This window comes from Pseudomonas mercuritolerans (genome assembly GCF_025706525.1).
Taxonomy (GTDB): Bacteria; Pseudomonadota; Gammaproteobacteria; order Pseudomonadales; family Pseudomonadaceae; genus Aquipseudomonas; species Aquipseudomonas mercuritolerans.
In genome coordinates, this window is record NZ_JAMSHA010000004.1 from 342,740 (window position 1) to 458,082 (window position 115,343).

103 protein-coding genes and 1 pseudogene (2 of these 104 running past the window's edge) are annotated in these 115,343 nt (G+C 58.5%); 79 read left to right on the forward strand and 25 right to left on the reverse strand.

The genetic code is table 11. The annotated features are described in order from the left end of the window. From ND528_RS13685 to ND528_RS13725, 9 genes are all read left to right on the forward strand, one after another. Positions 1-527, forward strand: the 3' portion of a protein-coding gene (locus ND528_RS13685) for an SMP-30/gluconolactonase/LRE family protein (RefSeq protein ID WP_024013913.1). It extends 349 nt beyond the left edge of the window; 527 of the gene's 876 nt are visible here — the last part of the coding sequence; its start codon lies beyond the left edge, outside the window; it ends in the stop codon at positions 525-527. Positions 528-797: 270 nt separating this feature from the next. Next, a complete protein-coding gene (locus ND528_RS13690; RefSeq protein WP_263470518.1) occupies positions 798-1,616 on the forward strand; it encodes an SDR family oxidoreductase in 819 nt (272 codons plus the stop codon). A gap of 137 nt (positions 1,617-1,753) precedes the next feature. Then, entirely contained in the window at positions 1,754-2,758 is a 1,005-nt protein-coding gene (locus tag ND528_RS13695) for a substrate-binding domain-containing protein (protein ID WP_016770973.1), read from the forward strand. Positions 2,759-2,811: 53 nt separating this feature from the next. Beyond that, positions 2,812-4,359: an L-arabinose ABC transporter ATP-binding protein AraG gene (gene araG, locus ND528_RS13700; protein WP_041479431.1), complete on the forward strand. Its 1,548-nt coding sequence runs from the start codon at positions 2,812-2,814 to the stop codon at positions 4,357-4,359. Positions 4,360-4,371: 12 nt separating this feature from the next. Further along, complete coding sequence (araH, locus tag ND528_RS13705; protein WP_038861078.1) at positions 4,372-5,340, forward strand: L-arabinose ABC transporter permease AraH; 969 nt, start codon at positions 4,372-4,374, stop codon at positions 5,338-5,340. A 272-nt stretch (positions 5,341-5,612) separates the two neighbouring features. Next, positions 5,613-6,326: a GntR family transcriptional regulator gene (locus ND528_RS13710; RefSeq protein ID WP_095182261.1), complete on the forward strand. Its 714-nt coding sequence runs from the start codon at positions 5,613-5,615 to the stop codon at positions 6,324-6,326. Further along, the gene (locus tag ND528_RS13715; RefSeq protein WP_263470519.1) at positions 6,323-7,321 is read left to right on the forward strand and encodes an ADP-ribosylglycohydrolase family protein; all 999 of its coding nucleotides are present in this window, start codon (positions 6,323-6,325) and stop codon (positions 7,319-7,321) included. Before ND528_RS13710 ends, ND528_RS13715 begins: the two co-directional genes overlap by 4 nt. Before the next feature lie 169 nt (positions 7,322-7,490). Further along, complete coding sequence (locus tag ND528_RS13720; RefSeq protein ID WP_263470520.1) at positions 7,491-8,957, forward strand: purine-cytosine permease family protein; 1,467 nt, start codon at positions 7,491-7,493, stop codon at positions 8,955-8,957. Beyond that, positions 8,950-9,879, forward strand: a complete 930-nt coding sequence (locus ND528_RS13725; protein ID WP_263470521.1) for a PfkB family carbohydrate kinase — start codon at positions 8,950-8,952, stop codon at positions 9,877-9,879. The genes ND528_RS13720 and ND528_RS13725 overlap by 8 nt, the downstream gene beginning before the upstream one ends. A 144-nt stretch (positions 9,880-10,023) precedes the next feature. Here ND528_RS13725 and ND528_RS13730 read toward each other — a convergent pair whose 3' ends face one another. The 4 genes from ND528_RS13730 to ND528_RS13745 form a co-directional block, all read right to left on the reverse strand. Further along, complete coding sequence (locus ND528_RS13730) at positions 10,024-10,404, reverse strand: Rho termination factor N-terminal domain-containing protein (protein ID WP_071173202.1); 381 nt, start codon at positions 10,402-10,404, stop codon at positions 10,024-10,026. A 63-nt stretch (positions 10,405-10,467) separates the two neighbouring features. After that, positions 10,468-10,725 (reverse strand): hypothetical protein, encoded by a 258-nt coding sequence (locus ND528_RS13735; RefSeq protein ID WP_130911805.1) that lies wholly within the window; start codon positions 10,723-10,725, stop codon positions 10,468-10,470. Between the two features lie 44 nt (positions 10,726-10,769). Continuing rightward, the gene (locus ND528_RS13740; protein ID WP_130911804.1) at positions 10,770-11,114 is read right to left on the reverse strand and encodes a hypothetical protein; all 345 of its coding nucleotides are present in this window, start codon (positions 11,112-11,114) and stop codon (positions 10,770-10,772) included. Positions 11,115-11,198: 84 nt separating this feature from the next. Beyond that, positions 11,199-11,876: an HD domain-containing protein gene (locus ND528_RS13745; protein WP_263470522.1), complete on the reverse strand. Its 678-nt coding sequence runs from the start codon at positions 11,874-11,876 to the stop codon at positions 11,199-11,201. Between the two features lie 225 nt (positions 11,877-12,101). Here ND528_RS13745 and ND528_RS13750 point away from each other — a divergent pair, with 225 nt between their 5' ends. The 10 genes from ND528_RS13750 to ND528_RS13795 all read left to right on the forward strand — a co-directional run bounded on the left by ND528_RS13750 (position 12,102) and on the right by ND528_RS13795 (position 20,621). Next, positions 12,102-12,581: a GNAT family N-acetyltransferase gene (locus tag ND528_RS13750; protein ID WP_212616880.1), complete on the forward strand. Its 480-nt coding sequence runs from the start codon at positions 12,102-12,104 to the stop codon at positions 12,579-12,581. A gap of 159 nt (positions 12,582-12,740) precedes the next feature. Continuing rightward, positions 12,741-13,403 carry a hypothetical protein gene (locus ND528_RS13755; protein WP_330221314.1) on the forward strand — a complete coding sequence of 221 codons (663 nt, stop codon included), beginning with the start codon at positions 12,741-12,743 and terminating at the stop codon, positions 13,401-13,403. Continuing rightward, positions 13,400-13,894, forward strand: a complete 495-nt coding sequence (locus tag ND528_RS13760) for a PAAR domain-containing protein (protein ID WP_039760120.1) — start codon at positions 13,400-13,402, stop codon at positions 13,892-13,894. Before ND528_RS13755 ends, ND528_RS13760 begins: the two co-directional genes overlap by 4 nt. A gap of 6 nt (positions 13,895-13,900) precedes the next feature. Next, positions 13,901-14,641 carry an alpha/beta hydrolase gene (locus tag ND528_RS13765; protein ID WP_263470524.1) on the forward strand — a complete coding sequence of 247 codons (741 nt, stop codon included), beginning with the start codon at positions 13,901-13,903 and terminating at the stop codon, positions 14,639-14,641. Positions 14,642-14,647: 6 nt separating this feature from the next. Continuing rightward, on the forward strand, positions 14,648-15,142 hold the full coding sequence (locus tag ND528_RS13770; protein WP_016770963.1) for a hypothetical protein: 495 nt from the start codon (positions 14,648-14,650) through the stop codon (positions 15,140-15,142). Positions 15,143-15,433: 291 nt separating this feature from the next. Then, the gene (locus ND528_RS13775; RefSeq protein WP_263470525.1) at positions 15,434-16,423 is read left to right on the forward strand and encodes a 2-dehydro-3-deoxygalactonokinase; all 990 of its coding nucleotides are present in this window, start codon (positions 15,434-15,436) and stop codon (positions 16,421-16,423) included. An 18-nt stretch (positions 16,424-16,441) separates the two neighbouring features. Continuing rightward, the gene (locus tag ND528_RS13780) at positions 16,442-17,062 is read left to right on the forward strand and encodes a 2-dehydro-3-deoxy-6-phosphogalactonate aldolase (protein ID WP_212616876.1); all 621 of its coding nucleotides are present in this window, start codon (positions 16,442-16,444) and stop codon (positions 17,060-17,062) included. A gap of 61 nt (positions 17,063-17,123) precedes the next feature. Next, the gene (gene dgoD, locus ND528_RS13785) at positions 17,124-18,272 is read left to right on the forward strand and encodes a galactonate dehydratase (RefSeq protein WP_016770960.1); all 1,149 of its coding nucleotides are present in this window, start codon (positions 17,124-17,126) and stop codon (positions 18,270-18,272) included. A 173-nt stretch (positions 18,273-18,445) separates the two neighbouring features. Next, positions 18,446-19,756: an MFS transporter gene (locus ND528_RS13790; RefSeq protein WP_263470526.1), complete on the forward strand. Its 1,311-nt coding sequence runs from the start codon at positions 18,446-18,448 to the stop codon at positions 19,754-19,756. A gap of 61 nt (positions 19,757-19,817) precedes the next feature. After that, the gene (locus ND528_RS13795; protein WP_016770958.1) at positions 19,818-20,621 is read left to right on the forward strand and encodes an IclR family transcriptional regulator; all 804 of its coding nucleotides are present in this window, start codon (positions 19,818-19,820) and stop codon (positions 20,619-20,621) included. An 11-nt stretch (positions 20,622-20,632) separates the two neighbouring features. On the opposite strand, the gene ND528_RS13800 is transcribed toward ND528_RS13795, so the two are convergent. After that, entirely contained in the window at positions 20,633-21,685 is a 1,053-nt protein-coding gene (locus ND528_RS13800) for an NAD(P)-dependent alcohol dehydrogenase (protein ID WP_263470527.1), read from the reverse strand. A gap of 190 nt (positions 21,686-21,875) precedes the next feature. Between ND528_RS13800 and ND528_RS13805 the strand changes: the two genes are divergently transcribed. Continuing rightward, positions 21,876-22,766 (forward strand): AraC family transcriptional regulator, encoded by an 891-nt coding sequence (locus ND528_RS13805; RefSeq protein ID WP_064361232.1) that lies wholly within the window; start codon positions 21,876-21,878, stop codon positions 22,764-22,766. Positions 22,767-22,950: 184 nt separating this feature from the next. Here ND528_RS13805 and ND528_RS13815 read toward each other — a convergent pair whose 3' ends face one another. After that, positions 22,951-24,615, reverse strand: coding sequence for an electron transfer flavoprotein-ubiquinone oxidoreductase (locus ND528_RS13815; protein ID WP_263470528.1), 1,665 nt, complete (start codon positions 24,613-24,615; stop codon positions 22,951-22,953). 550 nt (positions 24,616-25,165) lie between these two features. Between ND528_RS13815 and ND528_RS13820 the strand changes: the two genes are divergently transcribed. From ND528_RS13820 to ND528_RS13865, 10 genes are all read left to right on the forward strand, one after another. Next, positions 25,166-25,915: an electron transfer flavoprotein subunit beta/FixA family protein gene (locus tag ND528_RS13820; protein ID WP_007908338.1), complete on the forward strand. Its 750-nt coding sequence runs from the start codon at positions 25,166-25,168 to the stop codon at positions 25,913-25,915. Continuing rightward, a complete protein-coding gene (locus tag ND528_RS13825; protein WP_130911905.1) occupies positions 25,916-26,845 on the forward strand; it encodes an electron transfer flavoprotein subunit alpha/FixB family protein in 930 nt (309 codons plus the stop codon). Between the two features lie 81 nt (positions 26,846-26,926). Beyond that, a complete protein-coding gene (locus tag ND528_RS13830; RefSeq protein WP_263470529.1) occupies positions 26,927-27,748 on the forward strand; it encodes a substrate-binding periplasmic protein in 822 nt (273 codons plus the stop codon). Between the two features lie 9 nt (positions 27,749-27,757). Next, positions 27,758-28,120, forward strand: a complete 363-nt coding sequence (locus tag ND528_RS13835) for a DUF4398 domain-containing protein (protein WP_178084471.1) — start codon at positions 27,758-27,760, stop codon at positions 28,118-28,120. Next, complete coding sequence (locus ND528_RS13840; RefSeq protein ID WP_101156315.1) at positions 28,117-28,929, forward strand: OmpA family protein; 813 nt, start codon at positions 28,117-28,119, stop codon at positions 28,927-28,929. Before ND528_RS13835 ends, ND528_RS13840 begins: the two co-directional genes overlap by 4 nt. Before the next feature lie 351 nt (positions 28,930-29,280). Then, positions 29,281-30,720, forward strand: coding sequence for an aminotransferase-like domain-containing protein (locus tag ND528_RS13845; RefSeq protein WP_024013893.1), 1,440 nt, complete (start codon positions 29,281-29,283; stop codon positions 30,718-30,720). Positions 30,721-30,798: 78 nt separating this feature from the next. After that, complete coding sequence (locus ND528_RS13850; protein ID WP_263470530.1) at positions 30,799-31,272, forward strand: translation initiation factor 2; 474 nt, start codon at positions 30,799-30,801, stop codon at positions 31,270-31,272. Positions 31,273-31,434: 162 nt separating this feature from the next. Beyond that, on the forward strand, positions 31,435-31,689 hold the full coding sequence (locus ND528_RS13855; protein WP_263470531.1) for a YkgJ family cysteine cluster protein: 255 nt from the start codon (positions 31,435-31,437) through the stop codon (positions 31,687-31,689). Between the two features lie 40 nt (positions 31,690-31,729). After that, a complete protein-coding gene (locus tag ND528_RS13860; RefSeq protein ID WP_130911908.1) occupies positions 31,730-32,335 on the forward strand; it encodes an START domain-containing protein in 606 nt (201 codons plus the stop codon). Positions 32,336-32,649: 314 nt separating this feature from the next. Then, complete coding sequence (locus tag ND528_RS13865; protein ID WP_137213868.1) at positions 32,650-34,743, forward strand: LTA synthase family protein; 2,094 nt, start codon at positions 32,650-32,652, stop codon at positions 34,741-34,743. Between the two features lie 77 nt (positions 34,744-34,820). Here ND528_RS13865 and ND528_RS13870 read toward each other — a convergent pair whose 3' ends face one another. After that, the gene (locus ND528_RS13870; protein ID WP_003183939.1) at positions 34,821-34,973 is read right to left on the reverse strand and encodes a DUF3309 family protein; all 153 of its coding nucleotides are present in this window, start codon (positions 34,971-34,973) and stop codon (positions 34,821-34,823) included. 331 nt (positions 34,974-35,304) lie between these two features. Here ND528_RS13870 and ND528_RS13875 point away from each other — a divergent pair, with 331 nt between their 5' ends. The 3 genes and pseudogenes from ND528_RS13875 to csrA all read left to right on the forward strand — a co-directional run bounded on the left by ND528_RS13875 (position 35,305) and on the right by csrA (position 36,834). Beyond that, positions 35,305-36,120 (forward strand): SDR family oxidoreductase, encoded by an 816-nt coding sequence (locus ND528_RS13875; RefSeq protein ID WP_263470532.1) that lies wholly within the window; start codon positions 35,305-35,307, stop codon positions 36,118-36,120. A 64-nt stretch (positions 36,121-36,184) separates the two neighbouring features. After that, a complete protein-coding gene (locus tag ND528_RS13880) occupies positions 36,185-36,517 on the forward strand; it encodes a YnfA family protein (RefSeq protein ID WP_137213867.1) in 333 nt (110 codons plus the stop codon). Positions 36,518-36,649: 132 nt separating this feature from the next. Continuing rightward, positions 36,650-36,834: pseudogene (gene csrA / locus ND528_RS13885) on the forward strand (carbon storage regulator CsrA). Between the two features lie 4 nt (positions 36,835-36,838). On the opposite strand, the gene ND528_RS13890 reads toward csrA, so the two are convergent. The 4 genes from ND528_RS13890 to ND528_RS13905 all read right to left on the reverse strand — a co-directional run bounded on the left by ND528_RS13890 (position 36,839) and on the right by ND528_RS13905 (position 42,112). Continuing rightward, a complete protein-coding gene (locus tag ND528_RS13890) occupies positions 36,839-37,066 on the reverse strand; it encodes a YheU family protein (protein WP_003172962.1) in 228 nt (75 codons plus the stop codon). 170 nt (positions 37,067-37,236) lie between these two features. Next, a complete protein-coding gene (locus ND528_RS13895; RefSeq protein ID WP_130911912.1) occupies positions 37,237-38,427 on the reverse strand; it encodes an osmoprotectant NAGGN system M42 family peptidase in 1,191 nt (396 codons plus the stop codon). 160 nt (positions 38,428-38,587) lie between these two features. Then, complete coding sequence (ngg, locus tag ND528_RS13900) at positions 38,588-40,336, reverse strand: N-acetylglutaminylglutamine synthetase (protein ID WP_263470533.1); 1,749 nt, start codon at positions 40,334-40,336, stop codon at positions 38,588-38,590. A 3-nt stretch (positions 40,337-40,339) separates the two neighbouring features. Continuing rightward, complete coding sequence (locus tag ND528_RS13905) at positions 40,340-42,112, reverse strand: N-acetylglutaminylglutamine amidotransferase (RefSeq protein WP_263470534.1); 1,773 nt, start codon at positions 42,110-42,112, stop codon at positions 40,340-40,342. A gap of 363 nt (positions 42,113-42,475) precedes the next feature. Here ND528_RS13905 and ND528_RS13910 point away from each other — a divergent pair, with 363 nt between their 5' ends. Beyond that, on the forward strand, positions 42,476-47,308 hold the full coding sequence (locus ND528_RS13910) for an NEL-type E3 ubiquitin ligase domain-containing protein (RefSeq protein WP_263470535.1): 4,833 nt from the start codon (positions 42,476-42,478) through the stop codon (positions 47,306-47,308). Between the two features lie 3 nt (positions 47,309-47,311). Here the strand turns inward: ND528_RS13910 and mnmC are convergent, their stop codons facing one another. Further along, entirely contained in the window at positions 47,312-49,291 is a 1,980-nt protein-coding gene (gene mnmC / locus ND528_RS13915) for a bifunctional tRNA (5-methylaminomethyl-2-thiouridine)(34)-methyltransferase MnmD/FAD-dependent 5-carboxymethylaminomethyl-2-thiouridine(34) oxidoreductase MnmC (protein ID WP_263470536.1), read from the reverse strand. A gap of 227 nt (positions 49,292-49,518) precedes the next feature. Between mnmC and pap the strand changes: the two genes are divergently transcribed. Together pap and ND528_RS13925 are read left to right on the forward strand one after the other, a co-directional pair. Beyond that, positions 49,519-51,033 (forward strand): polyphosphate:AMP phosphotransferase, encoded by a 1,515-nt coding sequence (gene pap, locus ND528_RS13920; RefSeq protein ID WP_016770941.1) that lies wholly within the window; start codon positions 49,519-49,521, stop codon positions 51,031-51,033. A 103-nt stretch (positions 51,034-51,136) separates the two neighbouring features. Next, positions 51,137-52,321, forward strand: a complete 1,185-nt coding sequence (locus ND528_RS13925) for a thiolase family protein (RefSeq protein WP_130911917.1) — start codon at positions 51,137-51,139, stop codon at positions 52,319-52,321. Between the two features lie 103 nt (positions 52,322-52,424). On the opposite strand, the gene ND528_RS13930 is transcribed toward ND528_RS13925, so the two are convergent. After that, positions 52,425-52,616 carry a DUF6316 family protein gene (locus ND528_RS13930; RefSeq protein WP_133339493.1) on the reverse strand — a complete coding sequence of 64 codons (192 nt, stop codon included), beginning with the start codon at positions 52,614-52,616 and terminating at the stop codon, positions 52,425-52,427. 208 nt (positions 52,617-52,824) lie between these two features. On the opposite strand from ND528_RS13930, the gene ND528_RS13935 reads away from it, so the two are divergent. Next, positions 52,825-53,784 carry a DMT family transporter gene (locus tag ND528_RS13935; RefSeq protein ID WP_212616867.1) on the forward strand — a complete coding sequence of 320 codons (960 nt, stop codon included), beginning with the start codon at positions 52,825-52,827 and terminating at the stop codon, positions 53,782-53,784. Positions 53,785-53,910: 126 nt separating this feature from the next. Here the strand turns inward: ND528_RS13935 and ND528_RS13940 are convergent, their stop codons facing one another. After that, the gene (locus tag ND528_RS13940) at positions 53,911-55,305 is read right to left on the reverse strand and encodes a class II fumarate hydratase (protein WP_130910330.1); all 1,395 of its coding nucleotides are present in this window, start codon (positions 55,303-55,305) and stop codon (positions 53,911-53,913) included. Positions 55,306-55,496: 191 nt separating this feature from the next. Between ND528_RS13940 and ND528_RS13945 the strand changes: the two genes are divergently transcribed. The 7 genes from ND528_RS13945 to ND528_RS13975 all read left to right on the forward strand — a co-directional run bounded on the left by ND528_RS13945 (position 55,497) and on the right by ND528_RS13975 (position 63,320). Further along, positions 55,497-56,012, forward strand: a complete 516-nt coding sequence (locus ND528_RS13945) for a DUF2059 domain-containing protein (RefSeq protein WP_016770936.1) — start codon at positions 55,497-55,499, stop codon at positions 56,010-56,012. Between the two features lie 12 nt (positions 56,013-56,024). Beyond that, a complete protein-coding gene (locus ND528_RS13950; RefSeq protein WP_041478259.1) occupies positions 56,025-56,324 on the forward strand; it encodes a BolA family protein in 300 nt (99 codons plus the stop codon). A 168-nt stretch (positions 56,325-56,492) separates the two neighbouring features. Next, on the forward strand, positions 56,493-57,434 hold the full coding sequence (gene trhO / locus ND528_RS13955) for an oxygen-dependent tRNA uridine(34) hydroxylase TrhO (protein ID WP_016770934.1): 942 nt from the start codon (positions 56,493-56,495) through the stop codon (positions 57,432-57,434). A gap of 35 nt (positions 57,435-57,469) precedes the next feature. Next, positions 57,470-58,072 carry a DsbA family protein gene (locus ND528_RS13960; RefSeq protein ID WP_263470605.1) on the forward strand — a complete coding sequence of 201 codons (603 nt, stop codon included), beginning with the start codon at positions 57,470-57,472 and terminating at the stop codon, positions 58,070-58,072. Continuing rightward, positions 58,065-59,882: an ABC transporter ATP-binding protein gene (locus ND528_RS13965; protein WP_076563770.1), complete on the forward strand. Its 1,818-nt coding sequence runs from the start codon at positions 58,065-58,067 to the stop codon at positions 59,880-59,882. The genes ND528_RS13960 and ND528_RS13965 overlap by 8 nt, the downstream gene beginning before the upstream one ends. Before the next feature lie 137 nt (positions 59,883-60,019). Then, positions 60,020-62,479 carry an EAL domain-containing protein gene (locus ND528_RS13970; protein ID WP_263470537.1) on the forward strand — a complete coding sequence of 820 codons (2,460 nt, stop codon included), beginning with the start codon at positions 60,020-60,022 and terminating at the stop codon, positions 62,477-62,479. Between the two features lie 79 nt (positions 62,480-62,558). Beyond that, positions 62,559-63,320, forward strand: coding sequence for a TenA family transcriptional regulator (locus ND528_RS13975; protein WP_269076978.1), 762 nt, complete (start codon positions 62,559-62,561; stop codon positions 63,318-63,320). A gap of 102 nt (positions 63,321-63,422) precedes the next feature. Here ND528_RS13975 and ND528_RS13980 read toward each other — a convergent pair whose 3' ends face one another. Beyond that, a complete protein-coding gene (locus ND528_RS13980) occupies positions 63,423-64,349 on the reverse strand; it encodes a GGDEF domain-containing protein (protein ID WP_137213855.1) in 927 nt (308 codons plus the stop codon). A 156-nt stretch (positions 64,350-64,505) separates the two neighbouring features. Here ND528_RS13980 and ND528_RS13985 point away from each other — a divergent pair, with 156 nt between their 5' ends. Continuing rightward, positions 64,506-64,724, forward strand: a complete 219-nt coding sequence (locus ND528_RS13985) for a hypothetical protein (protein ID WP_263470539.1) — start codon at positions 64,506-64,508, stop codon at positions 64,722-64,724. Here the strand turns inward: ND528_RS13985 and ND528_RS13990 are convergent. The 4 genes from ND528_RS13990 to ND528_RS14005 form a co-directional block, all read right to left on the reverse strand. Then, on the reverse strand, positions 64,711-65,451 hold the full coding sequence (locus ND528_RS13990; RefSeq protein WP_263470540.1) for a YciK family oxidoreductase: 741 nt from the start codon (positions 65,449-65,451) through the stop codon (positions 64,711-64,713). The two genes, ND528_RS13985 and ND528_RS13990, sit on opposite strands and share 14 nt — an antisense overlap. A gap of 183 nt (positions 65,452-65,634) precedes the next feature. Next, entirely contained in the window at positions 65,635-66,306 is a 672-nt protein-coding gene (gene mupP, locus ND528_RS13995; RefSeq protein ID WP_263470541.1) for an N-acetylmuramic acid 6-phosphate phosphatase MupP, read from the reverse strand. A gap of 4 nt (positions 66,307-66,310) precedes the next feature. Continuing rightward, on the reverse strand, positions 66,311-67,009 hold the full coding sequence (gene ubiG / locus ND528_RS14000; protein ID WP_024013875.1) for a bifunctional 2-polyprenyl-6-hydroxyphenol methylase/3-demethylubiquinol 3-O-methyltransferase UbiG: 699 nt from the start codon (positions 67,007-67,009) through the stop codon (positions 66,311-66,313). A gap of 58 nt (positions 67,010-67,067) precedes the next feature. Then, on the reverse strand, positions 67,068-68,402 hold the full coding sequence (locus tag ND528_RS14005; RefSeq protein ID WP_263470542.1) for a TRZ/ATZ family hydrolase: 1,335 nt from the start codon (positions 68,400-68,402) through the stop codon (positions 67,068-67,070). A 108-nt stretch (positions 68,403-68,510) separates the two neighbouring features. Here ND528_RS14005 and mtnA point away from each other — a divergent pair, with 108 nt between their 5' ends. The 27 genes from mtnA to ND528_RS14145 all read left to right on the forward strand — a co-directional run bounded on the left by mtnA (position 68,511) and on the right by ND528_RS14145 (position 99,992). After that, complete coding sequence (gene mtnA / locus ND528_RS14010) at positions 68,511-69,587, forward strand: S-methyl-5-thioribose-1-phosphate isomerase (RefSeq protein WP_110646027.1); 1,077 nt, start codon at positions 68,511-68,513, stop codon at positions 69,585-69,587. Between the two features lie 434 nt (positions 69,588-70,021). Beyond that, entirely contained in the window at positions 70,022-72,676 is a 2,655-nt protein-coding gene (gyrA, locus tag ND528_RS14015; RefSeq protein ID WP_263470543.1) for a DNA gyrase subunit A, read from the forward strand. A 231-nt stretch (positions 72,677-72,907) separates the two neighbouring features. Beyond that, positions 72,908-73,993, forward strand: coding sequence for a 3-phosphoserine/phosphohydroxythreonine transaminase (gene serC, locus ND528_RS14020; protein ID WP_038860448.1), 1,086 nt, complete (start codon positions 72,908-72,910; stop codon positions 73,991-73,993). Continuing rightward, a complete protein-coding gene (pheA, locus tag ND528_RS14025) occupies positions 73,993-75,087 on the forward strand; it encodes a prephenate dehydratase (protein ID WP_016770924.1) in 1,095 nt (364 codons plus the stop codon). The genes serC and pheA overlap by 1 nt, the downstream gene beginning before the upstream one ends. A gap of 13 nt (positions 75,088-75,100) precedes the next feature. Beyond that, positions 75,101-76,213 carry a histidinol-phosphate transaminase gene (gene hisC, locus ND528_RS14030; protein WP_137213849.1) on the forward strand — a complete coding sequence of 371 codons (1,113 nt, stop codon included), beginning with the start codon at positions 75,101-75,103 and terminating at the stop codon, positions 76,211-76,213. Positions 76,214-76,241: 28 nt separating this feature from the next. Beyond that, positions 76,242-78,449: a bifunctional prephenate dehydrogenase/3-phosphoshikimate 1-carboxyvinyltransferase gene (locus ND528_RS14035; protein WP_241669502.1), complete on the forward strand. Its 2,208-nt coding sequence runs from the start codon at positions 76,242-76,244 to the stop codon at positions 78,447-78,449. After that, positions 78,446-79,135, forward strand: a complete 690-nt coding sequence (cmk, locus tag ND528_RS14040) for a (d)CMP kinase (RefSeq protein ID WP_024013869.1) — start codon at positions 78,446-78,448, stop codon at positions 79,133-79,135. Before ND528_RS14035 ends, cmk begins: the two co-directional genes overlap by 4 nt. Positions 79,136-79,254: 119 nt before the next feature. Further along, the gene (gene rpsA / locus ND528_RS14045) at positions 79,255-80,940 is read left to right on the forward strand and encodes a 30S ribosomal protein S1 (protein WP_016770920.1); all 1,686 of its coding nucleotides are present in this window, start codon (positions 79,255-79,257) and stop codon (positions 80,938-80,940) included. A 192-nt stretch (positions 80,941-81,132) separates the two neighbouring features. After that, positions 81,133-81,411 carry a hypothetical protein gene (locus tag ND528_RS14050; protein WP_110646032.1) on the forward strand — a complete coding sequence of 93 codons (279 nt, stop codon included), beginning with the start codon at positions 81,133-81,135 and terminating at the stop codon, positions 81,409-81,411. A gap of 153 nt (positions 81,412-81,564) precedes the next feature. Then, positions 81,565-81,861: an integration host factor subunit beta gene (gene ihfB / locus ND528_RS14055; RefSeq protein WP_007950920.1), complete on the forward strand. Its 297-nt coding sequence runs from the start codon at positions 81,565-81,567 to the stop codon at positions 81,859-81,861. A 30-nt stretch (positions 81,862-81,891) separates the two neighbouring features. Then, positions 81,892-82,131: a lipopolysaccharide assembly protein LapA domain-containing protein gene (locus ND528_RS14060; RefSeq protein WP_212616858.1), complete on the forward strand. Its 240-nt coding sequence runs from the start codon at positions 81,892-81,894 to the stop codon at positions 82,129-82,131. 223 nt (positions 82,132-82,354) lie between these two features. Then, entirely contained in the window at positions 82,355-83,431 is a 1,077-nt protein-coding gene (gene rfbB / locus ND528_RS14065) for a dTDP-glucose 4,6-dehydratase (RefSeq protein ID WP_263470544.1), read from the forward strand. Further along, entirely contained in the window at positions 83,428-84,321 is an 894-nt protein-coding gene (gene rfbD, locus ND528_RS14070) for a dTDP-4-dehydrorhamnose reductase (RefSeq protein WP_137213845.1), read from the forward strand. The genes rfbB and rfbD overlap by 4 nt, the downstream gene beginning before the upstream one ends. Continuing rightward, a complete protein-coding gene (gene rfbA, locus ND528_RS14075; RefSeq protein WP_137213844.1) occupies positions 84,318-85,211 on the forward strand; it encodes a glucose-1-phosphate thymidylyltransferase RfbA in 894 nt (297 codons plus the stop codon). The genes rfbD and rfbA overlap by 4 nt, the downstream gene beginning before the upstream one ends. Further along, entirely contained in the window at positions 85,208-86,188 is a 981-nt protein-coding gene (locus ND528_RS28255) for a WxcM-like domain-containing protein (protein WP_137213843.1), read from the forward strand. Before rfbA ends, ND528_RS28255 begins: the two co-directional genes overlap by 4 nt. After that, entirely contained in the window at positions 86,175-86,849 is a 675-nt protein-coding gene (locus ND528_RS14090; protein ID WP_137213842.1) for an acetyltransferase, read from the forward strand. The genes ND528_RS28255 and ND528_RS14090 overlap by 14 nt, the downstream gene beginning before the upstream one ends. Before the next feature lie 11 nt (positions 86,850-86,860). Then, entirely contained in the window at positions 86,861-87,778 is a 918-nt protein-coding gene (locus tag ND528_RS14095) for a glycoside hydrolase family protein (RefSeq protein WP_137213841.1), read from the forward strand. Beyond that, the gene (locus tag ND528_RS14100) at positions 87,772-88,713 is read left to right on the forward strand and encodes a GNAT family N-acetyltransferase (protein WP_137213840.1); all 942 of its coding nucleotides are present in this window, start codon (positions 87,772-87,774) and stop codon (positions 88,711-88,713) included. The genes ND528_RS14095 and ND528_RS14100 overlap by 7 nt, the downstream gene beginning before the upstream one ends. Further along, positions 88,706-89,806, forward strand: a complete 1,101-nt coding sequence (locus tag ND528_RS14105; protein WP_137213839.1) for a DegT/DnrJ/EryC1/StrS family aminotransferase — start codon at positions 88,706-88,708, stop codon at positions 89,804-89,806. Before ND528_RS14100 ends, ND528_RS14105 begins: the two co-directional genes overlap by 8 nt. Positions 89,807-89,888: 82 nt before the next feature. Then, positions 89,889-91,148, forward strand: a complete 1,260-nt coding sequence (locus ND528_RS14110; RefSeq protein ID WP_263470545.1) for an O-antigen translocase — start codon at positions 89,889-89,891, stop codon at positions 91,146-91,148. 194 nt (positions 91,149-91,342) lie between these two features. Next, a complete protein-coding gene (locus ND528_RS14115; RefSeq protein WP_137213838.1) occupies positions 91,343-92,236 on the forward strand; it encodes a glycosyltransferase in 894 nt (297 codons plus the stop codon). A gap of 208 nt (positions 92,237-92,444) precedes the next feature. Next, positions 92,445-93,485 (forward strand): MraY family glycosyltransferase, encoded by a 1,041-nt coding sequence (locus tag ND528_RS14120; protein WP_137213837.1) that lies wholly within the window; start codon positions 92,445-92,447, stop codon positions 93,483-93,485. A gap of 208 nt (positions 93,486-93,693) precedes the next feature. Continuing rightward, on the forward strand, positions 93,694-94,581 hold the full coding sequence (locus ND528_RS14125; protein WP_137213836.1) for a glycosyltransferase: 888 nt from the start codon (positions 93,694-93,696) through the stop codon (positions 94,579-94,581). Between the two features lie 22 nt (positions 94,582-94,603). Further along, the gene (locus ND528_RS14130) at positions 94,604-95,725 is read left to right on the forward strand and encodes a hypothetical protein (protein ID WP_137213835.1); all 1,122 of its coding nucleotides are present in this window, start codon (positions 94,604-94,606) and stop codon (positions 95,723-95,725) included. A gap of 98 nt (positions 95,726-95,823) precedes the next feature. Further along, positions 95,824-96,621 carry a hypothetical protein gene (locus ND528_RS14135; RefSeq protein WP_137213834.1) on the forward strand — a complete coding sequence of 266 codons (798 nt, stop codon included), beginning with the start codon at positions 95,824-95,826 and terminating at the stop codon, positions 96,619-96,621. A 50-nt stretch (positions 96,622-96,671) separates the two neighbouring features. Continuing rightward, positions 96,672-97,610 carry an NAD-dependent epimerase/dehydratase family protein gene (locus ND528_RS14140; RefSeq protein WP_137213833.1) on the forward strand — a complete coding sequence of 313 codons (939 nt, stop codon included), beginning with the start codon at positions 96,672-96,674 and terminating at the stop codon, positions 97,608-97,610. A 387-nt stretch (positions 97,611-97,997) separates the two neighbouring features. Further along, complete coding sequence (locus ND528_RS14145) at positions 97,998-99,992, forward strand: polysaccharide biosynthesis protein (protein ID WP_137214177.1); 1,995 nt, start codon at positions 97,998-98,000, stop codon at positions 99,990-99,992. 136 nt (positions 99,993-100,128) lie between these two features. Here the strand turns inward: ND528_RS14145 and ND528_RS14150 are convergent, their stop codons facing one another. From ND528_RS14150 to ND528_RS14160, 3 genes are read right to left on the reverse strand one after another with little or no spacing between them, the layout of a single operon-like run. Then, positions 100,129-100,509 (reverse strand): GtrA family protein, encoded by a 381-nt coding sequence (locus tag ND528_RS14150; RefSeq protein ID WP_241669498.1) that lies wholly within the window; start codon positions 100,507-100,509, stop codon positions 100,129-100,131. Beyond that, a complete protein-coding gene (locus tag ND528_RS14155) occupies positions 100,481-101,407 on the reverse strand; it encodes a glycosyltransferase family 2 protein (RefSeq protein WP_263470546.1) in 927 nt (308 codons plus the stop codon). Before ND528_RS14155 ends, ND528_RS14150 begins: the two co-directional genes overlap by 29 nt. Before the next feature lie 4 nt (positions 101,408-101,411). Continuing rightward, on the reverse strand, positions 101,412-102,893 hold the full coding sequence (locus tag ND528_RS14160) for a hypothetical protein (protein ID WP_137213830.1): 1,482 nt from the start codon (positions 102,891-102,893) through the stop codon (positions 101,412-101,414). A 574-nt stretch (positions 102,894-103,467) separates the two neighbouring features. On the opposite strand from ND528_RS14160, the gene ND528_RS14165 reads away from it, so the two are divergent. Further along, complete coding sequence (locus ND528_RS14165; protein ID WP_137213829.1) at positions 103,468-103,803, forward strand: ComEA family DNA-binding protein; 336 nt, start codon at positions 103,468-103,470, stop codon at positions 103,801-103,803. A gap of 205 nt (positions 103,804-104,008) precedes the next feature. Beyond that, on the forward strand, positions 104,009-105,283 hold the full coding sequence (fabF, locus tag ND528_RS14170) for a beta-ketoacyl-ACP synthase II (protein WP_263470547.1): 1,275 nt from the start codon (positions 104,009-104,011) through the stop codon (positions 105,281-105,283). Here the strand turns inward: fabF and ND528_RS14175 are convergent. From ND528_RS14175 to eat, 3 genes are all read right to left on the reverse strand, one after another. Beyond that, on the reverse strand, positions 105,280-105,837 hold the full coding sequence (locus tag ND528_RS14175; protein ID WP_122603621.1) for a TetR/AcrR family transcriptional regulator: 558 nt from the start codon (positions 105,835-105,837) through the stop codon (positions 105,280-105,282). The genes fabF and ND528_RS14175 overlap by 4 nt on opposite strands. A 137-nt stretch (positions 105,838-105,974) precedes the next feature. Continuing rightward, positions 105,975-106,142: a DUF2897 family protein gene (locus ND528_RS14180; protein WP_016770901.1), complete on the reverse strand. Its 168-nt coding sequence runs from the start codon at positions 106,140-106,142 to the stop codon at positions 105,975-105,977. Between the two features lie 129 nt (positions 106,143-106,271). Next, complete coding sequence (gene eat / locus ND528_RS14185) at positions 106,272-107,636, reverse strand: ethanolamine permease (protein ID WP_016770900.1); 1,365 nt, start codon at positions 107,634-107,636, stop codon at positions 106,272-106,274. A gap of 400 nt (positions 107,637-108,036) precedes the next feature. Between eat and kdpF the strand changes: the two genes are divergently transcribed. The 5 genes from kdpF to ND528_RS14210 all read left to right on the forward strand — a co-directional run. Then, positions 108,037-108,126: a K(+)-transporting ATPase subunit F gene (gene kdpF, locus ND528_RS14190; RefSeq protein WP_007899818.1), complete on the forward strand. Its 90-nt coding sequence runs from the start codon at positions 108,037-108,039 to the stop codon at positions 108,124-108,126. 8 nt (positions 108,127-108,134) lie between these two features. After that, positions 108,135-109,829, forward strand: coding sequence for a potassium-transporting ATPase subunit KdpA (kdpA, locus tag ND528_RS14195; protein WP_263470548.1), 1,695 nt, complete (start codon positions 108,135-108,137; stop codon positions 109,827-109,829). Positions 109,830-109,839: 10 nt separating this feature from the next. Next, on the forward strand, positions 109,840-111,897 hold the full coding sequence (kdpB, locus tag ND528_RS14200; protein ID WP_263470549.1) for a potassium-transporting ATPase subunit KdpB: 2,058 nt from the start codon (positions 109,840-109,842) through the stop codon (positions 111,895-111,897). A gap of 312 nt (positions 111,898-112,209) precedes the next feature. Continuing rightward, on the forward strand, positions 112,210-112,755 hold the full coding sequence (kdpC, locus tag ND528_RS14205; protein WP_263470550.1) for a potassium-transporting ATPase subunit KdpC: 546 nt from the start codon (positions 112,210-112,212) through the stop codon (positions 112,753-112,755). A gap of 132 nt (positions 112,756-112,887) precedes the next feature. Further along, on the forward strand, positions 112,888-115,343 hold the 5' portion of the coding sequence (locus ND528_RS14210; RefSeq protein WP_263470551.1) for a sensor histidine kinase KdpD. 196 nt of this gene lie beyond the right edge of the window; 2,456 of the gene's 2,652 nt are visible here — the first part of the coding sequence; it begins with the start codon at positions 112,888-112,890; its stop codon lies beyond the right edge, outside the window.

A 115,343-nucleotide genomic window follows, 5' to 3' on the forward strand; every position in this document is an offset into this window, starting at 1 on the left:
AGAACAACATCGGCGAGCACGGCGAGGATCTGCCGCTGGTGCGCCGTTCCGGTGGCCTGTTCCGCATTGACCCCGATCAGCGCGTCACACCGCTGCTACTCGGTCTGGGCATCCCCAACACCCTGCTCTGGAGTGACGACGGCACCACGCTGCTGTTTGGTGAAAGCCTCGACAGCACGCTCAATCGATATTTCATCCGCACCGACGGCAGTCTAGATGCGCCGCAGGTGTTTTACTCGTCCGATCAACACGGTGGTCCCGATGGCTCGGCGATGGACGCCGAAGGCTACGTGTGGAATGCACGCTGGGACGGCAGTTGCCTGCTGCGCCTGACGCCGGACGGGCAGGTGGACCGCAAGATCGATCTGCCGGTCAGTCGCCCGACCAGTTGCGTTTTCGGTGGCGAAGACCTGAAAACCCTGTTCATCACCAGCGCGAAGAGTCCACTGAATCATCCATTGGATGGCGCGGTGCTGAGCATGCGCGTCGACGTTGCAGGAAAACTCTGTACGCGTTTTGCTGGCTAGATCCCAAAATATGGGATGCAAAATTATATATTGAGATTATTTGGCGGTCGGGTTTATAGTCGGCTCCAGCAGTAACACGCACTCACACTTAAAAAGAACAAAACAGGTGAAGTGATGCAGCGAATTCTTGTCGCCCGCGCAAGCGGGATCCGCCTTTCGTCACGGCTTGATGCCGTCGGCGACGCTTGCCTGTTTGTTTTCCCCAGCCGTCAGAACCGGACATCGACCGATGCCCGGTTTTTTTGCGCCTGCGTGCAGGAGGCCTGAGCCATGGCTGAAGCGCTGACATTGCCACCAGTGCCGGCGCCGCCGAAAGGCGAGCGCCTGAAAAACAAGGTCGTGCTGCTGACCGGGGCCGCTCAGGGCATCGGCGAAGCGATTGTCGCCGCCTTCGCCGCGCAGCAAGCCAGATTACTCATCAGCGACATCCAGGCCGACAAGGTCGAGCAGGTCGCCGCTCACTGGCGCGATCAGGGCCATGACGTGCAGGCGCTCAAGGTCGACGTATCGAATCAGCAGGATCTGCATGCCCTGGCCCGACGCGCCGTGGAACTGCATGGCCGCATCGATGTGCTGGTCAACTGCGCCGGGGTCAATGTGTTCCGCGATCCTTTGCAGATGACCGAAGAAGACTGGCGCCGCTGCTTCGCCATCGATCTGGACGGCGCCTGGTATGGCTGCAAAGCCGTGCTGCCGCAGATGCTCGAGCAGGGCGTGGGCAGCATTATCAACATCGCCTCGACCCATTCCAGCCACATCATTCCCGGTTGCTTCCCGTACCCGGTGGCCAAGCACGGCTTGCTCGGCCTGACCCGTGCACTCGGCATCGAATACGCGGCCAAGGGCATTCGCGTCAACGCCATCGCGCCGGGCTACATCGAAACGCAGCTGAACGTCGATTACTGGAATGGCTTTGCCGATCCGCATGCCGAGCGTCAACGCGCCTTTGACCTGCACCCGCCCAAGCGCATCGGCCAGCCGATCGAAGTGGCAATGACGGCGGTATTTCTGGCCAGCGATGAGGCACCGTTTATCAACGCTTCGTGCATCACCATCGATGGTGGCCGCTCGGTGATGTACCACGACTGAATAAAACGGATTTCCAGCGCTGAACTACGCTTGAAATCCAATCATCATACGATATGACTATTTTCAAACAGCTTCACTGAGAACACGCTTCAACGCTTTTCAAACCTTGCTCAAAAAAAATAACAAGGAGTCATCTGATGAAACGTCGTTTCGGGATTCGTACCCTGTGCAGCACTGCCCTGGCGGTCACTGCGTTCAGCCTGAGCAGTGCGCTGCTCGCCGCCGACGCGGTGAAGATCGGTTTTCTGGTCAAGCAGGCCGAAGAACCGTGGTTCCAGACCGAATGGGCTTTTGCCGAAAAAGCCGCCAAGGACAAAGGCTTTGAACTGATCAAGATTGCCGTACCGGATGGCGAGAAGACCCTCTCGGCCATCGACAGCCTGGCCGCCAACGGCGCCAAGGGCTTCGTGATCTGCCCGCCGGACGTGTCCCTCGGCCCGGCCATCATGGCCAAAGCCAAGATCAACGACCTGAAAGTAATTGCCGTCGACGACCGTTTTGTCGATGCCAACGGCAAGTTCATGGAAGACGTGCCGTACCTGGGCATGGCCGCGTTTGAAGTCGGCCAGAAGCAGGGCGCCGCCATGGCCGCCGAAGCGAAGAAGCGCAACTGGGACTGGAAAGACACCTACGCGGTGGTCAACACCTACAACGAACTCGACACCGGCAAGAAGCGCACCGACGGTTCGGTCGATGCCCTGAAGAAGGCCGGCATGCCCGAGGACCACATCCTCTTCGCCGCGCTGAAAACCCTCGACGTACCGGGCAGCATGGACGCCACCAACTCGGCGCTGGTGAAACTGCCGAGCGCGGCGAAAAACCTGATCATCGGCGGCATGAACGACAACACCGTGCTTGGCGGCGTGCGCGCCACCGAAGCGGCCGGTTTTGCCGCGAGCAACGTGATCGGCATCGGCATCAACGGCACCGACGCCATCGGCGAATTGAAAAAGCCTAACAGCGGCTTCTTCGGTTCGATGCTGCCAAGCCCGCACATCGAAGGCTACAAGACCGCCGAGATGATGTACGAGTGGATCACCGCCGGCAAAGAGCCGCCGAAGTACACCGCCATGGATGACGTCACCCTGATCACCCGCGAAAACTTCAAGCAAGAGCTGGAAAAAATCGGCTTGTGGAACTGAGGCAGCGACGGCCCGGGCAGCCGGGCCGTTTTTCGGTGTGAAGAGGTGGCTTTATGCACGCGCAAGTACAGACACAAGAACAACACGGCGCCAGCGGCAGCCTGCGCTTCAACGGGATCGGCAAGACCTTTCCCGGCGTGAAAGCGCTCGACGGCATCAGCTTCGTCGCCCACCCCGGCCAGGTTCATGCCTTGATGGGCGAGAACGGCGCGGGCAAATCGACCCTGCTGAAAATCCTCGGTGGCGCTTACATCCCAAGCAGCGGCGAGCTGCAGATCGGCGAGCAGGCGATGGCGTTCAAGTCCACCGCTGACAGCATCGGCAGCGGCGTCGCGGTGATTCACCAGGAACTGCATCTGGTCCCGGAAATGACCGTGGCCGAAAACCTGTTTCTTGGCCATCTGCCGGCCAGTTTCGGCCTGATCAATCGCAGTGAGCTGCGGCAGAAAGCCCTGAATTGCCTGAAAGGCCTGGCCGACGAAATCGATCCGCAAACCAAGGTCGGACGCTTGTCCCTCGGCCAGCGGCAATTGGTGGAAATCGCCAAGGCGCTGTCGCGCGGCGCACACGTTATCGCTTTCGACGAACCGACCAGCAGCCTATCGGCACGCGAGATCGATCGCTTGATGGCGATCATCGGACGTCTGCGCGACGAAGGCAAAGTGGTGCTCTACGTTTCCCATCGCATGGAAGAAGTCTTCCGCATTTGCGACGCCGTCACCGTGTTCAAGGACGGCCGCTACGTGCGTACCTTCGACGACATGAGCCAGTTGACTCACGATCAACTGGTGACCTGCATGGTCGGCCGCGATATTCAGGACATCTACGATTACCGCCATCGCCCGCGTGGCGCCGTGGCGTTGAAGGTCGATGGTTTGCTCGGCCCGGGCCTGCGCGAGCCGATCAGTTTCGAAGCGCACAAGGGCGAAATCCTTGGCCTGTTCGGCCTGGTCGGAGCAGGGCGCACCGAGCTGTTTCGCCTGCTCAGCGGCCTGGAACGCAACACCGCCGGCCGTCTCGAATTGCGCGGCCATGAGCTGAAACTGCGCTCGCCCCGTGACGCGATTGCCGCCGGCATTCTGCTGTGCCCGGAAGACCGCAAGAAGGAAGGCATCATCCCGCTGGCCAGTGTCGCCGAGAACATCAACATCAGTGCCCGTGGTGCGCATTCCGGGCTCGGCTGCCTGATCCGCGGTCTGTGGGAAAAGGGCAACGCCGACAAGCAGATCAAGGCCCTGAAAGTAAAAACCCCGCACGCCGGCCAGCAGATCAAGTTCCTTTCCGGCGGCAATCAGCAAAAGGCCATTCTCGGTCGCTGGCTGTCGATGCCGATGAAAGTCCTGCTGCTCGACGAACCGACCCGTGGCATCGATATCGGCGCCAAGGCCGAGATCTACCAGATCATTCATAACCTCGCCGCCGACGGTATTTCGGTGATCGTGGTGTCCAGCGATCTGATGGAAGTGATGGGCATTTCCGACCGCATCCTGGTGCTGTGCGAAGGCGCCCTGCGCGGCGAAGTCAGCCGCGACCAGGCCAATGAATCCAACCTGCTGCAACTGGCTTTGCCACGCCACCGCGCTGACGGCGTGGCGAACTGAGAGGTGACTATGATGACTACGCAAAACGAAACCCTGCCGACCGAGCGCAAACCGCTGGACCTGCGGCGCTTCCTCGATGACTGGGTCATGCTGCTGGCGGCGATCGGCATCTTTGTCGCCTGCACCTTGCTGATCGACAACTTCCTCTCGCCGCTGAACATGCGCGGTCTGGGTCTGGCGATTTCCACCACCGGCATCGCTGCGTGCACCATGCTTTATTGCCTGGCGTCCGGGCACTTCGACCTCTCGGTCGGCTCAGTGATCGCCTGTGCCGGCGTGGTCGCGGCGGTGGTGATGCGTGACACCAACAGCGTGTTTCTCGGGGTCAGCGCAGCACTGGTGATGGGCCTGATCGTTGGTCTGATCAACGGCATCGTGATTGCCAAGTTGCGCGTCAATGCCTTGATCACGACGCTGGCGACCATGCAGATCGTGCGCGGTCTGGCCTATATCTTTGCCAACGGCAAAGCGGTCGGTGTTTCGCAGGAATCGTTCTTCGTCTTCGGTAACGGCCAGCTGTTCGGTGTGCCGGTGCCGATCCTGATCACCATTGTCTGCTTCCTGTTCTTCGGCTGGCTGCTGAACTACACCACCTACGGGCGCAACACCATGGCCATCGGTGGCAATCAGGAAGCGGCGTTGCTGGCGGGTGTCAACGTTGACCGGACCAAGATCATCATCTTCGCCGTGCATGGTTTGATCGGTGCGCTGGCGGGTGTGATTCTGGCCTCGCGGATGACTTCCGGGCAGCCGATGATTGGTCAGGGTTTTGAACTGACGGTGATCTCGGCTTGCGTGCTGGGCGGGGTTTCGTTGAGTGGCGGCATCGGTATGATTCGTCATGTGATTGCCGGGGTGTTGATTCTGGCGATCATCGAGAATGCGATGAACCTGAAGAACATCGATACGTTTTATCAGTATGTGATTCGGGGTTCGATTCTGCTGTTGGCTGTGGTGATTGACCGCTTGAAACAGCGCTAACGTCAAAAGCTACCCCTCACCCCAGCCCTCTCCCGGAGGGAGAGGGGGCCGACCGGGGTGTCTTGCGTTCTACATCGACCTGAAAGATCGGGTCGATTGTGGATTCTCTAAAGCAACATCAGTTCGGCGCATTTCCTGAGCACTCCCCAATCAGTTCCCTCTCCCTCCGGGAGAGGGCTAGGGTGAGGGGCTTTTGATTTTGCTCTTCCCATCGGTCACCTCCCTCAAATTTTTGTTGCCCGCCACGCACCGTTTCGGTTATCAATTTGTACATGATTAGACAGGTACGATTCGACAAGAAACAAAGGGTGGTCGACGAGCTCGTCCGACGCATCGAAAGCGGCCTCATGGAGGACGGCTTTCTGTTGCCCGGCGAACATCAGTTGGCTCAGGAATTCCAGGTCAGCCGTGGCACCTTGCGTGAGGCGCTGGCCGAACTGAAGCGGCGTAATTACATCGCCACGCAGAGCGGTGTCGGTTCCATCGTCACTTTCGACGGCGTCGCGCTGGATCAGCGCAGCGGCTGGGCGCAGGCGCTGGCCGACAGCGGGGCGCTGATCAATACCGAAGTATTGCGTCTCGAAGCGGTGACGCGGGCAGATCTGCTGGTGCGTTTCGGCACCGACCAATTCATCACTCTCGACCGTCGCCGCCGCGCCACCGACGGTACGCTGGTGTCTCTCGAACGATCCTTGATGCCGGCCAACGGCGGCCTGGAAAGCCTGCCGCGCGTCGGTCTGATCGACAATTCCCTGACCATCACCTTGGCCGCCTACGGCTACATCGGCGAGCGCGGCGATCAGTGGATCGGCGCCGAGCCGCTGAATGCCGAAGACGCCGAGCTGCTCGGTCGCCCGGTCGGCACGGTGTTTCTCAAAGCCCTGCGCACCACCTACGACCGGCAGAACCGTTTCATGGAGCAGGTCGAAAGCCTGCTCGACCCCGTGCACTTTCGTCTGCACCTGCAATTCGGAGAATCGAAATGACCGCGCTCAACCGTGCGCTTGGCGCTTTCTATGGTCTGGCCCTGGGTGACGCGCTGGGCATGCCGACGCAATCGCTCGATCGTGAAACGATCAAGGCGCGCTTCGGCCAGATCACTGATCTGCAAGACGCAGGTCCCTTGCAACCGATCGCCGCGAACATGCCCAAAGGCTCGATCACCGATGACACCGAACAGGCGATTCTGGTCGGCGAGTTGTTGGTCGAAGGCCACGGCCGCATCGAGCCGGCGGTCCTCGCCCAGCGCTTGATCGAATGGGAAGCCGAGATGCAGGCCAAGGGCTCGCAGGACTTGCTCGGCCCCTCGACCAAACGCGCCATTGAAATGATCCTCGCCGGGCATTCGCCGGAAGAAGCCGGGCGCTACGGCACCACCAATGGCGCGGCGATGCGCATCACCCCGGTGGGCATTGCCGCGAACGTGGCCGATCCGCAGCGCTTCATCGCGGCGGTCGTGCAGGCTTGCCAAGTGACGCATAACACCACGCTGGGGATTTCCAGTGCGGCGGCGGTGGCGGCGGTGGTCTCCGCTGGCATCAATGACGTCGATCTCGGCGAGGCGCTGAACCTTGGCCAGCAGATCGCTCAGCAAGCCGAAGCGCACGGGCATTGGGTGGCCGGCGGGCGCATCGCCTCGCGCATCAGCTGGGCGCGCAGCATCAGTGTCGACAGCGACAAGGCGCTGCTGGCGGATCTGCTCTACGACGTAATCGGCACATCGGTGGCTTCGCAGGAGTCGGTGGTGGTTTCATTCGCCCTGGCCCAGCAAGTGGCCATCGGTGAAATGACGGCATTCGAAGCGTTATGCATGGCTGCCAGCCTGGGCGGCGACACGGATACCATCGCGGCGATTCTCGGCGCCATGCTCGGGGCTTGCCTGGGCCTTGAGTGCTGGCCGGAGCCGATGATCGAGACGGTGAAAACTGTTAATCAGCTGGAGCTGGAACCCCTTGTAAAAGGACTCCTCACCCTACGCTGAGGAACCCAGTGTAGGAGCTGCCGAAGGCTGCGATCTTTTGATCTTCAGCAGTCTTCAGGTCGGTGGAAAATCAAGATCAAAAGATCGCAGCCTGCGGCAGCTCCTACAGGGGAGAGGTGCAGGTATTCAATTGCCCATAAACACAAGAATGGCAACAGGAGCATTTTTCATGAGTTCATCAACCGCCGGGCAAAGCGTCGGGCAATTGGAAACCCGGGGCATCGAGCCGGTGCCGGAAGCCGAGTGCAACGGCCATCCGCTGCAACTGTTCTGGGTCTGGTTCGCGGCGAATATTTCCATCCTCGGCCTGCCGCTGGGCGCGACACTGGTGGCGTTTCGCGGATTGGCGATCTGGCAGGCGATCATCGTCGCGATTCTTGGTGCCGCCGGTTCGTTTGCCGTGGTCGGGATCATTTCGATTGCCGGGCGTCGTGGCCGCGCGCCGAGCCTGACGCTCTCCCGGGCAATTTTCGGCGTGCGCGGCAACATCGGCCCGACGCTGGTCTCGCTGATGTCGCGTCTGGGTTGGGAAACCGTCAACACCACCACCGCGGCGTTCGTGCTGCTGTCGCTGTGTTCGATCCTGTTCGGCTCGCCGGTCGAGGCGAAAAGTGCGCCGGTACTGACGCTGATCTTTATCGCCATCTTCGTCCTGCTGACCTTGTCAGTGTCCGGCCTCGGCCACGCGACTTTGCTGGTGATCCAGAAGTGGGCGACGTACGTCTTCGGCGCGCTGAACATCCTCGTCGGTGGCTTCCTCTGCGCGACCATCGACTGGAGCGCGGTGTTCAACGCCGCGCCAGCACCGCTGAGCGCAATGATCATCGGCATCGGCACCATGGCCGCCGGCACCGGCATCGGTTGGGCCAACGCTGGCGCTGACATGTCGCGCTATCAGCATCGCAGCGTCAAGGCTGTACGCCTGGTGGCGTCGGCGGCGTTCGGCGCGGGCATTCCGCTGGTGCTGCTGATCACTCTCGGCGGCTTGTTGTCGGTGGGCAACAATGATCTGGCGTCGGCGACTGATCCGATCGTGGCGATCCGCGACATGCTGCCGACGTGGATGGCCGTGCCGTACCTGATCACCGCGTTCGGCGGTCTGCTGCTGTCGAACAACCTGTCGGTGTACTCCGCCGGCCTGACCACGCTGACCCTGGGCCTGAAGGTCAAACGGGTCTACGCAGTGGTGGTCGACATCGTCGCGATCTTTGCGGGCTCGATCTACTTCATGCTGATCGCCGACAGTTTCTACGGCCCGTTTATCACCTTCATTTCCCTGCTGGCAGTGCCGATCACCGCATGGGTGGGGATTTTTGTCGTCGATCTGATTCACCGTCACTACTACAGCCCCAAGGACCTGCTCGACGTCAGCCCGAGCAGCGCCTATTGGTATCGCGGCGGCATCGAGTGGCGCGCGTTTGGCGCCTGGGCGATCGCCATCGTCCTCGGTTTCAGCTTTACCACCATCGGCACCACGGCGGAAAACGTTTGGTTCAAGGGCTTTTTGTCCGACTCCTGGCTGGGCCACAACGGCCTCGGCTGGATCGTGACCTTCGTCGTCGCCGGTGGCATTTACCTGGTCCTTGGCGGCGCGAAAGATCGCCGCGCCGCGCAACCCGAGAATGCTCATGCCTAAGATGTTGCACACCGGCCAGGTCATCATCGACCTGGTCATGGCCGTGGATAAACTGCCGCAGATTGGCGGCGACGTGCTGGCGCAGTCGGCGGGGTTCGAAGCCGGTGGCGGCTTCAACGTGATGGCCGCTGCGGTGCGCAACGGTCTGCCGGTGGTTTACCTCGGTCGCCATGGCACAGGACGTTTCGGTGACCTGGCGCGCCAAGCGATGCAGGCGGAAGGTATCGGCATCGGCATCCGCGAACCGGCCGAGCGCGATACCGGTCTGTGCGTGGCGCTGACCGATGCCTCGGCTGAGCGCAGTTTCATTTCCTATATCGGCGCTGAAGGTGAGGTGACCGAGGACGATTTGAACAGCGTGGCTGTCGAGCCCGGCGATTACGTTTATCTCAGCGGTTACAGTCTGCTGCATGAGGGCAAGGCGCAGGCTTTGCTCGACTGGACGCTGGCGCTGCCGGCGGCGGTCAATGTGGTGTTCGACCCGGGGCCGTTGGTGGAGTCACCTGACGCGCCGATGATGCAGACGTTGTTGCCACGCATTGATGTGTGGACCAGCAATAGCGTCGAAGCGCTGCGGTTTACCGGGGCTGATGAGATTGGCGCGGCGATGGATCGTCTTGCGAAATTGCTGCCGGAAAACGTGCTGATGGTGGTGCGCGACGGGCCGCAGGGTTGCTGGATTCAACAGCGTGGCGAGCGCCGACAAGTGCCGGGGTTTGCTGTGAAAGCAGTGGACAGCAATGGCGCCGGCGATGCGCATGCCGGGGTGTTTGTGGCTGGATTGGCGCAGGGGCTGGAGGCGCCGGAAGCGGCGCGGCGGGCCAATGCGGCGGCGGCGCTGGCGGTGACTCGCTGGGGACCGGCGACATCTCCGGGTACGGCGGAAGTGGATGCGTTTATCCGCGAGTCCTGCGGTGACTGACCCCAAACCTTCGCGAGCAAGCTCGCTCCCACATTGGATCTACGTCGTACACAAATCTTCTGTAGGAGCTGCCGAAGGCTGCGATCTTTTGATCTTGAAAAGCAAAAGATCGCAGCCTTCGGCAGCTCCTACAGGGGGTGTCGTCTAACTCGCCTTGCGCAACGCCTCAATCAACTCCTGCTTGCGCATCGACGAGCGCCCCGGAATATTCTTCGCTCGGGCTTCCTTCATCAGGCTATCGACAGTCTGCGTATCCTTCGAAGTCTCGCTGTTGCGTGAATGGCCCTTGCGGCTGGCCACCGCGCGGCGCGATGACTCTTTGCGATCTTCCGACTTGGCACTGGCGGGCTTCTTGCGCCCCGAGCCACCGGACTTCTCGCCGCCGCCGGATTGTTTGTTGACCGTCGCCCAGGCGCGAGCCTCAGCCTCATCTTTCGACACGCCCTTTTTCTCGTAGCTGTCTTCGATGTGCTCGGCTTTGCGCTTCTGTTCGCTGGTGTATTTGTCTTTGCTTCCACGAGGCATGGGATTTCTCCTCCTGTGTGCAGATTCAACCGCTCGCCACGCCTGCAGCGAGCGGCTTCGGAACTATTGCTGATCGAGTTTCTGTGCGGCTTCTACGCCAGCCGCGCTGAGCTTGATCGGCAGGTTCAGCGAGTGTTCGCCCGCTTCGCTCAAGGTCACATGACCATGGTGAATCAGCCCGCGATCCTGCAGCGAGGCGAGGGCGCTGGCCACGACTTTCTCGCCCCGGTAATTGTCCAGCACCTCCTTGCCCAGGCCGTTGGGATGGGCGTGCAGCAGGCGGGTGAGAACTTCTTTTTCCAGGTCTTTGTCGACGTTCATGGTTACCTCTTCATGGGAGTGAATAGGGCGCTCGCGTCGGCGAACTACTGACCGGCACCTTCGGAACCGGAGCCACCGGTGGTGGTTTTCGAGCCGACACCGGGGCCGGCATTGTCAGGCGCAGTGGCAGGAGAGTCAGGCGTGTTCATGCCGCCCTGACGCCCCGGATCGCTGCCCTGGGTGCGCGGGTCGGTCCCGGTGGCGGGTGGCTGATTGATCAGCGGCACACCGGAGCCATCGGTATTCATTCCGGGGGCACTGTTGATAGCAGGCGCGCGTGGCGGGGTCGGATCGGTAGGGCCAGTGCCCGCTGCCGTGGTCGAGGCGGCGAACACCGCAGGGCAGAGCAGGGCGCTGAAGACGAAAGCGGTCAACCTTGACGGGATCATAGGGCTTCTCCAGTGATTGGAATCCTTACACTGGGTTGGTCAGCCCTGGTGACGGATTGGTGCCTGATGATCGACGAACGGTCTTCATTGATGTGGCGTGTTTGCTGTTTGGACGATGCCAATTTCCTCCTTGAACTGCTCCATGAAACCCTTCAGTCGTTGATGACGAATGTGCGCCAAGCGCTGACCGGTCACCGTTTGAAAACCGTCGGCCAGATGTAGCAGTTTGGTCTGGAAATGATCGAGGCAAAAACGCGTGTCGTCGTACTCGCGCTCAAGCGCTTCGGGATCCTCTGGGTCGTACAGCGCCGAGCCCATGCGCCCGGCCACATAGAAGGTTCGGGCAACACCGAGCATGCCCAGCGAGTCGAGGCGATCGGCGTCCTGGACGATTTTTGCTTCGAGCGTGATTGGGGTGATGTTGGCAGAGAAACTGTGGGCTTCGATGGCGTGGGCGACGTTGCTGATTTTCTCGTTGGGCCAGTCCAATTCCTTCAGCACGGATGAGGCTTTGTCCGCTGCCAGACGCGAAGCCTGCGCGCGCAATGGTGAGTTTTTTTCGACCGCTACGCAGTCGTGCAGCATCACGGCTGCCAGCAAGACTTCGAGATCGCCGCCTTCGGTTGCATGCAGGGTGCGGGCGTTATGCCAGACCCGTTGCAGGTGGGCGAGGTCGTGGGCGCCGTCATCCGAGGGTTCCAGTGCATGTGAGAGTAGCGCTGACGCCAGTGCTTCCATCGGCGCAAAACAGTTAACGGTCATAAGCATCCTTTCAGAATGTGCGGTATCAACTGTGGGAGCGAGCCTGCTCGCGAAAGCGTCATTTCAGTCAGACGTTGATTCAACTGACAGAATGCTTCCGCGAGCAGGCTCGCTCCCACAAGGGCAACAGTGTTCAGCAAATTGGGCAGGTCAGTATGTTTGCCATGTGACGAGCGCCGCTGCGCGCCTTAGTATGGCGCTTTAATTTGCACACAAGGCCCGTCCATGACGATCGAAATCCGCCCGGCGACCCCCAGCGATGCGCCGCAAATCCTCACCTTCATCACCGAACTGGCAGATTTCGAGAAGGCCCGTCACGAAGTCATCGCCAGCGTCGCTGACATCGAACGCAGCCTGTTCGGCGACGGCGCCACCGCCCACGGCCTGATCTGCCTGCGCGACGGCTTGCCGATCGGCTTCGCGGTGTTCTTCTTCAGTTACTCGACCTGGCTGGGCAGCAATTGCCTGTACCTCGAAGACCTCTACATCACCCCCGAACAACGTGGCGGCGGCGCCGGCAAAACCCTGCTGCGCCACCTGGCAAAAATCGCCTGCGCCAACGACTGCGGCCGCTTCGAATGGAGCGTGCTGGAATGGAACACCCCGGCCATCGAATTCTACAAGTCGCTCGGTGCGCAACCGCAGGAGGAATGGGTGCGGTATCGCATGGATGGCAAGGTGTTGCGCGAATTTGCCGAGGGCTGAGCACAATGATGGCAATCTACTGCTGATTCGGTTGTCGCCACTGCTCTAGTCCGGCATTCTGTGCGCCATTTTTGCGCGCTCACGGACGACACCTGCAATGTATCTGGCAAAATTTCTCCGCGCCTGTGGAGCCCTCGCTGCGTCAATGAGTGACCAGCTATGAGCGGACTGCAGGCGTCCATGCGTCTGTATGGTCTGGTGAAAACTACCGGCTCTTCTGACGACCCGAATCGACAGGCTGTCGAAATTCTCTGCATGGCCCAGCGCACCGGCGGCCTGGCTATTCGGGCTTTCGTGTCGCGGCTCGACGCCGAGTTGATGTCGCGCAGCGCCGGCCTCGGCGAATACCGTGTGGAAGCGCTGAGAACCTTTGATCCCACAGCGATTATCGACGCTCATCAAGGCTGGCTGATGCTGCACATCTGTTGCGGCTTCGTCGCTCTCGCCGGCCATTCTCTGTTGAAAAACGGTGCGTTGATCCCGATGGGCTGGCACGTCTACTCCGAAGTGGGGCGCTGGACCTCCAGGCATCATCTGGACCTTGGCGTGGAAATGGGCGACTTGCTGCAATCGACTTTCGAGCGCAATCACCTGCGCAACTACAACGCCTGGCTCAACGAACTTGATGAGGCAACGCCTGCCGAGTTGAGGTGGCAAGCCAACGAAGCCTGGCGTGCCATACAAACCGCGACATCACCTGAAAGCCGGGAGCATTGTCATGCTCTGTTCGACCCGGTCGACAATCGCTGGCGCTTTGCCGCGACCGACATCGACATCTGTCAGCCATCCCCGGCACCCCTTAAGCAAGGAGCTTTGAATTGAGTGGTAAACCCGCAGCGCGCGTCACCGACCCGACTGCTTGCCCATTGCCAGGTCACGGCACCAACCCGATTGTCTCCGGCTCGCCGGACGTATTCTTCGACGGCCTCGCTGCTGCACGCATGACCGATAAATCAGCGTGTGGCAGCCCTATCACCGGAGCGGTCTCCGGCACTGTTTTCATTAACGGCCTGAATGCCGCGATGCTCGATAGCACTGGTGGGCATGGCAATGTCGTGATCGGTGGCTCGGGCACGGTGATTATCGGCCAGAGCGGGGGAGGGGCCGCGTTTAGCGGGTTGCTGCCGATGCCGGTGCATTTCACTGACAGGTTGCAAGTAGTCAATCAGGACACCGGAGAGCCGGTCTCTTATCACCCTTACATCATTCAGCGGGGTGACGGCAGTGAAGAGTCTGGCGTGACGGATGCGGCGGGATTTACCCATACCGTCAGTTCGCACCTGGCTGAGACGATTAAATTATTTGTGGAGTAATTAGAGATGGCAAATGGAAGTGCAACAGCGGAGGCTCCACCACCGGCAATGGCGAAAAGGGATCCCGTGAGTCATACACTTACTTGCAAGACAGATCAATCGGTCAAGCAAGTAACAGTAAGCATCCGCAATGCAATGGTTTTTCTTGTTGGTGGAGCTGGCGATCAGGAACGGTATTACGTTGATGGTCCCAATCACAATGTCGACTATGTGCGAGACATGGTCGACGCGGACATCGAAGCGCTGGAGATACAGAAATCTTGTACGACGTTGCCCCTTGGTTATAACTCATTTATGAGTGAGGAGGATCTGGAGCGTAACGTTATTCGAAAAATTCCAAGTTGCAATACTGCGATTTATATCATCGGCCACAGTTTGGGTGGCTGGAACGGTGCTCATTTGTCTGCGGTTTTAACCGAGCGCGGTTTCAAAATAAAAATTTTGGTGACCCTGGATCCCGTAGGACACGGCAAAATCGTATATGGTATTTCGAAAATATATCGTCAGGTTCCCAAGCCTAAAGCGCAGTATTGGGTAAATATCAGGGCCGCTGCGGTCGATTGGAACCTGTCAGATCTGGTTGCAGACTTCGGTGAGCAATGGGAGATCTCCGAAGGGCCGAATGTCATGGGGCGGCTCGATATCAATCACGCAGATGCCAACTTTATGTATGCTCATGCCTTGCCCGGTGGAAAGTCAGCGCGACAGATTGTAGCGGAGTCAATATTCAAATGGATCAAGGGGTAACAGCCTATGAAGGTTTTGATCTTGGCAATATGTATATCGGTGCTCTCGGCTTGTTCTTTGAATCATGGCCGGCCCATTGCTAACCTTAAATACGAAAAGACAGAGCGGCTTCGTACTACCGGAATTTATCAAGTTTATTTCAAGTCCGACGTGGAACTTCTCGGCCTGTTCAAGTCGTCTATAGGGCGTGGACTGGTCTGCTCGTTGACAAGTGATCTTGATTTTTCTCAGGCACACCGAATTAAACAGTCCGGCTTCGGGTTTATCGAGAGGGTTTCCCCTGACTCGTTAATTTATAGGGCAGATGTCATTTTTGACGAGTCGGTAGACGATGAGGGGGGAGAAAGGCGCCTGAAAGGGGAAACACTGGATCCCTTTTTAAAAGCCAGAGATTCCTTTTCCTGTGTGTATAGAGTCCATTCCACTACATACAAGACGTATTTTTCCAAGATTATGCAGATACCTAGCGCGGATTTGCTGACAACTGGCCATGCAAAATGAAAGATATCCCGTCCGGCCTTGCCTCTTTCGAGGGCCGCTCTCCCTGAATTTCCCGACCGCAGCGGCATGGCGAACCTTGCATTTTTGTCCGTGCAAGCCTGACTCGGCCTTTCGCGGCATTCGATCGCCATTCGATGGCCATTCTTGCAGCCGGGGGGCGTTTTGAGCGAGGTGATACCGTTACTGTCGACGCGTCCCATAATATGGGATTGATATTTATATATTGAGATTTCGCATCCCTCGGGTTTATAGTCCATCGCACTCACTGCCAAAAACAAAACAGGTGAAGCGATGCAGGCGCAATTGATCGCGCTCGATTGGGGGACGACCTCATTACGTGCTTACAAACTCGCGGCGGACGGTGTGGTGCTGGAGCAGCGTGCGCTGTCGTCCGGGATCATGCAGTTGCCCAAGACCCCGCGAATCATCCACGGCCGTGAATGCGCCGATGGGTTTGAACTGGCCTTCGACGAGGCCTGTGGTGACTGGCTCGATGCGCAGCCGGATCTGCCGGTAATCGCTTGCGGCATGGTCGGCAGTGCGCAGGGCTGGCGCGAAGCGGCTTACTGCGAGACGCCGGCCGACGTCGCCCATCTCGGAAATTCCCTACAAACCGTTGTCAGTCTTTGCGGTACGCCGGTGCATATCGTCCCGGGCGTGATCCAGCGTTCGCGACTGCCCAATGTGATGCGCGGCGAAGAAACCCAGGTCCTCGGTGTGCTGCAAAGTCTGCCGGCCGAGGCCGGTAACGATCTGCTGATCGGTTTGCCAGGCAGTCACTCGAAATGGGTGGAAGTGGTCGATGGCCGCATCACTCATTTCGACACGTTCATGACTGGCGAAGTCTTCGCCGTACTCAGCGAACACAGCATCCTCGGCCGTACCCAGCAGCCGAGCCCGACCTTCGATGCGCAGGCGTTCGACCGCGGTGTGCAAATCGCGCTGTCGGCGGATGCCGAGCTCGGCGTGCTGTCGACCCTGTTCAGCGCCCGCACCCTCGGCCTCACCGGTGAACTGAGCCCGACTGCTCAGGCGGATTATCTGTCCGGCCTGATGATCGGCCATGAGCTGGCCGCGCTCGCCAATGTGCAGCGGCGCCGGCGCAATCAAGCAAATCTTCCATCGATCGTGCTCATCGGCAATGCGCAACTGTGCACGCGATATCGCCGTGCCCTCGACGCCTGCGGCTTTGCTCAGGTGACGTTGGCCGAGCAGGCCACCGAGCGTGGCCTGTGGCAACTGGCGCGTGCCGCCGGACTGATCGATTCCTCATCCCGTTAACCTGACTGGAGGCCTGACATGCTCAAGCAAGCATTGGCACAAAACGGTCTGATCGCGATTCTGCGTGGCCTGCAACCGCAGGAAGCGGCGGCTGTCGGAGAAGTCCTTTATTCCGCCGGATTTCGCGTCATCGAAGTACCGCTCAATTCCCCATCGCCGTACGAAAGTATCCGCATCCTGCGTGATGCGCTGCCCGCCGATTGCCTGATCGGTGCTGGCACGGTGCTCAGCCCCGAGCAGGTCGAGCAGGTCAAAGCTGCTGGCGGACAAGTGATCGTCATGCCGCACAGCGATGCCAAAGTATTGCGCGCGGCGAAAGCGGCGGGGCTGTACCTGTCGCCTGGCGTGGCTACGCCGACCGAAGCCTTCGCCGCACTGGCTGAGGGCGCGGACATTCTCAAGCTGTTTCCGGCCGAGCAAATGACCCCGGCAGTCGTCAAAGCCTGGCTCGCGGTGTTGCCAGCCGGCACGGTGCTGGCGCCGGTCGGCGGGATCACACCGGACAACATGCAGGCCTTTATCGATGCCGGTGTGAAAGGTTTCGGTCTCGGTTCCGGCCTGTTCAAACCGGGCATGACGCCCGAGCAGGTGGCGGTCAATGCCAAGGCCTATGTGGCTGCCTGGAAAGCCCTGCGTTAAGACTTTTTGGCGCTGTGCGCGCTGCATCTAATAAAAGCTGCATTTACAAAAGAGAGCAGAGATGAAAATCACCAAACTCACGACCTTCATCGTTCCGCCGCGCTGGTGCTTCCTCAAGGTCGAAACCGACGAGGGCGTGACCGGTTGGGGCGAGCCTGTGGTTGAAGGACGCGCGCATACCGTAGCTGCTGCGGTGGAAGAGTTGTCCGACTACCTGATCGGCAAAGACCCACGCAATATCGAAGACATCTGGACCGTGCTCTATCGCGGCGGCTTCTACCGTGGCGGCGCGATCCACATGAGCGCGCTGGCCGGTATCGATCAGGCACTGTGGGACATCAAGGGCAAGGCCCTCGGCGTGTCGGTCAGCGATCTGCTCGGTGGCCAGGTGCGCGACAAGATTCGTGTCTATTCGTGGATCGGCGGCGACCGGCCGGCCGACACCGCGCGTGCGGCGAAAGAAGCGGTGAGCCGTGGTTTCACGGCGGTGAAAATGAACGGCACCGAAGAGTTGCAGTTCCTCGACACCTTCGAGAAAGTCGACCTCGCCCTGGCCAACGTTGCCGCCGTGCGTGATGCGGTGGGGCCGAACGTCGGTATCGGCGTCGATTTCCACGGCCGCGTGCACAAGCCGATGGCCAAGGTGCTGATGAAGGAGCTCGACCCGTACAAACTGATGTTCATCGAAGAACCGGTGCTCAGCGAAAACTACGAAGCATTGAAAGAACTGGCGCCGCTGACCAGCACGCCGATTGCCCTCGGCGAGCGGCTGTTCTCGCGCTGGGACTTTAAACGGGTGTTGAGCGAAGGCTACGTCGACATTATCCAGCCGGATGCCTCCCACGCCGGCGGCATCACCGAAACCCGCAAGATCGCCAACATGGCCGAAGCCTACGACGTCGCGCTGGCGCTGCATTGCCCGCTAGGCCCGATCGCCCTGGCGGCGTGTTTGCAACTCGACGCGGCTTGTTACAACGCGTTTATCCAGGAGCAGAGCCTCGGCATCCATTACAACGAGAGCAACGACTTGCTCGACTATGTGAAGGATCCGCGCGTCTTCGACTACGACCAAGGCTTCGTCAAGATCCCGAACGGCCCGGGGCTGGGCATCGAGATCAACGAGGAGTACGTGATCGAGCGTGCGGCAGTCGGCCACCGCTGGCGCAACCCGATCTGGCGTCATGCCGATGGCAGCTTTGCCGAGTGGTGAGTACTGCCTGACACACCACCAATCCCTTGTGGGAGCGAGCTTGCTCGCGAATGCGGCAGGTCAGTCACATCGATGCCGGATGTGCCGCCGTCTTCGCGAGCAAGCTCGCTCCCACAGGATTCTGTTCAAGTCCCAAGACTGTCCTCAAACAAACATAAAAAGAGGCATCTCTCATGCAAACGCACACCCTCTCCGGGCAGGCGTCTTTAGTCACGCCTAGCCGCAAGCGATTTTTCATCATGGTGTTGCTGTTCATCACCGTGGTCATCAACTACCTCGACCGCAGCAATCTGTCGATTGCCGCGCCGGCGCTGACCAGTGAGCTGGGCATCGATCCGGTTCATGTCGGTCTGATCTTCTCCGCCTTCGGCTGGACTTACGCCGCGATGCAGATCCCCGGCGGCTGGCTGGTCGATCGCGTGCCGCCGCGCATCCTTTACAGCGTCGCGCTGCTGCTGTGGTCGGTGGCCACAGTGATGCTCGGTTTCGTCAGCAGCTTCATCGCCCTGTTCGTGCTGCGCATGGCCGTCGGTGCGCTGGAAGCGCCGGCCTATCCGATCAACAGCCGCGTGGTCACCACTTGGTTCCCTGAGCGCGAGCGCGCCACGGCGATCGGTTTCTACACTTCCGGACAGTTTGTCGGTCTGGCTTTCCTGACCCCGGTGCTGGCGTGGCTGCAACATGAGTTCGGCTGGCACATGGTCTTTGTCGCCACCGGTGCGGTGGGCATTCTCTGGGCGCTGATCTGGTACGCGGTGTATCGCGAGCCGCGCGATTTCAAAGGCACTAACCAGGCGGAAATCGACCTGATCCGCGAAGGCGGCGGGCTGGTCGATATCCAGGCCGAGGCGGCCAAGGTCAAAGCCAAATTCAGCTGGACCGATCTCAGTATCGTCCTCAGCAAGCGCAAGTTGTGGGGCATTTACCTTGGCCAGTTCTGCCTGAACTCGACGCTGTGGTTCTTCCTCACCTGGTTTCCGACCTATCTGGTGAAATATCGCGGCATGGACTTCATCAAGTCCGGCCTGCTCGCATCGCTGCCATTTCTTGCCGCGTTCGTCGGTGTGTTGTGCTCGGGATTCTTTTCCGACTTCCTGATCCGGCGTGGCTACACCGTGGGCTTCGCGCGCAAATTGCCGATCATTGGCGGGCTGTTGATCTCGACTTCGATCATCGGTGCCAACTTTGTCGAGTCGACGCCGCTGGTGATTGCCTTCCTCGCCCTGGCATTTTTCGGCAACGGTCTGGCGTCGATCACCTGGTCACTGGTGTCGACGCTGGCACCCGCGCGTTTGCTCGGTCTGACCGGTGGCGTGTTCAACTTCATCGGCAACCTCTCGGCGATCGCTACGCCGATCGTCATCGGCTTCCTCGCCAGCGGCGATTCGTTCGCCCCGGCGATCACCTACATCGCCGTGCTCGCGCTGGTTGGCGCCTTGTCCTACGTGCTGCTGGTGGGCAAGGTCGAGCGTATCGAGTTGTAGTGCTCTGCGTCGGGCGACCATAATGCCGCCCGTTCCTTCGCTCAACGGTAAAAGGCTGGATATGCAGGAAGACGCCCCGGAAAAAACCAAGGACGCCGCGCCCACCGGCACCCAGACGCTGCTGCGCGGCCTCGGTGTGGTGCAGGCAGTGGCCAGTGGCGCGCGTGATCTCAAGGAGATCGCCCGGCTGATCGGCACCACGCGCAGCACCACCCATCGTCTGGCCAGCTGTCTGGTCGACGAGCGTTATCTGCGCGTGGTGCCGCAAATCGGTTATCTGCTTGGGCCGAAACTGATCGAACTGGGCTTCCAGGCCCGCGAAGAGTTGCCACTGGTGACCCTGGCCGGGCCGTATCTGGACGAGCTCTCGGCACTGACCGGCGATACCGTGCACCTCGGAATCCGCGAAGGCGACGAAGTGCTGTACCTGCTGAAGAATCCAGGTCGCAACGGCCCGGAAATGCGCTCGCGGGTTGGCCATCGCATGCCGCTGGTGCGCACCGGTATCGGCAAGGCCTTGATGCTCGATGATTCGCCGCAGGATTGGCGGAGGCTGTACGACATCAGCCTGCCGGCGGGTGGCAAAAGTCAGTTCTGGCCGCAGCATCCCCAGCAGTCGTGGGAACAGCTTGAGCAGCGCATGGGCGAATACGTCGCCGGTGGCTACGCGTTCGATCTGGAAGACAACGAACCGTCGATCCGCTGCGTGGCGGCGCCGATTCGTGACGCGAGCAAGGGCATTGTCGCGGCGATCAGTATCGCCAGCACCGTGCCGTACATGCCGCTGGAAAAAATGGCCGAGTTGATCCCCCTGCTCAAAGGGGTCACAACCCGGCTGTCGGCGGAGCTGGGCTTGAAGGTGTAAGCCGTGAAGGTTTAAGCCTTCAGCGTCGCCATGTCGATGACGAAGCGGTACTTGACGTCACCGGCAATCATCCGCGCGTAGGCTTCGTTGATCTGGCGGATGTCGAGCATTTCGATGTCGCAGGTGATGTTGTGCTCGGCGCAGAAATCCAGCACTTCCTGGGTCTCGGCGATACCTCCGATCAAGGAGCCGGCCAGTACGCGGCGGCTCATCACCAGTTTGCCGGCGTGCACGGGCGGGTTCACCGGCTCGATCAGGCCGACCAGAATGTGCACGCCGTCGAAACGCAGGGTGTCGAGGTACGGGTTCAAATCGTGCTGCACCGGAATGGTATCGAGCAGGAAGTCGAAGTAGCCGGCCCCGGCCTTCATCTGCTCGGCATCGGTGGAGACGATGACGTGATCGGCGCCCTGACGGCGACCTTCTTCAGCCTTGCTCGCCGAGCGGGTGAACAGCGTGACTTCCGCGCCCATGGCCTTGGCGAACTTGATGCCCATGTGGCCGAGGCCACCCATGCCGAGAATCCCGACCTTGTCACCGGCCTTGACGCCGTAGTGCTTGAGCGGCGAGTAAGTGGTGATGCCGGCGCAGAGAATCGGTGCGGCGCTGGCCAGTGCCAGTCGTTCCGGGATACGCACAACGAAGTGCTCGCTGACCACGATGCTGTCGGAATAACCGCCCATGGTGTTGCTGCCATCGACCCGGTCCGGGGTGGCGTAAGTCATGGTCGGGCCTTCGAGGCAATATTGCTCGAGGTTCGCCTGGCAGGCTTCGCAGCTGCGGCAGGAATCGACCATGCAGCCGACGCCAACCAGATCGCCTACCTTGTGACGGGTGACATTCGCACCGACAGCGGTGACTTTTCCGACGATCTCATGGCCGGGCATCAGCGGATAAACGGCGATGCCCCATTCGTTGCGTGCCTGATGGATGTCGGAGTGGCAGACGCCGCAGTAGAGAATTTCGATCGCCACGTCGTCGGCGCGCGGGCTGCGACGTTCGAATTTCATCGGGGCGAGGGGCGTGGTGGCCGATTGGGCGGCATAGCCGATGGCGGTGTACATGGGTGACCTCGCAAAAACAGTGACAAGTGAGGCGGTGAATTCTGGGCGCCAGAGGCGGAGGCGGCCATGACGATTTCTCCGGGTCTCATGCCTAATCCTCCGGCATGCGGGTTTCGGCGATCGCATTGGCCAACGGATCTGCGATGATGTTTTCATCCCTTTTTCCGTGAATTTTACGAAGACCTATTCGATGCAGTTGACCCGTCATCTTGATGCCAATGCCCGGCTGGTTTCGTTGATCGAACCGCTGGCGCTGCGCGATGGCTACAGCCAGACCGGTCTGCCCGGTGTGCAGATTTTGCGCGCCAGTTGCGACGTCGCCCGTGGCCCGCATATCTACGAGCCGAGCCTGATGATCATCGCCCAGGGCAGCAAACTGGCGTTCCTCGGCCCACGAACCATGGAGTACGGCGCCGGGCATTATCTGATCCAGGCGCTGCCGGTGCCGTTCGAATGCGAAACCTTTGCCTTGCCCGATGCGCCATTGCTCGGTGTGTCGGTGGCGATCGATCGCGTCCTGCTCGGCGAACTGGTGCTGGCCATGGGGCTGGCGCCAGGTCGGCATATTCCGGCGCAGACGCCGGAGTCGATGACCTCGGTGGTGCTCGACGATGGCATGCGCGGTTGTGTCGAGCGGCTGCTCAGCTGTCTGCACGATCCGCTGGAATGCCAGATTCTCGGCCCGGCGCGGGTTCGCGAATTATTGTTCGTCGCGCTGCGCGGGCCGCAAGCGGATGTGTTGCGGGCGTTGGTCGAGCAACAAGGGCAATTCGCCCGGGTGGCGGCGTCTATCAGCCATCTGCATGCGCATTACACCGAGCCGCTGAATGTCGAGACATTGGCCGGTTGCGCGAACATGAGCGTGTCGACGTTTCATGAGCATTTCAAGCGCAGCACATTGTTGTCGCCGGTGCAGTATCTGAAGCGTTTACGTTTGTTGAAGGCGCAGACGCTGCTGGTGGCTGAAGGGCTGGGCGTGGCGCAGGTGGCGCATCGGGTGGGGTATCAGAGCACGTCGCAATTCAGTCGCGAATACAAGCGTTACTTCGAACGCAGTCCGGGGGAAGAGCGCGCTGCCTGATCCGCCGATAATCCCCTGTGGGAGCGAGCCTGCTCGCGAAGGCGCTGGATCAGTCGACATCATCTTTATATGACACACCGCTTTCGCGAGCAGGCTCGCTCCCACAGTTGTTTTGTGGTGGCAGAGGAATTTTGGGCAACAAAAAGGCCCCCATTTCGGGAGCCTTGTTGTTCAGCGTTTCGACTTACATGTTCGGGTAAGTCGGGCCGCCGGCACCTTCCGGTGCCACCCAGGTGATGTTCTGCGCAGGGTCCTTGATGTCACAGGTCTTGCAGTGCACGCAGTTCTGGGCGTTGATCTGGAAGCGCTTCTCGCCGTCTTCCTTGGTGATCACTTCGTATACGCCGGCCGGGCAGTAACGCTGCGCCGGTTCGTCGTACAGCGGCAGGTTCTTGCTGATCGGGATGCTCGGGTCGGTCAGCTTCAAGTGGCACGGCTGCTCTTCTTCGTGGTTGGTACCGGAGATGAACACCGAGCTGAGTTTGTCGAAACTCAGTTTGCCGTCAGGTTTCGGGTAGTCGATCTTCTTGCAGTCGGCCGCGAGCTTGAGGCAGGCGTAATCCGGCTTGGTGTCGCGCAGGGTGAACGGCAGTTTGCCGCCGAAGATGTTCTGGTCCAGCCAGTTGAAACCACCGCCGATGATTGCGCCGTACTTGTGAATCGCTGCGCCGAAATTACGGCTGGCAAACAGTTCTTCGTGCAGCCAGCTGTTCTTGAACGCGTCGACGTAAGAGGTCAGTTCGACGGTGCAATCCTGCTCGGCGAACAGCGCATCGGCTACCGATTCCGCCGCGAGCATGCCGGACTTCATCGCCGTGTGGCTGCCTTTGATCTTGGCGAAGTTCAGGGTGCCGAGGTCGCAACCGATCAGCGCGCCGCCCTTGAAGACCATTTTCGGCAGCGAGTTCAGGCCGCCCTTGGCGATGGCGCGGGCGCCGTAGCTGACGCGCTTGCCGCCTTCCAGATATTGCTTGAGCACCGGGTGATGCTTGAGGCGCTGGAACTCATCGAACGGCGACAGATACGTGTTGCTGTAGGACAGGTCGACGATCAGACCGACCACCACCTGATTGTTTTCCAGGTGATAGAGGAACGAGCCGCCGGTGTTCTCGGTGCCCATGATGTCCAGCGGCCAGCCGGCGGTGTGCACCACCAGGCCTGGCTGATGCTTGGCCGGGTCGATTTCCCAGATTTCTTTCAGGCCGATGCCGTAATGCTGGACGTCGGCATCGCTGTCGAGGTTGTAGCGCTTGATCAGTTGCTTGCCGATGTGGCCACGGCAGCCTTCGGCGAACAGCGTGTATTTGCCACGCAGTTCCATGCCCGGGGTGTACAGGCCTTCTTTCGGGTTGCCTTCGCGGTCGACGCCCAGATCACCGGTGATGATCCCGCGCACTACGCCGTTTTCATCGATCAACGCTTCCTGAGCGGCGAAGCCCGGGTAGATTTCTACACCCAGATTTTCAGCCTGCTGAGCCAGCCAGCGGCACAGGTTGCCCAGGGAAATGATGTAGTTGCCTTCGTTGTGCATGGTCTTGGGCACAAAGAAGTCAGGAATCTTCTGCGCATTGTCGGCGTTTTTCAGCACGAAAATGTCATCGCGTGTGACGGGCGTGTTCAGCGGCGCGCCGAGTGCTTTCCAGTCCGGGAACAGTTCGTTCAGGGCGCGGGGTTCGAACACCGCACCGGAGAGGATGTGTGCGCCGACTTCGGAGCCTTTTTCGACCACGCAGACGCTGATTTCCTTACCGGCGTCAGCGGCCTTCTGCTTCAAGCGGCAGGCGGCGGACAGACCAGCGGGGCCGGCACCGACGATGACGACGTCGAATTCCATGTATTCGCGTTCCACAGGCTATCTCCTACTCAAGGCTCAACAGTTTTTTTTCTAATATGGAGGTTTGATCTCGCATCCATATTGCCTTTACGTTAACGTCAAAGGGAATATTGGCGAATCCACCTTTCTCTCTAGGCGGCGCATTATATCTACACCACTCCGAGCGTCCAATACAAACGTTTGTTTGAATCGCCTCCAGCCCTGATAAATCAAAGAAGCGCGGCTTATGACAGGGCATTTTGGCGTATTGACCAGAATGGGCGTTCCGGTCAAGATACGGGCGGTTTTGCGCTCGCCGTAGGCAGACTGGCGGTTTCAAGAGCACCTCTAAAGACAGGGCACAGGCAGTAGACGGTGATGCGCAGCGCAAGTCCGGCGCGCAGTTTACACAGCGTGGGAATGAATGACCCGACAGTCACCCCTGACGAACGGTCACCTCCCTTCGCGAAGTGAATCACCTCACATTCAAGCCGGCGTTTTTAGAGGTGCCCTTGTCGCCCGATGAGCATCATCCGCCAGGTTCGCCTAGGCGACTTTCTTTTCACCGGAGAGTAACGAGGAATCCATGAAGGTTCTTGTAGCTGTCAAACGCGTTGTGGATTACAACGTCAAGGTCCGCGTCAAGGCGGACAATTCCGGCGTCGACCTCGCCAACGTCAAGATGTCGATGAACCCATTCTGCGAAATCGCCGTGGAAGAAGCCGTACGCCTGAAAGAGAAGGGCGTTGCGACTGAAATCGTCGTCGTCTCCATCGGCCCGACCACCGCTCAGGAACAGCTGCGTACCGCACTGGCTCTGGGTGCCGATCGCGCCATCCTCGTCGAATCCGCTGAAGACCTGACCTCGCTGGCCGTGGCCAAGCTGCTCAAGGCTGTCGTCGACAAGGAACAGCCGCAGCTGGTGATCCTTGGCAAACAGGCGATCGACAGCGACAACAACCAGACCGGCCAGATGCTCGCGGCATTGAGCGGCTACGGTCAGGGCACGTTCGCTTCGAAAGTCGAAGTCTCCGGCGACAGCGTTGCCGTGACCCGCGAAATCGACGGCGGCGCGCAGACCGTTTCGTTGAAACTGCCGGCCATCGTCACCACCGACCTGCGTTTGAACGAGCCGCGCTACGCGTCCCTGCCAAACATCATGAAAGCCAAGAAGAAGCCTCTCGAAGTGCTGACTCCGGACGCTTTGGGCGTTTCCACCGCCTCCACCAACAAGACTCTGAAAGTCGAAGCGCCGGCTGCACGTAGCGCGGGCATCAAGGTCAAGTCGGTGGCTGAACTGGTTGAAAAACTCAAGAACGAAGCGAAGGTAATCTAAATGACTATCTTGGTTATTGCTGAACACGACAACAAAGTGCTGGCCCCGGCCACGCTGAACACCGTGGCCGCTGCTGCCAAAATCGGCGGCGACATCAACGTACTGGTTGCAGGTCAGGGCGCAGGCCCGGTGGCCGAAGCCGCTGCGAAGATCGCTGGGGTGAGCAAAGTCCTGAATGCTGACAACGCCGCTTACGCGCATCAGCTGCCGGAAAACGTTGCTCCTCTGGTTGCAGAGTTGGGCAAGGGTTACAGCCACATTCTGGCTGCCGCCACTTCCAACGGCAAAAACATCCTGCCGCGCGTTGCTGCTGCGCTGGACGTTGACCAGATCTCCGAGATCATTTCGGTAGAAAGCGCTGACACTTTCAAGCGTCCGATCTACGCCGGTAACGCCATCGCCACCGTGCAATCGACCGCCGCGATCAAAGTGATCACCGTGCGTGCCACCGGTTTCGATCCGGTTGCTGCTGAAGGTGGTTCGGCTGCCGTTGAAGCTGTTGGCGCTGCGCACGACGCCGGTACCTCGAGCTTCGTCAGCGAAGAGCTGGCCAAGTCCGATCGTCCTGAGCTGACCGCTGCCAAGATCGTCGTCTCTGGCGGCCGCGGCATGCAGAACGGTGACAACTTCAAACACCTGTACGCCCTGGCCGACAAGCTTGGCGCTGCTGTTGGCGCTTCGCGCGCTGCGGTCGACGCAGGTTTTGTACCGAACGACATGCAGGTCGGTCAGACCGGCAAGATCGTTGCGCCACAGCTGTACATCGCCGTCGGTATCTCCGGCGCGATCCAGCACTTGGCCGGTATGAAAGACTCCAAAGTGATCGTTGCGATCAACAAGGACGAAGAAGCGCCGATCTTCCAGGTGGCCGATTACGGTCTCGTGGCGGATCTGTTCGAAGCAGTACCTGAGCTGGAGAAGCTGGTCTAATCCGGCGTCTTCACTTATAAAGAGCCCGGCCTGTTGGTCGGGCTTTTTTTTGTCTCGAATTTCAAGCGGGAGCGTTTTGCCATGGATCTGCGCTGCGGATGGTTGTTGGGATGGGTGCTGTTGCCAGGTCTGGCCACGGCCGCTGGCAAGTGCGAGCGCCTGGTTGTCACCGGCAGCCCGGATGCGCCGCCCTATCTGTGGCAGGACCCGCAAAATCCCAAGCGCTTGATCGGCGCCAGTGCCGATCTGTTGCAGCAAGTGGCCAAGGATCTGGGTATCAAAGTCGATCTGCTGTATGCCGGCAAACGCTCGCAGGCCCTTGATGAAGTGCGCAGCGGGCGCATGGACATGCTCGCCGACGCGCCGCTGACTGTGAATGAGCTGGAGAACCTCGACTACATCCATCCGCCACTGTTGGAAAACGATTACCTGGTGTGGACCCGCAAAGGTTCGACGCTGACCTACGGCGAGGCGATCGACCTGAAAGGCCATGCCGGTGCGGTGTCGGAAAAGTCTCGAATGACCCAGGCATTCGGCACTTTCGCTGAACAGAATCTGACCCTGACCCGCACAGCAAACCTTACCGAGGCACTACAGAAATTGCTGTTGGGCGAGGTGGAATATGTCCTCGCCGGACGTTACTCAGGCCTGGCCGCCGCGCAGACATTGGGCATGACCAGCGATCTGCTGGCGTTCGAACAACCCATCGACCGGCCGGGTCTGTTCCTCGCGGTTTCGCATAACTCGGCCTGCAACGATCCGTGGTTGCGCGGACAGCTCGCCAAAAAGATGACAGAATTGCCCGCATCCGGACTGACGGAAGCCTCGCTGCAACGCAACATCGAGCGCTGGAAGGCGCAACAGCAGCAGCCGCCACAACCTGTCAGTGCCCCAAAACAGTAGGGATTCTTAGTGAGTATTCGACCTCTTTTCGCGGCTGTGGCCGTTCTGGCCCTGGCCGGGTGCGCATCCGATCCGGCACCCACTGAACAAATGCGTTTGACCGAACAAGCCATCGTGCAGGCCAAGGCAGTGGGCGCCACCGCTGACGAAGTGCCGGAAATGCAACTGGCGGAAACCAAGTACAGCCGCGCCAAAGGCAACATGGCCGACGAGTCCTATCGCAACGCGCGCATGCGTGCCGAGCAGGCTGAACTGGATGCACGTCTGGCTGAAGCCAAGGTGCTGACGAAAAAAAGCGAAGAGCAGCTGAATGTGCTCAATACCCGCATTGTCCGCCTGCGCAAGCAGCTGCAACTGGGGGAAGCGCAATGAGCCTCAAGTCCAACGCTCTGGGCATTCTGCTTCTTGCCGGTTGCGCCAGCCTGTACGGCTGCGCCGGCCAGCACAGCGAGGCGGCACTGCAACAGGCCGGCGCTGATTTCCAGAAGGTCAAGGAAGATTCCAACGTCCTGCGCATCGCGCCGAAAGACGTGATCCGCGCCGGCGAATCCCTGGCCCGCGCCGATCGACTGTCGACCTATTGGGGCAGCGGTGCCGACGTGGTGCATTACGCCTACCTGAGCCAGCGCTACAGCGAAATCGCCCGCGAACACACCAATCAGGCGCTCAATGAGGAGCGCGCCGCCAAGCTCGAGCTTGAGCGGCAACGCCTGCAACTGGCCCTGCGCGAATCGAAGCTGCTTAGCGTGCAGCAGCAGGGCAAGTGGCTGGAGGAACAAATCGTGGCGCTGGCCACTACACAGACTGATCGTGGTCTGGTCATGACCCTCGGCGACGTGTTGTTCGACACCGGCCAGGCGGAACTGAAAAACTCGGCCAACCGCGTCGTGCTGAAGATCGTCCAGTTCCTGCAACTGAACCCCAAGCGCGTGGTGCGCATCGAGGGTTACACCGACAGCACCGGTGGCAAGCAGGAAAACCTCAAACTGTCTCGCGATCGTGCGCAGTCGGTGGCTGACGTGCTGGTCGATCTGGGTATCGACGAAAAACGCATTCAGGTCGAAGGTTACGGCGATCAGTTCCCGGTCGACGCCAACGCCTCCGAGCGTGGACGGGCGCAGAACCGCCGTGTGGAAATTGTGTTCTCCGACGAAAAAGGCCAGCTCGGCGCCGCCCGCTGATCATCACCATCGCCTGTTGGAGCTGTGTAGGAGCTGTGTAGGAGCTGACGAGTGCAACGAGGCTGCGATCTTTTGACCTTCAAAAGCAAAAGCAGAATCAAAAGATCGCAGCCTCGTTGCACTCGTCAGCTCCTACAGGCTCCTACAGGCTCCTACAGACTCCGACAAGCCCGGACTGTCATGCAGTGCCGGGCTTTTTTACGTCTGTCGATTGCCGCGCAAAACCGTACAGATGGGGCAGACACCACACTGTATGGTCGAGTAATCTGGCAACTGTCCCAGTACACTTCTAAACTGTTCCGGTATTGTTTCAGACAAGAATAAAACGCCCGTGAAATCGAGTGCTGCGTCATGACCAATCTCTTGCTCTACCAACGTATTGCTCAGCAACTGGCCGAAGACATCCGCCGTGGTGTTTATCAACCGGGGGAGCGCGTGCCTTCGGTGCGCAAGATGAGTTCGCAGCTCAACGTCAGTCATGCGACGGTACTGCAGGCTTACGCCAATCTCGAAGATCAGGGCCTGATCCGCGCCCGTCCGCAATCAGGTTATTACGTACACCAGACCCCGGCGCTGACCGCGCCGACGCCGGACATCGCCCGGGTCGAGCGGCCGGGGCTGGTCACCCGCAGCAGCATCATTCAACAGGTATTGGTCGAGTCCCGCCGCGAAGGTGTGTTTCCGCTGGGCGCTGCGGTGCCGAGCGTTGACTACTTGCCGGTGCGTGCGCTGCATCAGCAACTGGCCAAGGTCACCCGGTTCCACAGCCCTCGGGCGTTCAGCTACATGTTCAGCCCCGGTTTCGAACCGCTGCGCCGGCAAGTCGCGATTCGCATGCGTGACGCTGGCGTGGTGGTCGATCCGTCGGAAGTGGTGATCACTCACGGCTGTGTCGACGCCTTGCAGATGTCATTGCGTGTGCTGACCCGGCCGGGCGATCTGATCGCCGCCGAATCACCGACCTATTACGGCCTGCTGCAACTGGCCGATCTGCTCGGCCTGAAAGTTATCGAAATCCCCAGCGACCCTGCCACCGGCATGAGCCTCGAGGCCTTGCAACTGGCCGCCAACCAATGGTCGATCAAGGCGCTGGTGCTGACCACGCGCCTGAGCAATCCCCTCGGCGGGACCATGCCGGAAGAGCGGCAGAAACAGTTGCTGCGGCTGGCCTCGGATTTCGACATTCAGATTGTCGAAGACGATATCTACGGCGAACTGATGTTCGAACAGGGCCGTACCAAGGCACTGAAGGCCTACGATCGTCTGGATCGGGTGATCTACTGCTCGAGCTTCTCCAAAACCCTGTCGCCGGGTGTACGCATCGGCTGGATGATTGCCGGCAAGTACCAGCAGGAAATTCAGCGCCTGCAAACCTTCAGTACCCATTCGGCGTGTAGCGTCACGCAGATGGCGATTGCCGCGTATCTGGAAAACGGCGGTTATGACCGGCATTTACGCTACATCCGCCAGGAATATCGGAAAAACCTCAGTGCGTTTCAGCTGGCGGTGCAGCAGCACTTCCCCGAGGGCACGCAAATGTCCCGGCCCACGGGCGGTTTTATCCTCTGGGTGAGTTTGCCGGGGCGGGTCAACACCCAGGAATTGCATGTTCGCGCGCTGCAACAAGGCATCAGCATCGCGCCGGGGCTGATCTTCAGTAACACCGAGCAGTTCAACCACTGTATCCGCCTCAATTGCGGCATTCCGTGGAACCGCGAAGCGGAGCGGGCGCTGATGACGCTGGGTCTGTTGGCCACCCAACTGTGTCAGGAAACCGCTGGCGGATTCTGAACGAGGAGGGAGGTGATGCTTGTCATGTGACGCACAACAGGCGAGCATGTGGCCCTCTGCCGTTAGTTCGTTGGGTCCATGAAAGCGATTGTTCCTGCCGCGTGGGTATTGCTGGGTTTGCTGATGGTCGGTCAGGCACCGGGTGTCCTGGCGGCCGCAGCCCAGGAAAAACCGGCAGCGACCAGTACCACGAACAAAGCTACCAAAACCGCGGCTCCGGCAAAAAAAGCCCAGGCGAAAAAAAACGCCACGGTGAAAAAGCGCCGCCCGGTGGCTTCGAAGTCGAAATCCGCCAGCGAAGTAGCGAAGACCAAATTGCCGTCGGCAAAACTCGATCTCAGCCTGCCCAAGGATATGGTTGAAGAGTTGAAGCCAGAGGGCGCCGTGGAGCTGCCCAAGCGCGAGGCGATCCTGCCGCAGATGTTTGGCGAGAAAGACAACGGCTTCCAGCTCAACGGCCGCTTGCTCAGCAACGAAATGCAGCTGCAACTGCGCAACGAAGCACGGCGCGATGTCGAAGGCGCGGCGCTGGATTTTGAATTCAAGCAATAGATGCAGCACTCTGCAACGCGCAGAGCAGACGCTTCGTCGGAGACTGCCCGGTCACTTTTACTTATCATTGAAAAGCCGCTCGTAGCAATTTGAAACAGTCGTTTTAGCGGTTACTCTGTTCCCGTCTCTATACACATCGCCCGTCGCGAGGATCTGTTCGTCATGAAATGCCGTGAAGGCTGTGGCGCTTGCTGCATTGCCCCCTCCATCAGTTCGTCGATCCCCGGCATGCCCGATGGCAAACCCGCCGGCGAACGTTGCGTGCAACTGTCGGTCGATAATCTGTGCAGCATTTTCGGCCGTCCGGAACGCCCGGCCGTCTGCTCGGGCTTCGCTGCGGATGTCGAGGTCTGCGGCAGCAGTTCGGAAGAAGCGATCAGATTGATAGGCTGGTGGGAGCAGATGACGGCGGCGTGATGTGTTCACCAACGGAACTTCAACAATAAGGAATAACACTATGGGTTCGCTGCACCGTATCGCTGTGTTGTGTGGTCTGACTGCCGTACTTGCCACTTCGGTCGCCCAGGCGGAAGACTGGAAAGTTGCCAAGAACGAAGATGGCATCAAGGTTTCCCTGAGTGAAATACCCGGTTCGGACTACAAGTCCTATCAGGGCGTCGCGCTGATGAAGACCACCGTCGCCAAACTGCGCGCCTTGCAGGAAGACGTCTCGGGCGCCTGTGCCTGGATTCACGAATGCAAGAGCCAGAAACTGCTCAAGCACGAAGGCGATCTGAGCTGGACCTATTCGCAATTCAACACGCCATGGCCGGTGACCCCGCGTGATTCGGTGCTGAAGATCACCACTATTGAAGGCGCCGATGGCAGCCTGACCCGTAATCTTGAAGGTGTGCCGACCTACCTGCCGGAAGAAAAAGGTTTCGTCCGGGTCCAGCAAGTCAAAGGCTTCTGGAAGTTCGTGCCGAAAGGCGATCAGGTTGAAGTAACTTATCAAGTGCACACCGAGCCGGGTGGCAGCGTGCCGGCCATGGTCGCCAACAAGTTTGTTGTCGATGCGCCATTCAATACCCTGAAAGCGCTGAAACAACGCGCCGAGAAATAACCTTCACGCTCTAAGCAAAACGCCCCGACCGGTTCGGGGCGTTTTGTTTTGTCTCTAAATTGTATTTCCAGATATTCGTTGCACGAAATTTTCACAAAGTCTCCAAGACAATCCGCCCGCACTTGTTGCCTGCCATAGTGCCGCCAGCCCTTTGCATGAAAGTCTCGAAGAGCAAGGCAGTATTCAATGGCAATGGTGTGAACGATCGTGCAACATTTGCGCACCGCGCACGCCCCGGGGTCTGGAATGACCAATAGAGGGCCTGGCGCCGCTGTATTTTTGCAACTTCAACTTCCAATGGGTCCTAAAACGACATGGCAAACCCGGACGCCCTGAATCAGCAGCGATCTTCTGCTCGCCTGCTGCAACCGACCGTCAAATCGCATCTGGCCTACACGCTGTTGTGCGCACTGGTCATGATGGTCATGTTTTCCGCGCTGCGCCTTGCGCTGCTGGTCTACAACCGCGAGATGATCCTCGACACGCCGGCAGCGACCTTCCTCGAAGCGTTCGTCAACGGTCTGCGTTTCGACCTGCGCCTGGTGGTGTACCTGTGCATTCCGCTGGTGCTGGCGCTGTTCAGTGCCCGGGCCATGGCCGCGCGCGGTTTCTTCCGCCTGTGGCTGACCATCGCATCGAGCATCGCCCTGTTCCTCGGCCTGATGGAGATGGACTTCTACCGCGAGTTCCACCAGCGCCTCAACGGTCTGGTATTCCAGTATGTGAAGGAAGACCCGAAAACCGTGATGAGCATGCTCTGGTACGGCTTTCCGGTGGTGCGCTACCTGCTGGCGTGGGTGATCGGCACCGTGATCCTGACACTTGCCTTTAAAGGCGCTGACCGTGCCACCCGCCCGCGCGGCCCTTTCAGCGGTGGCAGCGTCGGCACCCGTCAGATCGCGCCGTGGTACACCCGTCTCGCGGTGTTCGTGGTCTGCCTGTTGATCTGTGTGGTTGCCGCCCGTGGCACCCTGCGTCAAGGCCCGCCGATGCGCTGGGGTGACGTGTACACGACTGATTCCAACTTCGCCAACCAGCTCGGTCTCAACGCCACGCTGTCGCTGATCGAAGCCGCCAAGTCGCGCATGGGCGAGGATCGCGACAATATCTGGAAGGCCACGCTGCCGCAGGAACAGGCGCAGAAAATCGTCCGTGACATGCTGCTCATGCCTGACGACAAACTGGTCGACGCCGATATTGCTGCCGTGCGCCGTGATTACACGCCGCCAGCCGACAAGACCCTGCCGATCAAGAACGTCGTCGTGATCCTGATGGAAAGCATGGCCGGTCACTCGGTTGGCGCCTTGGGTGCTCCGGGCAACATCACGCCTTACCTGGACAAGCTGTCCAAGGAAGGCCTGCTGTTCGACCGTTTCTTCTCCAACGGCACCCACACCCACCAGGGCATGTTCGCGACCATGGCCTGCTTCCCGAACCTGCCTGGCTTCGAATACCTGATGCAGACCCCGGAAGGCAGCCACAAGCTGTCCGGCCTGCCGCAGGTGCTCAGTGCCCGCGACTACGACGACGTGTACGTCTACAACGGCGATTTCGCCTGGGACAACCAGTCGGGCTTCTTCAGCAACCAGGGCATGACCAACTTCGTTGGCCGCAACGACTTCGTCAATCCGGTGTTCTCCGATCCGACCTGGGGCGTTTCCGACCAGGACATGTTCGATCGTGGCCTGCAGGAACTGAAGGCGCGGGAAAACGGCAAGCCGTTCTACGCGCTGCTGCAAACCCTGTCCAATCACACGCCGTACGCCTTGCCGACGCCGTTGCCGGTCGAGCGTGTCACTGACCGTGGCAGCCTCAACGAACACCTGACCGCCATGCGCTACTCCGACTGGGCGCTCGGCCAGTTCTTCGAGAAGGCGCGCAAAGAGAAGTACTTCAACGAAACCCTGTTTGTCATCGTCGGCGACCATGGCTTCGGCAACGAGCGCCAGATCACCGAAATGGACCTGGGGCGCTTCAACGTGCCGATGCTCATGATCGCTCCGGGCATTCAGCAGAAGTTCGGTGCCCGTGACCACACCGTGGGCACGCAGATCGACATCGTGCCGACCATCATGGGCCGTCTCGGTGGTGAAGTGCGTCACCAGTGCTGGGGTCGTGACCTGCTCAACCTGCCGCAGGGCGACACCGGTTTCGGTGTGATCAAGCCATCGGGCAGCGAGCAGACCACGGCCATCGTCACCGCCGACCAGATTCTGGTGCTGCCGCGTGACAAGGACATGGGGCCGAAAATCTGGCAATACCAACTCGGTGCCAACCCGCACGCCGAAGTTGTGCCGGACGCGCCGCGCACTGCCGAACTCAGACTCAAACTTGAAGCGTTCCTGCAAACCGCGACCAAGAGCCTGCTCGACAATACCGCCGGTGTGATTCACGGCACGCCGGAGTGATGCCGGGTTAACAAAAAGTCTACGCAATAAAAAAGAGGCCCTTGAACAAGGGCCTCTTTTTTTACAGCTTCAAATCGTCATATCTTGCCGAGTAACAACAGCACCAGCAGCACGACCAACACCACGCCGATAATGCCCGACGGGCCATAACCCCAACTTCTGGAGTGCGGGAAGACCGGCAGACCACCGATCAGCAACAGGATCAGGATGATGATTAGAATTGTGCCCATGGGTGATTTCCTTGTTCAGAGTCTGGAAGAGTCTTGATGCTCAGTGGGCAGCTGGAGAGCAACTAAATACCAGCCGACTTACATGTTCCGACTTGCGTCAGTGAAAAATAATTCAATGTTTTTTTAATGTATTTGGATTGCTCGGTTATTTCCTTTCCAGCAAAAAGATCGCAGCCTCGTTGCACTCGTCAGCTCCTACAGGGGAGCAACCGGAAAACGATGACGGCAGTAATCTTTTGATCCTCCATTCAGCAACTGGATGGAGCGTGGGTGGCGGTAGAACCTTCGCTACACTCGGCGCATCTCTCCCGGAACAACAAGGCTGTCCGCTATGCAAAATCGCATGATGATCACTGGTGCAGGCTCAGGCCTGGGTCGCGAAATCGCCCTGCGCTGGGCCCGTGAAGGCTGGCGGCTGGCCTTGTCCGATGTCAGTGAGCCCGGCCTGCAGGAAACCCTGAAGCTGGTGCGCGAGGCGGGCGGTGACGGTTTCATCCAGCGCTGCGACGTGCGTGATTACAGCCAGCTCACCGCATTTGCCCAGGCCTGTGAGGAGAAGCTCGGCGGCATCGACATCATCGTCAACAATGCCGGGGTCGCCTCGGGCGGATTCTTCAGCGAGTTGTCGCTGGAAGACTGGGACTGGCAGATCGTGATCAACCTGATGGGTGTGGTCAAGGGCTGCAAGGCGTTCCTGCCGCTGCTGGAACAAAGCAAGGGCAAGATCATCAACATCGCCTCTATGGCCGCGTTGATGCAAGGTCCGGCGATGAGCAACTACAACGTGGCCAAGGCCGGTGTGGTGGCGTTGTCGGAAAGTCTGCTGATCGAACTGGCGCAGCAGGAAGTGGCGGTGCATGTGGTTTGCCCGTCCTTCTTCCAGACCAACTTGCTCGACTCTTTCCGCGGGCCGACGCCGGCAATGAAAGCCCAGGTTGGCAAGTTGCTGGAAAGTTCGCCGATCAGTGCAGCCGACATCGCTGACTACATCTATCAGCAAGTCGCCGCTGGCGAGTTCATGATCCTGCCCCACGAACAAGGGCGCATGGCCTGGGCGCTGAAACAGAAGAATCCGCAACTGCTCTACAACGAAATGACTTCCATGGCCGAGAAAATGCGCGCCAAGGCCAAACAAAACAACGTTTGATCTTGTTCGATGCCCGCTGCGTCGTTAGGGTGGCCGCCAACGGTCACCCTGTCGAGAGGCGTTCATGCTCAATTACTTGTGGTTCTTCCTCGCGGCGCTGTTTGAAATCGCCGGCTGTTTTGCGTTCTACATGTGGCTGCGCCAGGGCAAGAGTGCTTTGTGGGTGATACCCGCGTTGCTCAGCCTGACCCTGTTCGCGCTATTGCTGACCCGTGTTGAAGCGGCCTACGCCGGGCGCGCCTATGCGGCGTATGGCGGGATCTACATCGTTGCTTCGATTGGCTGGCTGGCGGTGGTCGAGCGGGTGCGTCCGCTGGGCTCGGACTGGATCGGCATGGCGCTGTGCTTGGTTGGTGCCAGCATCATTCTGTTCGGGCCGCGCTTTTCCGCCGCCTGATTTTCTGTGCGAAGCGTCTGACAGCTGCGGGCGTGGGTGCGTGTAGGGCAAGACTGATTTGCTCGTCGTGCATTGTGCAGCCGCTGTAAGCCGCGCATCTTCAGGGTTTGCCAGTCCTGAAGGATGAATCCCATGCTTGTACTCAGCCGTGTGGTCGGTGAGTTGATTTCAATCGGAGACGACATCACCCTGCGTGTCCTGTCGGTCAACGGCTCCAGCGTGCGCTTCGGCGTCGAGGCGCAAAGAAAGTCCATGTGCACCGCGCCGAGGTCTACGACCGGATCAAGCGCAAGGAGGCCGCAGCGAAGGCTGGCTGACGGTTCAGTCGAACAGGTGCTTGGGTACGTCGTGCTTGAGCATCAGCTGGCACTGTTCGCTTTCCGGGTCGAACACGATCAGGGCCTGGCCCTTGGTCAATGCCTGGCGTACGCGCAGGACGCGGGTTTCCAGCGGGGTGTCATCGCCGTTGTCGGTACCGTCGCGGGTGACGAAGTCCTCGATCAGGCGGGTGAGGGTGTCGACTTCAAGCGCGTCGTGGGGAATGAGCATGGGCACCTCGGTCAAATCAATGTCGGGATGCTACGGGGATTGGGTTTTGCCTGCCAGTTTTTGTATTGGCCGTGCCGGCCAATTCGCGAGCAGGCTCGCTCCCACCTTTGAAATGCGATCTCTGTGGGAGCGAGCCTGCTCGCGAAGGCGGTTATCTGTTCACCGAAGGCTCAACTGTCAGAACGCTGCCCCACCAGACTGTCCACCGGCGGCACGCGGGTTTCGCTTTCCATCTGCGTGTCATGCTCGATCTGATGGCTGAAGCGATCCAGTGAAGCATTGGCCGGCGCCGCATCGCTGGCGAACACCGGCGGGCTCAGAATGTACGCGCCGAGCAAGCGACTGAGCGCCGCCAGGCTGTCGATGTGCGTGCGTTCGTAGCCGTGGGTGGCATCGCAGCCGAAAGCGAGCAGGGCAGTGCGGATGTCGTGGCCGGCGGTGACCGCCGAGTGCGCATCGCTGAAGTAATAGCGGAACATGTCACGGCGCACCGGCAATTCGTTTTCATCAGCCAGACGCAACAGATGCCGCGACAGGTGATAGTCATACGGCCCGCCCGAATCCTGCATCGCCACGCTCACGGCGTGTTCGCTCGAGTGCTGGCCGGGGGCGACCGGTGCGATGTCGATGCCGACAAACTCGCTGACGTCCCACGGCAATGCCGCCGCTGCACCGCTTCCGGTCTCTTCGGTGATGGTGAACAGCGGATGGCAATCGATGTTCAATTCCTGGCCGCTGTCGACAATCGCCTTTAGAGCAGCGAGCAATGCTGCAACACCGGCCTTGTCGTCGAGGTGGCGGGCGCTGATATGGCCGCTTTCGGTGAACTCCGGCAGCGGATCGAACGCCACCACGTCACCGACATGAATGCCCAGCGATTCGCAATCGGCCTTGGTCGCGCAGTAGGCGTCCAGACGCAGCTCGACATGGTCCCAACTGATCGGCATTTCATCGACCTGGGTGTTGAAGGCGTGCCCGGACGCCATCAGCGGCAACACGCTGCCGCGAATCACCCCAGTGTCGGTAAACAGGCTGACCCGGCTGCCCTCGGCAAAGCGGCTCGACCAGCAACCGACCGGGGCGAGGGTCAGGCGACCGTTGTCTTTCACCGCACGCACGGCGGCACCGATGGTGTCCAGATGCGCCGACACTGCGCGGTCAGGGCTGCTCTTTTTCCCCTTCAAGGTCGCGCGAATGGTGCCGCGCCGGGTCATTTCAAACGGAATGCCCAGCTCTTCGAGACGCTCGGCGACGTAGCGCACGATGGTGTCGGTGAACCCGGTAGGGCTGGGAATGGCGAGCATTTCCAGCAGGACTTTTTGCAGGTAAGCCAGATCCGGTTCAGGGATTTGTGTGGTCATGGAAACTCCTGATGGGTTGAGCACATCGATGGTTTCGATGAGGAAAATTGGTGGTGACGTTCAGGGCCTCTTCGCGAGCAGGCTCGCTCCCACATTTGGAATGCATTCACCCTGTGGGAGCGAGCCTGCTCGCGAAGGCGTCAGTAGAGGCGTTTCATAATCACGAAACAGCCGGCTGACTATGCGGAAACAACAGATCGACAAAGCGTTCCGCCGTCGGCTGCGGTTCGTGGTTGGCGAGGCCGGCGCGTTCGTTGGCTTCGATGAACACGTACTCGGGCTGATCCGCCGCCGGCACCATCAGATCGAGCCCGACCATTGGAATGTCCAGCGCGCGCGCCGCACGCACTGCCGCGTCGACCAGGGTTGGATGAAGAATGTCGGTCACATCTTCCAGCGTCCCGCCGGTGTGCAGATTGGCGGTGCGCCGCACGAACAGATGCTCGCCGGCCGGCAGGATGCTGCTGTAGTCATAGCCGGCCGCATGCAGCGTGCGTTGGGTTTCGTGGTCCAGCGGAATCTTGCTTTCGCCGCTGGTGGCGGCTTGCCGGCGGCGGCTCTGCGCTTCGATCAGCGCACCAATGGAATGCTGACCATCGCCGACCACTTCGGCGGGCTTGCGAATCGCCGCCGCGACCACTTCAAAACCGATCACCACAATGCGCAGATCGAGACCTTCGTGGAAGCTTTCCAACAGCACGCGACTGTCGAACTGCTTGGCGGTTTCGATGGCCTTCTGCACTTCTTCGATGGTGCGCAGATCCACCGCGACGCCATGGCCCTGTTCACCGTCGAGGGGTTTGACCACCACCCGTTGGTGTTCATCGAGGAAGGCCAGATTGTCGTCGGCATTGCCCGCCAGTTGCTGTGCCGGCAGTTTCAAGCCTGCGGCCTTCAACACCTTGTGGGTCAGGCTTTTGTCCTGGCACAAGGTCATGCTGATCGCGCTGGTCAGGTCGCTCAGCGACTCGCGGCAGCGCACGCGACGGCCGCCATGGCTGAGGGTGAACAGCCCGGCGTCGGCGTCATCCACTTGCACGTCGATACCGCGTCGATGCGCTTCTTCGACGATGATCCGCGCGTAAGGATTGAAATTCGCCTCCGGGCCCGGGCCGAGAAACAGCGGTTGATTGATGCCGTTCTTGCGCTTGATGGCGAAGGTCGGCAGGTTGCGAAAACCCAGTTTGGCGTAGAGGTTTTTCGCCTGGCGGTTGTCATGCAGCACCGACAGGTCGAGGTAGGCCAAGCCGCGACTCATGAAGTGCTCGACCAGGTGCCGCACCAGCACTTCACCGACGCCCGGACGCGAGCAATGCGGGTCGACTGCCAGGCACCACAGGCTGCTGCCGTGTTCCGGATCGTTGAAGGCTTTTTGATGATTGAGGCCCATGACACTGCCGATCACCGCGCCGCTATCCTCGTCTTCCGCCAGCCAGTACACCGGGCCGCCCTGATGATGCGGGGTGAGCAGCTCCGGATCGATCGGCAACATGCCGCGCGCCTGGTACAAACGGTTGATGCCCTGCCAGTCGGTTTCGCTCTGCGCGCGACGAATGCGGAAGCCGCGAAACACCCGCGTGGCCTGCCGGTAATCGCTGAACCACAGGCGCAGAGTGTCGGATGGATCGAGAAACAGCTGCGTCGGCTCGAGGCCGAGAATCTGCTGCGGTGCGGCAACATACAGGGCGATATCGCGTTCGCCGGGCTGCTCGTTGAGCAGCTCCTGCGCCAGCGACGCCGGGTCGGGAAAGGTGTGACCGATCAGCAGCCGGCCCCAACCGCAATGCACAGCAATCGGGGCGCTGGCAGGCTCGCTGCCGTCTTCGGCCAGGCGCGCCTGCAAACGTTCATACGAGGGGGCCTGACCACGCAACAGGCGTTGGTTGATGGACGTGGCATGGGGTTTCATCAATCAGATTCCTTGTTCACTGAGCCACAGGTTCAGGGCCGCCAGTTGCCACAGTTTCGAGCCGCGCAACGGGGTCAGTTGGCCTTGCGGATCAGTCAGAAGCTTGTCGAGCATGCTCGGGTTGAACAGGCCGCGATCCTGGCTCGGATCCAGCAGCAGCTCGCGCACCCAGTTGAGCGTGTCGCCCTGCAAGTGCTTGAGACCCGGCACCGGGAAGTAGCCTTTCTTGCGGTCGATCACTTCGCTTGGAATGACCCGACGCGCAGCTTCTTTCAGCACTTGTTTGCCGCCATCGGGCAGCTTGAATTGACCTGGCACACGGGCTGACAGCTCGACCAATCGATAGTCGAGAAACGGCGTGCGCGCTTCCAGGCCCCAGGCCATGGTCATGTTGTCGACACGTTTGACCGGGTCATCGACCAGCATCACCGTGCTGTCCAGACGCAGCGCCTTGTCCACGGCAGCCTCGGCGCCGGGCTGGGCAAAGTGCTGTTTGACGAAATCGCCCGCCGCATCATGGTCGACCAGCCATTTCGGCTGCACAGTGGCCGCGTAGTCGTCGTAGCTGCGATCGAAGAACGCATCGCGGTAGGCCGCGTATGGGTCCGCCGCGCCGTCGACCTGCGGATACCAGTGGTAACCGGCAAACAGTTCGTCCGCGCCTTGGCCGCTCTGCACCACTTTGCAGTGCTTGGCCACTTCGCGGGACAACAGATAGAACGCGATGCAGTCATGGCTGACCATCGGCTCGCTCATCGCCCGGAACGCGGCGGGCAGTTGCTCGATGATTTCTTTCTCGTCGATGCGCAACTGGTGATGGCGGGTGCCGTAATGCTTGGCGATCAGGTCCGAGTACTGGAACTCGTCGCCGCGCTCGCCGCCAGCATCCTGGAAACCGATGGAGAAGGTCGACAGATTCTCTACGCCGACTTCGCGCAACAGGCCGACGAGCATGCTCGAATCGACACCGCCCGAAAGCAACACACCGACATCCACTGCCGCACGCTGACGGATCGCCACCGCTTCGCGAGTGCTGTCGAGGACGCGATCAACCCAGTCTTCCAGATTGAGGTTTTTCTCGTCTTCATTCGGGCCGTAGGGCAGGGTCCACCAGGTTTTCTGCTCGGTGCGGCCATCGGCTTCAACGCGCATCCAGGTGGCCGGCGGCAGTTTTTCGATACCGGCCAGCAAGGTGCGCGGCGCAGGCACCACCGCGTGGAAGTTCAGATAGTGATTGAGCGCCACCGGATCAAGAATCGGGTTGATATCGCCGCCCTTGAGCAGTGCCGGCAGTGCCGAGGCGAAGCGCAGGCGTTGGCCAGTGCGCGACAGGTACAGCGGCTTCACGCCGAGACGGTCACGGGCGATGAACAGGCGCTGGGCATCACGCTCCCAAATGGCGAAAGCGAACATGCCGTTGAGCTTCGGCAGCAACGCCTCGCCCCAGGCGTGATAACCCTTGAGCAGCACTTCGGTGTCGCCACCGGAATAGAAGGCATAACCCAGCGCTTCAAGCTCTGCACGCAGTTCCGGGAAGTTGTAGATCGCACCGTTGAAAGCCAGGGACAGGCCCAGCTGGCTGTCGATCATCGGCTGCGCCGAGCCGTCCGACAGGTCCATGATTTTCAGGCGTCGATGGCCCAGGGCAATCGGCCCTTGGGCATGGAAGCCCCACGCGTCAGGGCCGCGAGGGGCCAGGTGATGGGTGATTCTCTCGATCGCTGCAAGGTCTGCAGGTTGTTGATCAAAACGTAACTCGCCAGCTAATCCGCACATAAAGTCCTTACCGGTTTTTCCGTTGGGGAAGGTCAAGCCGTACCACGCGAAAAGCGCGGGTACTCAGAAACTGACCTGTCACGGTAGGGGGAGTTTTAGATCGATAAGTTATAAGGCGCCGTGGCAGCACCGTGCCGTAACGCTATCAGCCTTGATGCAGAGCCGGAATTGCTCATCACGCCGTTACGCTTTTTTTGAATAAGCCCAGTGGAACATGGGCATCTCGTGCGGGTGGTACAGGGCTATTTTATCGATGACAAAAAGTGCTTGATCGGCCTCGTTTCTGCGCAGGAATTTGAACTGTTATTGGCTGCCCGGCACCGTTAGGGTCAAGGCTTCAAACCGCAATAAAGGACTATTGCCATGCTCACCCAAGACAAGAAAAAACCACAGGTTCAGGCCTCGACCCTGAGCATCTTGTTCGACGCTACCGGCGACCTCGACGTCGCTGAAGCCCTGGAAAAAAGCCTGCCGGCGCATTTGCTCAAGGCTTCGCCCGCCGAACTGGCCAGGCTCGATGAACTCAATCGTGAGCTGCACAGCAAGCAACTCAAGGTCGACAAGGATCTGGCCGGGCTCAAACCGTTGCACAGTTTCTGTATCAGCGAGCTCGACAGCGCGCTGAGCAAAAAATGGCCGGCGCTCTATGACGTCGGCCTCGATGTGCTCAGTCTGCCGGGCGTCGATTGTGGCTGCGAGGCGACCGCGACCGATCAGGCCGACATCGACCTGGTCAAGCACGCCTCGCAGACTCTGTTGCAGGCAGCGATGCAGAACTTCACCGAAGACGAGGAGCAGGCCGACGGCTTTCCCGCTGGCAGTCTGGTGCGCATCAACAGTGTGCCTGACGGCGTGAAGGAGCTGACTCCGGCAGCGTTTGCCGCGTTTTGTCGCGAGCTCGATCTGGGCAAAAAATACCAGGAACATTTCCAGAAAGTGTTCGGCCTGCACGATGAAAACGGCAAGGTTGTGGCAACCAGTACCATGACCCGCGATATCGCTGCATTAAAGCAATCGCTGCTGGAACTGGACGCTCATCTGGCCGCGCTCAAGGGTGATATCACCGCGGCAGGTTTGCGCATGCTGCAGGATCTGATGCTGGCCGAGGGCGTGGCATCGGCGCAAAACCTGCGCTACGACAAAGACCCGATGATCATGCAGGGCATCAAGGTCCTCGACAGCTGCGTGTGGGGCGTTGTGGTGTTTTCCAAGCGCTCCGTGCAACAGTATCCGGAGGACGGATGCATGGTGTATATGCCCGGCGAGCCGCAGCGAGCGGTGTATGAATACCCGAGTTTCAACGCGTTCAAGCGCCACCTCGCCGAACAGCTCAAAGCCAGCGATTATCAGGATTACTTTGCTCGCAGCCTTGATGAAGATGACAAGGCTGACTTCTTCAAGGCCCTCGCTGAAAAACCTGATCTTGGGTTCGTCGAACAGTGGCCGATCAACGTGCCGCTGTTCGATTTCATGGTGCAAAGCCATGTCGGCAAGTTGCAGATCGACGCGCGCAAGCTGGCGGTGCCCACCGCTGATATCGATGAAGAAGTGCGCCAGAAACGCCTGTTGGACTTCCTCCAGCGGGGAGTGGCGGTGGCGTCGGTCGCCGGATTGTTCGTGCCCGTGCTTGGCCAGTTGATGATGGGCGTCGCGGTGGGCCAGTTGCTCGGTGAGGTTTACGAAGGTGTCGAGGACTGGCGGCGTGGCGATCACCAGCAGGCGCTGTCACATCTGCTCAGTGTGGTGGAGAACGTCGCGCTGATGGGCGTGTTCGCCGGTGGGCAAAAAGCGCTGGGAGCACTGGGGAGCAAATTGCTGCGTTCACATCCGCAGTTCTTCGGGCAATTCACCGCCATTCTCAATCGAGCCGGCAAGCCGCGCCTGTGGAAACCCGACCTCGCCCCGTATGAACATTCTCTGCCCGCCGGCTTCAGCATCGAAGCCAGCTCCAAGGAGTTCTACCAGGTTGGCCGCAAGACCGTCGGTCGCGTCGACCATCGTGTGTTCGCCGGTGACTTCGATCCCGATACCCAGCGCTGGCGTCTGGAACACGCCGAACGCGCGCAAGCCTATGCGCCCGAGCTGAACCGCCACGTCGAAGGGGGCTGGCGGCTGCCTGCCGAAGACCCCGAGCAATGGAGCAGTAGCGCCTACCTCCTCAAGCGCATCGACCCGCACTTGAGCGAATTCGTTGACGCCGATCTGGACATGATGCGCCGGCTCAGCGGCACTTCGCAGCAGACCTTGCTCGATACCTTCAACGACAATCTGAGCTTGCCGGTACGTCTGCGCGATACGGTCGAGCGCGTGCGCATCGAGCGCAAGCTGCGTGAGCTGATCACGCAACTGGAAAGCGGCGAGGTCCACTCCGAGCAACCTCTGGAGGAGCAGATGCATGCCTTGACGAAACTGCCAGGCTGGCCGACTGACCGATACATAGAGATCATTGGTCATGAGGGCGACGTCGAAACAACCTGGCCTGCGAACAGCCAGCTCGACGATACGCTGAGTGTGCCGGTCACCCGCAACCAGTTGGCCTTGGGGCGATTGCTGCCAACCGTCATCGATGGCCTCTACCAGCAGGAAGTCGATGCCTTGCTCGGTGGCAATGTCGCGAAAAGCACGCAGACATCCGCGCTGGCGAAAAAGCTCGGCGCTGCGCTCAAGGCCGATCATCGTGCAGCATTCGAGCGCATGTACCAGCGCTATGACCAGAGTGACGCGCAGGATCTGCGCAAACTGCGCGAGGCCTTTGCCGGCATTCCCGCGCGCCACGGGCAACGGCTGATTGACCGCGCGCGGAGTACCGAACGCGTGTACTTGAGTTCGACCGGGCGGGTGCCTTTGCGGCTCGGGCAGCAAACCAGGCAAGAACTCGCCAGGGTTCGGCTCGATCGCGCACTGACTGGCTTGCACTGGCCCGGACTCGCCAACGCCGACACTGACGCATTGGCTATCCGCTTGCTGCCTCGCCTGAGCGGCTGGGACAGCCAACTGCGCCTGGAACTGCGGGACAAGACGCTCACAGGGCCGATTCTGGAGGCCATCGGCGATACGACTGCGACCACCGACAATACCTGCTCGCTGGTCAAGACTGCGCAGGGTTATGAAGCCTTCGACGGTGCGGGAGTATTACGGGCAAAAGTGGCCTCGGCGCCCGACGGGCTCTACACGGCGATTCTCAAGGCGCTGCCGTTGCGACAGCGTTCCGCCGCCGGATTTGCCGATTCTGCGAGCACCGATGCGCAACGGTTACGCAGCAAACTGCTCGATGTTGCACTGGACGAGCGCGACGCTACGGCGCGGACAATGCTGGGTGAGCGGAGCGCACGGCTGGCCGTCGAACCTGAGTGTGTTCAGGGTGACGAGGTTGTCGTAACGGCTCACCCCTGGGGCTTGCTGCGCAAGGTGCGCAAACTTTATCCGCGCCTGAGCAAAGCGCAGCTCGCGCAATTGCTCGACGGTCTGGGCGACGATCCATTGAGCCGGGCGCTCAAGGTCAAAGAACTGCGCAAGCATTTGAAGACCTTACGCAACGTGTTGTTTGACTGGAGCGAGGACACCGCTGCCCTGCAAACAGTGGGCGCTGACCTGGCACAAGCACGGCGCAGCCGCAAATTGGCCGCCGAGCTGATTGAGGAAGCGTTCAGACGATTCGAATGGGTCGAGAGTGAGGATGAGGCGGGTAAGTCACTCTGCACGCTCAAACTCGATAATATGCGTGTCGGCAAATTACCGGCGTTACCCGCGCAATTGAATTTCGATCACGTCCAGCAATTGTCGATGAGGAACATGGCCCTGAAGGATGACGTTGCCCACTTCCTTGAATCGTTCAAACAGCTGACGTCACTGGAACTCGACAAGAACAGCATTACTCAGCTTCCGGAGGTGATCTCGCACATGCCACAACTGCGGCGCTTGAGTCTGGCCAACAATCAACTCCAATTGACCGAGCAGACTCTGGCGAAGCTGAACCGGTTGCACACGCTGCGCTACTTCAATCTGTCCTATAACCCCTTGGGCGCCACGCCGAGTGTCGGTGGAATGTCCGGGTTGCGCCGTTTGATGCTGCGCGATACCGGAATCACCGAGCTGCCCGATGGCCTCGACAATCTTCACGATATCGAATGGATGGATCTGCGCGAAAACAGAATGCGCGAGCTGCCGGATTGGTTGTTCCAGAAATCGCGCCAATTCGCCAGGGCCATCAACATGGCGAGAAATCCGTTTTCGGAAACCGCCAAGACCCATCTGCAGAACTATCGCAACAACTCCGGCATCGGCATGGGGTATGCGGAAGACGATATCGGTCGGTTGAACGAACAGCAGGCCCGTTCGCTCTGGTTTACCGAAACCGGCGGGGAGGAATGGGCGAAAAAGACGCGAATCTGGACGGCGTTCGCCGAAGATTTTCGCGCTGAAGGCCTGTTTCACTTGCTCGCCCAGTTGGGCGATACCGCTGATGCGGCGCACAGCAGCGCAGACATGACGCGGCGCGTCTGGACTGTTCTGGAAGCGGCAGACGCTGATAGCGTTCTGTGTGATCAATTGCTGAATCTGGCTGCCAGCCCCATCAACTGTACGGACAGTGCGGCGATGAATTTCAGTCATCTGGAAGTTGCCGTCGAGGTCGATCGGGTGACCCACGCTGCCAATGGGGGCAAGGTCACCGCCGGCGCCTTGCTGAAGCTGGGCCGCAGCTTGTTCCGCTTGGAAAAAATCAACGAAATTGCCCGGGAGCACCACAGCAGGCTTCCGACTGTCGAACACCTGGAAATGAACCTGGCCTATCGCGTCGGCCTTGCCGAAGAACTCGACCTGCCCGGCCAGCCCCGACACATGCGATACCTCGATAACAGCAAAGTCACTGCAGCCGACCTGCAACTGGCCAAGAGCAAGATCTACAGCGCCGAACTTTCTCCCGAGTGGCTGAAGTTCATGTTGCGTCAACCTTTCTGGTGCGACCACCTGAAACAGACGTTTCCAAGTCAGTTCGACGAGGTCTACGAAACATACGCACCACGCATGACCGAGCTGGATGAGCAGAAAGAGACGCTTTCCTCGGCCGATTACACCAGCCAGGGTAAAGCTATCGCGCTTGAACGAGAGCAGGCTGATGCAAAGCTGATTGAACGGCTGACCGACGATGCGATACGTCAGGTCGAACTCGGTATCTGCGCCAAACCCGACACATAAGCATCACTTGCCGCGAATCAGCTGACGCAATGCGAAACGGTTGGGATGGCAGGCTTCGGCGACGCTGCGTGGCAACGGCAGCGGCTCGTTATCCAGCCACGCGGCGAGCAGTTCGCCGGACAGCGGCGCGGTGATCAGCCCGCGAGAACCGTGGCCGCTGTTGACGTACAGGCCATCGAGCCACGGGCAGGCGATGTCCGGCACTTGCCGGGCGTCCTTGCTCAACGCTGCGTAGGTTTGATTGAAGGTTTGCAAATCAGCGAGCGGACCGACAATCGGCAGGTAATCGGGGCTGGTGCAGCGGAAGGCGGCGCGGCCCTCAAGATTCTCCAGTGGCTGCTCGTTGATGTTGAGGCGGGTCAGCAGGTCGCTGGAAATTTCTTCGAGCATCGCCAGATTGCCTTGGTGCTCGGCAGTCGTGGGCGTCAGGTCGTCGCTGTTGAAGTCGAAACTCGCGCCCAGGGTGTGCTCGCCCAGACGCGCCGGGGCGACGTAGCCCTCGGCGCACACCACGGTGGCCAGCGCACGACTGTCTGCGGTTTCAGGCAGACGCGTGATCTGCCCGCGAATGCGCTTGAGCGGCAATTCGGCACTCTGGGCCAAACGTTTGATTTCGGCGGCTCCGGCCAGGATCACCACCGGCGCACTGGCGAGCAAACGCTCGCCGTCGAACGCTTGCCAATGGTCAGCGACTTTGCGCAGTGCCAAAGCTTCTTGATGGCTGAGCAATTCAATGTTGGCGTGCATCGCCTGGGCCTGACACAGTGCCGGCGGATGCACCCAGCCACCCTCGGGGTAGAACAAACCGCCATGGGCCACGCCGACACCGGCGCGAGCCTGCGCTTGCGGCTGTTCCAGCCACTGCAAGAGATCTTCAGGAAACGCCGCCGCCAGTTGCCCGTGGCGCTCGGCTTCTTTGGCATTGAACGCCAATTGCAGCACGCCGCAGTCATCCCAGTCGCTGCCGCGTTGCAGGCTTTCCAGCAGGCGCCGGGTGTAACCGAAGCCACTGACGATCAACTGCGACAACGCCGTGCCATGGGCGGACAACTTGAGATAGAGCACGCCTTGCGGATTCCCCGAAGCTTCCTGCGCCACCGACGCGTGACGCTCGAGCAGACTCACCTGCCAGCCGCGCGCCGCCAGACTCGACGCCGTCGCGCAGCCGGCCAGGCCCGCGCCGATCACCAGCGCCCGGCGCTCACCGCGCAACGGAGCAGGGCGGGCGAACCAGGGTTTCGCCGGTATTGGCGCCGCCACCTCGGCGGGCCAGCCGAGAAATTCGCCACGCAGGATTTCCCACTTGTGGCCGATGCCCGGTGTGCGCTTCATCTTGAACCCGGCAGCGTTGAGCAAACGGCGGACCCAACCGGTGCTGGTGAAGGTGCTGATGGTCGATCCCGGCGCGGCGAGGCGCGCCAGTTCGACGAACAGCTCGGCAGTCCACATGTCCGGATTTTTCGCCGGGGCGAAACCATCGAGGAACCACGCGTCGATCTGTGCATCGAGTTGCGGCAGTTGCTCCAGCGCATCGCCGATCAGCAAGGTCAGCGTCACTCGACCTTCGGCCAGAGTGATGCGCTGAAAACCTTGATGAATCGCCACGTACTGTTTGAGCAACTGATCGGCCAATGGCTTGAGTTGCGGCCACAGCGCCAAGGCCCGACGCAGATCCGCAGGCGCCAGCGGGTACTTTTCCACACTGACAAAATGCAGGCGTGCGCCGGCCACTGCGTGCTGTTCGAACAGCTGCCAGGCACAGAGAAAATTCAGCCCGGTGCCGAAGCCGGTTTCGCCAATGACCAGCCGTCCATCGGCCGGCAGCGCAGCGAAACGCTCGGCCAGACGGTTCTGTTCAAGAAACACGTAACGGGTTTCCTCCAGCCCTGACTGATCGGAAAAATACACGTCATCGAACACCCGCGAACGTGGGCGTCCGTGGTCGTCCCAGTCGAGTTGGGCGTGGGGCATTTCGGCTTTCATGGCAGGCTCGGCAAACACAAGGCGGCCATTCTAGCTGATCACGCGCGAGCTGCCTGATCCAGCACAAGACGGGATTTGGGCGTGTCAGGGAAAATTTCAAAAGATCGCAGCCTTCGGCAGCTCCTACAGGGAAACGCATTGCAAATGTAGGAGCTGCCGAAGGCTGCGATCTGTTCAGGTGCTGCAATCATCCGCTAGTCTTGCTGAACCCTGGAAGGAGCCGTCCCATGTTTGAATCCGCTGAAATCGGTCACGCCATCGACAAAGACACTTACGAGGCGGCGGTCCCTGCGCTGCGTGAAGCCTTGCTGGAAGCGCAGTTCGAGTTGCAGCAGCAGAAGCGCTTTCCGGTGATCATCCTGATCAACGGCATCGAAGGGGCGGGCAAGGGCGAGACGGTCAAGCTGCTCAACGAATGGATGGACCCGCGCCTGATCGAAGTGCGCACCTTCGACCAGCAGACCGATGAAGAACTCGCCCGGCCACCGGCGTGGCGCTACTGGCGCATGCTGCCGGCCAAAGGGCGAATGGGGGTTTTCTTCGGCAACTGGTACAGCCAGATGCTCCAGGGCCGGGTGCATGGGTTGTTCAAGGATCCGCGTCTGGACCAGGCCATCGCCGGCGCTGAGCGTCTGGAAAAAATGCTCTGCGATGAAGGCGCGTTGATCTTCAAGTTCTGGTTTCACCTGTCCAAGAAACAAATGAAAGCGCGGCTCAAATCGCTGGCCGACGACCCTCTGCACAGCTGGCGCATCAGCCCGCTGGACTGGCAGCAGTCGCAGACCTACGACAAGTTCGTCAAATACGGCGAGCGCGTGCTGCGCCGTACCAGTCGCGATTACGCGCCGTGGCATGTTATCGAAGGCGTCGATGCCAATTACCGCAGCCTGGCGGTGGGCAAGATTCTCCTCGAAGGCCTGCAAAGTGCGCTCAAGCGTGCCGACGTCAATCCCCACGAAGTCAGTGCCGCGCCGCTGGGCACGCCGGTCGATCAGTTGAACCTGCTCGACAGCCTCGACCTGACCCAGCGTCTGGACAAGAAAGACTATGAAGAACAACTGATCACCGAACAGGCGCGTCTGTCCGGGCTGATGCGCGACAAACGCATGCGCCGCCATGCGCTGGTGGCGGTATTCGAGGGTAACGACGCGGCGGGCAAGGGCGGGGCGATTCGCCGCGTGGCAGCGGCGCTCGATCCGCGTCAGTACAGCATCGTGCCGATCGCCGCGCCCACCGAAGAAGAGCGCGCGCAACCGTACCTGTGGCGGTTCTGGCGACACCTTCCGGCGCGGGGCAAATTCACCGTGTTCGACCGCTCCTGGTACGGGCGGGTGCTGGTCGAGCGGATCGAAGGCTTCTGCACCCCAGCCGACTGGCTGCGCGCCTACGGCGAAATCAATGACTTCGAAGAGCAACTGGCCGATGCCGGCGTCATCGTGGTCAAGTTCTGGCTGGCCATCGACAAGGACACGCAGATGGAACGCTTTCAGGAGCGCGAAGAGATTTCCTTCAAGCGCTTCAAGATCACCGAAGACGACTGGCGCAACCGCGAAAAGTGGGACGACTATCGCCGGGCGGTCGGCGACATGGTCGATCGCACCAGCACCGAGATCGCGCCGTGGACGCTGGTCGAGGCCAACGACAAACGCTGGGCGCGGGTGAAAGTGTTGCGCACGATCAACCGCGCGCTGGAAGACGCGTTCGAGAAATCCGACAAGAAGGCTAAAAAGCACAAGGACTGAAGCGATGGCCGCGCATACGCCGGGTGAATGATCCTCGCGGTCGGCAAGAAGGTGGACTTATGCTCAGGTTCACTCTCAACCGACAACAACAATGAGGTATGCCATGCGTGAAGTGGTGATCGTCGACAGCGTGCGGACCGGCCTGGCCAAATCCTTTCGCGGCAAGTTCAACCAGACCCGCCCCGATGACATGGCGGCCCACTGCGTCAATGCCCTGCTGACCCGCAACGATATCGACCCGGCCAGCGTCGAGGACTGCATCGTCGGCGCCGGCTCCAACGAGGGCGCGCAGGGCTACAACATTGGCCGCAATGTCGCGGTACTGTCGCGCCTGGGCACCGGCACCGCCGGCATGACCCTCAACCGTTTCTGCTCGTCGGGTTTGCAGGCGATTGCGATTGCCGCCAACCAGATCGCCTCCGGTTGCAGCGACATCATCGTCGCCGGCGGCGTCGAGTCGATCAGCCTGACCCTGAAGAGCGTCAACACCGATCATCTGATCAACCCGCTGCTCAAGCAACAGACTCCCGGCATCTACTACACCATGGGCCAGACCGCCGAAGTGGTGGCGCGCCGTTACGGTGTCAGCCGCGAGGCGCAGGATCGTTATGCGCTGCAAAGTCAGCTGCGCACGGCCCAGGCCCAGGCTGCGGGTTTGTTCGATGATGAAATCGTGCCGATGGCGGTGAAATACCGGGTCGAGGACAAGAACAGTGGCGACGTACAAATTGTCGACGGCGTGGTCGAGCGCGACGACTGCAACCGCCCGGACACCACCTACGAAAGCCTTGCCGGTTTGAAACCGGTGTTCGCCGACGACGGTTCGGTGACGGCGGGCAATTCATCGCAGCTGTCCGACGGTGCGTCGATGACACTGGTCATGAGTCTGGACAAAGCGCTGGAGCTGGGGCTCAAGCCGAAGGCGTTTTTCCGTGGCTTCACCGTGGCCGGTTGCGAGCCGGACGAAATGGGCATCGGCCCGGTGTTCTCGGTGCCGAAACTGCTCAAGGCCAAGGGCCTGCAAGTGGCGGATATCGATCTGTGGGAATTGAACGAGGCGTTCGCTTCGCAGTGCCTGTACAGCCGCGACCGGCTGGAGATCGACAACGACAAATACAACGTCAATGGCGGCTCGATTTCCATCGGCCACCCGTTCGGCATGACCGGCTCGCGCCAGGTCGGGCATCTGATTCGGGAATTGCAGCGGCGCAATTTGCGTTACGGCATCGTCACCATGTGCGTGGGTGGCGGGATGGGGGCGAGTGGGTTGTTTGAGGCGGTGCGCTAAAGGATTGGTTGCCTGTTCAGGCCCCTTCGCGAGCAGGCTCGCTCCCACAGGTGATCGCATTCCCCTGTGAGAGCGAGCCTGCTCGCGAAGGCAGCGCCACGGTTCAGCGGCTGGAATCCTGCCGCTGCATCCGCGCTATATAAGCCTGAATCTCCCGCTCGATCACCTGACCGTCATACGGCCCTTCAAGGGTATTTTCCCGGGTGCTGAAATACAGCTCGCCATTGACCCGACACACGCGGTCGCTGCGAAAACGGGTGGCGGGGGCGCTGTCCTCGGCGCGCATGGCGTACATGTCGGTCTCCCTGATATGCGTTGAAAAGTCTGCAATCAGCTTATGCCTGAAGCACTTGGCGCGCCTGCCCGGCCGATCAACGGCGGCGCGCCGGTTTACTGCTGCGACCTGCACAGTTTCATTCGCGGCCTGCCGGCAACTGTCCCTGTGTTGTGCGCAGCCGGACGCCTAGAATGAGTGCTCTTGTCAGCAGGCTTTTGGGGTTCGCATGCACATTTCATCGGGGCGCTGGGTGTACGGACTGTTCCTGGCGCTGCTGACCGCGTTTCTGTGGGGCATCCTGCCGATCAAGCTCAAACAGGTATTGCAGGTGATGGACCCGGTCACGGTGACCTGGTTTCGCCTGATGGTGTCCGGTGGCTGCCTGTTCATCTATCTGGCGTCGGTCAAGCGCCTGCCAAGTCGCAGGGTGCTCGGGCCGAAGGGTGGCTGGCTGGTGCTGATGGCGGTACTGGGGCTGGTCGGCAATTACGTGTTGTACCTGATGGGCCTCAACCTGCTCAGCCCCGGCACCGCGCAATTGGTGGTGCAAATGGGCCCGATCATGCTGCTGATCGCCAGTCTGTTCGTGTTCAAGGAACGCTTCAGCATCGGCCAGGGCATCGGCTTGCTGGTGCTGCTGATCGGTTTCGGACTGTTCTTCAATCAGCGCCTGGCCGAGCTGCTGACTTCGCTGTCCGACTACACCGCCGGCGTGCTCTTGGTGCTGCTGGCGTCGACGGTCTGGACCTTCTATGCGCTGGGCCAGAAGCAATTGCTCACGGTGTGGAATTCGCTACAGGTGATGATGGTGATCTACCTGTTCTGCGCGCTGCTGCTGACGCCGTGGGTGCATCCGCTGGAAGCGCTGAACCTGAGCCCGCTGCAGGGCTGGCTGCTGTTGGCGTGCTGCATGAACACCTTGATCGCCTACGGCGCATTCGCCGAAGCACTGGCGCACTGGGAAGCATCGCGAGTTAGCGCAACATTGGCAATCACGCCGCTGGTGACGTTTGTGGCGGTGGCGATAGCGGCGCGGATCTGGCCGGACTACGTGCATGCCGAGCAGATCAATGCGCTGGGCTACGGCGGGGCGGTGCTGGTGGTGCTGGGTTCGGCGCTGGTGGCGTTGGGGCCGTCGTTGATTGCCGGGCTCAGGGCGCGGCGGGCCAGGGTTGTGCCTGGCTGACGATCGGCGGCGCCTGAATTCGCGAGCAGGCTCGCTCCCACATTTGAGCGCATTTCCAGCATGAGAATGCGGTCCACTGTGGGAGCGAGCCTGCTCGCGAAGACGGACTTTCAGGCGCTACATGACTCAGCCCTTGGCGCCAGCCTCGATCATGTTCTCCGGCCGCACCCAGGCATCGAACTCTTCATCGGTCAGATAACCCAGCTGCAACGCCGCCTCGCGCAAGGTCAGCCCTTCGCTGTAAGCCTTCTTGGCGATTTCCGCCGACTTGTCATAACCGATGTGCGGGTTCAGCGCGGTCACCAGCATCAGCCCACGTTCCAGATGCTTGGCCATGGCCTCGGCATCCGGCTCGAGTCCGGCAATGCAGTGCTGCTGGAAGTTGCTGCAGCCATCGCCGAGCAAACGGATCGATTGCAGCAGGTTGTGGATGATTACCGGTTTGAACACGTTCAACTGCAAGTGCCCTTGGCTCGCGGCAAAGCCGATCGCCACATCGTTGCCGAGCACCTGACAGGCGAGCATCGACAGCGCTTCGCACTGGGTCGGGTTGACCTTGCCGGGCATGATCGAGCTGCCCGGTTCGTTGGCCGGCAGCTTCACTTCAGCGAAACCCGCACGCGGACCTGAGCCCAGCAGGCGCAAGTCGTTGGCGATTTTCATCAGCGCCACGGCGAGGGTTTTCAGCGCGCCGGACAGGGTGACCAGCGGCTCATGGCCGGCCAGTGCAGCGAATTTGTTCGGTGCGGTGACGAACGGCAAGCCGGACAGCGCAGCGAGTTCGGCGGCAATCGCCTCACCGAAGCCGTGCGGCGAATTCAACCCGGTGCCGACCGCGGTGCCGCCCTGCGCCAGCTCGCAGACCGCCGGCAGCGCCGCGCGAATCGCGCGCTCGGCGTAATCCAGTTGCGCGATGAAGCCGGACAGTTCCTGACCGAAGGTGATCGGCGTCGCGTCCATCATGTGCGTGCGCCCGGTCTTCACCAGCTTCATGTGCCGCGCCGCCAGTTCAGCGAGGCCGCCGGACAGCTCGGCAATCGCCGGCAGCAGTTGTTCCTGCACCGCTTTCGCGGTGGCGATGCTCATGGCGGTGGGGAAGCAGTCGTTGGAACTTTGCGAGCGATTGACGTGATCGTTCGGGTGTACCGGCGACTTGCCGCCGCGCGGGTTGCCGGCCAGTTCGTTGGCGCGACCGGCGATCACCTCGTTGACATTCATGTTGCTCTGGGTGCCGCTGCCGGTCTGCCAGACCACCAGCGGGAACTGCTCGTCATGCTCGCCGGCGAGCACTTCATCGGCGGCCTGTTCGATCAGGCGGGCGATGTCGGCGGGCAGGTCGCCGTTGCGGTCGTTGACCCGCGCGGCGGCTTTCTTGATCAGGGCCAGGGCGTGCAGCACCGGTAGCGGCATGCGTTCCTGACCGATGGCGAAGTTGATCAGCGAGCGTTGCGTCTGAGCACCCCAGTAAGCGTCGTCCGGGACCTCGATCTGGCCCAGGCTGTCGGTTTCGATACGGCTCATCGTGCACACTCCTGTTGGTCTGTTGGCGCAATTTAGGCCGGCGTCGGCCCGGGTGGTTCCATCGGCTCGATTGTTGACCGCAAAACCCCGCCGATCAAGCGCGGCAAGGCTCGGGGGTTGAGCCGCAGCGATTGTTAGGCGCAGAATGGTCGCCCTTGGGGTTCGACCTCGCTTTGCTTAAAGGAAACTCGATGACTCGTCTTCGCGCCATCTGTACCGCGGTTGCACTGGTTTGCGCCAGCGGCCAGGTGCTTGCCGATACCGCCAGCCACAACGCCAGTGCCGAAGCTTTCCTGACGCTGGCTCACGCTGACAAGCTGGGTACCCCGGTGTACATGCAAGTGCAGCAAATGTTCGCCCAGCGCTTTGAACAGACCAAAGCGCCTGAGTCGAAGAAAGCCGTGCTCGAAACCTACCAGGCCAAGGCCAACGCTGCGCTGGACCAGGCCATCGGCTGGAACAAGCTCAAGCCCGACATGGTCAAGCTCTACACCAGCAACTTCAGCGAATCCGAGCTCAAGGATCTGGTTGCCTTCTACCAGTCGCCACTGGGCAAAAAGGTCCTGGAAAAAATGCCGCAGCTGACCCAGCAGTCGGCGCAGATGACCCAGGGCAAACTGGAAAGCGCGGTGCCTGTGGTCAACAAGCTGCTCGACGACATGACCAAAGAGCTGACCCCGGCCGCGGCGCCAGCCAAGAAGAAGTAAGCGGAGTTCGTGATGACCATGCAACAACGCATCGAATCGACGCTGGCCCTGTTACAGCCTGAGCACCTGCAAGTGCTGGATGAAAGCCACATGCACAGTCGCGGGTCACAGACCCACTACAAGGCGGTGGTGGTCAGCGCGCAGTTCGAAGGCCTGAACCGGGTCAAGCGCCACCAGAAAGTCTACGGCACGCTCGGCGAGCTGATGGGCGAGTTCCATGCGTTGGCGCTGCACACCTACACCCCGCAGGAATGGGCAGAGATCGACGGCGCCCCGGCGTCGCCGACCTGTGCAGGAGGGGATCAGCGGTAAGCTTCAAGCGGCAAGCTGCAAGTTAAAGGCGGATGAGTTTTGGCTTGCCGCTTTAAGCTTGGAGCTTGTAGCTGCTTTTTTGCTAAAATCCCGACGCGCCGCTTAGCCGGCGCGTTTTTTTTGAATCCGGTTCACCCTTTGCGAGGGTAGCCACCTGGAGAAATACCCATGACACAACCGATTGTCGTGGCGGCACTGTACAAGTTCGTCACCCTCGAAGATTACGTTGACCTGCGCGAGCCACTGCTGCAAGCGATGGTCGACAACGGCATCAAAGGCACTCTGCTGATCGCCGAAGAAGGCATCAACGGCACGGTTTCCGGCAGCCGCGAAGGCATCGACGGCCTGCTCGCCTGGCTCAAGAACGATCCGCGCATGGTCGACATCGACCACAAGGAATCGTACTGCGACGAACAGCCGTTCTATCGCACCAAGGTCAAGCTGAAGAAAGAGATCGTCACCCTCGGCGTCGAAGGCGTTGACCCGAACAAGAAGGTCGGCACCTACGTCGAACCGCAGGACTGGAACGCGCTGATCAGCGACCCGGAAGTGCTGCTGATCGACACGCGCAACGATTACGAAGTGTCGATCGGCACCTTCGAAGGCGCCATCGATCCGAAAACCACAAGTTTTCGCGAGTTTCCCGACTACATCAAAGAACACTTCGACCCGGCGGTGCACAAGAAGGTCGCGATGTTCTGCACCGGCGGCATCCGCTGTGAAAAAGCCTCGAGCTACATGCTCGGCGAAGGTTTCGAAGAGGTTTACCACCTCAAGGGCGGCATCCTGAAGTACCTCGAAGAGGTGCCGCAGGAAGAAACCAAGTGGCGCGGCGACTGCTTCGTCTTCGACAACCGCGTGACCGTGCGTCACGACCTGACTGAAGGCGACTACGATCAATGTCATGCCTGCCGCACGCCGGTCAGCGTTGAAGATCGCGCCTCCGAGCACTACGTCGCCGGCATCAGCTGCCCGCACTGCTGGGACAAGCTCAGCGAGAAGACCCGGCGCAGCGCCATCGATCGGCAAAAGCAGATCGAACTGGCCAAGGCGCGCAACCAGCCGCACCCGATCGGCTACAACTATAAGCAAGCATCCACCGAGGCTTAACCATGTCTGCGCGCCTGCTCTACGTGATGGATCCGATGTGTTCATGGTGCTGGGGGTTTGCTCCGGTGGCCAAGGCACTGGTCGAGCAGGCGCAGGCAGCCGGGGTCGAGCTGCATCTGGTGGTTGGCGGTCTGCGCACCGGCAGCGGTTCGGCGCTGGAGCCGACCACGCGGCGCTACATTCTTGAGCACTGGCAAGCGGTCACCGAAGCCACCGGCCAGCCGTTCAAGTTCGATTGCGCGTTGCCCGACGGTTTTGTCTACGACACCGAGCCTGCCTGTCGCGCGATTGTCACCGCACGCAGTCTGGCGCCGGATTGCGCGTGGACATTGGTCGGGTTGATCCAGCGGGCGTTTTACGTCGAAGGGCGCGATGTCACCCAGGCCAGCGTGCTGGTCGAACTGGCAGAGCAGGCCGGTGTGCCGCGTATCGAATTCGCCGCATTGTTCGATCATGCCGAACAGCACAAGGCGACCCAGGCCGATTTCACCTGGGTCCAGGACTTGGGCATCGCCGGTTTTCCGACCCTGCTGGCCGAGCGCAACGGCCAACTGGCGCTGCTGACCAACGGCTATCAACCGCTCAGCGAGCTGTCGCCGTTGCTCGGCCGCTGGCTGGAGCGCGCGGCCTGTGTCTGACCGCGCCGATGACACGCCAGCCGTAGAGCGTGTCGACCGGCTGAGCTGGGCTGAAGTCCGTCGTCTGGCACTGCATCACAAGAAATCCCTGTGGATCGCCAACGGCGTGGCCGTTCTGGCGACGCTGTGCAGCGTGCCGATTCCGTTGCTGCTGCCGTTGCTGGTCGACGAAGTGCTGCTCGGCCACGGCGATGCCGCGCTGAAAGTCATGAACCATTTCCTGCCGAGCATGTGGCAGCAGGCGGCGGGTTATATCGGCCTGATGCTGGTGGTGACCCTGACCTTGCGTTGCAGCGCCCTGTGTTTTGGCGTGTTGCAGTCGCGGTTGTTCGCGCGCCTGGCCAAGGACATCGTCTACCGCATTCGCGTGCGCCTGATCGAGCGGCTCAAGCGCATCTCCCTCGGCGAATACGAAAGCCTCGGCAGCGGCACGGTGACCACGCATTTGGTCACCGATCTGGATACCCTCGACAAATTCGTCGGCGAAACCCTCAGCCGTTTCCTTGTCGCCATGCTGACCCTGGTCGGCACCGCCAGCATCCTGATGTGGATGCACTGGAAACTGGCGCTGCTGATTCTGCTGTTCAACCCGTTGGTGATCTACGCCACGGTGCAGTTGGGCAAGCGCGTCAAGCACCTGAAGAAACTGGAAAACGACAGCACCTCGCGCTTCACTCAGGCGCTGAGTGAAACCCTCGACGCGATTCAGGAAGTGCGCGCCGGCAATCGTCAGGGCTATTTCCTCGGGCGCCTCGGTTTGCGCGCGCAGGAAGTGCGCAACTACGCGGTCAACTCGCAGTGGAAAACCGACGCCTCGAACCGCGCCAGTGGTTTGCTGTTCCAGTTCGGCATCGACATCTTCCGCGCGGCGGCGATGCTCACCGTGCTGTTTTCCGACCTGTCGATCGGGCAGATGCTCGCGGTGTTCAGTTACCTGTGGTTCATGATCGGCCCGGTCGAACAGCTGCTCAATCTGCAATACGCCTATTACGCAGCGGGCGGTGCGCTGACGCGGATCAATGAATTGCTGGCGCGCGCCGACGAGCCGCAGTATCCCGGCGGCGTCGATCCGTTCAAGGGGCGCGACACCGTCGGCATCGAGGTGCAAGGCCTGAGCTTCGGTTACGGCGACGAGCTGGTGCTGGATCAAATGAACCTGTCGATCCTGCCCGGTGAAAAAGTCGCCATCGTCGGCGCCAGCGGCGGCGGCAAAAGTACCTTGGTGCAGTTGCTGCTGGGACTGTACACGCCAGCGGCCGGGACTATTCGCTTCGGCGGGTCGACCCAGCAGGAGATCGGTCTGGAGACCGTGCGCGAGAACGTCGCGGTGGTGCTGCAGCATCCGGCGCTGTTCAACGACAGCGTGCGCGCCAACCTGACCATGGGCCGCATGCGCAGCGACGAAGCCTGCTGGCAGGCGCTGGAAATCGCGCAGATGGCCGCGACCATCCGCGCGCTGCCCGCTGGCCTCGACAGCATCGTCGGGCGTTCCGGCGTGCGTTTGTCCGGCGGTCAGCGCCAGCGTCTGGCGATTGCGCGGATGATTCTCGCCGAGCCGAAAGTGGTAATTCTCGACGAAGCTACCTCGGCCCTCGATGCCGCCACCGAGTACAACCTGCACCAGGCGATGGCGAAGTTTCTCCATGGCCGCACCACGCTGATCATTGCCCATCGCCTGTCGGCGGTGAAACAGGCGGACCGCGTGCTGGTGTTCGACGGCGGGCAGATCGCCGAGGATGGCGACCATCGCCAACTGATCGCCGACGGCGGTCTGTACGCCAAGCTCTACGGCAACTTGCAACAGCACTGATCGAAACCCTCGCCGGCCTGTCAGAGGTTCTGCGCGCGGTGTAACGCCGCGCCTTGCCTTGAACGAGAACCCCACCTAGTCTCGTCATAGCGAATTCGCCCGGAAGGCGAGCGGGCAGTGCTCATGCAAGGACTCTCATGAAGCAAAAGCAGACTCTGGGAACACCACGGTTGTTGGGTATCGTCTGGCCCTTTATTGCTGTCGTGGTGTTCCAGGCATTACTGGGGGGCGTGAGCCTTTACGTGCTTTCGGCCGTGCGTGGCTACGTCGCTGGCGAAAGCCTGTGGTCAAAGGGCCAGAAAGACGCCATCTATTACCTCAACCTCTACGCCGACAGCCGTGACGAGGCGATCTATAACAAGTACCTGACGGCGATCGCCGTGCCCCAGGGCGGCCACCAATTGCGCCTGGCGCTGGATCGTCAGCCGCCGGACCTGCAAGCGGCGCGCGAAGGTATTCTCAAGGGCGGCAATCATCCCGACGACGTGTCCAGCCTGATCTGGCTGTACCTCAATTTCCGCCACTTCAGTTATCTGGAAACCGCGATTGATCGCTGGACCATCGGCGACGCCTATCTCGACCGCTTGCACGAAGTTGCCCAAGAGATGCATCAGGGTATTTCCCGCAACCAGTCCAGCCCCGGCGATGTGCAGCGCTGGAAAGTGCAGATCTTCGCTATCAACGATGCCGTGACCCCAGCGGCGAAGGCCTTTAGCGATGCCTTGGGCGAGGGTTCGCGGGTGATCATGCGCCTGTTGCTGTTCACCAACCTGGCCACCGCGCTGGGTCTGATCGTGCTGGCGCTGTGGCGCACGCACAAACTGCTCAAGCAGCGCCATGAGTTTGCCCAGGCGCTGCAACTGGAAAAGGATCGCGCGCACATCACCTTGCAATCGATTGGCGATGGGGTGATCACCACCGACGTCAACGGCGCGATCGATTACATGAACCCGGCCGCCGAAGCCATGACTCACTGGAAGGCCGAGCAGGCGGCGGGGCTGCCGTTGTCGGCGCTGTTCAACCTGCTCGACGACAACGCCCAGACCGAAGGGCTGACGTTGATCGAGCACATTCTCAGTGGTCAGCTCAGTGGCGGCAGCGAACACTCCAAGCTGATCCAGCGTCTGGATGGCAGCACCCTGTCGGTGACCCTGGTCGGTGCGCCGATCCGCAATGCCGGCAACGTCAGTGGCACGGTGCTGGTGCTGCACGACATGACTCAGGAGCGGCAGTACATCGCCAATCTGTCCTGGCAGGCCACCCACGATGCGCTGACCGGGCTGGCCAACCGCCGCGAATTCGAATATCGCCTCGAACAGGCCTTGCACAAGCTGACGCGTCAGCCCGGGCGGCACGCGCTGATGTTCCTCGATCTGGATCAATTCAAACTGGTCAACGACACCTGCGGCCACGCGGCGGGCGATGAATTGCTGCGGCATATCTGCACGCTGCTGCAATCGGGCCTGCGCGAGGGCGACACGCTGGCGCGGCTGGGCGGCGACGAGTTCGGCATTCTGCTGGAGAACTGCCCGCCGGAGGTGGCGGAGAAGATTGCCGAGAGCCTGCGCCAGACCGTGCAGAACCTGCATTTTGTCTGGAAAGGGCGGCCGTTCCTGACCACCATCAGCATCGGCCTGGTGCATGTGGCGCAGAATCCGACCACGCTCGAAGCCTCGCTGCGTGCGGCCGACATGGCCTGCTACATGGCCAAGGAAAAGGGCCGCAACCGCGTGCAGGTCTATCACGCCGACGATTCCGAACTGTCGATGCGCTTTGGTGAAATGGCCTGGGTGCAACGGCTGCACATGGCGCTGGAAGAAAACCGCTTCTGCCTGTACGCCCAGCAGATTGCGCCGCTCAAGCCGCAACCCGGCCAGGCCGGGCACATCGAGATCCTCCTGCGTTTGCATGACGAATCCGGGCGGATGATTTTGCCTGACAGCTTTATCCCGGCGGCGGAACGGTACGGTTTGATGACCCAGTTAGATCGCTGGGTAGTTCAGAACGTTTTCAAGGTTATTGCTCAGTGTATTGAACAGGAACATGAACTTCCTTTAGCGATGTGTGCGATTAATCTGTCAGGCATTACTATCGGAGATGACGCGTTTTTGCACTTCCTGCGAGAACAGTTTGTTAACTACGCTATACCCCCTGAAATGATTTGTTTTGAAATTACTGAAACCAGTGCAATCGCAAATCTTGGCAGTGCAATTCGTTTTATCAATGAACTCAAAGGTTTAGGTTGTCATTTTTCCCTGGATGACTTTTGTGCCGGAATGTCTTCATTCGCTTACTTGAAACATTTGCCTGTAGACTTCCTGAAGATCGACGGGAGTTTCGTAAAGGATATGCTGGACGACCCGATTAATCGGGCAATGGTCGAGGTGATCAATCACATCGGCCATGTTATGGGTAAGCAGACAATTGCCGAGTTTGTTGAAACTAACCAGATCGAACAGGCATTGCTTGAAATAGGTGTGGATTACGCTCAGGGTTATGTCATCGAGCGTCCGCAGTTGTTTACCTGTGACAGTTTGCAAAGTCGCCCTGCCAGACCGCAGCCGTTGTTGTTCAAAGCGCCTGGCACGTTCCGTTGAAGTCTCTCGCCGATCCTTGCCATCACAACTCAAAAGGAGCCGAACAGTGATCGACACATTCAACCGAACCGGACCCCTCATGGAAGCTGCAAGTTATCCTGTATGGGCGCAACAGCTCATCAAGGATTGCAGCGAGAGCAAGCGCCGGGTTGTCGAGCATGAACTTTATCAGCGCATGCGCGACAACAAACTCAGCGCGAAAACCATGCGCCAGTACCTGATCGGTGGCTGGCCGGTGGTCGAGCAGTTTGCCTTGTACATGGCGCAGAACCTCACCAAGACCCGCTTCGCCCGCCATCCCGGCGAAGACATGGCGCGGCGCTGGCTGATGCGCAACATTCGCGTCGAACTCAATCACGCCGACTACTGGATGCACTGGAGTCGCGCTCATGGCGTCAGCCTCGAAGATCTCCAGGCCCAGCAAGTGCCGCCGGAGCTGCACGCCCTGAGTCACTGGTGCTGGCACACCAGTTCGGCGGATTCGCTGATCGTGGCGATTGCCGCGACCAACTATGCGATCGAAGGGGCGACCGGGGAGTGGTCAGCGGTGGTCTGCTCGACCGGGGTCTACGCCGCGGCGTTTCCGGAAGAAGATCGCAAGCGCGCGATGAAGTGGTTGAAGATGCACGCACAGTACGACGATGCCCACCCGTGGGAAGCATTGGAAATCATCTGCACCCTGGCCGGCATGAACCCGAGCAAGGCGTTGCAGGCGGAATTGCGGCAGGCGATCTGCAAGAGTTATGACTACATGTACCTGTTTCTGGAGCGGTGCATGCAGCTGGAGACTTCGGAACGCTTGCAGGTCAACCGCGAGCGCCGGACCGTAACCGAAAGCTGATCGAACTGTGGGAGCGAGCCTGCTCGCGAAAGCGGTGGGTCATGCAACGAATCGTTGTCTGACACTCCCTCTTCGCGAGCAGGCTCGCTCCCACAATGATTTTTAGCCGGCCATCGCCAGCCGGTTCCGCCCCTCGCGCTTTGCGACATAGAGCGCACTGTCGGCGCGGCGCAGCAAGCTGTCTGCCGACTCGCCCGGCAGTAACGTCGAGCATCCCAGGCTCACGGTGATCTCGATCAACTGGCCATCGGCAAAATATTCCTCCGCCTGCGTCGCCTGGCGCAAACGCTCGCCGACCATCGCCGCCGCCTCGCGGCCGGTGTTGGACAGCAGGATCAAAAACTCCTCGCCACCATAACGGAACACCATGTCGACGTTGCGCAGCTGTGCCTTGATCGACGCGGCAATGGCTCTGAGCACTTCATCACCAGCGCCATGGCCGTGTTCGTCGTTGACCCGTTTGAAGTGGTCGATGTCGAGCATCAGCACCGACAACGGCTGCACATGCCGGCGCGACATGTCTATCTCGCGCTGCAAGGTCTGCTCCATCGCCACCCGGTTGCCGGCGCCGGTCAACGGGTCGCGCAAGGCACTTTGGGTCGCAGCGCGGTAGAGCAGGGCGTTGCGCATCGGGTACAGCAGGCAGGACAGCAGCGACTCGAGGTCGCCCTGTTCCTTGTCGTTGAAGCGTTGATTGCGGCGGAAGACCAGCTCGCCCATGTGCTCGCCTTCGTGGCTCAGGGTGTAGCTGACCGAATGGTGGCCGCGTGCGCCGAACTCCAGGCGCAGGTCGCTGGCCTTGTGCACATAGCTCAAGGCATCCAGCGGCACCAGACGCTGGATTTCGCGGAAGAACAGGCCAAGGATGCGCTGTGGCTCCAGGCTGGTTTGCAGTTGCAGGCTCATTTGCTGACGCAATTGCGCCAGGCTGGTCGGGCGCTCGATCAGCGCCGGTAGTTGACCGAAGCCCAGGCGCTGCAATTTGGCACTGTCAAAGTCAATTGCATGGGTCTGGGAAGGAGATTTCATATGGCGTGAGCCCCTAAGCAGTAAGTCTGTCTTACAGGCTGGGTGAGAGCGGCTATGGGCTGCGCGTCGTACTGATCCATCAGTCCCGTAGGACGTTTGGCGTAAGTTTAGTCTGCCGCAAGACGATCAGTCAGCTATCGAAATCGGCGTTGCCCCATGGCCATCACACGGCATGTTTTGAGGGAATTTAGAGCGAAAGGCGTGCCATTCGGTTCGATTTTATTTAAAGCTTTTCGAATCAATGAGTTGCTGATGGATGCCGGGCGGCCGCGCTGGGTTATTGGCGGCTTTGTGACGGTTATGAGCGGCAACGGCTTGCCGCGACAGCATTCTGCCGCGGCAACAAATGCGACGTATGGCGTTATTGGGCGTTGAAAGCCTGGCCATTGACGCCCGCGCTGTCGGGACCCATCAGATAAAGATAGACCGGCATGATTTCTTCTGGTGTGGGGTTGTTCAGCGGGTTTTCCCCCGGATAAGCCTGCGCGCGCATGCTGGTGCGCGTGCCGCCCGGGTTGATGCTGTTGGAGCGCACCGGCGCGGCGCCGTCGACTTCATCGGCCAGGGTTTGCATCAGGCCTTCGGTGGCGAATTTCGACACACCGTAAGCGCCCCAGTACGCGCGACCCTTGCGCCCGACGCTGCTGGAGGTGAACACCACCGAAGCATCCTGGGACAGCTTGAGCAGCGGCAGCAGGGTGCTGGTCAGCATGAACATCGCGTTGACGTTGACCTGCATGACACGCATGAAGTTCTCGCCGGAGAGTTGTTCGATCGGCGTGCGCGGGCCGATGATCGAAGCGTTGTGCAGCAGGCCGTCGAGATGGCCGAACTCGGTTTCGATCATCGCCGCCAGCTCATCATATTGATGGGGCAGGGCGGTCTCGAGGTTGAACGGGATCACCGCCGGTTGCGGGTGGCCCGCTGCTTCGATTTCGTCGTAGACCTCGGTCAGATTGGCTTCGGTCTTGCCCAGCAGCAGCACGGTGGCACCGTGGGCGGCATAGGTTTTCGCCGCAGCCGCGCCAATACCGCGCCCGGCACCGGTGACCAGGATGACCCGATCCTTGAGCAATTCAGGGCGAGCGGTGTAATCAAACATAAAAACCTCACAATCCATTTCATGAAGACCTGCTTCACCCCTGTGGGGAGGGGATTTATCCCCGTTCGGCGGCGAAGCCGTCGCAAAACCTGAGTGTCACATTGCCTGGATAAAAGCGGGGGCCGCTTCGCAGCCCAGCGGGGATAAATCCCCTCGCCACACAGGGAGCTTGCAACATTCAGGTCAGCAACTGCACAGCGCGCTGTCGAGCACCTTGCGCAACTCCAGCGGATGATCCACCACCACGTCCGCGCCCCAGTGCCGTGGGTTGTCGTCCGGGTGGATGTAGCCGTAGGTCACCGCAGCGGTTTTGGTGCCGGCATCGCGGCCCGACTCGATATCACGCAGATCATCGCCGATGAACAGCACGGTCGACGGATCCAGATCAAGCATCTTGCAGGCGAGGGTCAGCGGCTCTGGATCCGGCTTGCTGTTCTTCACATGATCCGGGCAGATCAGCAGCGCCGAACGCTCGGCCAGCCCCAGGCGTTGCATGATCGGCTCGGCGAAGCGCACCGGTTTGTTGGTGACCACGCCCCAGATCAGGTTGGCCTTTTCGATGTCGGCGAGCAGTTCGCCCATGCCGTCGAACAGTTTGCTGTGCACTGCGCAACCGACCAGATAGCGCTCGAGAAACTCCTGGCGCAGCTCCTCGAAACCGGGCGATTCCGGATCCATCGAGAACGTCACCGCGACCATCGCCTTGGCGCCGCCGGAGATCTCGTCGCGGATGTGCTTGTCATTGATCGGCGGCAAACCGCGATCGGCGCGCATCGCCTGGCAGATGGCGATAAAGTCCGGCGCGGTGTCGAGCAGAGTGCCGTCCATGTCGAAAAGTACCGCTCTGATGGCCATCGGCTTATTCCTCGCGCAGGGTCTGGATCATGTAGTTGACGTCAACGTCGTTGGCCAGCTTGTAGTGCTTGGTCAGCGGGTTGTAGGTCAGGCCGATGATGTCCTTGACGGTCAGGCCAGCCATGCGGCTCCACGCACCGAGCTCGGACGGGCGGATGAATTTCTTGAAGTCGTGGGTGCCGCGAGGCAGCAGCTTCATGATGTATTCGGCGCCGATGATCGCGAACAGGTACGCCTTCGGGTTGCGGTTGATGGTCGAGAAGAATACCTGGCCGCCGGGCTTGACCATGCGGAAGCAGGCGCGGATTACCGAGGATGGATCCGGCACGTGCTCGAGCATCTCCAGGCAGGTGACCACGTCGAACTGCTCGGGCATTTCGTCGGCGAGGGCTTCGGCGGTGATCTGCCGGTATTCGACGCTGACCCCGGATTCCAGTTGATGCAGTTGCGCAACCGCCAGCGGCGCTTCGCCCATGTCGATGCCCATCACCGTGGCGCCGCGCTGAGCCATGGCTTCGCTGAGGATGCCGCCGCCGCAACCGACGTCGAGGACTTTCTTGCCGGCCAGATTGACTCGCTCGTCGATCCAGTTGACCCGCAGCGGGTTGATGTCGTGCAGCGGCTTGAATTCGCTTTCGCGGTCCCACCAGCGATGGGCCAGGGCCTCGAATTTGGCGATTTCGGCGTGGTCGACGTTGCTCATGTTCAATTCCTCGAAAAACCTGAAAAGGGCTGTAGCCGCGGATATTGCGCCGCGGTGTTTACGATTCGGTGTGGCCGCTGATGCGCTGGCCCCAGTGGCGAGCGGTTGCGCCCAGCTGTTGTTCGTCCATGCGGGTCAGGCGCCGGTCGTCGAGCAGTTGCTTGCCGGCAACCCAGAGGTGTTTGACGCAATCACGCCCGGTGGCATAAATCAGCTGCGACACCGGGTCATACACCGGTTGCTGCGCCAGGCCGGACAGGTCGAAAGCGACGATGTCCGCGGCTTTGCCGATCTCCAGCGAGCCAACCTGCGCCTCGATCCCCAATGCGCGCGCACCATTGAGAGTGGCCATGCGCAAGGCGCGATGGGCGTCCAGCGCGGTGGCGGAACCGGCGACGGCTTTGGCCAGCAGGGCGGCGGTGCGGGTTTCCCCGAGCAGATCGAGATCATTGTTGCTCGCCGCGCCGTCGGTACCGACAGCCACATTGACCCCAGCCTGCCACAAACGCTCGACCGGGCAGAAGCCGCTGGCCAGTTTCAGATTGGATTCCGGGCAGTGGATCACGCTGGTGTTACTTTCTACCAGCAGCGCAAGGTCGTCATCGCTGATCTGGGTCATGTGCACGGCCTGGAAGCGCGGGCCGAGCAGGCCAAGGCGGCCAAGGCGCGCCAGTGGCCGTTCGCCGGTCTGCTCGACGGCCTGCTGCACTTCGAATGCCGTTTCGTGCACATGCATGTGGATCGAGGCGTCAAGCTCCTCGGCGATCACCCTGATTTTCTCCAGATTCTCATCGCCGACGGTGTAGGGTGCATGCGGGCCGAAAGTGATCTTGATGCGCTCGTGATGCTTGAGATCGCCGAACAATTCGACGCCCTGACGAATGGCTTCGTCGGCACTGTTGGCGCCGGGGATCGGGAAATCGAGGATCGGAATGGCGATCTGCGCGCGGATGCCGCTGTTGTGCACGCGCTCGCTGGCGACTTTCGGGAAGAAATACATGTCCGAGAAACAAGTGATGCCGCCCTTGATCTGCTCGGCAATGGCCAGATCGGTGCCGTCGCGGACGAAGTCTTCATCAACCCACTTGCCCTCGGCCGGCCAGATGTGGTTTTCCAGCCAGGTCATCAACGGCAGATCGTCGGCCAGACCACGGAACAGCGTCATCGCCGCGTGGCCGTGGGCATTGATCAGTCCGGGGGTGAGCAGCACGTCCGGCAATTCGCGAACTTCTGTGGCGTTACACTTCAATGCTTCAGCGCGCGGGCCGATAAACACGATGCGACCGTCACGGATGCCCAGGCCGTGCTCCTTGAGCACCACGCCTGCAGGTTCGACGGGGACCAGCCAGGTCGGCAGCAATAACAGGTCGAGCGCAATGGCAGGTTTCGGCATCGAGGGTCGGTTCCAGTGCTTTTGTAAAGGATGGCGAAGTATACCCGAGCGTCTTCGCGGGGGGATCGCTATAATCGGCGGCTTTTGTTCATGAGTGCGGGGTGTGGGATGCGCGATCGACTGTTGGCTGCGGAGAAAGTGAAGGCCATCGATTGGCGTGATGGCGCGCTGCACCTGCTGGATCAGCGTATTTTGCCGTTCGAGGAAACCTGGATCGCCTACACCAGCGCCGCCGGCGTGGCCGAGGCGATTCGCTCGATGGTCGTGCGCGGCGCGCCGGCTATTGGCATCAGTGCGGCTTATGGCATCGTCCTCGCGGCGCGGGCGCGGATCGCCGAGGGCGGCGACTGGTACGCGGCGCTGGAAGAGGATTTCGCGCTGTTGGCCGATTCGCGTCCGACCGCGGTCAATCTGTTCTGGGCGCTGGGGCGCATGCACGATCGCCTGGATCGCCTGAAAAGCAAGGCCGATCCGCTGGCCGCGCTGGAGGCCGAGGCCATCGCCATTCACCAAAGCGACCGCGAAGCCAACCTGACCATGGCGCAGCTTGGTGTCGATCTGATTCGCAAGCATCAGGGCAACGCTCAAGCCATCCTGACCCATTGCAATACCGGCGCGCTGGCCACCGGCGGGTTCGGCACTGCGCTGGGGGTGATCCGTGCTGCTTATATAGAAGGCATGGTCGAGCGTGTTTACGCTGACGAAACCCGGCCGTGGCTGCAAGGCTCGCGCCTGACCGCGTGGGAACTGGCCAACGAAGGCATCCCGGTGACCCTGAACGCCGACTCCGCCGCCGCGCACATCATGAAAACCAAAGGCGTGACCTGGGTGATCGTCGGCGCCGACCGCATCACCGCCAATGGCGACGTGGCGAACAAGATCGGCACCTACCAACTGGCAGTCAACGCCATGCACCACGGCGTGCGCTTCATGGTCGTGGCGCCAAGTTCGACCATCGACATGAACCTCGCCAGCGGCGATGACATCCCGATCGAAGAACGTGATGGCGCCGAACTGCTCGAAGTCGGCGGTAAACGCGTCGGTGCCGATGTTGAAGCGTTCAACCCGGTGTTTGATGTCACCCCGGCGGATCTGATCGATGCGATCGTCACCGAAAAAGGCATCGTCGAACGCCCGGACACCGCGAAAATGGCCCAGCTGATGTGCCGCAAGCGCCTGCATTGATGCGGTGATTCTCAATGTAGGAGCTGCCGAAGGCTGCGATCTTTTGATCTTGCTTTTTACAGGTCAGGATCAAAAGATCGCAGCCTTCGGCAGCTCCTACAGGTGTTTGAGGCCCTAAAAGTCAATAAACATCCCCAAACCAAGCCTCAATTCTGCATTCAACCAAGCTCTGAGCTTCTGTCGTCCCCCTCAAGCCTGTCATCGGTCAACTAACTATGCTCCATGCGCATCTGGGGGATAGGTGCGTGGCGGCCTTTGTGATAACATCCGGCGTTTTCCGAGGCGGCTCCACGGAGCTGTCTTTACTGCGCAAATCCGCGATCCAATGTTGATTTGTCGTAAGTCGGCGCATGGCACTCGGCCGGCCCCGACGAGCTTCGTTGCTCCCACATGGATATGACGAAGTTTCACCAGAAAAAGGAATCAGGCTTCTCATGGGCGAACTGGCCAAAGAAATCCTCCCGGTCAATATCGAAGACGAGCTGAAACAGTCCTACCTCGACTACGCAATGAGCGTGATCGTCGGCCGTGCACTGCCGGATGCGCGCGATGGCCTCAAGCCCGTGCACCGTCGCGTACTGTTCGCGATGAGCGAGCTGGGCAACGACTACAACAAGCCGTACAAGAAATCTGCCCGTGTCGTCGGCGACGTGATCGGTAAGTATCACCCGCACGGTGACACTGCCGTGTACGACACCATCGTTCGTATGGCCCAGCCTTTCTCCCTGCGCTACCTGCTGGTCGACGGTCAGGGCAACTTCGGTTCGGTCGATGGCGACAACGCTGCGGCCATGCGATACACCGAAGTGCGCATGACCAAGCTGGCGCACGAGCTGCTGGCTGACCTGCACAAGGAAACCGTGGACTGGGTGCCGAACTACGACGGCACCGAACTGATCCCGGCGGTCATGCCGACCCGTGTACCGAACTTGCTGGTCAACGGTTCCAGCGGTATCGCCGTAGGCATGGCGACCAACATTCCTCCGCACAACCTCGGTGAAGTCATCGACGGTTGCCTGGCCCTCATCGACAATCCTGAGCTGACCGTCGATGAGCTGATGCAATACATTCCCGGTCCGGACTTCCCGACGGCTGCGATCATCAACGGTCGCGCCGGCATCATCGAAGCCTACCGCACCGGTCGCGGGCGCATTTACATGCGTGCCCGCTCGATCATCGAAGACATCGACAAGGTCGGTGGCCGTCAGCAGATCGTCATCACCGAGCTGCCTTACCAGCTGAACAAGGCGCGTCTGATCGAGAAGATCGCCGAGCTGGTCAAAGAGAAGAAGCTCGAAGGCATCACTGAGCTGCGCGACGAGTCCGACAAGGACGGTATGCGCGTCGTGATCGAACTGCGTCGCGGCGAAGTGCCTGAGGTGATCCTCAACAACCTTTACGCCCAGACCCAGCTGCAATCGGTGTTCGGTATCAACATCGTCGCGCTGATCGACGGCCGCCCACGTATCCTCAACCTCAAGGATCTGCTCGAAGCCTTCGTCCGTCACCGTCGCGAAGTGGTCACCCGCCGTACCGTGTTCGAACTGCGCAAGGCGCGCGAGCGTGGACACATTCTCGAAGGCCAGGCCGTTGCGCTGTCGAACATCGACCCGGTGATCGCCCTGATCAAGGCCTCGCCAACGCCGTCGGAAGCCAAGGAAGCGCTGATCAGCACGCCTTGGGAATCCTCCGCCGTGGTGGCGATGGTTGAACGCGCCGGTGCCGATTCGTGCCGTCCGGAAAACCTCGATCCGCAATATGGCCTGCGCGAAGGCAAGTACTTCCTTTCGCCAGAACAGGCGCAAGCGATTCTGGAATTGCGCCTGCACCGTCTGACCGGTCTGGAGCACGAGAAGCTGCTGGCCGAGTATCAAGAGATCCTCAACCAGATCGGCGAGCTGATCCGCATCCTCAACAGCGCTGTGCGCCTGATGGAAGTGATCCGCGAAGAACTGGAAGTGATCCGCGCCGAATACGGCGACGTGCGCCGCACCGAAATTCTCGATGCCCGTCTCGACCTGACCCTGGGCGACATGATCCCGGAAGAAGAGCGCGTCGTGACCATCTCTCACGGTGGCTACGCCAAGACCCAGCCGCTGGCTGCGTACCAGGCCCAGCGTCGCGGCGGCAAAGGCAAATCGGCTACCGGCGTCAAGGACGAGGACTACATCGCTCACCTGCTGGTTGCCAACAGCCATACCACGCTGCTGCTGTTCTCCAGCAAGGGCAAGGTGTACTGGCTCAAGACCTACGAGATTCCGGAAGCATCCCGCGCGGCCCGTGGTCGTCCGCTGGTCAATCTGCTGCCGCTGGATGACGGTGAATACATCACCACCATGCTGCCGGTCGAGGAATACACCGAAGGTCACTACATCTTCATGGCCACCGCCAACGGCACCGTGAAGAAGACCCCGCTGGAATCCTTCAGCCGTCAGCGCAGCGTCGGTCTGATCGCGCTGGAACTGGACGAAGGCGACGTGCTGATCTCTGCGGCCATCACCGATGGCGAGCGCGAAGTGATGCTGTTCTCCGACGGCGGCAAGGTCACTCGCTTCAAGGAATCCGACGTACGTGCCATGGGCCGTACCGCTCGCGGTGTGCGCGGCATGCGTCTGCCTGAAGGGCAGAAGCTGATTTCCATGCTGATCCCGGAAGAAGGCAGCCAGATCCTCACCGCTTCGGCGCGTGGTTATGGCAAGCGCACCGCGATCACCGAGTTCCCTGAGTACAAGCGTGGCGGTCAGGGCGTGATCGCCATGGTCAGCAACGAGCGCAACGGCCGTCTGGTCGGCGCGGTGCAGGTGCTTGACGGCGAAGAAATCATGCTGATCTCCGATCAGGGCACCCTGGTGCGTACCCGTGTCGACGAAGTGTCGAGCCTGGGTCGTAACACCCAGGGCGTGACGCTGATCAAGCTGGCCAAGGATGAAACCCTGGTCGGGCTGGAGCGGGTTCAGGAACCTTCGGAAATCGAAGGCGAAGAGCTCGAAGGTGAAGAGGGCGAGGAAATCGCAGGCACCGTCGGTATCGACGAGGTCGCAGACGACCAGCAACTCGACGCCGCAGCAGACGAAGAACCGCAGGAATAAGCGGACAAACGAGGGGGCGGATGAGAATTCGCCCCCTTGTTATTTGTCCGGTATGAATTTTCGACATCATGGAGATCCCCTGTGGGAGCGAGCCTGCTCGCGAAAGCAGGCGCTGCGGTACCTCTGAAGCACCGCGGTGATGCATTCGCGAGCAGGCTCGCTCCCACAGGGCCATGTTGATCGGTAGTGTGATTTATTGCGTGATACCACCAAATCAGAGCGAGATTGGATGTGAGCAAGCGAGCCTATAACTTCTGCGCCGGTCCGGCGGCGCTGCCTGAAGCTGTCCTGCAGCGCGCCCAGGGTGAACTCCTTGATTGGCACGGCAAGGGTCTGTCGGTCATGGAAATGAGCCATCGCAGCGATGAGTTCGTGTCCATCGCGACCCAGGCCGAGCAGGATCTGCGTGACCTGCTGAATATCCCGTCGAACTACAAAGTGCTGTTTCTGCAGGGCGGCGCCAGCCAGCAGTTCGCGCAGATCCCGCTGAACCTGTTGCCTGAAGGCGGCTCGGCCGACTACATCGACACCGGTATCTGGTCGCAGAAAGCCATCGAAGAAGCCTCGCGCTACGGCCACGTCAACGTTGCTGCCACTGCCAAGCCTTACGACTATTTCGCCATCCCCGGCCAGAACGAGTGGAACCTGTCGAAAGACGCCGCTTACGTTCACTACGCGCCGAACGAAACCATCGGCGGTCTGGAATTCCAGTGGATCCCGCAAACCGGTGACGTGCCGCTGGTCGCCGATATGTCTTCGGACATCCTCTCGCGCCCGGTCGACATCTCGCGTTTCGGCATGATCTACGCCGGCGCGCAGAAGAACATCGGCCCGAGCGGCATCGTCGTCAACATCATCCGCGAAGACCTGCTCGGCAAGGCCCGCTCGCTGTGCCCGACCATGCTCAACTACAAGGTCGCGGCTGATAACGGTTCGATGTACAACACCCCGCCGACGTTGGCCTGGTACTTGTCCGGTCTGGTGTTCCAGTGGCTGAAAGAGCAGGGCGGCGTCGAAGCGATTGCCAAACTCAACGACGTCAAGCAACGCACCCTGTACGACTTCATCGATGCCAGCGGCCTCTACAGCAACCCGATCAACAAGTCGGATCGCTCGTGGATGAACGTGCCGTTCCGTCTGGCTGACGATCGTCTGGACAAGCCGTTCCTCGCCGGTGCCGACGAGCGCGGCCTGCTCAACCTCAAGGGCCACCGTTCGGTGGGCGGCATGCGCGCCTCCATCTACAACGCCGTCGACATCACCGCGGTCAACGCGCTGGTGGCGTACATGGCGGAATTCGAGAAGGAACACGGCTGATGTCCGAGCAAGAACTCAAGGCACTGCGCGTTCGCATCGACGCTCTGGACACCAAAGTCCTCGAGCTGATCAGTGAGCGTGCGCGTTGCGCCCAGGAAGTCGCCCGCGTGAAGATGGCCTCGCTGGCCGAAGGCGAAGTGCCGGTGTTCTATCGTCCCGAGCGCGAAGCTCAGGTGCTCAAGCGTGTGATGGAGCGCAACCAGGGGCCGCTGGGCAACGAAGAGATGGCGCGGCTGTTCCGCGAAATCATGTCGTCGTGCCTGGCACTGGAGCAGCCACTGAAAGTGGCGTACCTCGGCCCTGAAGGAACCTTCACCCAAGCGGCAGCGATGAAACACTTCGGTCACGCGGTGATCAGCAAGCCGATGGCGGCGATCGACGAAGTGTTCCGTGAAGTCGCCGCCGGTGCGGTGAATTTCGGCGTGGTGCCGGTGGAAAACTCCACCGAAGGCGCGGTCAACCACACGCTGGACAGCTTTCTCGAACACGACATGGTGATCTGTGGCGAAGTCGAGCTGCGCATCCACCATCATCTGCTGGTCGGCGAAAACACCAAGACCGACAGCATCAGTCGCATCTATTCCCACGCGCAGTCGCTGGCCCAGTGCCGCAAGTGGCTGGACGCGCATTACCCGAATGTCGAACGCGTCGCGGTGTCGAGCAACGCCGAAGCGGCCAAACGGGTCAAGGGTGAGTGGAATTCGGCGGCCATTGCTGGCGACATGGCGGCGGGGCTGTACGGCCTGACGCGCCTGGCCGAGAAGATCGAAGATCGTCCGGACAACTCCACGCGCTTCCTGATGATCGGTAACCAGGAAGTGCCGCCGACCGGCGACGACAAGACCTCGATCATCGTGTCGATGAGCAACAAGCCCGGCGCACTTCATGAGCTGCTGGTGCCGTTCCACGACAATGGCATCGACCTGACCCGCATCGAAACCCGACCGTCGCGCAGCGGCAAATGGACCTACGTGTTCTTCATCGACTTCGTCGGCCACCACCGCGATCCGTTGATCAAAGGTGTGCTGGAAAAGATCAGTCAGGAAGCAGTAGCACTCAAAGTGCTGGGTTCCTACCCGAAAGCAGTTCTCTAAGGGGCGGTAGCAAATGAGTGGCAACTTCCTCGCTCTGGCACAGCCGGGCGTGCAACAACTTTCGCCGTACGTTCCGGGCAAGCCTGTGGACGAACTGGCGCGCGAGCTGGATCTGGATCCGGCAAAAATCGTCAAACTGGCGAGCAACGAAAACCCGCTGGGCGCCAGTCCAAAGGCGCTGGCGGCGATTCGCGAAGAGCTGGCCGAGCTGACCCGTTACCCCGACGGCAATGGTTTCGCTCTGAAATCGCTGCTGGCCGAGCAGTGCCGCGTCGAGCTGAATCAGGTCACGCTGGGCAACGGCTCCAACGATATTCTTGAACTGGTTGCGCGTGCCTATCTGGCGCCGGGCCTGAATGCGGTGTTCAGTGAGCACGCTTTCGCCGTATATCCGATTGCTACCCAAGCTGTCGGTGCGCAGGCCAAAGTCGTTCCAGCCAAAGACTGGGGTCATGACCTGCCGGCGATGCTTGCGGCCATCGATGCCAACACCCGCGTGGTGTTCATCGCCAACCCGAACAACCCGACCGGCACCTGGTTCGGCGCTGAAGCCCTGGATGAGTTCCTGCAAGATGTTCCCGAGCACGTGCTGGTGGTGCTGGACGAGGCTTACATCGAGTACGCCGAAGGCAGTGATTTGCCGGACGGTCTCGACTTCCTCGCGGCGTACCCGAACCTGCTGGTGTCGCGTACTTTCTCCAAGGCCTATGGCCTGGCCGCGCTGCGCGTCGGTTATGGCTTGTCGACGCCTGTGGTGGCGGACGTGCTGAACCGCGTTCGTCAGCCATTCAACGTCAACAGCCTCGCGCTGGCGGCGGCGTGTGCGGCGCTGAAGGACGAGGAATATCTGGCGCAAAGCCGTCAGCTCAACGAATCCGGAATGCAGCAGTTGCAGGCGGGTTTCCGTGAGCTGGGACTGAGCTGGATCGAGTCCAAAGGCAACTTCATCTGCGTCGATCTTGGCCAGGTCGCGGCGCCGGTCTTCCAAGGCTTGCTGCGCGAAGGCGTGATCGTGCGTCCGGTGGCCAATTACGGCATGCCGAACCACTTGCGCGTGACCATCGGTCTGCCGGCAGAAAACAGCCGTTTCCTCGAGGCGCTGCGCAAGGTTCTGGCTCGTGGTTGATGTCACTGCGCTGCAACCTGCTGCACCTATGATCGGTCGCCTCGTGGTGGTCGGTCTGGGGTTGATCGGTGGTTCGTTTGCCAAGGGTTTGCGAGAAAGCGGCCTGTGCCGTGAAGTGGTCGGCGTCGATCTGGATCCGCAATCGCGCAAGCTCGCGGTCGAATTGGGTGTGGTCGATCGCTGCGAAGATGACTTGGCGGCGGCTTGCGTCGGTGCCGATGTGATTCAGCTGGCGGTGCCGATTCTGGCCATGGAAAAGCTGCTCGCGCGTCTGGCTGTCATGGATCTGGGGCAGGCGATTCTTACGGATGTCGGCAGCGCCAAGGGCAACGTGGTGCGCGCGGCGACCGAGGCATTCGGCGGCATGCCGGCGCGCTTCGTTCCCGGGCACCCGATTGCCGGTTCCGAGCAGAGTGGGGTGGAAGCCTCGAATGCCGAGCTATTCCGCCGGCACAAGGTGATCCTGACGCCGCTCGAGCAGACCGATCCTGCCGCGCTGGCGGTGGTCGATCGCCTGTGGCGTGAATTGGGCGCGGATGTCGAGCACATGCAGGTCGAGCGTCACGACGAAGTCCTCGCCGCGACCAGCCATCTGCCGCACCTGCTGGCCTTCGGTCTGGTCGATTCATTGGCCAAGCGCAATGAAAATCTGGAGATCTTCCGTTACGCTGCCGGTGGTTTTCGCGATTTCACAAGAATCGCCGGAAGCGACCCGGTGATGTGGCACGACATCTTCCTCGCCAACCGCGAGGCTGTCCTGCGCACACTCGATACATTTCGCAGCGACCTCGACGCCTTGCGCGACGCGGTCGATGCAGGGGATGGGCACCAATTGTTGGGCGTTTTCACGCGCGCCCGGGTTGCCCGCGAGCATTTCAGTAAAATCCTGGCCCGCAGGGCCTATGTGGACGCTATGAATTCCAACGATCTGATCTTCCTGGCTCAACCTGGTGGCCGCCTGTCCGGTCGGATTCGCGTACCGGGTGACAAATCGATTTCCCACCGTTCGATCATGCTCGGCTCGCTGGCCGAAGGCGTCACCGAAGTCGAAGGCTTCCTCGAGGGCGAAGACGCCCTGGCGACCTTGCAGGCATTTCGCGACATGGGCGTGGTCATCGAAGGCCCGCACCACGGCCGCGTGACCATTCACGGTGTCGGCCTGCACGGCCTGAAACCTGCGCCGGGCCCGATCTATCTGGGCAACTCCGGCACGTCGATGCGTCTGCTCTCCGGCCTGCTGGCGGCGCAGAACTTCGACAGCACCTTGACCGGCGACGCTTCGCTGTCCAAGCGTCCGATGAATCGCGTGGCCAATCCTCTGCGGGAAATGGGCGCGGTCATCGAAACCGCTGCTGAAGGTCGTCCACCGATGACCATTCGCGGTGGCCACAAGCTCAAGGGCCTGACCTATACCATGCCGATGGCCAGTGCCCAGGTGAAATCCTGCCTGCTGCTCGCCGGTCTCTACGCCGAAGGAAAGACCACCGTCACCGAACCTGCGCCAACCCGCGATCACACCGAGCGCATGCTGCGTGGTTTCGGCTACCCGGTCAGCGTCGACGGCGCCACGGCTTCGGTCGAGTCCGGCGGCAAGCTCACCGCGACTCACATCGAAGTGCCGGGCGATATCTCGTCGTCGGCGTTCTTCCTGGTTGCAGCCTCGATCGCCGAGGGTTCGGAGCTGGTGCTGGAGCACGTCGGCATCAACCCGACCCGTACTGGCGTGATCGACATCCTGCGCCTGATGGGTGCTGATATCACTCTGGAAAACCAGCGTGAAGTCGGCGGCGAGCCAGTGGCTGACTTGCGCGTGCGGGCAGCTAAACTCAAGGGTATCGAGATTCCGCAAGAACTGGTGCCGCTGGCGATCGACGAATTCCCGGTCCTGTTCGTTGCGGCTGCGTGCGCCGAAGGGCGTACCGTGCTGACCGGCGCCGAAGAGCTGCGGGTCAAGGAGTCCGACCGGATTCAGGTCATGGCGGACGGTTTGCTGGCGCTGGGCGTCAAATGCGAACCGACCCCGGACGGCATCATCATCGACGGCGGCCAGATCGGCGGCGGTGAAGTGCACGGTCACGGCGACCACCGTATCGCCATGGCCTTCAGCGTTGCCTCGTTGCGCGCTACCGCACCGATCCGCATCCATGATTGCGCCAACGTCGCGACCTCGTTCCCCAACTTCCTCGCGTTGTGCGGGCAAGTCGGCATTCGTGTGGCACAAGAGGCTCAGTCGTGAAAAACATTGCACCGGTCATCACCATCGATGGGCCAAGCGGCTCCGGCAAAGGCACGGTCGCCGGGATTCTGGCCAAGCGTCTGGGCTGGAACCTGCTGGATTCCGGTGCGCTTTATCGTTTGCTCGCATTTGCTGCGCATAACCACGGCGTCGACCTGACCAATGAAGAGCTGCTGAAGACATTGGCCGCTCATCTGGATGTGCAATTCATCGCCGCGACCGAAGGTCAGCTGCAGCGGATCATTCTCGAAGGCGACGAAGTCAGTGATGTCATCCGCACTGAAAGCGTCGGTTCCGGCGCCTCGCAAGTGGCTGCGCTGCCCGCTGTGCGCGAGGCGCTGCTGCAGCGCCAGCGTGCTTTCCAGGAAGCGCCGGGCCTGGTGGCCGACGGTCGCGACATGGGTACGGTGGTATTTCCGGATGCACCGCTGAAGATTTTCCTCACCGCCAGTGCCGAGGAGCGGGCGCGCCGTCGATATTTGCAGTTGAAGGGCAAAGTCGAGGGTGTTAGTCTGTCGAGTCTGCTAGATGAGATCCGTGCACGCGATGAGCGTGACACCCAGCGCGCAGTAGCCCCGCTCAAGCCGGCGGCCGACGCGATTCAGCTGGATTCAACGGAGCTTTCCATCGATCAGGTGCTTGAACGCATCATGAGCGAGATCGCCATTCGCGATATCGCCGGGTGACCAAGAAGGTCGCAGGGGACCAGTCATAGTCCTGCGGTGCTTCTTTTAAATGAAACTAACCCACACCGTCTGGGGTGTGGAGATGGGCGTTTACTTCGCCCTCATCTACAGGAATTAAAATGAGCGAAAGCTTTGCGGAACTCTTTGAAGAAAGCCTGAAAACCCTGAACCTTCAGGCAGGCTCCATCATCACCGGTGTTATCGTTGATATCGATTACCAGGCTCGCTGGGTAACCGTTCACGCTGGTCTGAAGTCTGAAGCACTCATCCCGCTTGAGCAGTTCTACAACGATGCTGGCGAACTGAACATCAACGTTGGTGATGAAGTTCACGTTGCTCTGGATTCGGTTGAAGACGGCTTTGGCGAAACCAAGCTGTCCCGTGAAAAAGCCAAGCGCGCTGAATGCTGGATCGTTCTGGAAGCAGCCTTCGCAGCCGAGGAAGTGGTCAAGGGCGTTATCAACGGTAAGGTTAAAGGCGGCTTCACTGTCGACGTTAACGGCATCCGTGCGTTCCTGCCAGGTTCCCTGGTTGACGTCCGTCCAGTGCGCGACACCACGCACCTGGAAGGCAAAGAGCTGGAATTCAAGGTCATCAAGCTGGACCAGAAGCGCAACAACGTTGTCGTTTCCCGTCGCAGCGTCCTCGAAGCCGAGAACTCCGCCGAGCGTGAAGCTCTGCTGGAATCCCTGCAGGAAGGCCAGCAAGTCAAAGGTATCGTCAAAAACCTCACCGATTACGGCGCATTCGTCGATCTGGGTGGCGTGGACGGCCTGCTGCACATCACCGACATGGCCTGGAAGCGCATCAAGCATCCTTCCGAGATCGTCAACGTTGGTGACGAAATCGACGTCAAGGTTCTGAAATACGATCGCGAACGCAACCGTGTTTCCCTGGGCCTGAAGCAGCTGGGCGAAGATCCATGGGTTGCTATCAAAGCCCGTTACCCAGAAGGCACTCGCGTTACCGCTCGTGTAACCAACCTGACCGACTACGGCTGCTTCGCTGAGCTGGAAGAAGGCGTTGAAGGTCTGGTACACGTTTCGGAAATGGACTGGACCAACAAAAACATCCACCCTTCGAAAGTCGTACAAGTCGGCGACGAAGTGGAAGTCATGGTTCTGGACATCGACGAAGAGCGTCGTCGTATCTCCCTGGGCATCAAGCAGTGCAAGTCGAACCCATGGGAAGACTTCTCTGGCCAGTTCAACAAGGGCGACAAGATCTCCGGCACCATCAAGTCGATCACCGATTTCGGTATCTTCATTGGTCTGGACGGCGGCATCGACGGTCTGGTTCACCTGTCCGACATCTCCTGGAACGAAGTGGGCGAAGAAGCCGTACGTCGTTTCAAGAAGGGCGACGAGCTGGACACCGTCATCCTGTCGGTTGACCCAGAGCGCGAGCGCATCTCCCTGGGCATCAAGCAACTGGAAAGCGATCCGTTCTCCGAGTACGTCTCGGTTAACGACAAGGGCGCTATCGTGACCGGTACCGTGAAAGAAGTTGACGCCAAAGGCGCCATCATCGTTCTGGCCGACGACATCGAAGCTACCCTGAAAGCCTCCGAAATCAGCCGTGACCGCGTTGAAGACGCGCGCAACGTTCTGAAAGAAGGCCAGGAAGTTGAAGCCAAGATCATCAGCGTTGACCGCAAGAGCCGCGTAATCCAGCTCTCGATCAAGTCGAAAGACGACGCTGAAGAGAAAGAAGCCATCCAGAGCCTGAAAGCAGCTCCGGAAGGCGAAGCAGCCGACACCACTATGGCGGCACTGCTGCGTCAAGCAATGGCCAAACAGAACTGAGTTCTGCTTGATCATTAAAAAGGGCGACTTCGGTCGCCCTTTTTTGTGCCTGCGATTTGGCTCTTGTACGTCCGTGCATGAAACCAATGGCTTCGCCTGCGGGTCTGTTTCTTTAATCGGATCAATCGCCTATTCGCGACTAAGCTTGGTCTTGAGCATTAGTCGTCAGGCTTGCCTGGCATAAGGAAGTGGATGAACAAGTTACTTGTTGTTGCAGTGGTCCTAGCGCTGGCAGGGTGCACCACCAGTGCGAAAACCCATGCGGTGCGCGGCGTCAGTGGTATCGAGGTCGATTGCTCCGGGTTGGGTTCCGGTTGGGAGAAATGCCAGAAGCGTGCAGCGAAGGAGTGCAAAGGCAAGGGCTATAAGGTCATCACCCGTTCTGACGATGCCAAAGATGAAGACGAATACCCGTTTGGCTTTAATCCGGCGGGTTTCGTGACCCGGACCATGCTGGTGATGTGTCGTTAGGGCGGCGGCGATCCGACTCGCCACTGGAGTGCCCTGAAAATGGGCGTTTTAACGCCGGGAAAGATATGTCAATCCCTGGGCTGTTCAAAATCTTCCGGGCATGCTAAAACCTTTCAAGCGCTGATCTAGCTGCTTGAAAAAGAAGGGAAAAATATGACGAAGTCGGAGTTGATCGAACGAATTGTCACCCATCAAGGGCTACTCTCATCCAAGGATGTGGAGCTGGCCATCAAGACCATGCTTGAACAAATGTCTCAGTGCCTCGCCACCGGTGATCGTATCGAGATCCGTGGATTTGGCAGCTTCTCCCTGCACTACCGCGCACCGCGCGTCGGCCGCAATCCAAAGACCGGCCAGTCGGTAAGTCTGGACGGTAAATTCGTTCCGCATTTCAAACCGGGCAAGGAATTGCGTGACCGCGTGAATGAGGAAGAGGAGGAGGGCGCTTGATCTTCGCTATTCAAATTCGAGGGCGCGTGAATGCGTAATTTGAAACGCATACTGTTAGGTGTTTTTATTCTGCTGATGGTTCTGGTTGTTCTGGCGTTTGTGCTCGAAAATCAACAGTCAGTATCGCTTTTGTTTTTTGGATTCTCCGGTCCGCAGTTGCCGGTGTCGGTTGTTGCAGTTTTGGCTTTGCTGGTCGGTATGCTGATCGGCCCGGTATTGGGCTGGTTTCTGGGGCGTGCGTCCAGAGTCTCACGCAAGCGACTGGTCTGAAAGCGGCAGGCGCACGGCATCTGTCGAAATTGCGCCTCAGCCTGTCTTTATCCATTAGTAAAACCATCATTAAGCTGTAAAATGCGTCCCTTGTTCGATCGTGCCTCAATGCATGTCGATTCAGACTGACTCTGACGGATGCCAACTGAAAGTGGCCTCTGCACTCATGGATTAGACCGCGCTCGCTGGCAGCGCTGTCCGCAGCTCAAGGGTATCGTTTCGCGTGAAAATTCTAGTTACCGGCGGCGCCGGCTTCATTGGCTCGGCAGTTATTCGTCACATCATCTCCAACACTTCCGATGCGGTGGTCAACGTCGACAAGCTGACTTACGCCGGTAACCTGGAGTCCCTGGCAGAAGTCAGCCAGGATTCGCGTTACGCCTTCGAACGCGTCGATATCTGTGATCGTGACCAGATCGACCGCGTCCTGCGTGAACACCAACCTGATGCAATCATGCACCTGGCCGCAGAATCCCACGTCGACCGATCGATCTCCGGCCCGTCCGAGTTCATCCAGACCAACATTATTGGCACCTACACGCTGCTCGAAGCGGCGCGCCACTACTGGGCTGCTCTGGACGACACCCGCAAAGCCAGCTTCCGCTTCCACCATATTTCGACTGACGAAGTTTACGGAGACCTCGAAGGTCCGGAAGACCTCTTCACCGAAACCACACCTTACCAGCCAAGCTCGCCATACTCCGCCAGCAAGGCCAGCTCCGACCACTTGGTCCGGGCTTGGGCGCGCACTTATGGCCTGCCGACACTGGTCACCAACTGCTCGAACAACTACGGCCCATGCCACTTCCCTGAGAAGCTGATCCCGCTGATCATTCTCAATGCACTGGAAGGCAAGCCACTGCCAGTGTACGGCAAAGGCAACCAGGTTCGTGACTGGCTGTACGTCGAAGATCACGCTCGCGCGTTGTACAAAGTCGTCACCGAGGGCGTAATCGGTGAGACCTACAACATCGGCGGCCATAACGAAAAGCAAAACATTGAAGTGGTGCATACCTTGTGTGCGTTGCTTGATGAATTGCGTCCTGATTCTGCCCATCGTCCTCACGCCAGCCTGATTACTTATGTTCAGGATCGCCCTGGTCATGACGTGCGTTATGCAATCGACGCGAGCAAGATCCAGCGTGAACTGGGCTGGACTCCGGAAGAGACTTTCGAAACCGGTATTCGCAAGACTGTCGAGTGGTATCTGAATAACACCGAGTGGGTCGAGCACGTGAAGAGCGGTAGCTACCAGCAGTGGATTGATCAGAACTACACGGATCGTTCGAACAAAGCATGAGAATTCTTCTGCTGGGCAAGAACGGTCAGGTGGGCTGGGAGCTACAGCGCTCACTGGCGCCGTTGGGTGAGCTGGTTGCTCTTGATCGTCATGCAGTCGATGGATTATGCGGCGATTTGTCCGATCTGGATGCGCTGCGAAAGACTATCCGGCACATCAAACCTAGGATTATTGTCAATGCGGCCGCATACACGGCCGTTGACAAGGCTGAATCGGAAGCGGAGCTGGCTAATCGAGTGAACGCCAGAGCGATCCAGCTCATGGCCGAAGAAGCAGCAGCCCTGGGTGCGTGGTTGATTCATTATTCAACTGATTACGTCTTCAGCGGCCAAGGCACGACGCCTTGGCAGGAAACAGACTCCGTTGCACCGGTAAATCAGTATGGCGCAAGCAAGCTCGCAGGTGAGCAGGCCATCTTTGCTTCTGGCTGCAAGCACCTGATTTTTCGCACGAGTTGGATTTATAGCGCTCGAGGTAATAACTTCGCCAAGACCATGCTGCGTCTGGCGAAGGATCGCGACACATTGAATGTAATTGCCGATCAGGTAGGCGCGCCCACGGGGGCTGAATTGGTTGGTGATGTGACCGCTTTGGCTATACGCAAGGTTTTGCAGGAGCCTGAGTTGTCCGGCTTGTATCATCTGGCCGCTGGTGGAGAAATTTCGTGGCACGGTTATGCCAGCTATATCATCAAGTTTGCTCAAGACAATGGCGAGCAGCTTGCCGTCCAGGCAGTCAATCCGATCGAGACAATTGCTTATCCAACGCCCGCGCGTCGCCCTCTGAATTCTAGATTGAATACACAGAAGCTACGGCACAATTTTTCTCTACACTTGCCGGATTGGCAAAGTGGTGTAACCCGAATGCTTAGGGAAGTTCTGAACAAATGACCACGACAAATCGTAAAGGCATCATCCTCGCCGGCGGCTCGGGCACGCGCTTGCACCCGTTGACCTTGGGCGTGTCTAAGCAGATGCTGCCCATCTACGACAAGCCGATGATCTTCTATCCGCTGTCAGTGTTGATGCTCGCAGGCATGCGAGACATTTTAATCATTTCAACTCCCGAAGATCTGCCTTGTTTTCAGAAGTTGCTAGGTGATGGTAGTCAATACGGTATCAGTTTGACTTATGAAGAACAGCCGAGTCCGGACGGCTTGGCTCAGGCTTTTCTGATCGCTGAAGAATTCATTGGTAAGGATCCTTGCTGTTTGATCCTTGGCGATAACATTTTTTACGGTCAGCACTTCTCCGACAACTTGCGCACTGCAATGGCGCAGGAGCAAGGTGCAACCGTATTTGGTTACCACGTTTCAGATCCCGAGCGATTTGGTGTCGTTGAATTCGACAGTTCGGGACGGGCGTTGAGTATCGAGGAAAAACCGACAAAACCGAAATCGAATTATGCGGTTACTGGGTTGTATTTTTACGATAACAATGTTGTAGAAATCGCCAAGAATATCAAACCTTCTGAACGCGGCGAGCTCGAAATAACTGATGTCAATCGAGCGTACCTGGAGCGCAAGGCGCTCAGTGTGGAAATGCTCGGGCGAGGGTTCGCCTGGCTTGACACTGGCACACATGACTCGCTGTTGGAAGCCAGTCACTTTGTGCACACGATCGAGAAACGCCAAGGCCTCAAAGTCGCTTGCCTGGAAGAAATTGCTTTTAACAGCGGTTGGATAGCGGCGGGTGAGCTGCAAGTACAAGCCCAAAAATTGAAAAAGACCGGTTACGGGCAATATTTGCAGAAGATTCTTGATGAAGGTCGGCGCTCGTGAAGCTGCTTCGAACTTCGATAGCGGGTGTCGCTATAGTGGAATCGGAGGCTCATGAGGGGTCGGACCGGTTATCTACTTACAGTTTTGATCAGTGTGCATTTCACGATGCGTTTAAAACGGCGGGTCTCACATTGCCGCAGCCGCTGGTGCAAGATATTCATCTGCAGTTAAAGAAAGGTGAACTCCGCGGCCTGCGTTATCAGCTGCAACCCCATGCTCAAGGCAATCTCATCAGCGTGATAAAAGGGGCGGCTTATGTGGTGGCTCTGGACGTGCGTCGCGATTCCGCCACATGTGGAAAATCAGTGAGTGTTGAGCTGGATGCCAACGCCCAGCGCTCGCTATGGATCCCTGAGGGATTCGCGCACGGGTTTCTTGCGCTAGAAGATGAAACGCAACTTTTTTGCAAGACTTCTCATGAAAGAAATGGAGAGTCTGAGCGGCTCATCAAATGGGACGATCCGGCAACAGGTGCGAAGTGGCCCGATTTGTCGCAGATAATTGTGAGCAGTGAAGACGCCGCCGCACCGCTTTTGAGAGATGTCGATCTCTATTCCGGATATCTTCACGGAACCACCGAATGGATAGACTTGAAAGTAATCGGCGATCAGCGCGGCAGTTTGATTGCGCTGGAGCCGGGCTTGAACATTCCTTTCGCGATTAAACGGGTTTATTACATTTACGGTACGCTACCTGATGTGGGTCGTGGTTACCATGCTCATCGTCGTCTGGAACAGATGGCTATTTGCGTTTCCGGCAGTTGCAAGATGATCATCGATGATGGCATTACCAGGCGAGAAATGCGTTTGGATTCAGCCAATAAAGCATTGGTGATTCGTAACATGATTTGGCGTGAAATGCATGAATTCAGTAGTGACTGCGTTCTTCTCGTGTTGGCGAGCGATTACTATGATGAATCTGACTATATCCGTGATTATGATAAATTTATCAAGGAGGTGAATGATGGAAAAAAATAAGAAGGTAGTTATTGCAGGTGCCGGTGAGCTGGCAATGATCGCCTATGAATATTTTACATATGACTCCAGTTACGAAGTGTGCGGCTTCGCAGTTGAGCGGGAATACATCGAAAGCTCCGAGTTATATGATTTGCCCATCGTTCCTTTTGAAGAAATGCAAGAGCGCTTTCCGCCCGCAGAATATGAAGCATTTGTGGCGATTCCAGCCTCCCAGCTTAACCGCCTGAGAACGCGTCTGTATCATGCTGTTAAAGACAAGGGCTATAGATGTGCGACGTACATAAGCTCGCGTGCTTTTGTATGGCGAAATGCAAAAATAGGTGAAAATTGCTTTATTTTTGAAAATAACACGGTTCAACCTTTTGTCGAGATTGGCGACAATGTGATTTTGTGGAGTGGCAATCACATCGGGCACCGTTCGGTAATCGAGGATAACTGCTTTATTTCTTCGCACGTTGTCGTATCAGGCTACTGCCGAATTGGCGAATCCTGTTTCTTAGGGGTCAATTCGACGCTTAATGATCATGTGACTATCGCGCGAGACTGTATTGTAGCTTCAGGTTCATTAGTATCGAAAGACCTGAAAGAGCCAGAGCGTATTTACTACGGCTCACCAGCAAAAGAGCTCGCCAAAAAAAGTTCATTAAGTGTTAAATTGTAAGGGAAGGCGTCATGAAGTGGAGCAAACTAGGTCATGTTTTTTCTCCAGCAGGGACAAATGATTGGAAGAAAAGTTCTGCGTTGACGCCTACACCGATTCTGCTGAACGAAAAAGTAATTCGTGTCTATGCAGGTTTCAGAGATGCAGAAGGCATTAGTCGAATCGGATACGTCGATGTCGATGCCCAAGACCCTACACAAGTATTAAAGATATCCGATGCACCAGTCCTTGATCGTGGTCGGGACGGCTGTTTCGACGATAACGGCGTTATTTTGGGTGATGTACTCAGATGCGGCAACGTTCTGCGGATGTACTATGTCGGCTTCCAGATAGTCAAACGGGCCAAGTTTTTAGCCTTTACAGGACTCGCAGAAAGCAGCGATGGCGGTGAAACATTTCATCGTGTATCCGAGGTGCCGGTAATGGACCGAGCCGACGGTGGAACGACAATTCGGGCAATTCATTCGGTTTTATTTGAAGACAATGTCTGGAAAGTCTGGTTCGCCGTGGGAGACTCGTGGACGTTGATCAACGGTCAGCATTATCCCGATTATAATATTTGGTATACCGAATCTGTTGACGGCCAAGTATTCAACCAAGACGAACTGTTGTGTATTGATGTCGAAGGTGATGAGTACCGGATCGGCCGGCCGTCCGTGTACAAGTTTGAAGATAAGTACTACATGTTTTACACAAAAGGTGGGACATCCGGTCTCGACTATTTCCCAGGTGTCGCTGTTTCAGACGACGGTAAAGTATGGCAGCGTCAGGACGAGCAGTTTGGTCTGGAGCTTTCGGAAGGCGGGTTTGATTCAACGCACCTTTGCTATCCAAGGCTGGTTAGCGCAGGTAATAAAACTTACTGCTTCTATAATGGAAATAATATGGGGGCTGAAGGTTTTGGCGTGGCGGAGTTGTTGGCATGGTAGAGTGCGAGTTTTATACGCCTGCTAGAAAAGAAGAGTGGGATAGCTTCGTTTTAGACTCAAAAACACCGTTGTTCATTTTTAAAAGAAGTTTCATGGAGTATCACGCTGATCGTTTCGTCGACGCGTCATTGATGATTTATGAGGACAAGGTTCTGGTTGCTGTACTACCAGGGAGTCGTAATGAAAAGGTACTGGTAAGTCATGGTGGTCTGACCTACGGCGGTTTGGTACTTTCTCAGAAAGTCAAGGCTGAAACAGTATTGGAAAGCGTTCAGGCTTTAATGCTTTTCGCTAAAGACAATGGCTTTGACAAGATTGTATACAAGGCGATGCCTTACATATTTTCTAGGCATGGGGCTCAAGAGGATCTCTATGCTTTATTTCGCGTCGGAGCAGAAATAGTTCGTAGGGATCTGTCTAGTATTATATATCTGGATAACCGCTTGAAGCTCTCCAAGGGAAGAAAATGGCTAATTGCGCGTGCAAAAAAGAATAATCTCGTTGTTACAGATTCGCAGGACTGGACAGGATTTATTGAGTTACTCCATGACGTGCTCGCAAAGCATGGTGCTGCGCCGGTGCATACCTCGCAAGAACTCGAATTATTGGCATCTCTTTTTCCTAATAATATTTCACTCAGAGTTGTAGTGGCTGAGGAGAAAATTTTGGCTGCGACTTTGCTATTCAAATTCGGCGAGGTTGTTCACACCCAGTATCTGGCGACCAGCGCCGAGGGTAAAGAAGTAGGTGCGTTGGATCACCTCATAGAGACATGTATCCAGGAGAGTGCAAGCGAGGGGTTCAAGTATTTTAGCTTTGGTGTATCAACTGAAGATGGTGGCAAATATATCAACTCTGGCTTACTTGCTCAAAAAGAAAGCTTTGGCGCACGCGCCATGATAATTGATTTTTATGAGATTGTGCTTAATGATTAATTTTCTGGATTTGAAGAAAGTAAACCAGGCGTACGGCAGTGAGTTAAAGGAAGCTTGTTCAAGGGTTATTGACTCCGGTTGGTATATTGGCGGCCAAGAGCTCACAAAGTTTGAGCAGGAATTCGCTGCCTTCTGCGGTGCTAAATACTGTGTTGGCGTTGCTAACGGCCTGGACGCTTTGAATCTGACGCTCAGGGCCTGGAGAGAAATGGGCAAGCTGCAGGACGGCGATGAGGTTATTGTTCCTGCTAACACATACATTGCCAGTATTCTAGCCATCACTGAGAATCGATTAGTTCCAGTACTTGTGGAGCCTGATGAACACAGCTTCAACTTATCGGCTCGATTAGCCGAGCTTGCAATTACCAGCAAAACGAGAGTCATATTGGCGGTTCATCTTTACGGGCAGTTAGCAGATATGCCATTGCTATGTGCATTGGCCAAGAAGCATGACCTGCTGGTGCTGGAAGATTCTGCTCAAGCTCACGGTGCAAGTATTGATGGTCGTCGTGCGGGAACGTGGGGCGATGCGTCAGGGTTCAGCTTCTACCCAGGCAAAAATCTGGGTGCTCTGGGTGATGCAGGGGCTATCACGACAAACGATCAAGAACTAGCGTCTGTCGTTCGTGCTCTCGGGAACTATGGAAGCTATAAGAAATATGAAAACCAGTATAAGGGCGTCAACAGCCGTCTCGATGAAATCCAAGCAGCAATGTTGCGGGTAAAATTACAATATCTGAATCATGAGATCAGTGTAAGAAGGTCCTTGGCGAATCAGTACATCGCCCACCTGAATAATCCTCTGATCAAGGTGCCGCATCCGACTCTCCAAGAGCAGCATGTATGGCATCTATTTGTCGTACGCAGTGAGAAACGCGATGAACTGAAAAGCCATCTGCACAGTCATGGTATTGAAACGCTTATTCATTATCCCGTTCCACCGCATAAGCAAAATGCTTATAAAGAATTGGGTTCTCAGCATCACCCGATCACTGACTCTTTGCACGCTACGGTTCTAAGCTTGCCATTAAGTCCGGTCACGTCGGCTGATGAGGTGGGGCAGGTAATCGAGTGCCTGAATTCCTTCTCTTGATATTGTGGTCTATTTGGTTATAGGTGGTCATCAGCTTCAAAAGGAGCTGAAGCATCTAATTTAAATGCTGCGTTGAGTGGTTGTGATTTTGAATATTCTAAGAACCGGCCTGCTGACCTCTGTTGCCACAGTCGCCCGCTTATTATCGGGCTTCTTGGTTATGAAGTTTGTGGCTGTCTTGGCGGGCCCTGAAGGAGTCGCACAGTTGGGCCAGTTTATGAGCCTTACAGCGCTGCTGGTCGTGTTTTCAGGCGGTGGAGTTGGAGCCGGTGTAGTTAAATACGTAGCTGAATATCGCGAGCAAAATCTTCCCCTACACAACTTACTCAACTCAGCATTTTGCTTTTCTCTTGTATCATCTTTTGTTATGTGTGTTGCTGTTCTCGCATTTAGCGAACGCATCGCACTATGGTTGCTCGGTGATCCTCGCTATGAAAGTCTGATCGTTGTCTTGGCTTTTGCTCAGATCTTTGTAGCCTTACACAATCTTATCATTTCCATTATCAACGGGATGATGGATGTAAAGCGTCTCGCGGCCGTACATGTCGGCGGGGCAGCGCTTGGAGTCCTGACCCCATTGTTAATGGGTTATTACTTTCATTTATATGGTGTACTGTTGGCGTTTCTACTCGCGCAGGCGAGTTTGCTCCTGGTGAGTTTCGCTTTTTATAGGAGAAGTAACTATTTCGACTGGAGCTTTTTTTTGCTGAGATGGGATGTTGAGGCGGTCAAAAAGTTATCGCGCTTCGCACTAATGACTCTCACATCAGCGCTTCTTGCTCCTGTTGTTCAAATTGCCACGAGGAATATACTGGCAGATAAGTTTTCTTGGGAGCAGGTCGGTTATTGGCAAGCGGTGAGTAAAGTCTCAGAGGCTTATCTTCTGTTCATTACCATGGCGATAACTGTTTATTATCTGCCGAAACTATCGTCGATTGTCGATCGTAAATTGTTCGTTTCCGAAATAAAATCTGCCTATCAGTATTTGTTTCCGGCGGTTGTGGTGTCAGCTTTAGGTATTTATATTTTTCGTGATGTCATAACTCACGTGCTTTTCTCGGATGAGTTCGCAGGTGCGCTTTATCTATACGCTCCTCAATTGCTTGGTGATGTTATAAAAATTATGGCGTTCGTGCTTTCATTTATTATGCTCGCCAAGGCTATGACCAGGTTGTTCGTGTTTTCAGAGGTCTTTTTCAGTATGACATATATTGGTTGGACTTATTTTTTGACTGATTCTTTCGGTCTTGTAGGAGCTATGTACGCATTTGTTGTAAACTATGCGATCTATTTCCTTTTTTGTTTTGTGGTAGCTCGTCGGTTCATTTCGACAATGAAGTGATGCGGTTGTGTGGTCTGTATAAAAAATTGCGTAGGCGCGCGCTCTTTGAAAAGCGAGCAATGTAAGTGGCTAGTAGGTAAATGCTCTATCCTGTTGGCATACGGTGGTGATCGGGATGACTTCAGCCGATTGTGAGTGCTTTGCAATTCATCGTTGCCGATGATCGGTGAGAACCAAAGGAGATTTTGCAGGATATGGTTGAGATTGCTGTCTTATTAGCTGCCTATAACGGCGTACAGTGGCTACCGGCACAGGTGGAGTCGATCCTGAAGCAGAAATACGTCCGGGTAACGATTTTCGTCAGCGTTGATAGCTCCTCTGATGGAACTGAGGCGTTTATTAGCCAGCTGTCGTTGGACAATTCGCAAATCAAGATTCTTCCCTACGGGGAGCGCTTTGGCGGAGCTGCGCGGAATTTTTTCAGGCTTATTCGGGATGTGGATTTCTCCGATTTCGATTACGTGGCGCTTGCTGATCAGGACGATATTTGGCTAGAAAATAAGCTGGCCGCCGCCCATGATAAAATTTCTTCATCAGGCGCCAGCGCTTATTCCGGCAACGTTATGGCCTTCTGGCCTGATGGTCGCGAAGCTCTATTGAACAAGGTACAGCCGCAGCGAACATATGATTTTCTATTCGAAGCTGCCGGGCCAGGTTGCAGCTACGTACTAAAAACCGCTGACGCGCTCGAGTTCAAACGATTCATTGTTGCAAATTGGTCTCGTGTCGGTGAGGTGTCGCTGCACGACTGGCTTTTGTATGCCTGGTTCAGGGCGAATGGTCGGCCTTGGTATATGGATGCCGTACCACATATGCTCTATCGCCAACATAACAGTAATCAATTTGGAGCGAACTCTGGATTCAAGGCGCTTGTCAGTCGTTTGTCTTTATTGCGAAACGGCTGGTATCGCGCCGAAGTTAATAAAATCTCAAATTTGTTGTCTGATAAAGTGCAAGGCTTACCAAATGCTCTTTCAAATGAAGGGGATATTTCCCGCTCCTTTTTGATCCGGAATTGGTCTAAATTGCGACGCCGATTTCGCGATCGAATTTTCTTGTTAGTCATGGTGGTCCTAGGCGTTTTTTAACTTGAGTCCCTACAAAAGTTAATGCTTGATGTGATGGCCGATTTTAGGCTTTGAGCGTAGTTTTCCGGCTATGTATAATTCCGTCGGCGTCTGGAGGGTATCTAACAATTTTTTGTAAATTTCGGTTTTGGTGGCGTTCAGTCATCATATGAGCCGTAGAGGCGGTTAAGCCGGAGCCGCTCAGTAACAATTTATGGAGCGTAATCTAATGGTTCAGTGGTTGTTCCTTCCCGTTATTTGTGTTCTGTCGTTAGCGTTGACGGCGTGGTTAAGGCAATATGCACTCGCTCGCAAAATTATCGACGTCCCGAACTCCCGAAGTTCGCATACGATACCTACTCCGCGCGGTGGGGGCGTTGCGATCGTTTTGGTTTTTCTGTTGAGTCTGCCGCTCATGGCATGGCTGCATTTGGTGCCGGTATTTCTCCTGGTCGCTGTGGCTGGAGCGGGGGGGCTGATCGCAGTCATTGGATTTATTGACGATCACGGTCACGTAGCGGCCAGATGGCGGTTATTGGGACATTTCGCTGCAGCCGCTTGGGCATTGGTCTGGATGGGTGGTTTGCCGGAAATTGAGGTATTCGGTGCCACGATTGATTTAGGTTGGGCCGGCTACATGGTCTCCGCAATTTTTCTCGTGTGGATGCTGAATCTGTATAACTTCATGGACGGTATTGACGGCATAGCAAGTGTTGAGACCATTTGCGTGTGCGTCGGGTTGGCGTTGCTTTATTGGATCAGCGGTTTTGAAGGAATGATTTGGCTTCCTCTATGTCTGGCATGCGCAACGGCAGGTTTCTTGTTCTGGAATTTCCCACCTGCGAGAATTTTCATGGGCGATGCGGGTAGTGGATTCTTGGGAATGGTTCTAGGTATTTTTGCGATAAGCGCAGCTTCTACGTCACCCAGCCTGTTCTGGGCGACATTGATTCTCCTTGGTGTGTTCATAGTAGACGCAACGTTCACCTTGATTCGTCGCTGTCTGCGCGGTGATAAGATTTATGAGGCTCATCGCAGCCATGGTTATCAATTCGCCGCCAGATATTTTGGTAAACATCTACCGGTAACGCTTGGGGTTGCGGCACTAAATACGTTCTGGCTTATTCCAATCGCATTGTGCGTAGTTTTGATCGGCCTGGATGGTGTGGTCGGCTTGGTTTTGGCTTACTTGCCCTTGCTCGTTTTGGCGATCAAGTTTCACGCAGGTGAGCTTGAGCGGGCGGCCAGCACCTCCAGTGTTGAGAAATGATGCCGGCACGTTACCGCGCAGCTATTCGCTTTCGAGTCCTTCAGGGTGCGCCGGTCTCGAAGCTTTTACTGCCGCAACAAGGCGATGCTGAGCAAACGCACTCTTGAGTTCTGGGGTGAGCGCGGTTGACTCACCCCGGTTGATAGTATATAAATTGCAGTTATTTTAATGCGCCTTATATCGGTCGCAATAATGCCCGGAGGCGGTATTGGTTCCCTTAGTTTCCTACATCGTACCTGCTTACAATCATGATCAATACGTAAAATGTTGTCTTGATAGTATCTTGGCCGATATTTATGACAACAAAGAAATTGTCATCATTGACGACGGTTCCAGCGACAACACTGCGAAGGTCATTGAGCAATGGATTGCGGCTCACGGCAATAGCATAAAGGTCCTATATAGAAGTCGTGCCAACAAGGGCGTGACTGCCACTATAAATGAACTTACAAATATGGCGACCGGTGAGTTCCTGCGATTGGGTGCCAGTGATGATTATTTTTTATCTGGCGGTAGTGAGAAGCTTGTCAATTATCTATTGGGCTCACCGGATAAGGTTGCCGTTATCGGCGATTCAATTGTTGTCGACGAGAATGGCAAAGTTGTGCACAACAGCGGGATGACAGATCTGCATCGAGCAGACAAGCAAAAGTACCTTTCCGAAAATGGCATAATCGCCTCTGTGATTTCAGATTGGGCAGTAGCGGGTCCGGTTCCCTTGGTACGCAAAGCGTATGTCACTACTGGCGAAGGCTGGGATGAGGGCTTGCGCATTGACGATTGGGATTTCTTCCTGCGCATCGCAGCGCACGGCGCGCTGGGTTTCATAGATGAGCCCGTTTGCGCCTACAGAGTACATAGCAGCAATACTTGTCGAACATCGGATGTTTTGTCGAGGATCAAAAATCTTCAAGAGTCACGACGAGTTGCTCAGAAACATGTTAAAAAATTCAAAGGTGTTTACAGGAGAATGCTTCAAGCGCAGTGTTTTTTGATAGGCGCGAAGATTGCGTTTCTAAAGCGCCGATGGCTAACGGCATGCTTTTACATGACGGCTTATATGGTGCTCACAGCTGTTGGGAAATTTAAAGCATGATCCAATTTGAAAAGGGCGGCATGTGAAAGATCTTCAGCGCTCCCCAGCAGTGTTCTTTTCGGTGCCCTTATTCGGTAGCTGCCTTATCGCATTGCTGACGTTTGAGTTGCCGAGTGGTTATGCCGTTGGTATATCCATATTGATGGTTGTCGCAGCCTTGGCGTTGGTATTGGATACAATTCTTGGTATTCGCCTACCTTCCCGTAAAGAGCTGCAACTAATACCCTTTGAGCGGTCGCCGGAGTGTTATTGGGTAAAATTTTTGGCGTGGATCATCTTGGGGGCATGCATAGTCGATTTGACATTATTTCCTTTGCCCCTACGCAATCCAGAGATTTACGCGAACTTTGATGGTGGTCGAGCGCATGTTCGACATATTTCAAATATGTGCTGGGTGCTACCGATAGTAGGGTTGCTGTGCTACGCAGATAAGCGCATGAAATTTATTTTTATCGCCGTTGGACTGGCGTTTCCAGTACTCGTTCTAGATCGAAATCGTCTTTTTACGTCAGTGTATGGTTTGGCGATAACCTTGATCTTCTTCTCTAAACGTCAGATTCCGTGGAAAATGCTGATTGTGAGCTTGTTTGGAGCCTTATTACTTTTTGCCAAGCTGGGCCAATTTCGTTCCGGGCGTCTTGATTGGGTTGCGTTGCCTTTTAGTGATTTTTATAGCGCAGCCTCTCCCGGAGTGAAGTGGATCTTGCTTTATATCGGTGCTGGTATCTACAACTTCAGCTCGATCATGGCAAAGGGTTATATTGACTCGGATTTTCTGATCAATCAATTGGTTCCTGGGGTCGGTGGCGTGGAAACATTGGGGTCCACTATTCCTTTCGATGAGCCGGTAATCAACGTCGGTACGGAGTACTTTCCATTTTTGATGGCGTGGGGTTCTTTGGGGGCGGTGGGGGCGGCGCTGTTTCTATACCTATCGTTGGTCGCATCCGTTTATTTTTTCAAAAAAAATCCGAATATCATTTCTTTTTTGATTTTTCTACGCATCAGCTACTCCTGCGTAATGGCAGGTTTCGCGCCCCAAGCGTACACTTGGACAAATCTGGGGTTTATTGCTCTCTGCGTACTTATACAAATATTTACTTATCGAGTAGCCCTGAAGCCAATTCTGAAAATAAGCCGGTAAGGCTCGTTGTCCAGCGAACTACGAATAGTGGTTTGCGAAGTCGAGTTTTTATCGTGAAGGGCATATGGCCCAACTTAAACTTATGCGAGTGACCTTGTATGCATGAACACGAAGTAAAAAATAATGCGGAAGCTTTTACATTTCTTTCATTAATGAAATTTTTGGCGCAAGGCTGGAAGTTTATCACTGCAGGCATCGTGCTGGGGCTGCTGAGCGCTGCTGCTTATCTTGCCCTCACACCGGTTGAGTATGACGCGTCAGCAATCGTAAAGATGGCAGAAAACCGCGGACTCGATGGTGATGGCATACCTATTCCAAACCAAGTGGAGTCTGCAACGCTGGTGATTGCTCGACTGAATACGCCTGCTGCATATTCCAGAGAAGTGTTGAGCGCGTGTGGTCTCCAGGACTCACCTGAGTCAAGACTGAAGATGATCAAGGAAGCTCGCTACACAGCCGAGGGGCAACCAGCCTTTTTGACCGTCAATGTACGGGGGCGTAGTGCAGAGCTTGCGTCTAAGTGCGCTGAGAGCGTTTTCGACATGATTCGACAGCAACAGGATGCCCTGAGTCTGCCTGGTCGTGAGCGACTTTCGCAGATGGTGGCTGATCTTAAAAAGTCAAGACAGACTCACTTGGATGCGCTGCACAGCGAGAGCGGCATAGCGGAGCAAGTGGCTGTGTACGTTGCTCATCGTGAAGCCATCAACCAAATTGAGACCGCCCTGCGTCGATACGAATACGCATTGGGTTACGTGCCAACGCAACTGGTTTCGGTCTACCCCTCTTCCAGTCCTGTATTCCCAAGGCAGGTCCCCGTAATAGTTTTGGGCTTGATCACCGGTCTGCTTGTCGGTTTGCTGGCTGCGTGCCTGCGGCGAATAGGTAAAGACTGAGAAACGATGCGTCGGTGATGGCGCATTCGTAACCTGGCTAAGGAGCGGGTGTGAAAATTTTTGTAACGGGGGCCTCCGGCTTCATTGGAAAAAATCTATGCATGATGCTATTGGGTGATGGGCATGAGGTGGTGACGCTGCATCGCAAGCCGCCAGACTTCGCTTGCGGCGACGTCGTGCTGGGAGATCTGGACAATATTGAGGCCTGGTCGGATCGTCTCGCGGGAATGAATTGTGTTATCCATCTGGCGGGCAGGGCTCATGTTTTAAACTCGCACGAGCAGGATCCTCTGGAAGCTTTCCGTAAAGTGAATCGAGATGCCTCTGTGCACTTGGCTGAGGCCTGCGTTTTGCGAGGTGTTCAGCGCTTTATATTCATCAGCTCTATTGGTGTTAACGGAAACGAAACTCGAGGTGAGGCTTTCTCGGAGCTGTCACTGCCGGCACCTCATGCTCCTTACGCAATCGCCAAGTACGAGGCTGAGCTTGAACTAACCACGCTACTTGAAGATGCCCCCACCGATCTGGTGGTGATTCGCCCGCCACTCGTTTATGGCGCCCACGCGCCCGGCAATTTTCGTCGTTTATTGAAGCTGGTCGCCACAGGCATGCCCATGCCGTTCGGTCTCGTTACTAACAGACGCAGTATTATCAGTGTAACGAGCCTGTGTAAGTTCATTGCGCTTGCGGCAGAGCACCCAAAAGCGGCAGGGCAGCTTTTTCTCGTAGCTGATGAGCCGGTGTTGTCAACGAACGATATGGTTCGTGCTCTCGCGGAAGGCATGAGTAAGCAATGCATGCAGTTACCTGTTCCACCAGTATTGCTGAAAGTCATGAGTTCACTTGTGGGCAAGAAGGCGCTCTATCAGCAACTCTGTGGATCGCTGGAAGTGGACAGCTCACATGCTCAGCGCGTGTTAGGGTGGGAGCCTGCACGTGATACCAGGTCAGTACTTAGCCGGGAAGGCGCAATTTTCCGTGCGTCATAAGGATGCAGTGTGCCGGATGGCGGAATGAAGGGCATGCTCGCCCATTGTTTTGCGCGTGGAATCCCAAACGTCCCTATTCCAGCTTTCTGATGGCTCACCAACGTCGCGCCGCGAGGCGTCCGAAACGGCCTTTGATTATTGGCTTTTCGCCGTGCCCTGATTCTAGCGGGCACTAGGCGCGGAGCGGCCTGCGGTTCAACGCTGCATCACTCACTTATGTATACAGCGTGTTGCAGTCGCTGTACGCACACACGGGTGCAGCACGGCGGCATGCCTGTTCGCAGGTATTAGTTATATCGTTTTTTCCTGTTAGGACGATGCCTACCTACGTACAATGGGCTCAAATGAGTTCAAACAAGGGAGTAGGGCGCTTTGGAGCAAGGCTATGTGGTCAGGCTGAGAAAATTTTTGCTAGGGCTCCCGCGTCGGCAGAAGCGGTCGATCCAAGTGTTCACGGACGTGATTCTTGTTTGGGTGGCCTTATGGATGGCGTTTATGGTGCGTTTAGGGATTGATGAAATGATCAATCCGCTGAAAGTCCATATCTGGCTGTTTATCTGCGCACCTTTGGTTGCGATTCCCCTTTTTATACGATTTGGCATGTACCGAGCGGTCATGCGTTATTTCGGCAATGACGCACTGATCGCGATCATCAAGGCGGTCAGCCTTTCCTCGCTTATCTTGGCGTTGATTGTTTACTGGTACAGCAATCATGAGTCAGTAGTCCCAAGGTCGGTGATTTTCAACTACTGGTGGCTCAGCCTGGTCATCATTGGTGGTCTGCGTTTGTTTATGCGCCAATATTTCATGGGTGACTGGTTCACCGCTGCTCAACACGTTCCGTTTACAAATCGTGATGACGGCTTGACCAAGGTTGCCATTTACGGAGCTGGAGTTGCAGGCAACCAGCTGGTCGCGGCATTGCGCATGGGTCGAGTCATGCGACCGGTTGCATTCATCGACGATGATCCCAGCATTGCTGATCGTTCGATTTCCGGTTTGCAGGTCTATAAGCCGAAACGTATTCAGCAGATGATTGATGTTACCGGTGCTCAGGAGATACTTCTTGCCTTGCCTTCCTCCACCCGCGCGCGACGGCGGGAAATTCTCAATCTCCTCGAAGGTTTTCCCCTGCATGTACGCAGCGTTCCCAACTTTACTGATTTGGCGAGCGGTCGGGTAAAAGTCGAGGATATCCGCGAAGTGGACATCGCTGACTTATTGGGGCGCGATTCTGTGCCGGCTCAACCGGAGCTGTTGGAGCGCTGTATTCGTGGCAAGACTGTCATGGTTACAGGGGCTGGCGGTTCGATCGGGTCCGAACTGTGCCGACAGATCTTCGCGCTTGGTCCCACTACGCTGCTACTATTCGAACACAGTGAATTCAATCTCTATAGCATCCTGTCTGAACTCGAGCATCGCAGTAATCGCGAGTCATCACCAGTGCAGTTACTGCCGATCCTTGGGTCTATCCGTCATAAAGAAAAACTGCTTGACGTAATGAGTACCTGGTCGGTTGACACGGTCTACCACGCTGCAGCCTACAAGCATGTGCCAATGGTTGAGCACAACATAGCTGAAGGCGTGTTGAATAATGTGATAGGAACCCTGAATACTGCACAAGCGGCGTTGCAGTCAGGAGTCGCCAACTTCGTCTTGATATCCACCGACAAAGCTGTGCGGCCGACGAATGTAATGGGGAGCACCAAGCGACTCGCCGAGTTGATACTTCAAGCGCTCAGTCGCGAGATAGCGCCTGTTTTGTTTGGCGATAAGATCAATGTTTCCCGTGTTAATAAAACACGCTTCACTATGGTTCGTTTCGGTAATGTCTTGGGATCATCCGGTTCGGTAATTCCGCTCTTCCATAGTCAGATCAAGTCGGGGGGGCCGCTCACTGTTACTCATCCCAGGATCACTCGCTACTTCATGACCATCCCTGAAGCGGCTCAGCTGGTGATACAGGCCGGGTCAATGGGGCAGGGAGGCGACGTATTTGTTTTGGATATGGGCGAGCCGGTGAGAATTGTCGAGCTTGCGGAAAAGATGATCCATCTGTCGGGGCTAAGCATCCGCTCGGACAAAAATCCGCACGGTGATATCTCCATAGAGTTCACCGGTTTGCGTCCAGGTGAGAAGCTCTACGAAGAGTTGCTGATCGGAGAAAATGTTTCGGTAACTCCACACCCAATGATCATGACCGCCGATGAGGATCACCTTGCTTGGGATGTGCTGAAGGTTCGCTTGGTGGATCTACTGTCAGCAGTTGAACAAGATGACTATTCGCGTGTTCGCCAACTGCTGCGCGAGACTGTAAGTGGCTATACCCCGGATGGTGAAATAGTCGACTGGATTTATCAGCAGCGTCGCCTCGAACCTTGATCGTATCCATAATTTCAGGCTTGGGCGCATCACTGGAGTGATTGGCATAAGCGTTTCGAAGTCAGCTACAAACCTTCGCACTTGGGGCCGGTGATTACCGGCCCCTTTTGCTTTTTACTGAAAACTGAATTTGGCACTATTTCACAATCAGTCGTGCGATCAGGAAGGTTAAGGGAAGAGTCACGATAACAACGAGGAGCGGTGCCAGCACAGGGGGGGCGGAGAGCTTTTCGACAGCGATGTATACCAGACACAATCCAGTTATGTACTGGACGATATACACGAGTGGAAACGCGAGCAATTTTTTCAACGAGAGCGGTTCGTTAAAAACGATACGAGCATTCAACACATATGAAACGACTACGCTCAACGCATAGGAGAGAGAATACGCGTAGGTATATGCCATCACCTGAATGAACGCCAGATAGAAGATATACCCGGCTCCAGTATTGATCGAGCCGACGATCAGAAATTTAATAAACTCTACGTTAAAGAATTTCTTCTTCAATAACTGCATGAGGGTGTCTGTTGACCTCATCGAAAATCCTCCAGATGTATTCGCTCATCACGCCGAGCATTACGATGATCAGACCCAGCAGGAAGGATACGAGTGTAGCGAGGGTTGCGAAGCCCGGTACGTCGACCTTGCCGAACAAGGCGCTGAGCACGACTACCGTGCCGTATGCAAAGCTACCAAGCGACACGATCAAGCCTATTGCGGAAATGAGCCTTACTGGAGCAAAGGAGAAAGAGAAGATGGAGTCAATGAGAAGCTTCCATTTTTTACCGAACGTCCATCTGGACTTTCCGTGTTCGCGAGCGACGCGTACGTAAGGTATCTTTTCCGGAGTGAATCCCAGCCAATAGGGAAAGAGCGGGAAGTTAATATGCTTGCCGCTATCCTTGAGGTAAGGAAGTAGTTGCGCATCCATGAGTGCCAGATCGAAACCGTTTTTCGGATAACTGGCCATGACAAATTTGCGCAAGAGCTTGTAGTAAATAGCCGAAAAAATCTTTGACCCAAGTGGGTCTTGTCGATCAGTACGTTCGCAAATGATGTATTTAGTGCCGTTTTTCCAGCGGTTTATCATCTCTGGAATCAATTCAGGCGGATCTTGAAGGTCCGCAGCTAAAAACAGAAAACAATCCCCGGTTATATAGTTAAGGCCGGTTTTAACTGCGCTGATGGCGCCGAAATTGCGGCTCAGTTTGATGACTTTCGTACCGGGGCGTGCAATTAAAAACTGCTTAAGCAACATTAGGGAGTTATCTTGAGAGCCATCATCGATAAATATCAATTCCAGTAACATGTCTTGTTGCTTTAGCAAGACCTCAATATATAGGAGCTTGTTGAATAGATCTGGCAGCGAGCCTTCATTGAAATAGACGGGTACTACGATAGACAGTGTTTTCATCGGTTCATGCGTCCTGTTTCAGTGTGCACAGGGCTGAGCCCGTTGGTTGGCGTAGTAATGTCAGTAAAGTCATGAAGCAAAGGAGCGTTACTGCGAGAAAAACGCCGTACATCTGGTGAGAGATCCAGGGGCCAGAATACATGTAGAGCATTTGATCAGGAAACGCCTGGAAGTTACCCGTCCAAGGGCCGACATTGATACTCAGCCAGAACCTGGAAAGGATGAGTCCCATACCGGCGATAATATAGGTAAACCACCAGTCGATCTTATGTTCGTCGCCCAACTTGTTCAGCGTCTGACATGTCAGCATCGCAAGCGCGGGCCAGGCGTTCAGGAACTGACGTGATTCGGAGCCTATCGATAAAAATGCGAACAATCCAAGGAACACACAGAGACCCAGGCCTTCCTCTTTTGCCTGCGCAGCAATCCGTGGCCAGAGCAATATGGCGATCATATAAAAAGGGCCATAGTGCATAGTGTGTGCGACAACATTTATCAGCGGATTGGATAAGGATGCCTGAGTAAACAGGCCGAGGTAACTGGTAATCGTGAGTGGACCGGGTGTCTGGTCGGAAAAGTGCGTGACGATCACTTTGACAAACACGTACATCAGAATGCCCACAATGACGGGAATTACCTTGATGTGCCTGCATGCCTGCAAATACGATGGCACGTCAACCATCGGCCTCAAGGCCAGATAGATGTAGGTGAGAAACAGAATCACACTAAGTGGAAGGATCTCAGCTTTGAAAGTCGTGGTGCCGTCCGATTGCCGCAGGCCGTTAGCATAGAGGTAGGCTGCGAGTACAAGTAGAGAAACGCCAACCAGTAAAGCGAGTATATGGCTATGCAGCGAGGGGGGGCGTTTGGCGATGCGAGCCCGCCCCAGCATAATCATCGGCAACGCTCCATAAAGCATGGTGGGCCATACAAAACAGCAGAGAAAGCTGAGTACAACTAAAAGCGCGAAGCGGTTTTTAATGTAAGCATAAAAAATCCCCAAGCCTAAAACGTATCCGGACATGTCCGTCAAAGTTGGATTATAGGACAGGTTGGTTAATACTGGATAATTGAAAAATAACGCGCTAAAACCCAGAAAATAAATGGGCGTGCGCCATTGATAGTGTCGGCCGATCAAAATAAGCAGTCCAGCTGCAACGATAAGCAAGCTGACATTCAGTAAGTAAAAGGCATGTATTACTCGAGGGGTGGAGCTGATGTCGTAGCCAAATAATTTTGACGTGTTATGGACAATAATGGAGGGCAGCAAGCGTCCGATATAATATTCAGACACCTTGCGGCTGCTGAGCACCTCCATTGAGTCGCGCTGCGCCCAGTCGGCATAGGCTGCACCATCCCAGCCCAGTCCATTGTTGTGCTGAATTCTTTCCCCATGATTGAAACTAAAAGAGAACCAGAGCACCATGAAAAGCACCCCCACACAACCCATCAGCGTGTGGCGGTTAATATCTAGTAGCTTATTCATTTCGATGTTTTTCTTGTGTTGCACAGCCTTGAGGCTGCGATGACGAAGTTTATCCACCCATGGTGGGGGAGTGTGCTCATTGGGTAGTTCGCGACTGCCCGAGTATCCCGAGCTATAGACCCGCCTACGAATTTATTCGCAGCTCAAAGTATTTCTTGAACTGGCGACATTATCAGATAGCACGCAGGCTAATCAAGCGAGGGTGCTTTAGCGCTACTTTCAGATCGCCTGATAAGTACCAGCCAATCTGGTGAACTTGCACAAGGCGTCGCCGGAATCCTCCGCATGGACACGAGTCGGCTCGACCCGTCGCATTGAAGTAGTTCATCTGTGATGCACAAAGTTCGCTAGGAACCGGTCAAGATTTTGAAATCCCCCGAGCGGCGGGAAGCGTAAATGACTCTTTTTCAAATCTCTGCACGCTATCCCTCAATAGCCCGGCTGACAGATCAGTTCTGATCGAAAAATTCACATCCTGCAACAGACACATTTTTGACAGTACCTTCACATCGCCTAGGTTTGAGGGAGCAGCTCAGGAAAGCTGCTTTCTGACTTATCTCAAGGAGCGTCACTTATGCGTACCGGTTATTTTTACTCGCTGATCTTTGCCTTCCTCACCAGCGCCTCGATCGCTGCGATTGCCGCCCCTGTAGCGCCGTCGGAGGCCACCAAGACGCCTTTACTCATGGATGCAGCGACGCCATCGCAGACCGCCAAGGTCGATCTCAACGGCGCGGATGCGGCGACGTTGCAGAAGGAGTTGGCGGGTGTGGGGGAGGCGAAGGCACAGGCGATTGTTGCGTATCGGGATACAAACGGGCCGTTTGCGTCGGTGGATGAGTTGCTCGAAGTGAAGGGGATTGGCAAGGCGATTCTGGATCGCAATCGTGAAAAGCTGGAAGTGAACTAAGCTGACAGTTCAACGCCGAGAGGCCGGTCATTGACCGGCCTTTTTATTGGGTGCTGATCGGGTGGATGCCTGAACGCTGAAAATTACGGGTATCATATTGTGCTTTGATTATGCCTATAATAATTTCGTTCGGGACTGATTCAGCAGCCGAATCGCAGCACACCGATGCACGTCGAATTTTGAATTGATAAGGGGTAACCACGGTATGAACCAACGTCGAGTCGTCGTCACGGGCATGGGCCTGGTTTCACCCTTGGGCAGTGATGTTGAAATCGTCTGGCAGCGTTTGCTGGCCGGTCGTTCCGGGTTGCGCAACCTGCCAGATGCGGTTGTGGCTGATCTGCCGACCCGGGTCGGCGGCAGTGTGCCGACGGCGGAGGAGGATGCCGAGGCCGGATTTGATCCGGATCGTGCGACGCCGCCCAAGGAACAGAAGAAGATGGATCGCTTCATCATGTTCGCCATGGAAGCGGCGCGGCAGGCGCTGGAGCAGGCCGGCTGGCATCCAGCGGACGCTGAAAGCCAAGAGCGCACTGCGACGATCATCGGCTCGGGAGTGGGCGGTTTCGGTGCGATTGCCGATGCGGTGCGTACCACCGACAGCCGTGGCCCTCGGCGGTTGTCGCCGTTCACCATTCCATCGTTTCTGGTCAATCTCGCGGCCGGTCATGTGTCGATCCAGCATGGTCTCAAAGGGCCGTTGGGCGCACCGGTTACCGCATGTGCCGCTGGCGTTCAGGCGATCGGCGATGCAGCACGGTTGATCAGGGCGGGGGAGGCGGACATCGCAGTATGTGGCGGTGCTGAAGCTTCGATCGATCGCGTTAGTCTCGCCGGTTTCGCCGCCGCGCGGGCGCTGTCCAGCGGTTACAACGACACTCCTGAGAAAGCCTCACGTCCTTTCGATAGCGGGCGCGATGGCTTCGTAATGGGCGAGGGCGCCGGTCTGTTGGTCATCGAATCACTGGAGCATGCCTTGGCACGCGGTGCGAAACCGTTGGCCGAACTGGTTGGCTACGGCACCACCGCCGATGCCTACCACCTGACCGCCGGGCCAGAAGACGGCAGCGGTGCACGCCGGGCCATGCAGTTGGCACTGGCTCAGGGCGGAGTGACGCCGGAGCAGGTGCAGCATCTCAACGCACATGCAACCTCGACGCCGGTCGGTGACCTGGGCGAGTTGGCGGCGATCAAGGCGTTGTTTGGCACACAGAACAAGATCGCCGTAACGTCGACCAAATCCGCTACCGGTCATTTGCTCGGCGCGGCCGGTGGGCTGGAGGCGATTTTCACGCTGCTGGCGATTCGTGATCAGGTGGTGCCGCCAACGCTCAACTTTGAAAACCCGGATCCAGCGAGCCAAGGGGTGGACATTGTCCATGGCGAGGCGCGGTCGATGGCGATCGAATATGCATTGTCCAACGGCTTCGGTTTTGGCGGGGTCAATGCGAGCGTGTTGTTCAAGCGCTGGAAAGGTTAATCGCTCGATTGCTTGAGATGCTCGCGAGTGACGTCGAGGATGCGCTGGGCGAAGTCAGCATCCGCGACGCTGCGTGACAGCAGCAGTGCACCGGCCAGAGTCGCCATGATGACAATGCTGCGATCGCCGATGTTCTCGCCTTTGAGCGTGCCCTGAATTTGTTCGAGGCGAGCATTGAGGACTTCGTCGCTGGTAGGGCTTGGCTGGCCGCGCAGGCCCAGCTCGGAGGAAATGGTCAGCAGTGGGCAGCCTTCGTGGGGCGAGGTCTGATGCCACTCTGACAGGTAGGTGTCGATGAACACTTGCAGAGGGTTTTCCTGCGCGAAGATTTCTTCGCACAGGCCCGCGACTTGCTCGCCGGCCTCTTGCAGGGCTTTTTCGACCAGTTCTTCCTTGGATTTGAAGTGCGAGTAGAAACCGCCATGGGTCAAGCCCAGGGCTTTCATCAAAGGCTGCAAGCCGGTGGCGCCGATACCGTCCTTGCGAAATCGGGCGGAAGCTTCCTTGATGATGCGTTGATGGGTCTGGGCTTTGTGATCTGGCGAGTAACGCATGTGGAGCTCTCCGCGACGATGCTGCCATCTTAACCACGGAAGATTAAATGGTGACTGTACTTCTAAAATCTAAACAGCCTGCGGGTAAGTCCGATTGTGCTGAAAAAACAAACCCCGCCATTGCGGCGGGGTTGGTATCAGCGGTCTTGTGCATCCTTGGCATCCGCTTCGGCATTGCGCTGTGCGACGCGCTTGCGTTCTTCATCGGTCAGTTCGACCTTGTTGGCGGTGTCGCGCAACATCATCAATCCGCCGACAATCGAGCCGATCGCAACGACCAGAATCAACCAGGCATACCAGGGCATAACGGCTCTCCTTAATGGCAGCTCGACGGGCGAGGACTTCGCCGTGCGATGCTGCATACCACCTTTGAGCGAAACGACTTCGCGGTGGTTCCATTCTAGGCCGCTTATGCCCGGCACACCCGAACCGTGTTACAGACCGGTCAACATCGCATCCGCCGGCGCATCGGCACGCAGTTGCCCAGTGAGCATGAAGTAACAGAACCCCACCGCCATGAAGCCGAGGAAAATCAGCCCGATCAACGTGTTGAACCACGCCATCGCTACCAGGCAAACCACCGCCAGCACCAACGCGATCAGCGGAACCAGCGGATAACAAGGCGCGCGGAAAGTACGTTCCAGATTCGGTTCCGATTTACGCAGTTTGAACAGGCTGAGCATGCTCATGATGTACATCACGATCGCACCGAACACGGCCATAGTGATCATCGCTGCGGTGAGTGTCATGCCGCCGAGGTTGATCAGGCCGTCGCTGTAGATCGCGGCGATGCCGATCAGGCCGCCAGCGATGATTGCGCGGTGCGGGGTCTGGAAGCGTGACAGTTTTGCCAATGAGGCGGGCAGGTAACCGGCGCGGGCGAGGGCGAAGAATTGTCGTGAGTAGCCGAGGATGATGCCGTGGAAACTGGCGACCAGGCCGAACAGGCCGATCCAGACCAGCATGTGCAGCCAGCCGGAGTTGTCACCGACCACGGTTTTCATCGCCTGCGGCAGTGGGTCGTTGATGTTGGATAAGGTGCGCCAGTCGCCGACGCCGCCCGCGAAGAACATCACGCCCATGGCCAACAGCACCAGGGTCAGGATGCCGCTGATGTAGGCTTTTGGGATCGTGCGTTTCGGGTCCTTGGCTTCTTCGGCGGCCATGGCGGCGCCTTCGATGGCGAGGAAGAACCAGATCGCGAAGGGAATCGCCGCGAACATCCCGGCAATCGCCGGCGCGCCGAAGACGTCGGAACCGGCCCAGCCATTCAGGGCGAAGTTGCTGAAGCTGAACGCCGGTGCGACCACGCCCATGAACACCAGCAACTCAGCCACCGCCAGCACGCAGACGATCAGCTCGAACGTCGCGGCCAGTTTCACCCCGAGAATGTTCAGGCCCATGAATACGATATACGCGCCGACCGCTGCGTGTTTCGGGTCGAGCGCCGGAAACTGCACATTCAAGTAAGCGCCAATCGCTAAAGCAATCGCCGGCGGGGCGAAAACGAATTCGATCAGTGTGGCCAGTCCGGCGATCAATCCGCCTTTTTCGCCAAACGCGCGACGGCTGTAGGCAAACGGCCCGCCGGCATGGGGAATCGCGGTGGTCAGTTCGGTGAAACTGAAGATGAAGCAGGTGTACATGGTCGCGACCATGAATGAGGTCACTAGAAAACCCAGCGTACCGGCCACGCCCCAGCCGTAACTCCAGCCGAAATATTCCCCGGAAATCACCAGCCCCACGGCAATGCCCCACAGGTGCAACGTGCCCAGTGTGGGTTTGAGTTGTGTGTTCATGCGCTTGCTCCCTGAAGGATTGGAAAGCTTCGGGGGAGGACGTGTGCAGTGGGCGTGCCATTACGCTGAAACAAGTCGTAATGAGTTCAAAGCTGTCGCAGCGGGGATGATTGGCGCTGGATGTGCGGGTTTTGTGCGCCAGTTGGGTGCGATGTTGTCTGCGCCGCCGTCTTCGCGAGCAGGCTCGCTCCCACATTTTGCAATGCGTTGCCCCTGTGGGAGCCAGCCTGCTCGCGAAGGCGCCAGCCCAAACACCACGAAACTCAGCCGTAAAGCCCGCATAAACTCACTCTTTACGCTTTCTTTATGACCCACACCGCGCCTCGCTCTCGCTCCTTTACAGCCTCCTTCCCGACAATCGCTGCACACACGGCAATACGCCGTTACACGGAGATCTTCCATGAGCGTTCTGGATGGGGTGTCACTGCTGTTGGCAGTGGGGCTGTTCATTTATCTGTTGGTTGCGCTGTTGCGCGCGGACCGGAACTAGGAGCGGCTATGCACAGTTATGACTATTGGCTGATCCTCGGGTTTTTTGCGCTGGTCCTGCTGCCGGCGCCGTTCCTTGGGCGCTTCTATTACAAGGTGATGGAGGGCCAGCGCACCTGGCTGACGCCGATTCTCGGCCCGGTCGAGCGCGGTTGCTATCGCCTTGCCGGCGTCGATGCGCAGGCGGAGCAGAGCTGGCAGAAGTACACGCTGGCGCTGCTGGCGTTCAACCTTGCCGGTTTCCTGCTGCTGTTCGCCATCCTGTTGTTCCAGGATCACCTGCCACTGAATCCGCAAAATCTGCCGGGCCAGGAATGGACGCAGGCATTCAACACCGCGGTCAGTTTCATGACCAACACCAACTGGCAGTCCTACAGCGGCGAAGCGACCCTCAGCTACCTGAGCCAGATGGTCGGTCTCACCGTGCAGAACTTCGTCAGCGCCGCCACCGGCCTGGCCGTATTGGTCGCGCTGTGCCGTGGCATCGGCCGTAAGTCGGCGCAGACCCTCGGCAACTTCTGGGTCGACATGACCCGCGCCACCCTCTATGGCCTGCTGCCGCTGTGCCTGTTGCTGGCGCTGTATCTGGTCTGGCAGGGCGTGCCGCAAATCTTCGCGCAGTATGTGAATGCCGTGACGCTGCAGGGTGTCGATCAAGTGATCCCGCTCGGCCCGGCCGCCAGCCAGATTGCGATCAAGCAGCTGGGCACCAACGGTGGTGGTTTCTTCGGCGTCAACTCGGCGCATCCGTTCGAGAACCCGACCGCGTGGAGCAACCTGTTCGAAGTCGCTTCGATCATCCTGATCCCGGTGGCGCTGGTGTTCACCTTCGGCCACTACGTCAAGGACCTGCGTCAGAGCCGGGCGATCATCGCCTGCATGTTGGCGTTGTTCCTGATCGGCGGCGCGACGTCGTTGTGGGCCGAATATCAGCCGAATCCGACCCTGAACAACGCTGCCGTTGAACAGACTGCACCGCTGGAAGGCAAGGAAGCGCGCTTCGGTACTACCGCGACGGTGCTGTGGTCGGTGACTACCACGGCGGCGTCGAACGGTTCGGTCAACGGCATGCACGACAGCCTCAACCCGCTGAGCGGCATGGTCGCGCTGGTCAACATGATGGTCGGCGAAGTGATCTTCGGCGGTGTCGGCGCCGGGCTCTACGGCATGTTGCTCAACGTGCTGATCGCGGTGTTCCTCGCCGGTCTGATGATCGGTCGGACGCCGGAATACCTCGGCAAGAAGCTTCAAGCGCGTGAGGTGCAATTGTTGGTCGTAACCTTGTTGGTGATGCCCGTCGGCGTGCTGGTGCTCGGCGCGATTGCCGCCACGGTTCCCAGCGCTGCGGCAACCATCAGCAACCCCGGCGCGCACGGTTTCAGTCAGTTGCTCTACGCCTACACCTCGGCCAGCGCCAACAACGGTTCGGCATTCGGTGGCCTGAGCGCGAACACACCGTTCCACAACCTGATGCTCGGCCTGGGCATGTTGATCGGTCGTTTCGGTTACATCCTGCCGGTGCTGGCACTGGCCGGTAGCCTGGCGATGAAGAAGAGCGCACCGGTCGGCCAGAACAGCTTCCCGACTCACGGCCCGCTGTTCGTGACCCTGTTGACCGTGACCATTTTGCTGGTGGGCGGCCTGACGTTCTTGCCGACGCTGGCGCTCGGTCCTGTCGCCGAACATTTAAGTATGGGCTTCTAAGGAATCCATCATGAATATGCCTGCAATCAAACCCGCCGCCGTCAAAGCGCCGGAACAAGCCAAAACCGCGATTTCGGCCCTGTGGCGCCCGGCGCTGGTGCAAGCCTTCGTCAAGCTCGACCCACGGCAGCTGGCCCGTTCGCCAGTGATGCTGGTGGTCGAACTGACGGCGATTTTCACCACCGTGCTGTGCTTCCTTCCGGATGCCGACGTGCCGACCTTCGTCGCCGCGCAAATCGCTCTGTGGCTGTGGTTCACCGTGCTGTTCGCCAACTTCGCCGAGGCCCTGGCCGAAGGTCGTGGCAAGGCCCGCGCCGACAGCCTCAAGGCCGGCAGCGAAGGCCTCAGCGCCCGCTGCCGTCAGGCTGATGGCAGCTTCAAGATTGTCCCCGCCGCCAATCTGCGCAAGGGCGATGTGGTGCGAGTCGAAGCCGGGGAAATGATCCCCGGTGACGGCGAAGTCATCGAAGGTATTGCGGCGGTCAACGAAGCGGCGATCACTGGCGAATCGGCGCCGGTGATCCGTGAGTCCGGCGGCGATCGCTCCGCCGTCACCGGCAACACGCGGTTGGTCTCCGACTGGCTGCTGGTGAAGATCACCACCAACCCTGGTGAATCGACCCTCGACCGCATGATCGCCCTGGTCGAAGGCGCCAAACGCCAGAAGACCCCGAACGAAGTCGCGCTGGATATCCTGCTGATCGGCCTGACCCTGATCTTTCTGCTGGTGGTCGTCACCCTGCAACCGTTCGCGCATTTCGCCAACGGCAGCCTGCCGCTGGTGTTCCTCGTGGCGTTATTGGTCACGCTGATTCCGACCACCATTGGCGGACTGCTGTCGGCCATCGGTATCGCCGGGATGGATCGGCTGGTGCGCCTCAACGTGATCGCCAAATCCGGCCGGGCGGTGGAAGCGGCGGGTGACGTGCATGTGCTGTTGCTCGACAAGACCGGCACCATCACCTTCGGCAACCGTCGTTGCAGCGCGGTGTATGCCGCGCCTGGTGTGACCGGCCGTGAGCTGGCCGAAGGCGCGCTGTTCGCTTCGCTGGCCGACGAAACCGCTGAAGGCAAGTCGATCGTCGAGTTCCTTCGTGGCCTGCATCCACAACCGGAGCCGGCCCCGGAGACCCTGACCGCCGTGCCGTTCAGCGCGGAAACCCGCTTGTCCGGCGTTGATTATCAGGGCCGCGTGTATCGCAAAGGCGCGGTGGATTCGCTGCTGGCGTTTCTCGGTCAGCAACGTAGCGATCTGGCCCCGACGCTGGCGCGGGAAATCGACAAGATCGCCCAGAGCGGCGGCACGCCGTTGCTGGTCTGCGCTGACGGCAGATTGCTTGGCGCGATCCATCTCAAGGACGTGGTCAAGCCAGGCATCCGCGAGCGTTTTGCCGAGTTGCGCAAACTGGGAATTCGCACGGTGATGGTCACCGGCGACAACCCGCTGACCGCTGCTGCGATCGCCGCTGAAGCGGGCGTCGACGATGTGCTCGCCGAAGCCACGCCGGAGAAGAAACTCGCGCGCATCCGTCACGAGCAGAACGACGGTCGCCTGGTCGCCATGTGCGGCGACGGCGCCAACGACGCCCCGGCGCTGGCCCAGGCAGACGTCGGCATGGCCATGAACGATGGCACGCAAGCGGCACGCGAAGCGGCGAACATGGTCGACCTCGACAGCGACCCGACCAAGCTGCTCGACGTGGTGCAGATCGGCAAGGAATTGCTGGTGACCCGTGGCGCGCTGACGACCTTTTCCATCGCCAACGACATCGCCAAATACTTCGCGATTCTGCCGGCGCTGTTCGCCTCGATTTACCCGCAGTTGGGCGTGCTGAACATCATGCATCTGAGCAGTCCGCAGAGCGCGATTCTCTCGGCCATCGTCTTCAACGCGCTGATCATCGTTGTGCTGATTCCACTGGCATTGCGCGGCGTGCGGGTGCAGGCGGCGAGTGCGGCGGCGTTGCTGCGGCGCAATCTGCTGATCTATGGCGTCGGCGGGATTGTCGTGCCGTTCGTGGGGATCAAGGTGATCGACATGCTGCTTACGGCGTTGCATCTGGTGTAAGGCTGAAAAGAGCCCCTCACCCTAACCCTCTCCCAGAGGGAGAGGGGACTGACCGAGGTGTTTGCGAGAGGTACGCCGACTTGGGATACCGAGGTGAACGCGCGATTGGAAAGCCAATCACCGTAGCGGACTGACCGAGGTGTTTGTGCGAGGCTCGCCGACCTGAAATTCCGAGCCGAACTCAGGTCTTGAACAGCATGAAGATCGGCTCCCTTTCCCACTCGCCCCCTTGGGGGAGAGGGCTGGGGTGAGGGGGAAAAGATCTCCCTGACACCGCGCAAAAGTTTGTCCAACGAATTCGAGGATCTTGAAATGTCCACAATGATACGCCCGGCCCTGACCCTGTTGGCGCTGATGACCCTGATCACCGGCGTCGCCTACCCACTCGCGGTCACTGGCATTGCCCAGGTCGCCTTTCCCGACCAAGCCAACGGCAGCCTGATCCACGACGCCGACGGCAAAGTCCGCGGCTCGGCGCTGATCGCCCAGGATTTCAGCGGCGACAGCTGGTTCCACCCACGGCCCTCCGCCGGGGCTTTTGCCACGGTCGCCAGCGGCGCCAGCAACCTCGCGCCAAGCAATCCGGCCCTGGCGACCCGCGTGATCGAAGACGCGCAAAAACAACAAGTCGCTGGGCAGGGGCCGGTGCCATTGGCCTTGCTGACCACCTCCGCCAGCGGCCTCGATCCGCACTTGCCACCGGCGGCAATTGCCTATCAACTGGCGCGTGTCGCGGCGGCGCGCAACCTGCCGGTGTCGACCTTGCAGCAATTGCTCGATAAGCACATCGAACAACCGCTGGTGGGCCCGCCGGTGGTGAATGTGCTGGAGCTGAACCTGGCACTGCAAAACCTGTAATCGGCGGCGCGGCCATTCGCGAGCAGGCTCGCTCCCACCTTTGGAATGCATATCCATGTGGGAGCGAGCCTGCTCGCGAAGGCGCCCTGACAATCACCGCATAAACATCAGAAGAAAGAGAGCATCCCCAGCATGAGCGACTCCGGCCGCGCCGACGCATTGTTAGCAGACCTGCCCCGCGATGGCCGTGGCCGGCTCAAGGTTTTTCTCGGCGCGGCGCCCGGGGTCGGCAAGACCTACGCCATGCTTCAGGCCGCGCACACGCAGCTGCGCCAAGGCGTGAAAGTCCTCGCCGGCGTGGTCGAAACCCATGGCCGTGCCGAAACCGAAGCCTTGCTCGGCGGCTTGCCACAGCAACCGCTGGTGCGCAGCGAATACCGTGGCGTGCTGCTCGAAGAAATGGACCTAGACGGCATTCTCGCCGCCAAGCCGAAGCTTGTGCTTGTGGATGAACTGGCCCACAGCAACGCCCCCGGCAGTCGTCACGCCAAGCGCTGGCAAGACATTCAGGAACTGCTCGCCGCCGGCATCGACGTGTTCACCACGGTCAACGTCCAGCACCTGGAAAGCCTGAATGATCAAGTGCGCGGCATCACTGGCGTGCAGGTGCGCGAAACCCTGCCGGACTGGGTGTTGCAGGAAGCTTTCGAGCTGCTGCTGATCGACTTGCCGCCGCGTGAATTGCTTGAGCGTCTGCGCGAAGGCAAGGTCTACGTGCCGGAACAGGCCCGCGCTGCGATCGACGCTTTTTTCACCCAGACCAATCTCACCGCCCTGCGCGAACTGGCGATGCAGACCGCCGCCGCGCAGGTCGACAACGATCTCGCCCAAGGCTATCGCCAACTCGGCCAGGCCGCGCCGGCGGTGCGCGGGCGTTTGTTGGTCGGCATCGATGGCGATGCGCAGGCCGAACGGCTGGTGCGTCACGCCAGCCGCGTCGCCCAGCGCCGGCATCTGCCGTGGAGTCTGGTGCATGTCGACAACGGCAGCGCCCGTGATGAGCAATCGCGGTTGCGCCTGCAAAGCGCCCAGCAACTGGCCGAACGCCTCGGTGGCGAAGTGGTGCTGTTGCGGGCCGGCGAGGTGGCGAAAACCCTGATTCAACACGCCGCCGAGCGCCGCGCCAGTCTGTTGCTGGTCGGCCAGTCGCGGCCACGCTTGCGCCGTCGCCTGTTCGGCGGTGGTCTGGCGGCGCGCCTGCTGCGTCAGGCGCACGGTCTGGAAATCAACGTGCTCGACAGTGACCACGAACAGCATCAACCGCGCCCGCGCAATCCAGTGACGCTGGTGTGGTTCGACTACGCGCTGGCGCTGGTCGCGACGTTGTTGGCCAGCGCGTTGGCCTGGGCGGTGTCGAGCGTGTTGCCGCTGCCGAACATCTCGCTGGTGTTTCTCGCGGCGGTGTTGCTGGTGGCGGTGCGCAGCAGTCTCGGCCCAGCGCTGGCCTGTGCGGCGTTGTCGTTTCTCACCTACGATTTTCTATTCATCCCGCCGAATTTCTCTTTCAGCATTCAGCGCGAAGAAGACGTGCTGACGCTGCTGTTCTTCCTGTTGATGGCGGCGCTCACCGGCAACCTTGCGGCGCGTCAGCGGCGGCAGTTGCAGGCTTTGCGCGATACCCAGGAAGAGACCAGCGAACTGCTCGACCTGTCGCGCAAACTCACCGCCGCGACTGATCGCCAGGCCGTGATCAGCGCCGCCGCGCAGCACCTCGAAGGCTGGAGCGATGTGCAATTGTGCCTGCTCAACCGCGACGGCCAGGGCGGCTGGAAAGTCGAAACCGGCGGGCCGCTGCAATTTACCGAGGCCGAACGCGCCGCCGCCGATTGGGCCTGGCAACACGATCAACCGGCGGGCAAGGGCACCGGCACCTTGCCGCTGGGGCGTTGGTGGTGGTGGCCGTTGTCGGTCGAGGATGGGCCGCTGGCGTTGCTTGGTGTTTGCGCCAAGGAAGGCCAGAGCTTGAGCGGTCAGCGCCGGCGCTTGCTCACTGCGCTGAGCCAGCCGTTGGCGCAAGCCCTGGCCCGCGCGCAATTGGCCGATGACCTCGAAGCGGCGCGTCTGCACGGCGAAACCGAACAATTGCGCAGCGCCTTGCTGGCCTCGGTGTCCCACGATTTGCGCACGCCGCTGACGGCCATGCGCGGTAGCATCGACAGCCTGCTGGCCCTCGGCGAAGCGATCCCGCTGGAAGGTCGCCGCGAGCTGCTCGAAGGCACCCGCGACGAAGCCGAACGCCTCGACCGCTACATTCAGAACCTGCTCGACATGACTCGCCTCGGCCACGGCGCCTTGAAGCTGGCGCGGGACTGGGTATCGCCGGCCGATATCGTCGGCAGTTCGCTCAATCGCCTGCGCGCCGTGCTGGCGCCGCTGCAGGTCAGCACCGAAGTGCCGGCCGAGCTGCCGTTGCTGTATGTGCACGCGGCGTTGATCGAGCAGGCGCTGGTCAACGTGCTGGAAAACGCCGCGCGATTTTCGCCCAGCCACGGTCGCCTGCAATTGCGTGCCGGCGCCGATGAGCAGGAGATTTTCTTTGCGGTCAGCGATGAAGGCCCGGGGATTCCCGAAGAGGACCGAGCGAAGAT

Excerpts from the sequence above, each read along its gene's own strand:
- ND528_RS13690 (WP_263470518.1), top strand. The coding sequence starts at position 798 with ATGGCTGAAGCGCTGACATTGCCACCAGTGCCGGCGCCGCCGAAAGGC.
- ND528_RS13695 (WP_016770973.1), top strand. The coding sequence starts at position 1,754 with ATGAAACGTCGTTTCGGGATTCGTACCCTGTGCAGCACTGCCCTGGCG.
- araG (WP_041479431.1), top strand. The coding sequence starts at position 2,812 with ATGCACGCGCAAGTACAGACACAAGAACAACACGGCGCCAGCGGCAGC.
- araH (WP_038861078.1), top strand. The coding sequence starts at position 4,372 with ATGACTACGCAAAACGAAACCCTGCCGACCGAGCGCAAACCGCTGGAC.
- ND528_RS13710 (WP_095182261.1), top strand. The coding sequence starts at position 5,613 with ATGATTAGACAGGTACGATTCGACAAGAAACAAAGGGTGGTCGACGAG.
- ND528_RS13715 (WP_263470519.1), top strand. The coding sequence starts at position 6,323 with ATGACCGCGCTCAACCGTGCGCTTGGCGCTTTCTATGGTCTGGCCCTG.
- ND528_RS13720 (WP_263470520.1), top strand. The coding sequence starts at position 7,491 with ATGAGTTCATCAACCGCCGGGCAAAGCGTCGGGCAATTGGAAACCCGG.
- ND528_RS13725 (WP_263470521.1), top strand. The coding sequence starts at position 8,950 with ATGCCTAAGATGTTGCACACCGGCCAGGTCATCATCGACCTGGTCATG.
- ND528_RS13730 (WP_071173202.1), bottom strand. The coding sequence starts at position 10,404 with ATGCCTCGTGGAAGCAAAGACAAATACACCAGCGAACAGAAGCGCAAA.
- ND528_RS13735 (WP_130911805.1), bottom strand. The coding sequence starts at position 10,725 with ATGAACGTCGACAAAGACCTGGAAAAAGAAGTTCTCACCCGCCTGCTG.
- ND528_RS13740 (WP_130911804.1), bottom strand. The coding sequence starts at position 11,114 with ATGATCCCGTCAAGGTTGACCGCTTTCGTCTTCAGCGCCCTGCTCTGC.
- ND528_RS13745 (WP_263470522.1), bottom strand. The coding sequence starts at position 11,876 with ATGACCGTTAACTGTTTTGCGCCGATGGAAGCACTGGCGTCAGCGCTA.
- ND528_RS13750 (WP_212616880.1), top strand. The coding sequence starts at position 12,102 with ATGACGATCGAAATCCGCCCGGCGACCCCCAGCGATGCGCCGCAAATC.
- ND528_RS13755 (WP_330221314.1), top strand. The coding sequence starts at position 12,741 with ATGAGCGGACTGCAGGCGTCCATGCGTCTGTATGGTCTGGTGAAAACT.
- ND528_RS13765 (WP_263470524.1), top strand. The coding sequence starts at position 13,901 with ATGGCAAATGGAAGTGCAACAGCGGAGGCTCCACCACCGGCAATGGCG.
- ND528_RS13770 (WP_016770963.1), top strand. The coding sequence starts at position 14,648 with ATGAAGGTTTTGATCTTGGCAATATGTATATCGGTGCTCTCGGCTTGT.
- ND528_RS13775 (WP_263470525.1), top strand. The coding sequence starts at position 15,434 with ATGCAGGCGCAATTGATCGCGCTCGATTGGGGGACGACCTCATTACGT.
- ND528_RS13780 (WP_212616876.1), top strand. The coding sequence starts at position 16,442 with ATGCTCAAGCAAGCATTGGCACAAAACGGTCTGATCGCGATTCTGCGT.
- dgoD (WP_016770960.1), top strand. The coding sequence starts at position 17,124 with ATGAAAATCACCAAACTCACGACCTTCATCGTTCCGCCGCGCTGGTGC.
- ND528_RS13790 (WP_263470526.1), top strand. The coding sequence starts at position 18,446 with ATGCAAACGCACACCCTCTCCGGGCAGGCGTCTTTAGTCACGCCTAGC.
- ND528_RS13795 (WP_016770958.1), top strand. The coding sequence starts at position 19,818 with ATGCAGGAAGACGCCCCGGAAAAAACCAAGGACGCCGCGCCCACCGGC.
- ND528_RS13800 (WP_263470527.1), bottom strand. The coding sequence starts at position 21,685 with ATGTACACCGCCATCGGCTATGCCGCCCAATCGGCCACCACGCCCCTC.
- ND528_RS13805 (WP_064361232.1), top strand. The coding sequence starts at position 21,876 with ATGCAGTTGACCCGTCATCTTGATGCCAATGCCCGGCTGGTTTCGTTG.
- ND528_RS13820 (WP_007908338.1), top strand. The coding sequence starts at position 25,166 with ATGAAGGTTCTTGTAGCTGTCAAACGCGTTGTGGATTACAACGTCAAG.
- ND528_RS13825 (WP_130911905.1), top strand. The coding sequence starts at position 25,916 with ATGACTATCTTGGTTATTGCTGAACACGACAACAAAGTGCTGGCCCCG.
- ND528_RS13830 (WP_263470529.1), top strand. The coding sequence starts at position 26,927 with ATGGATCTGCGCTGCGGATGGTTGTTGGGATGGGTGCTGTTGCCAGGT.
- ND528_RS13840 (WP_101156315.1), top strand. The coding sequence starts at position 28,117 with ATGAGCCTCAAGTCCAACGCTCTGGGCATTCTGCTTCTTGCCGGTTGC.
- ND528_RS13845 (WP_024013893.1), top strand. The coding sequence starts at position 29,281 with ATGACCAATCTCTTGCTCTACCAACGTATTGCTCAGCAACTGGCCGAA.
- ND528_RS13850 (WP_263470530.1), top strand. The coding sequence starts at position 30,799 with ATGAAAGCGATTGTTCCTGCCGCGTGGGTATTGCTGGGTTTGCTGATG.
- ND528_RS13855 (WP_263470531.1), top strand. The coding sequence starts at position 31,435 with ATGAAATGCCGTGAAGGCTGTGGCGCTTGCTGCATTGCCCCCTCCATC.
- ND528_RS13860 (WP_130911908.1), top strand. The coding sequence starts at position 31,730 with ATGGGTTCGCTGCACCGTATCGCTGTGTTGTGTGGTCTGACTGCCGTA.
- ND528_RS13865 (WP_137213868.1), top strand. The coding sequence starts at position 32,650 with ATGGCAAACCCGGACGCCCTGAATCAGCAGCGATCTTCTGCTCGCCTG.
- ND528_RS13870 (WP_003183939.1), bottom strand. The coding sequence starts at position 34,973 with ATGGGCACAATTCTAATCATCATCCTGATCCTGTTGCTGATCGGTGGT.
- ND528_RS13875 (WP_263470532.1), top strand. The coding sequence starts at position 35,305 with ATGCAAAATCGCATGATGATCACTGGTGCAGGCTCAGGCCTGGGTCGC.
- ND528_RS13880 (WP_137213867.1), top strand. The coding sequence starts at position 36,185 with ATGCTCAATTACTTGTGGTTCTTCCTCGCGGCGCTGTTTGAAATCGCC.
- ND528_RS13890 (WP_003172962.1), bottom strand. The coding sequence starts at position 37,066 with ATGCTCATTCCCCACGACGCGCTTGAAGTCGACACCCTCACCCGCCTG.
- ND528_RS13895 (WP_130911912.1), bottom strand. The coding sequence starts at position 38,427 with ATGACCACACAAATCCCTGAACCGGATCTGGCTTACCTGCAAAAAGTC.
- ngg (WP_263470533.1), bottom strand. The coding sequence starts at position 40,336 with ATGAAACCCCATGCCACGTCCATCAACCAACGCCTGTTGCGTGGTCAG.
- ND528_RS13905 (WP_263470534.1), bottom strand. The coding sequence starts at position 42,112 with ATGTGCGGATTAGCTGGCGAGTTACGTTTTGATCAACAACCTGCAGAC.
- ND528_RS13910 (WP_263470535.1), top strand. The coding sequence starts at position 42,476 with ATGCTCACCCAAGACAAGAAAAAACCACAGGTTCAGGCCTCGACCCTG.
- mnmC (WP_263470536.1), bottom strand. The coding sequence starts at position 49,291 with ATGAAAGCCGAAATGCCCCACGCCCAACTCGACTGGGACGACCACGGA.
- pap (WP_016770941.1), top strand. The coding sequence starts at position 49,519 with ATGTTTGAATCCGCTGAAATCGGTCACGCCATCGACAAAGACACTTAC.
- ND528_RS13925 (WP_130911917.1), top strand. The coding sequence starts at position 51,137 with ATGCGTGAAGTGGTGATCGTCGACAGCGTGCGGACCGGCCTGGCCAAA.
- ND528_RS13930 (WP_133339493.1), bottom strand. The coding sequence starts at position 52,616 with ATGTACGCCATGCGCGCCGAGGACAGCGCCCCCGCCACCCGTTTTCGC.
- ND528_RS13935 (WP_212616867.1), top strand. The coding sequence starts at position 52,825 with ATGCACATTTCATCGGGGCGCTGGGTGTACGGACTGTTCCTGGCGCTG.
- ND528_RS13940 (WP_130910330.1), bottom strand. The coding sequence starts at position 55,305 with ATGAGCCGTATCGAAACCGACAGCCTGGGCCAGATCGAGGTCCCGGAC.
- ND528_RS13945 (WP_016770936.1), top strand. The coding sequence starts at position 55,497 with ATGACTCGTCTTCGCGCCATCTGTACCGCGGTTGCACTGGTTTGCGCC.
- ND528_RS13950 (WP_041478259.1), top strand. The coding sequence starts at position 56,025 with ATGACCATGCAACAACGCATCGAATCGACGCTGGCCCTGTTACAGCCT.
- trhO (WP_016770934.1), top strand. The coding sequence starts at position 56,493 with ATGACACAACCGATTGTCGTGGCGGCACTGTACAAGTTCGTCACCCTC.
- ND528_RS13960 (WP_263470605.1), top strand. The coding sequence starts at position 57,470 with ATGTGTTCATGGTGCTGGGGGTTTGCTCCGGTGGCCAAGGCACTGGTC.
- ND528_RS13970 (WP_263470537.1), top strand. The coding sequence starts at position 60,020 with ATGAAGCAAAAGCAGACTCTGGGAACACCACGGTTGTTGGGTATCGTC.
- ND528_RS13975 (WP_269076978.1), top strand. The coding sequence starts at position 62,559 with ATGGAAGCTGCAAGTTATCCTGTATGGGCGCAACAGCTCATCAAGGAT.
- ND528_RS13980 (WP_137213855.1), bottom strand. The coding sequence starts at position 64,349 with ATGAAATCTCCTTCCCAGACCCATGCAATTGACTTTGACAGTGCCAAA.
- ND528_RS13985 (WP_263470539.1), top strand. The coding sequence starts at position 64,506 with ATGGCCATCACACGGCATGTTTTGAGGGAATTTAGAGCGAAAGGCGTG.
- ND528_RS13990 (WP_263470540.1), bottom strand. The coding sequence starts at position 65,451 with ATGTTTGATTACACCGCTCGCCCTGAATTGCTCAAGGATCGGGTCATC.
- mupP (WP_263470541.1), bottom strand. The coding sequence starts at position 66,306 with ATGGCCATCAGAGCGGTACTTTTCGACATGGACGGCACTCTGCTCGAC.
- ubiG (WP_024013875.1), bottom strand. The coding sequence starts at position 67,009 with ATGAGCAACGTCGACCACGCCGAAATCGCCAAATTCGAGGCCCTGGCC.
- ND528_RS14005 (WP_263470542.1), bottom strand. The coding sequence starts at position 68,402 with ATGCCGAAACCTGCCATTGCGCTCGACCTGTTATTGCTGCCGACCTGG.
- mtnA (WP_110646027.1), top strand. The coding sequence starts at position 68,511 with ATGCGCGATCGACTGTTGGCTGCGGAGAAAGTGAAGGCCATCGATTGG.
- gyrA (WP_263470543.1), top strand. The coding sequence starts at position 70,022 with ATGGGCGAACTGGCCAAAGAAATCCTCCCGGTCAATATCGAAGACGAG.
- pheA (WP_016770924.1), top strand. The coding sequence starts at position 73,993 with ATGTCCGAGCAAGAACTCAAGGCACTGCGCGTTCGCATCGACGCTCTG.
- hisC (WP_137213849.1), top strand. The coding sequence starts at position 75,101 with ATGAGTGGCAACTTCCTCGCTCTGGCACAGCCGGGCGTGCAACAACTT.
- ND528_RS14035 (WP_241669502.1), top strand. The coding sequence starts at position 76,242 with ATGATCGGTCGCCTCGTGGTGGTCGGTCTGGGGTTGATCGGTGGTTCG.
- rpsA (WP_016770920.1), top strand. The coding sequence starts at position 79,255 with ATGAGCGAAAGCTTTGCGGAACTCTTTGAAGAAAGCCTGAAAACCCTG.
- ND528_RS14050 (WP_110646032.1), top strand. The coding sequence starts at position 81,133 with ATGAACAAGTTACTTGTTGTTGCAGTGGTCCTAGCGCTGGCAGGGTGC.
- ihfB (WP_007950920.1), top strand. The coding sequence starts at position 81,565 with ATGACGAAGTCGGAGTTGATCGAACGAATTGTCACCCATCAAGGGCTA.
- ND528_RS14060 (WP_212616858.1), top strand. The coding sequence starts at position 81,892 with ATGCGTAATTTGAAACGCATACTGTTAGGTGTTTTTATTCTGCTGATG.
- rfbD (WP_137213845.1), top strand. The coding sequence starts at position 83,428 with ATGAGAATTCTTCTGCTGGGCAAGAACGGTCAGGTGGGCTGGGAGCTA.
- rfbA (WP_137213844.1), top strand. The coding sequence starts at position 84,318 with ATGACCACGACAAATCGTAAAGGCATCATCCTCGCCGGCGGCTCGGGC.
- ND528_RS14090 (WP_137213842.1), top strand. The coding sequence starts at position 86,175 with ATGGAAAAAAATAAGAAGGTAGTTATTGCAGGTGCCGGTGAGCTGGCA.
- ND528_RS14095 (WP_137213841.1), top strand. The coding sequence starts at position 86,861 with ATGAAGTGGAGCAAACTAGGTCATGTTTTTTCTCCAGCAGGGACAAAT.
- ND528_RS14100 (WP_137213840.1), top strand. The coding sequence starts at position 87,772 with ATGGTAGAGTGCGAGTTTTATACGCCTGCTAGAAAAGAAGAGTGGGAT.
- ND528_RS14105 (WP_137213839.1), top strand. The coding sequence starts at position 88,706 with ATGATTAATTTTCTGGATTTGAAGAAAGTAAACCAGGCGTACGGCAGT.
- ND528_RS14115 (WP_137213838.1), top strand. The coding sequence starts at position 91,343 with ATGGTTGAGATTGCTGTCTTATTAGCTGCCTATAACGGCGTACAGTGG.
- ND528_RS14120 (WP_137213837.1), top strand. The coding sequence starts at position 92,445 with ATGGTTCAGTGGTTGTTCCTTCCCGTTATTTGTGTTCTGTCGTTAGCG.
- ND528_RS14135 (WP_137213834.1), top strand. The coding sequence starts at position 95,824 with ATGCATGAACACGAAGTAAAAAATAATGCGGAAGCTTTTACATTTCTT.
- ND528_RS14150 (WP_241669498.1), bottom strand. The coding sequence starts at position 100,509 with ATGCAGTTATTGAAGAAGAAATTCTTTAACGTAGAGTTTATTAAATTT.
- ND528_RS14155 (WP_263470546.1), bottom strand. The coding sequence starts at position 101,407 with ATGAAAACACTGTCTATCGTAGTACCCGTCTATTTCAATGAAGGCTCG.
- ND528_RS14160 (WP_137213830.1), bottom strand. The coding sequence starts at position 102,893 with ATGAATAAGCTACTAGATATTAACCGCCACACGCTGATGGGTTGTGTG.
- ND528_RS14165 (WP_137213829.1), top strand. The coding sequence starts at position 103,468 with ATGCGTACCGGTTATTTTTACTCGCTGATCTTTGCCTTCCTCACCAGC.
- fabF (WP_263470547.1), top strand. The coding sequence starts at position 104,009 with ATGAACCAACGTCGAGTCGTCGTCACGGGCATGGGCCTGGTTTCACCC.
- ND528_RS14175 (WP_122603621.1), bottom strand. The coding sequence starts at position 105,837 with ATGCGTTACTCGCCAGATCACAAAGCCCAGACCCATCAACGCATCATC.
- ND528_RS14180 (WP_016770901.1), bottom strand. The coding sequence starts at position 106,142 with ATGCCCTGGTATGCCTGGTTGATTCTGGTCGTTGCGATCGGCTCGATT.
- eat (WP_016770900.1), bottom strand. The coding sequence starts at position 107,636 with ATGAACACACAACTCAAACCCACACTGGGCACGTTGCACCTGTGGGGC.
- kdpF (WP_007899818.1), top strand. The coding sequence starts at position 108,037 with ATGAGCGTTCTGGATGGGGTGTCACTGCTGTTGGCAGTGGGGCTGTTC.
- kdpA (WP_263470548.1), top strand. The coding sequence starts at position 108,135 with ATGCACAGTTATGACTATTGGCTGATCCTCGGGTTTTTTGCGCTGGTC.
- kdpB (WP_263470549.1), top strand. The coding sequence starts at position 109,840 with ATGAATATGCCTGCAATCAAACCCGCCGCCGTCAAAGCGCCGGAACAA.
- kdpC (WP_263470550.1), top strand. The coding sequence starts at position 112,210 with ATGTCCACAATGATACGCCCGGCCCTGACCCTGTTGGCGCTGATGACC.